Source organism: Autumnicola psychrophila (assembly GCF_031846645.1).
In the GTDB taxonomy this organism is placed as follows: Bacteria; Bacteroidota; Bacteroidia; order Flavobacteriales; family Flavobacteriaceae; genus Autumnicola; species Autumnicola psychrophila.
The window spans coordinates 57672-173014 of the sequence record NZ_JAVRHN010000001.1; the positions used below are offsets into that span (position 1 = coordinate 57672).

At 38.6% G+C, this 115343-nt stretch carries 116 protein-coding genes (2 of these 116 cut by a window edge); 36 read left to right on the forward strand and 80 right to left on the reverse strand.

Translation table 11 applies throughout. From position 1 onward, the window contains the following. From mdh to asnB, 4 genes are all read right to left on the reverse strand, one after another. Positions 1 to 68 carry the 5' portion of a malate dehydrogenase gene (gene mdh / locus RM541_RS00220; protein WP_311498248.1) on the reverse strand. 859 nt of this gene lie to the left of the window's left edge, so only the first 68 of its 927 coding nucleotides appear in the window; its start codon is at positions 66 to 68; its stop codon lies beyond the left edge, outside the window. 88 nt (positions 69 to 156) lie between these two features. Beyond that, a complete protein-coding gene (locus tag RM541_RS00225) occupies positions 157 to 1113 on the reverse strand; it encodes a DUF6588 family protein (RefSeq protein WP_311498249.1) in 957 nt (318 codons plus the stop codon). Positions 1114 to 1229: 116 nt separating this feature from the next. Then, the gene (gene gyrB / locus RM541_RS00230) at positions 1230 to 3170 is read right to left on the reverse strand and encodes a DNA topoisomerase (ATP-hydrolyzing) subunit B (protein ID WP_311498250.1); all 1941 of its coding nucleotides are present in this window, start codon (positions 3168 to 3170) and stop codon (positions 1230 to 1232) included. Positions 3171 to 3355: 185 nt separating this feature from the next. Continuing rightward, positions 3356 to 4975 carry an asparagine synthase B gene (gene asnB, locus RM541_RS00235; protein ID WP_311498251.1) on the reverse strand — a complete coding sequence of 540 codons (1620 nt, stop codon included), beginning with the start codon at positions 4973 to 4975 and terminating at the stop codon, positions 3356 to 3358. A 269-nt stretch (positions 4976 to 5244) separates the two neighbouring features. On the opposite strand from asnB, the gene RM541_RS00240 reads away from it, so the two are divergent. Next, positions 5245 to 5802, forward strand: a complete 558-nt coding sequence (locus RM541_RS00240) for a DUF2911 domain-containing protein (RefSeq protein ID WP_311498252.1) — start codon at positions 5245 to 5247, stop codon at positions 5800 to 5802. 43 nt (positions 5803 to 5845) lie between these two features. Here the strand turns inward: RM541_RS00240 and RM541_RS00245 are convergent, their stop codons facing one another. Then, complete coding sequence (locus RM541_RS00245) at positions 5846 to 6478, reverse strand: 7-carboxy-7-deazaguanine synthase QueE (protein ID WP_311494344.1); 633 nt, start codon at positions 6476 to 6478, stop codon at positions 5846 to 5848. Between the two features lie 132 nt (positions 6479 to 6610). On the opposite strand from RM541_RS00245, the gene dacB reads away from it, so the two are divergent. From dacB to RM541_RS00265, 4 genes are read left to right on the forward strand one after another with little or no spacing between them, the layout of a single operon-like run. Further along, entirely contained in the window at positions 6611 to 7948 is a 1338-nt protein-coding gene (gene dacB, locus RM541_RS00250; RefSeq protein WP_311498253.1) for a D-alanyl-D-alanine carboxypeptidase/D-alanyl-D-alanine endopeptidase, read from the forward strand. 59 nt (positions 7949 to 8007) lie between these two features. Then, positions 8008 to 9057, forward strand: coding sequence for a S66 peptidase family protein (locus RM541_RS00255; protein WP_311498254.1), 1050 nt, complete (start codon positions 8008 to 8010; stop codon positions 9055 to 9057). Between the two features lie 16 nt (positions 9058 to 9073). Next, complete coding sequence (locus RM541_RS00260; protein ID WP_311498255.1) at positions 9074 to 10591, forward strand: helicase HerA-like domain-containing protein; 1518 nt, start codon at positions 9074 to 9076, stop codon at positions 10589 to 10591. A 13-nt stretch (positions 10592 to 10604) separates the two neighbouring features. Further along, entirely contained in the window at positions 10605 to 11159 is a 555-nt protein-coding gene (locus tag RM541_RS00265; protein WP_311498256.1) for a hypothetical protein, read from the forward strand. 73 nt (positions 11160 to 11232) lie between these two features. Here RM541_RS00265 and ftsZ read toward each other — a convergent pair whose 3' ends face one another. The 13 genes from ftsZ to mraZ all read right to left on the reverse strand — a co-directional run bounded on the left by ftsZ (position 11233) and on the right by mraZ (position 26928). After that, positions 11233 to 13203, reverse strand: a complete 1971-nt coding sequence (gene ftsZ, locus RM541_RS00270; protein ID WP_311498257.1) for a cell division protein FtsZ — start codon at positions 13201 to 13203, stop codon at positions 11233 to 11235. A 29-nt stretch (positions 13204 to 13232) separates the two neighbouring features. After that, positions 13233 to 14588, reverse strand: a complete 1356-nt coding sequence (gene ftsA / locus RM541_RS00275) for a cell division protein FtsA (protein ID WP_311498258.1) — start codon at positions 14586 to 14588, stop codon at positions 13233 to 13235. A gap of 3 nt (positions 14589 to 14591) precedes the next feature. Next, entirely contained in the window at positions 14592 to 15308 is a 717-nt protein-coding gene (locus tag RM541_RS00280) for a cell division protein FtsQ/DivIB (protein ID WP_311498259.1), read from the reverse strand. Continuing rightward, entirely contained in the window at positions 15305 to 16651 is a 1347-nt protein-coding gene (gene murC / locus RM541_RS00285) for a UDP-N-acetylmuramate--L-alanine ligase (protein WP_311498260.1), read from the reverse strand. Before murC ends, RM541_RS00280 begins: the two co-directional genes overlap by 4 nt. Before the next feature lie 115 nt (positions 16652 to 16766). After that, positions 16767 to 17861: an undecaprenyldiphospho-muramoylpentapeptide beta-N-acetylglucosaminyltransferase gene (murG, locus tag RM541_RS00290; protein WP_311498261.1), complete on the reverse strand. Its 1095-nt coding sequence runs from the start codon at positions 17859 to 17861 to the stop codon at positions 16767 to 16769. Position 17862: 1 nt separating this feature from the next. Then, the gene (locus RM541_RS00295; protein WP_311498262.1) at positions 17863 to 19065 is read right to left on the reverse strand and encodes an FtsW/RodA/SpoVE family cell cycle protein; all 1203 of its coding nucleotides are present in this window, start codon (positions 19063 to 19065) and stop codon (positions 17863 to 17865) included. Positions 19066 to 19129: 64 nt separating this feature from the next. Further along, positions 19130 to 20470, reverse strand: coding sequence for a UDP-N-acetylmuramoyl-L-alanine--D-glutamate ligase (gene murD / locus RM541_RS00300; RefSeq protein ID WP_311498263.1), 1341 nt, complete (start codon positions 20468 to 20470; stop codon positions 19130 to 19132). 1 nt (position 20471) lies between these two features. Continuing rightward, the gene (mraY, locus tag RM541_RS00305) at positions 20472 to 21704 is read right to left on the reverse strand and encodes a phospho-N-acetylmuramoyl-pentapeptide-transferase (protein WP_311498264.1); all 1233 of its coding nucleotides are present in this window, start codon (positions 21702 to 21704) and stop codon (positions 20472 to 20474) included. Positions 21705 to 21748: 44 nt separating this feature from the next. After that, positions 21749 to 23215, reverse strand: coding sequence for a UDP-N-acetylmuramoyl-L-alanyl-D-glutamate--2,6-diaminopimelate ligase (locus tag RM541_RS00310; protein ID WP_311498265.1), 1467 nt, complete (start codon positions 23213 to 23215; stop codon positions 21749 to 21751). Next, on the reverse strand, positions 23212 to 25209 hold the full coding sequence (locus RM541_RS00315; protein WP_311498266.1) for a penicillin-binding protein: 1998 nt from the start codon (positions 25207 to 25209) through the stop codon (positions 23212 to 23214). Before RM541_RS00315 ends, RM541_RS00310 begins: the two co-directional genes overlap by 4 nt. A gap of 7 nt (positions 25210 to 25216) precedes the next feature. Further along, positions 25217 to 25534 (reverse strand): FtsL-like putative cell division protein, encoded by a 318-nt coding sequence (locus RM541_RS00320; protein ID WP_311498267.1) that lies wholly within the window; start codon positions 25532 to 25534, stop codon positions 25217 to 25219. Between the two features lie 43 nt (positions 25535 to 25577). Continuing rightward, a complete protein-coding gene (rsmH, locus tag RM541_RS00325; protein WP_311498268.1) occupies positions 25578 to 26474 on the reverse strand; it encodes a 16S rRNA (cytosine(1402)-N(4))-methyltransferase RsmH in 897 nt (298 codons plus the stop codon). Next, positions 26461 to 26928, reverse strand: coding sequence for a division/cell wall cluster transcriptional repressor MraZ (gene mraZ, locus RM541_RS00330; RefSeq protein ID WP_311494360.1), 468 nt, complete (start codon positions 26926 to 26928; stop codon positions 26461 to 26463). The genes rsmH and mraZ overlap by 14 nt, the downstream gene beginning before the upstream one ends. A 289-nt stretch (positions 26929 to 27217) precedes the next feature. On the opposite strand from mraZ, the gene RM541_RS00335 reads away from it, so the two are divergent. Next, positions 27218 to 27982: an alpha/beta fold hydrolase gene (locus tag RM541_RS00335; protein WP_311494361.1), complete on the forward strand. Its 765-nt coding sequence runs from the start codon at positions 27218 to 27220 to the stop codon at positions 27980 to 27982. A gap of 56 nt (positions 27983 to 28038) precedes the next feature. Then, positions 28039 to 28644 carry a ribosome biogenesis GTP-binding protein YihA/YsxC gene (yihA, locus tag RM541_RS00340; RefSeq protein ID WP_311498269.1) on the forward strand — a complete coding sequence of 202 codons (606 nt, stop codon included), beginning with the start codon at positions 28039 to 28041 and terminating at the stop codon, positions 28642 to 28644. A 38-nt stretch (positions 28645 to 28682) separates the two neighbouring features. On the opposite strand, the gene RM541_RS00345 is transcribed toward yihA, so the two are convergent. The 3 genes from RM541_RS00345 to gldB form a co-directional block, all read right to left on the reverse strand. Next, positions 28683 to 29033, reverse strand: a complete 351-nt coding sequence (locus RM541_RS00345) for a GTPase (RefSeq protein ID WP_311494363.1) — start codon at positions 29031 to 29033, stop codon at positions 28683 to 28685. Between the two features lie 64 nt (positions 29034 to 29097). Next, a complete protein-coding gene (gene gldC / locus RM541_RS00350; RefSeq protein WP_311498270.1) occupies positions 29098 to 29436 on the reverse strand; it encodes a gliding motility protein GldC in 339 nt (112 codons plus the stop codon). Continuing rightward, positions 29436 to 30395 carry a gliding motility lipoprotein GldB gene (gene gldB / locus RM541_RS00355; RefSeq protein WP_311498271.1) on the reverse strand — a complete coding sequence of 320 codons (960 nt, stop codon included), beginning with the start codon at positions 30393 to 30395 and terminating at the stop codon, positions 29436 to 29438. Before gldB ends, gldC begins: the two co-directional genes overlap by 1 nt. A 106-nt stretch (positions 30396 to 30501) precedes the next feature. On the opposite strand from gldB, the gene nadE reads away from it, so the two are divergent. Then, a complete protein-coding gene (nadE, locus tag RM541_RS00360; protein WP_311498272.1) occupies positions 30502 to 31293 on the forward strand; it encodes an NAD(+) synthase in 792 nt (263 codons plus the stop codon). Positions 31294 to 31410: 117 nt separating this feature from the next. After that, on the forward strand, positions 31411 to 32049 hold the full coding sequence (locus RM541_RS00365; protein ID WP_311498273.1) for a response regulator: 639 nt from the start codon (positions 31411 to 31413) through the stop codon (positions 32047 to 32049). On the opposite strand, the gene dnaG is transcribed toward RM541_RS00365, so the two are convergent. From dnaG to RM541_RS00385, 4 genes are all read right to left on the reverse strand, one after another. Then, positions 32042 to 34003, reverse strand: coding sequence for a DNA primase (gene dnaG, locus RM541_RS00370; protein ID WP_311498274.1), 1962 nt, complete (start codon positions 34001 to 34003; stop codon positions 32042 to 32044). The two genes, RM541_RS00365 and dnaG, sit on opposite strands and share 8 nt — an antisense overlap. 134 nt (positions 34004 to 34137) lie before the next feature. Next, positions 34138 to 35160, reverse strand: a complete 1023-nt coding sequence (locus RM541_RS00375; RefSeq protein ID WP_311498275.1) for a hypothetical protein — start codon at positions 35158 to 35160, stop codon at positions 34138 to 34140. A gap of 92 nt (positions 35161 to 35252) precedes the next feature. Further along, positions 35253 to 36035 (reverse strand): hypothetical protein, encoded by a 783-nt coding sequence (locus RM541_RS00380; RefSeq protein ID WP_311498276.1) that lies wholly within the window; start codon positions 36033 to 36035, stop codon positions 35253 to 35255. Then, entirely contained in the window at positions 36022 to 36585 is a 564-nt protein-coding gene (locus RM541_RS00385) for an RNA polymerase sigma factor (protein ID WP_311498277.1), read from the reverse strand. Before RM541_RS00385 ends, RM541_RS00380 begins: the two co-directional genes overlap by 14 nt. 192 nt (positions 36586 to 36777) lie before the next feature. Here RM541_RS00385 and rluF point away from each other — a divergent pair, with 192 nt between their 5' ends. From rluF to RM541_RS00405, 4 genes are all read left to right on the forward strand, one after another. Then, positions 36778 to 37617, forward strand: coding sequence for a 23S rRNA pseudouridine(2604) synthase RluF (gene rluF, locus RM541_RS00390; protein WP_311498278.1), 840 nt, complete (start codon positions 36778 to 36780; stop codon positions 37615 to 37617). 111 nt (positions 37618 to 37728) lie between these two features. Then, positions 37729 to 38151, forward strand: coding sequence for a VOC family protein (locus RM541_RS00395; RefSeq protein ID WP_432264652.1), 423 nt, complete (start codon positions 37729 to 37731; stop codon positions 38149 to 38151). An 18-nt stretch (positions 38152 to 38169) separates the two neighbouring features. After that, complete coding sequence (locus tag RM541_RS00400) at positions 38170 to 39189, forward strand: AI-2E family transporter (RefSeq protein ID WP_311498279.1); 1020 nt, start codon at positions 38170 to 38172, stop codon at positions 39187 to 39189. Positions 39190 to 39215: 26 nt separating this feature from the next. After that, positions 39216 to 39644, forward strand: a complete 429-nt coding sequence (locus RM541_RS00405) for a YkvA family protein (RefSeq protein WP_311498280.1) — start codon at positions 39216 to 39218, stop codon at positions 39642 to 39644. A gap of 2 nt (positions 39645 to 39646) precedes the next feature. Here the strand turns inward: RM541_RS00405 and RM541_RS00410 are convergent, their stop codons facing one another. From RM541_RS00410 to argS, 5 genes are all read right to left on the reverse strand, one after another. Beyond that, positions 39647 to 40546, reverse strand: a complete 900-nt coding sequence (locus RM541_RS00410) for a bifunctional 5,10-methylenetetrahydrofolate dehydrogenase/5,10-methenyltetrahydrofolate cyclohydrolase (protein ID WP_311498281.1) — start codon at positions 40544 to 40546, stop codon at positions 39647 to 39649. A gap of 33 nt (positions 40547 to 40579) precedes the next feature. Next, positions 40580 to 40951 carry a four helix bundle protein gene (locus RM541_RS00415; protein ID WP_311498282.1) on the reverse strand — a complete coding sequence of 124 codons (372 nt, stop codon included), beginning with the start codon at positions 40949 to 40951 and terminating at the stop codon, positions 40580 to 40582. A gap of 43 nt (positions 40952 to 40994) precedes the next feature. Beyond that, complete coding sequence (gene ffh / locus RM541_RS00420) at positions 40995 to 42323, reverse strand: signal recognition particle protein (RefSeq protein WP_311498283.1); 1329 nt, start codon at positions 42321 to 42323, stop codon at positions 40995 to 40997. A gap of 157 nt (positions 42324 to 42480) precedes the next feature. After that, complete coding sequence (locus RM541_RS00425) at positions 42481 to 43725, reverse strand: DEAD/DEAH box helicase (protein ID WP_311498284.1); 1245 nt, start codon at positions 43723 to 43725, stop codon at positions 42481 to 42483. A 685-nt stretch (positions 43726 to 44410) separates the two neighbouring features. Further along, complete coding sequence (gene argS / locus RM541_RS00430) at positions 44411 to 46189, reverse strand: arginine--tRNA ligase (protein ID WP_311498285.1); 1779 nt, start codon at positions 46187 to 46189, stop codon at positions 44411 to 44413. Between the two features lie 170 nt (positions 46190 to 46359). Between argS and RM541_RS00435 the strand changes: the two genes are divergently transcribed. Further along, positions 46360 to 46785, forward strand: a complete 426-nt coding sequence (locus tag RM541_RS00435; RefSeq protein WP_311498286.1) for a hypothetical protein — start codon at positions 46360 to 46362, stop codon at positions 46783 to 46785. A gap of 65 nt (positions 46786 to 46850) precedes the next feature. On the opposite strand, the gene RM541_RS00440 is transcribed toward RM541_RS00435, so the two are convergent. Then, positions 46851 to 47054, reverse strand: coding sequence for an LPXTG cell wall anchor domain-containing protein (locus RM541_RS00440; protein WP_311498287.1), 204 nt, complete (start codon positions 47052 to 47054; stop codon positions 46851 to 46853). Between the two features lie 70 nt (positions 47055 to 47124). On the opposite strand from RM541_RS00440, the gene RM541_RS00445 reads away from it, so the two are divergent. Next, positions 47125 to 48588 carry an SDR family oxidoreductase gene (locus tag RM541_RS00445; protein ID WP_311498288.1) on the forward strand — a complete coding sequence of 488 codons (1464 nt, stop codon included), beginning with the start codon at positions 47125 to 47127 and terminating at the stop codon, positions 48586 to 48588. Beyond that, positions 48569 to 50059 (forward strand): BCCT family transporter, encoded by a 1491-nt coding sequence (locus RM541_RS00450; RefSeq protein WP_311498289.1) that lies wholly within the window; start codon positions 48569 to 48571, stop codon positions 50057 to 50059. Before RM541_RS00445 ends, RM541_RS00450 begins: the two co-directional genes overlap by 20 nt. On the opposite strand, the gene ctlX is transcribed toward RM541_RS00450, so the two are convergent. The 38 genes from ctlX to rpsL all read right to left on the reverse strand — a co-directional run bounded on the left by ctlX (position 50056) and on the right by rpsL (position 75615). Further along, positions 50056 to 50982 carry a citrulline utilization hydrolase CtlX gene (ctlX, locus tag RM541_RS00455; protein WP_311498290.1) on the reverse strand — a complete coding sequence of 309 codons (927 nt, stop codon included), beginning with the start codon at positions 50980 to 50982 and terminating at the stop codon, positions 50056 to 50058. The genes RM541_RS00450 and ctlX overlap by 4 nt on opposite strands. An 11-nt stretch (positions 50983 to 50993) precedes the next feature. Further along, positions 50994 to 51905, reverse strand: coding sequence for a dimethylarginine dimethylaminohydrolase family protein (locus tag RM541_RS00460; RefSeq protein WP_311498291.1), 912 nt, complete (start codon positions 51903 to 51905; stop codon positions 50994 to 50996). An 81-nt stretch (positions 51906 to 51986) separates the two neighbouring features. Next, positions 51987 to 53270 carry a citrate synthase gene (locus tag RM541_RS00465; RefSeq protein ID WP_311494389.1) on the reverse strand — a complete coding sequence of 428 codons (1284 nt, stop codon included), beginning with the start codon at positions 53268 to 53270 and terminating at the stop codon, positions 51987 to 51989. 134 nt (positions 53271 to 53404) lie between these two features. Beyond that, the gene (locus RM541_RS00470) at positions 53405 to 54946 is read right to left on the reverse strand and encodes a glycogen synthase (protein WP_311498292.1); all 1542 of its coding nucleotides are present in this window, start codon (positions 54944 to 54946) and stop codon (positions 53405 to 53407) included. A 127-nt stretch (positions 54947 to 55073) separates the two neighbouring features. Next, positions 55074 to 56363 carry a phosphopyruvate hydratase gene (eno, locus tag RM541_RS00475; protein WP_311494391.1) on the reverse strand — a complete coding sequence of 430 codons (1290 nt, stop codon included), beginning with the start codon at positions 56361 to 56363 and terminating at the stop codon, positions 55074 to 55076. A 780-nt stretch (positions 56364 to 57143) separates the two neighbouring features. Then, positions 57144 to 58256, reverse strand: a complete 1113-nt coding sequence (gene carA, locus RM541_RS00480; RefSeq protein ID WP_311498293.1) for a glutamine-hydrolyzing carbamoyl-phosphate synthase small subunit — start codon at positions 58254 to 58256, stop codon at positions 57144 to 57146. 117 nt (positions 58257 to 58373) lie between these two features. Beyond that, positions 58374 to 58880, reverse strand: a complete 507-nt coding sequence (gene rplQ, locus RM541_RS00485; protein ID WP_311498294.1) for a 50S ribosomal protein L17 — start codon at positions 58878 to 58880, stop codon at positions 58374 to 58376. Between the two features lie 40 nt (positions 58881 to 58920). Continuing rightward, the gene (locus RM541_RS00490; RefSeq protein WP_311494394.1) at positions 58921 to 59913 is read right to left on the reverse strand and encodes a DNA-directed RNA polymerase subunit alpha; all 993 of its coding nucleotides are present in this window, start codon (positions 59911 to 59913) and stop codon (positions 58921 to 58923) included. 20 nt (positions 59914 to 59933) lie between these two features. Beyond that, on the reverse strand, positions 59934 to 60539 hold the full coding sequence (gene rpsD / locus RM541_RS00495) for a 30S ribosomal protein S4 (RefSeq protein WP_311498295.1): 606 nt from the start codon (positions 60537 to 60539) through the stop codon (positions 59934 to 59936). A gap of 89 nt (positions 60540 to 60628) precedes the next feature. Next, on the reverse strand, positions 60629 to 61024 hold the full coding sequence (gene rpsK, locus RM541_RS00500; RefSeq protein ID WP_311486054.1) for a 30S ribosomal protein S11: 396 nt from the start codon (positions 61022 to 61024) through the stop codon (positions 60629 to 60631). 8 nt (positions 61025 to 61032) lie between these two features. Then, a complete protein-coding gene (gene rpsM, locus RM541_RS00505; RefSeq protein ID WP_311494396.1) occupies positions 61033 to 61407 on the reverse strand; it encodes a 30S ribosomal protein S13 in 375 nt (124 codons plus the stop codon). Between the two features lie 2 nt (positions 61408 to 61409). Beyond that, complete coding sequence (gene ykgO, locus RM541_RS00510) at positions 61410 to 61526, reverse strand: type B 50S ribosomal protein L36 (protein WP_010519235.1); 117 nt, start codon at positions 61524 to 61526, stop codon at positions 61410 to 61412. A 120-nt stretch (positions 61527 to 61646) separates the two neighbouring features. After that, complete coding sequence (gene infA, locus RM541_RS00515; protein WP_014031991.1) at positions 61647 to 61862, reverse strand: translation initiation factor IF-1; 216 nt, start codon at positions 61860 to 61862, stop codon at positions 61647 to 61649. A 3-nt stretch (positions 61863 to 61865) separates the two neighbouring features. Beyond that, positions 61866 to 63203 (reverse strand): preprotein translocase subunit SecY, encoded by a 1338-nt coding sequence (secY, locus tag RM541_RS00520; protein WP_311494397.1) that lies wholly within the window; start codon positions 63201 to 63203, stop codon positions 61866 to 61868. Between the two features lie 10 nt (positions 63204 to 63213). Then, a complete protein-coding gene (gene rplO, locus RM541_RS00525; RefSeq protein WP_311498296.1) occupies positions 63214 to 63666 on the reverse strand; it encodes a 50S ribosomal protein L15 in 453 nt (150 codons plus the stop codon). Between the two features lie 8 nt (positions 63667 to 63674). Beyond that, on the reverse strand, positions 63675 to 63857 hold the full coding sequence (gene rpmD, locus RM541_RS00530) for a 50S ribosomal protein L30 (RefSeq protein WP_311494399.1): 183 nt from the start codon (positions 63855 to 63857) through the stop codon (positions 63675 to 63677). A gap of 13 nt (positions 63858 to 63870) precedes the next feature. Then, the gene (gene rpsE / locus RM541_RS00535; RefSeq protein WP_311494400.1) at positions 63871 to 64395 is read right to left on the reverse strand and encodes a 30S ribosomal protein S5; all 525 of its coding nucleotides are present in this window, start codon (positions 64393 to 64395) and stop codon (positions 63871 to 63873) included. A 6-nt stretch (positions 64396 to 64401) separates the two neighbouring features. After that, positions 64402 to 64755: a 50S ribosomal protein L18 gene (gene rplR, locus RM541_RS00540; protein WP_311498297.1), complete on the reverse strand. Its 354-nt coding sequence runs from the start codon at positions 64753 to 64755 to the stop codon at positions 64402 to 64404. A 12-nt stretch (positions 64756 to 64767) separates the two neighbouring features. Continuing rightward, positions 64768 to 65310 carry a 50S ribosomal protein L6 gene (rplF, locus tag RM541_RS00545; RefSeq protein ID WP_311498298.1) on the reverse strand — a complete coding sequence of 181 codons (543 nt, stop codon included), beginning with the start codon at positions 65308 to 65310 and terminating at the stop codon, positions 64768 to 64770. 19 nt (positions 65311 to 65329) lie between these two features. Then, positions 65330 to 65728 carry a 30S ribosomal protein S8 gene (gene rpsH, locus RM541_RS00550; RefSeq protein ID WP_311494403.1) on the reverse strand — a complete coding sequence of 133 codons (399 nt, stop codon included), beginning with the start codon at positions 65726 to 65728 and terminating at the stop codon, positions 65330 to 65332. 66 nt (positions 65729 to 65794) lie between these two features. Then, positions 65795 to 66064 carry a 30S ribosomal protein S14 gene (gene rpsN / locus RM541_RS00555; RefSeq protein ID WP_311484693.1) on the reverse strand — a complete coding sequence of 90 codons (270 nt, stop codon included), beginning with the start codon at positions 66062 to 66064 and terminating at the stop codon, positions 65795 to 65797. 2 nt (positions 66065 to 66066) lie between these two features. Beyond that, on the reverse strand, positions 66067 to 66618 hold the full coding sequence (rplE, locus tag RM541_RS00560; protein WP_311498299.1) for a 50S ribosomal protein L5: 552 nt from the start codon (positions 66616 to 66618) through the stop codon (positions 66067 to 66069). Between the two features lie 2 nt (positions 66619 to 66620). Beyond that, the gene (gene rplX / locus RM541_RS00565; RefSeq protein ID WP_311494404.1) at positions 66621 to 66932 is read right to left on the reverse strand and encodes a 50S ribosomal protein L24; all 312 of its coding nucleotides are present in this window, start codon (positions 66930 to 66932) and stop codon (positions 66621 to 66623) included. A gap of 12 nt (positions 66933 to 66944) precedes the next feature. Further along, positions 66945 to 67313: a 50S ribosomal protein L14 gene (gene rplN, locus RM541_RS00570; protein WP_311494405.1), complete on the reverse strand. Its 369-nt coding sequence runs from the start codon at positions 67311 to 67313 to the stop codon at positions 66945 to 66947. A gap of 3 nt (positions 67314 to 67316) precedes the next feature. Beyond that, complete coding sequence (gene rpsQ / locus RM541_RS00575; protein ID WP_311494406.1) at positions 67317 to 67574, reverse strand: 30S ribosomal protein S17; 258 nt, start codon at positions 67572 to 67574, stop codon at positions 67317 to 67319. A gap of 18 nt (positions 67575 to 67592) precedes the next feature. Next, on the reverse strand, positions 67593 to 67784 hold the full coding sequence (gene rpmC / locus RM541_RS00580; protein ID WP_311484698.1) for a 50S ribosomal protein L29: 192 nt from the start codon (positions 67782 to 67784) through the stop codon (positions 67593 to 67595). Between the two features lie 11 nt (positions 67785 to 67795). Then, entirely contained in the window at positions 67796 to 68215 is a 420-nt protein-coding gene (rplP, locus tag RM541_RS00585; RefSeq protein ID WP_311494408.1) for a 50S ribosomal protein L16, read from the reverse strand. Positions 68216 to 68234: 19 nt separating this feature from the next. Further along, the gene (rpsC, locus tag RM541_RS00590; protein ID WP_311494409.1) at positions 68235 to 68960 is read right to left on the reverse strand and encodes a 30S ribosomal protein S3; all 726 of its coding nucleotides are present in this window, start codon (positions 68958 to 68960) and stop codon (positions 68235 to 68237) included. A 7-nt stretch (positions 68961 to 68967) separates the two neighbouring features. Further along, positions 68968 to 69375 carry a 50S ribosomal protein L22 gene (gene rplV / locus RM541_RS00595; RefSeq protein WP_311498300.1) on the reverse strand — a complete coding sequence of 136 codons (408 nt, stop codon included), beginning with the start codon at positions 69373 to 69375 and terminating at the stop codon, positions 68968 to 68970. An 8-nt stretch (positions 69376 to 69383) separates the two neighbouring features. Further along, a complete protein-coding gene (gene rpsS / locus RM541_RS00600; protein WP_079721825.1) occupies positions 69384 to 69662 on the reverse strand; it encodes a 30S ribosomal protein S19 in 279 nt (92 codons plus the stop codon). A 6-nt stretch (positions 69663 to 69668) separates the two neighbouring features. After that, positions 69669 to 70496: a 50S ribosomal protein L2 gene (gene rplB / locus RM541_RS00605; RefSeq protein WP_311498301.1), complete on the reverse strand. Its 828-nt coding sequence runs from the start codon at positions 70494 to 70496 to the stop codon at positions 69669 to 69671. A gap of 9 nt (positions 70497 to 70505) precedes the next feature. Continuing rightward, entirely contained in the window at positions 70506 to 70796 is a 291-nt protein-coding gene (gene rplW / locus RM541_RS00610; protein ID WP_311494412.1) for a 50S ribosomal protein L23, read from the reverse strand. A 5-nt stretch (positions 70797 to 70801) separates the two neighbouring features. Next, complete coding sequence (gene rplD / locus RM541_RS00615) at positions 70802 to 71431, reverse strand: 50S ribosomal protein L4 (RefSeq protein ID WP_311498302.1); 630 nt, start codon at positions 71429 to 71431, stop codon at positions 70802 to 70804. Next, a complete protein-coding gene (rplC, locus tag RM541_RS00620; RefSeq protein ID WP_311494414.1) occupies positions 71431 to 72042 on the reverse strand; it encodes a 50S ribosomal protein L3 in 612 nt (203 codons plus the stop codon). Before rplC ends, rplD begins: the two co-directional genes overlap by 1 nt. 203 nt (positions 72043 to 72245) lie before the next feature. Next, entirely contained in the window at positions 72246 to 72551 is a 306-nt protein-coding gene (gene rpsJ, locus RM541_RS00625) for a 30S ribosomal protein S10 (RefSeq protein WP_007094989.1), read from the reverse strand. Between the two features lie 10 nt (positions 72552 to 72561). Further along, on the reverse strand, positions 72562 to 74673 hold the full coding sequence (fusA, locus tag RM541_RS00630) for an elongation factor G (protein ID WP_311498303.1): 2112 nt from the start codon (positions 74671 to 74673) through the stop codon (positions 72562 to 72564). 5 nt (positions 74674 to 74678) lie between these two features. After that, positions 74679 to 75155: a 30S ribosomal protein S7 gene (gene rpsG / locus RM541_RS00635; RefSeq protein WP_311494416.1), complete on the reverse strand. Its 477-nt coding sequence runs from the start codon at positions 75153 to 75155 to the stop codon at positions 74679 to 74681. 85 nt (positions 75156 to 75240) lie between these two features. Continuing rightward, a complete protein-coding gene (rpsL, locus tag RM541_RS00640; protein WP_010230128.1) occupies positions 75241 to 75615 on the reverse strand; it encodes a 30S ribosomal protein S12 in 375 nt (124 codons plus the stop codon). 429 nt (positions 75616 to 76044) lie between these two features. On the opposite strand from rpsL, the gene RM541_RS00645 reads away from it, so the two are divergent. The 4 genes from RM541_RS00645 (at position 76045) to rlmB (ending at position 82778) form a co-directional block, all read left to right on the forward strand. Next, complete coding sequence (locus RM541_RS00645; RefSeq protein ID WP_311498304.1) at positions 76045 to 79317, forward strand: SusC/RagA family TonB-linked outer membrane protein; 3273 nt, start codon at positions 76045 to 76047, stop codon at positions 79315 to 79317. Between the two features lie 9 nt (positions 79318 to 79326). Beyond that, on the forward strand, positions 79327 to 80751 hold the full coding sequence (locus RM541_RS00650) for a SusD/RagB family nutrient-binding outer membrane lipoprotein (protein WP_311498305.1): 1425 nt from the start codon (positions 79327 to 79329) through the stop codon (positions 80749 to 80751). 29 nt (positions 80752 to 80780) lie between these two features. Next, complete coding sequence (locus tag RM541_RS00655) at positions 80781 to 81941, forward strand: hypothetical protein (RefSeq protein WP_311498306.1); 1161 nt, start codon at positions 80781 to 80783, stop codon at positions 81939 to 81941. 96 nt (positions 81942 to 82037) lie between these two features. Continuing rightward, the gene (gene rlmB / locus RM541_RS00660) at positions 82038 to 82778 is read left to right on the forward strand and encodes a 23S rRNA (guanosine(2251)-2'-O)-methyltransferase RlmB (RefSeq protein WP_311498307.1); all 741 of its coding nucleotides are present in this window, start codon (positions 82038 to 82040) and stop codon (positions 82776 to 82778) included. Between the two features lie 84 nt (positions 82779 to 82862). On the opposite strand, the gene RM541_RS00665 is transcribed toward rlmB, so the two are convergent. After that, positions 82863 to 83600: a rhomboid family intramembrane serine protease gene (locus tag RM541_RS00665; RefSeq protein WP_311498308.1), complete on the reverse strand. Its 738-nt coding sequence runs from the start codon at positions 83598 to 83600 to the stop codon at positions 82863 to 82865. Positions 83601 to 83686: 86 nt separating this feature from the next. On the opposite strand from RM541_RS00665, the gene RM541_RS00670 reads away from it, so the two are divergent. Then, positions 83687 to 84961, forward strand: a complete 1275-nt coding sequence (locus RM541_RS00670; RefSeq protein ID WP_311498309.1) for a replication-associated recombination protein A — start codon at positions 83687 to 83689, stop codon at positions 84959 to 84961. Here RM541_RS00670 and RM541_RS00675 read toward each other — a convergent pair. The 7 genes from RM541_RS00675 to RM541_RS00705 all read right to left on the reverse strand — a co-directional run bounded on the left by RM541_RS00675 (position 84958) and on the right by RM541_RS00705 (position 91961). Further along, positions 84958 to 85806, reverse strand: coding sequence for a hypothetical protein (locus RM541_RS00675; protein ID WP_311498310.1), 849 nt, complete (start codon positions 85804 to 85806; stop codon positions 84958 to 84960). The two genes, RM541_RS00670 and RM541_RS00675, sit on opposite strands and share 4 nt — an antisense overlap. 53 nt (positions 85807 to 85859) lie before the next feature. Then, positions 85860 to 87269 carry a DUF5723 family protein gene (locus RM541_RS00680; protein ID WP_311498311.1) on the reverse strand — a complete coding sequence of 470 codons (1410 nt, stop codon included), beginning with the start codon at positions 87267 to 87269 and terminating at the stop codon, positions 85860 to 85862. A 2-nt stretch (positions 87270 to 87271) separates the two neighbouring features. Then, positions 87272 to 87817 carry a hypothetical protein gene (locus RM541_RS00685; protein WP_311498312.1) on the reverse strand — a complete coding sequence of 182 codons (546 nt, stop codon included), beginning with the start codon at positions 87815 to 87817 and terminating at the stop codon, positions 87272 to 87274. 52 nt (positions 87818 to 87869) lie between these two features. Continuing rightward, positions 87870 to 88559 (reverse strand): YjjG family noncanonical pyrimidine nucleotidase, encoded by a 690-nt coding sequence (locus tag RM541_RS00690; RefSeq protein WP_311498313.1) that lies wholly within the window; start codon positions 88557 to 88559, stop codon positions 87870 to 87872. Beyond that, complete coding sequence (locus RM541_RS00695; protein ID WP_311498314.1) at positions 88546 to 89835, reverse strand: polysaccharide deacetylase family protein; 1290 nt, start codon at positions 89833 to 89835, stop codon at positions 88546 to 88548. Before RM541_RS00695 ends, RM541_RS00690 begins: the two co-directional genes overlap by 14 nt. Positions 89836 to 89845: 10 nt before the next feature. Then, on the reverse strand, positions 89846 to 90538 hold the full coding sequence (gene radC / locus RM541_RS00700) for a RadC family protein (RefSeq protein ID WP_432264653.1): 693 nt from the start codon (positions 90536 to 90538) through the stop codon (positions 89846 to 89848). Positions 90539 to 90602: 64 nt separating this feature from the next. After that, entirely contained in the window at positions 90603 to 91961 is a 1359-nt protein-coding gene (locus tag RM541_RS00705; protein WP_311498316.1) for a UDP-N-acetylmuramate--L-alanine ligase, read from the reverse strand. A gap of 385 nt (positions 91962 to 92346) precedes the next feature. Between RM541_RS00705 and RM541_RS00710 the strand changes: the two genes are divergently transcribed. The 3 genes from RM541_RS00710 to RM541_RS00720 are packed head-to-tail and all read left to right on the forward strand — an operon-like array spanning position 92347 to position 99715. Then, entirely contained in the window at positions 92347 to 97122 is a 4776-nt protein-coding gene (locus RM541_RS00710; RefSeq protein ID WP_311498317.1) for a T9SS type B sorting domain-containing protein, read from the forward strand. A 22-nt stretch (positions 97123 to 97144) separates the two neighbouring features. Beyond that, positions 97145 to 98080, forward strand: coding sequence for a PorP/SprF family type IX secretion system membrane protein (locus RM541_RS00715; RefSeq protein WP_311498318.1), 936 nt, complete (start codon positions 97145 to 97147; stop codon positions 98078 to 98080). 12 nt (positions 98081 to 98092) lie between these two features. Beyond that, on the forward strand, positions 98093 to 99715 hold the full coding sequence (locus RM541_RS00720; RefSeq protein ID WP_311498319.1) for an OmpA family protein: 1623 nt from the start codon (positions 98093 to 98095) through the stop codon (positions 99713 to 99715). 579 nt (positions 99716 to 100294) lie between these two features. On the opposite strand, the gene RM541_RS00725 is transcribed toward RM541_RS00720, so the two are convergent. Further along, entirely contained in the window at positions 100295 to 101062 is a 768-nt protein-coding gene (locus RM541_RS00725; protein WP_311498320.1) for an XRE family transcriptional regulator, read from the reverse strand. A 152-nt stretch (positions 101063 to 101214) separates the two neighbouring features. Between RM541_RS00725 and RM541_RS00730 the strand changes: the two genes are divergently transcribed. After that, a complete protein-coding gene (locus RM541_RS00730) occupies positions 101215 to 101691 on the forward strand; it encodes a hypothetical protein (protein ID WP_311498321.1) in 477 nt (158 codons plus the stop codon). A gap of 40 nt (positions 101692 to 101731) precedes the next feature. Here RM541_RS00730 and RM541_RS00735 read toward each other — a convergent pair whose 3' ends face one another. Beyond that, positions 101732 to 102271, reverse strand: a complete 540-nt coding sequence (locus RM541_RS00735) for an HD domain-containing protein (protein WP_311498322.1) — start codon at positions 102269 to 102271, stop codon at positions 101732 to 101734. Between the two features lie 331 nt (positions 102272 to 102602). On the opposite strand from RM541_RS00735, the gene RM541_RS00740 reads away from it, so the two are divergent. The 9 genes from RM541_RS00740 (at position 102603) to RM541_RS00780 (ending at position 111179) form a co-directional block, all read left to right on the forward strand. Next, the gene (locus RM541_RS00740; RefSeq protein WP_311498323.1) at positions 102603 to 103760 is read left to right on the forward strand and encodes a zinc-dependent alcohol dehydrogenase; all 1158 of its coding nucleotides are present in this window, start codon (positions 102603 to 102605) and stop codon (positions 103758 to 103760) included. A 40-nt stretch (positions 103761 to 103800) separates the two neighbouring features. Continuing rightward, positions 103801 to 104322 carry a hypothetical protein gene (locus RM541_RS00745; protein WP_311498324.1) on the forward strand — a complete coding sequence of 174 codons (522 nt, stop codon included), beginning with the start codon at positions 103801 to 103803 and terminating at the stop codon, positions 104320 to 104322. Positions 104323 to 104682: 360 nt separating this feature from the next. Beyond that, a complete protein-coding gene (locus tag RM541_RS00750) occupies positions 104683 to 105531 on the forward strand; it encodes a universal stress protein (RefSeq protein WP_311498325.1) in 849 nt (282 codons plus the stop codon). A gap of 86 nt (positions 105532 to 105617) precedes the next feature. Next, positions 105618 to 107156 carry a tyrosine-type recombinase/integrase gene (locus RM541_RS00755; protein WP_311498326.1) on the forward strand — a complete coding sequence of 513 codons (1539 nt, stop codon included), beginning with the start codon at positions 105618 to 105620 and terminating at the stop codon, positions 107154 to 107156. A gap of 191 nt (positions 107157 to 107347) precedes the next feature. After that, entirely contained in the window at positions 107348 to 108064 is a 717-nt protein-coding gene (locus RM541_RS00760) for an RteC domain-containing protein (RefSeq protein WP_311498327.1), read from the forward strand. Positions 108065 to 108165: 101 nt separating this feature from the next. Next, the gene (locus RM541_RS00765; RefSeq protein ID WP_311498328.1) at positions 108166 to 108453 is read left to right on the forward strand and encodes a helix-turn-helix domain-containing protein; all 288 of its coding nucleotides are present in this window, start codon (positions 108166 to 108168) and stop codon (positions 108451 to 108453) included. Positions 108454 to 108489: 36 nt separating this feature from the next. Then, positions 108490 to 109296, forward strand: a complete 807-nt coding sequence (locus RM541_RS00770) for a phage replication protein O (RefSeq protein WP_311498329.1) — start codon at positions 108490 to 108492, stop codon at positions 109294 to 109296. Next, a complete protein-coding gene (locus RM541_RS00775) occupies positions 109289 to 109954 on the forward strand; it encodes a P-loop NTPase family protein (RefSeq protein ID WP_311498330.1) in 666 nt (221 codons plus the stop codon). Before RM541_RS00770 ends, RM541_RS00775 begins: the two co-directional genes overlap by 8 nt. Before the next feature lie 652 nt (positions 109955 to 110606). Then, positions 110607 to 111179: a BfmA/BtgA family mobilization protein gene (locus RM541_RS00780; RefSeq protein ID WP_311498331.1), complete on the forward strand. Its 573-nt coding sequence runs from the start codon at positions 110607 to 110609 to the stop codon at positions 111177 to 111179. 162 nt (positions 111180 to 111341) lie between these two features. Here the strand turns inward: RM541_RS00780 and RM541_RS00785 are convergent, their stop codons facing one another. Continuing rightward, positions 111342 to 113600 carry an efflux RND transporter permease subunit gene (locus RM541_RS00785; protein ID WP_311498332.1) on the reverse strand — a complete coding sequence of 753 codons (2259 nt, stop codon included), beginning with the start codon at positions 113598 to 113600 and terminating at the stop codon, positions 111342 to 111344. 54 nt (positions 113601 to 113654) lie between these two features. Between RM541_RS00785 and RM541_RS00790 the strand changes: the two genes are divergently transcribed. Both RM541_RS00790 and RM541_RS00795 read left to right on the forward strand, forming a co-directional pair. Next, positions 113655 to 114554: a UbiA family prenyltransferase gene (locus RM541_RS00790; protein WP_311498333.1), complete on the forward strand. Its 900-nt coding sequence runs from the start codon at positions 113655 to 113657 to the stop codon at positions 114552 to 114554. Then, positions 114551 to 115343: the start of a PEP/pyruvate-binding domain-containing protein gene (locus RM541_RS00795; protein WP_311498334.1), read on the forward strand. It continues 1769 nt past the right edge of the window; only the first 793 of its 2562 coding nucleotides appear in the window; it begins with the start codon at positions 114551 to 114553; its stop codon lies beyond the right edge, outside the window. Before RM541_RS00790 ends, RM541_RS00795 begins: the two co-directional genes overlap by 4 nt.

A 115343-nucleotide genomic window follows, 5' to 3' on the forward strand; every position in this document is an offset into this window, starting at 1 on the left:
TCTTTAATTGCAACATATTCCGCACAGCTGGCACCAACCGCACCTGCTCCTACTATAGTAACTTTCATTCTTTAAAATTTATTCGGTTTATAATGAAGACGAAAATACGAATTATGTTAATGATTTTATAATAACAAATGGTTAAAGTACATCTTCTTAGATCCTGAAATGAAGGCCAATATTAAGATTGAAAAATTTTCCGGCTGTAGCCATTGTGCTAACCTTAAAGTCATTAAAATATACATTAAAACCAATATCGCCTTTAAATTGTGCTTCAGAATCTCCTAAATCTTCCAAAGCCTCATTAATTGTACTTAAACCAAAATTGCTTCCCTGCATCATGTAAGAAAAATTAGAGCTTGCAACTCCAAGAGCTCCAAAAATTTCAAAATTCTCATATCGTTTTGAACCTAATAATTCTGCAGTCCATACATCTGCATCTACGTCTATCGCGTTCAATTGTGCAAACTCCGCCAGGTCAACGGGCTCAAAAGCGTATTCCACATCAAAGAGACTGTAGGCTACAAAAGCAGAAAACTGAAAGTCTTCAGGTTTGTTATACCTTAAATACTGACTGAAGTTATGTTTAATTCCCGCGCCATATTGGCTTACCTGCACATCGTTAACAGTTAATTTTGGCATAGCTCTCACCGCAAATTCTGTTTCGTAAGGAAGACCGACGGTAACCTGCGCAAAAGGATGCGCCACAAAATTTTTATCTACTCCTTCGATAGCCTGAAAACTAAAATCCTGACCCACTACTTCTCCTTCAAATACGACATCAGAGGAAGAACCAAAAGCTGTAGGAACTATAGCATTACGTGCCCCACCTTGAATACTAAGATTATTATAATTACCAGTAGTAAAGGATTTTCTACTTTCTGGAACAATTAAAGCATTGGCATGCAAGGAAACTTCAAATTTCCAGGGGTCCAGAGTTTGCGCAGAAGAAAACCATCCTCCATTAGCCTGGTATGCAATACTGGTAGCTGCAGGATTGGCAAAGTCATTAGCTATATCTTTTAAATCATTCACTAAATCCTCCTGGGCCGAAGAAGAAAGACCCAATAGCAATGTTGTAAGACATAAAATGTTATTTTTTAATTTTTTCATGGATGAAATTCAGTTTTAATTTGGGGTGTAAAAATAGTAAATATTTTGCGCAAGGTTTCACAAAAAAAAACAGGCCTGCAAATCTGCCGGCCTGTTTATCATTTATTTAATACAATTTATGCATCAATATTCGCATACTTCGCATTCTTTTCTATAAATTCTCTTCGAGGCGGAACCTCATCTCCCATAAGCATTGAGAAAATTCTATCTGCCTCTCCACTATTATCAATAGTCACCTGTCTCAATTTTCTACGTTCAGGATCCATTGTTGTATCCCATAGTTGCTCAGCGTTCATTTCTCCCAGACCCTTATATCTTTGGATTTGTACACCTCCGCTGTAACTCTCTGCAATTTCATCACGCTCCTTTTCTGACCAGGCATAGCGTTTTTTTGAAGCTTTTTTCACCAAATAAAGAGGCGGAGTCGCGATATAAATGTGCCCACCTTCAATTAACTCCTTCATATATCTATAGAAAAAAGTCAGGATTAACGTTTCAATATGGCTTCCATCCACATCGGCATCACACATAATCACAACTTTATGGTACCTTAATTTTGACAAATTTAAGGCTTTACTATCTTCTTCTGTTCCAATAGTAACACCAAGAGCCGTATAGATATTTTTAATCTCTTCGTTATCGAAAACGCGGTGGGTCATTGCTTTCTCCACATTAAGAATTTTACCTCTCAAAGGAAGAATAGCCTGGAATTTCCTGTCCCTACCTTGCTTTGCTGTACCTCCTGCCGAATCTCCCTCTACAAGAAAAACCTCGCATTGTGCAGGATCCTGTTCAGAACAATCTGATAATTTCCCAGGCAACCCGCCAATACTCATCGCAGTTTTACGCTGCACCATCTCACGGGCCTTCTTAGCTGCATTTCTGGCTTGCGCTGCAAGGATTACCTTCTGCACAATAGTTTTTGCATCATTGGGATTTTCTTCCAGGTAAATATCAAGCATCTCAGAAACCGCCTGAGAAACAGCCGATGTCACTTCACGGTTACCCAGCTTTGTCTTTGTCTGTCCCTCAAACTGAGGCTCTCCAACCTTAACTGAAATTATTGCTGTTAAACCTTCACGGAAGTCATCTCCTGTAATTTCAAATTTCAGTTTGTCGAGTAATCCTGAAGCATCTGCGTACTTCTTTAAGGTAGTTGTTAAACCCCTTCGAAATCCAGAAAGGTGCGTCCCCCCTTCGTGGGTATTAATATTGTTTACGTAAGAGTGTAGGTTTTCATTAAAAGAAGTATTGTAGACCATGGCCACTTCTACAGGAATATCATTCTTTTCCCCTTCCATGGAAATAACGTGACCTATAATAGGCTCACGGTTACCGTCTAAAAATTTTATAAACTCCTTCAGTCCTTCTTCAGAATGAAAAGTTTCAGAAACAAAATTCCCTTCTTTATCTTTTTGCCGCCTGTCGGTAAGACTTATGGTAAGTCCTTTGTTCAAAAAGGACAATTCACGCATTCTGCTGGAAAGTGTATCGTAACTATAATCTACAGTTTGCTGAAAAATACTGGGATCTGGCCTAAAAGTAACCATGGTCCCGGAAAGCTCGGTTTCCCCCACTGGTTTAACAGGGTAAAGTGGTTTACCCAGCTCGTACTCCTGCTCCCATATTTGGCCGTCACGATATACAGTAGCTTTAAGCGCAGAGGATAATGCATTTACACAACTCACCCCTACCCCATGCAAACCACCGGAAACTTTATAAGAGTCCTTATCAAATTTCCCTCCGGCACCGATTTTAGTCATTACCACCTCAAGAGCAGAGACACCTTCTTTTTTATGAAGATCAATAGGTATACCCCTACCATTATCTTCTGTGGTGACAGAACCATCTTCATTTATAGTAACTTTTATTGTATCGCAATGGCCCGCCATTGCTTCATCAATAGAGTTATCTACTACTTCATAAACCAAATGATGGAGACCTCTTACTCCGGTATCCCCAATATACATAGAAGGCCGCATACGAACATGCTCCATACCCTCGAGGGCCTGTATACTATCTGCCGAGTAAAGTTTTTTCTTGGCTTCTTCGCTCATGTATTGTGTAAATTAAATTCGTGTATTTTTGGTAACGAACAAATATAGCAAAACCCATGCTTTTACACTGTGAGAGCGAACTTTAAAGCCTTTAAGTTATTAACAATTAATGTGGAAAACCCATAGCAGAACCGATCAAAAAACCGGGAGCTATGGGTTAAACAAACCACACGAAAATTTTTTCTCTAGACTTTGGCTAATTCATCCAGTTGCTTCTTAGCAGTAGAAGCTACGTGTGAGGTATTTGCTCTTCCACTTGGATCCAAATCTGCCTGCCATTTAGGAACCCATCTCTTCACTGTTTTAGCTGCACTTTCCTGTGGAAAGTGGCTATGGAAGATTTCCCTGTAGAAGTAAGCTTCTTTTGTCGCAGGTGTATTGTGAGGGAATCTTGTTGCTGCTTCTGCCATTTGATCATCAGTTACATGCGCAGCTGCATATGCTATAAGTTCATCTATCCAGTTATAACCTACACCGTCGCTAAATTGCTCTTTTTGTCTCCATAAAACCTCATCAGGAAGGAAAGGACGCTCCGGAGTATCAAAAGCTTTCCGAAGAATGTACTTTTCAACACCATCATATGTGCTTGGCATTTTCTCTTTTGGTTCTGTCTCTATAGCTGTTTTTAGAAATTGTTTATCCAGGAAGGGAACACGTGCTTCAAGGCCGTGTGCCATTGTAGATTTATCTGCCCTTAAACAATCTGCAGTAGCAAGTCGCTGTACTCTTCTTATTGTTTCTTTCTGAAATTCTTCAGGAGAAGGAGCATTTTTAAAATATAAATATCCTCCAAAAATCTCGTCTGCACCCTCGCCAGAAAGTACTACTTTCACACCCTTATCTGCTATCCCTTTGGAAAGAAAGTACATTGGCGTACTTGCCCTAATAGAAGTAACATCGTAAGTCTCCAGGTGCCATACAAGCTTTTTAAGAATTTCTATTCCTTCTTCAACAGTAAAGTATAGTTCCGTATGTTCTGTTCCTAAGAACTCAGCAACTTTTCTGGCCGCTATTAAATCTGGAGCAGTTTCATCCAGACCTATAGAAAAGGAATGTAATTTTTGATCTGTTCCTTCAAGCAATCTTGCCGCAATAGAAGAAGTCAATGAAGAATCAAGACCACCGCTCAATAACACTCCTAACGGAACATCTGCCATTAAACGTTTTTTTGTAGCCGCAATTAAACTTTCTCTCAATTTTGTTAGATCCAGTTTTTCTGTGCCTTTTTTGTAATCGTACCAGTCCGGAGTGTAATATTCAACAAAACCTGTTTCGGGAGTGTAGTAATGTCCAGGAGGAAATGCTGCAAAGTTCGAGCATTGATCTGCTAAAGCCTTCATTTCACTTGCAAACCAAATAGCTCCGTCATCATCTGTACCGTAATATAAAGGCTTTACACCAATTGGATCACGGGCAGCAATAAAATCCTTACCATCTATTACCACAAAAGAAAATACCCCATCCAGCTTATCTAAAAAATCATAGCCGTATTCTTCATACAAATGCACTATAACTTCAGAATCTCCTGTAGTACGGAACTGGTGATCTTTTAATTCATTTTTTCTAAGTTCCGCATGATTATATATTTCACCATTATGTATCATCCAGGCAGTTGATGTACCCTGGATTGGTTGTTTTCCTGTTTCTAAATCTACAATAGAAAGTCTTTCGTGACTTAATACATAACCTTCTTCGGTTATATGAACATCACTTTCGTCCGGCCCGCGGTGAGACATCCTCTTAGACAGGCTGCTTACTTTCTCTTTACTTAATCGATCTCCGATTACTGCTAAAATTCCACACATGACATTTTCGTTATTAGTTCGATACAAATATGCACCGAAGCTTACAGTTTTTAAAACCTTAATTATAAATTAGTTTCATCTGAAAACATCAAATAAAACATTTGTACCTAAAAGATAGTTCACGCACCAGTATTACTTATAAAAAATTACAGATGTAAATATTTTGTATTTTAACAGCATCTAAATAAATTTTTAACATAAAAGACTCCACAGCTAGAGTACCTTTAGAGAAGATATAGAAATAGTTAACAGTAAAATTAAAACAAGCAATGAAAACGATATTAATAGCAGCATTCGGACTAACACTTACATTTGGAAATTTAAATGCGCAGGAAGAAAATATGAGCACTCCTAATTTCTCAAAAATGGACTCCAGTCCTATGGATCTTGCCCTGTACCGGGACACAAGTGAGGAACCTGTAGCAAGGGTTATATATAGCCGCCCACAAAAAAGAGATCGGGAAGTGTTTGGAAAGCTGGTACCTTATGGAGAAGTATGGCGAACCGGAGCCAACGAGGCAACAGAATTGACCCTTTACAAGGATATGCAGGTAGCCGGAGAAAAAATTCCGCAGGGAACTTATACGCTTTACACTATTCCAAATGAGAACGAATGGACTGTAATACTTAACAGAAAAACACTCACCTGGGGCGCTTACGAATATTCAAGCGAACAAGACCTTGTAAGGATTAATGTACCTGTAAGAAGAGCTCCAAATGATATTGAGGCTTTGTCCATGGCATTTCAGGAATCTGGAAATGGTGCCGACCTTTTAATAGGATGGGATGACAGTTACGTAAAGATTCCTTTTGAACCGGCAATGTGAAAATATTTTAAAAATTGAAAAAGCGCCCAAGAGGCGCTTTTTTTTATGGGATATTGAGATATTTATGCGTTTGCAATGAAACTTTCCATTTTGGATTTTTCATTACATAATCTACGATAAGCGGAATCATTTTTTCCCTGTTGCTCCACTCCGGCTGCAGGTAAAGAATACAATTTTCACCAACTTTAGCTGCCTGCTCTTCCGCAAACTTTAGATCATGTTTATTAAAAACAATGACCTTCAGCTCATTGGCGGCAGCATACACCTCTTCTGTTGGCAGTTTTATTTTTTTTGGAGATAGACAAACCCAGTCCCACTCCCCGGTTAATTTATAAGCTCCGGAAGTTTCGATGTGGGTTTTACAACCTTTATCTCTAAGGCTTTTCGTTAAAAGCGTCATATCCCACGTAAGCGGTTCTCCTCCCGTTATAACCACGGTATCACTACTTGCAGCTGCCTTTTCCACCATTTCACCAATATGCGTAGGTGGATGCACTCCGGCATCCCAACTCTCCTTAACGTCACACCAGTGACAACCTACATCGCAGCCTCCAATCCTGATAAAATACGCCGCAGTACCTTTAAAAAAACCTTCCCCCTGTATCGTATAAAAATCCTCCATTAAAGGAAGCATTATACCTTCATCTACCAACGCCTGTGTTTCTTTTGTAATCATAGCGTGCAAAGATACGGAAACTGTTAGTTTATAGCTTTAAAATCCTTTTTCTTTCAAACCGACAAAAAATTTCCGCGGAATTGCACATATTTAAAGTAAATTCACATCATTCTAACCGGAAATCCTGAATTTTTGACGACTTCTAATTTTCACTATAAATCTTCTACGTTTCTACTAGTTTTTCTGCTACTTATGCTTTTAGGTGGCTGTAGCGCTACAAAAAATTTAAACCAAAACATAAGTAAGCAGATCAACCAAACTGAAAATTTCAGCACAGGTTTTACCGGTTTTGTGCTTTACGATCCCACTACGAAAAAAACAATTTTCGAACATAATTCAGATAAATATTTTACTCCGGCGTCCAATATCAAATTATTTACTTTTTACGCCGGACTCCAGACTCTGGAAGATTCTATTCCGTCTATGCGGTATGCTATTAAGAATGACAGCCTGATTTTTAAAGCTACCGGCGATCCTTCTCTTCTGAATCCTGATTTGCCAGATTCCGGACTGCTGGAATTTCTGAAAAGCCGCAATGAACAGTTATTTTATCTGAAGCCTTCTTATTCTGAAGAAAAATTTGGCCCGGGCTGGGCATGGGATGACTATAATTACGCTTTTTCTGCAGAAAAGGCTGCTTTTCCTATTTATGGCAATAAACTGAAGGTGATTTTTAAAGAAAATAATCCTCTTCCACACACAATTCCATCATCCTTTGAAAATTCGATTGCTTCTGAAAAAGATTCAATGAAAAAATACCGTGGAATTCGCCGAAAATTAAATTCCAATCATTTTACTTACATTCCGAAAGAAAACAAGAAGAATTTTGAAGCAAACGTTCCTTTTATTTATTCCGAAGAATTATTTCTGGAACTTCTAAGCGACACTTTGAAGCGTGAAATTCATTCAATTAAACTCCTGCCTCAAAAATGGCAATTATCATCCTCCTATAATGGAATTGCCACAGATACGCTTTACAAAAAGATGTTGCAAAAAAGTGACAATTTTATAGCAGAACAAATCCTGCTTTTAGCTTCAGAAAGTATTGCAGACACTCTAAAATCTGACATTGCGATAGAATTTATAAAGAAAAACCATCTCCAGGACCTTCCGGATGAGCCAATTTGGGTAGATGGTTCAGGACTTTCCCGGTATAATCTCATTACACCACGCACAATTGTAAAACTGCTGGAAAAAGTTCAGAATGAAGTGGACTGGGAGCGATTAACCGCTCTTCTACCGGCCGGCGGTGAATCAGGAACGTTGAAAAGTAACTTTAAAGCTGAATATCCCTATATTTTCGCCAAATCGGGAAGTATGAGCAATAATTACAGTTTAAGCGGATATCTGAAAACCGATAATGGTAAAGTTTTGATCTTCAGTTTTATGAACAACAATTTCACCGTTAGCAATCAACTCCTCAAAAAGGAAATTGAGCAAATACTGCTGTTCATAAAAGACAATTATTGAAAAATATTTTCAGGAAAGTCGGTAAAATGTCTAATTTCGGTAAGTATCAACCTTCAAAAATGGAAAGAAGAAAATTTATTCAGAATATTGGAGCTGCAGGAATGGCAATTCCGCTGAGTTCCTTCAGTAGTAGCGTTAATTTTTCTACTTCCGAAGAAATTATACGTCCTAAAGCACTAAAAGAAGGTGATACCATAGGTATTATAAGCCCTGCAAGTGCCATTTTTGAATCTGAACCCTATGAAATTGCCCGGGAATCGTTTGAAGCCATGGGATTGAAGGTGAAATTCGGGAAATTTGCCAAAAACAGGTACGGACATCTCGCAGGAACAGACGAAGAGCGGGCAGGCGAATTAAATGAAATGTTTGGTGACCCTTCAATAAAGGCAATTATCGCCCTTAGAGGTGGCTCCGGCTCAGCAAGGATTCTGGATAAACTGGATTACGATCTCATCAGGAAAAATCCAAAAATTTTTATAGGTTACAGTGATATTACTGCACTACACCTGGCGATTTTTGAGATAACCGGGCTCGTCACTTTCCATGGGCCGGTAGCAGTTTCTACCTGGAACAGCTTTAGCACAAAACATTTTAAAAAACTCCTCTTTGAGAAGGAAATGCTTACACTTCAAAACCCTCAGGACAAAGGAGACGAGCTTGCACAAACCGAAAACCGGATTCGTACTATTAAACCAGGGAAGGCCAGAGGAAAACTTCTTGGAGGTAACCTTTCAGTCTTAACCGGAATTATGGGATCTGAATATTTTCCGAAGGACTGGAAAGGGAAAATATTATATATTGAAGATATTGGCGAGAAAATTTATGCGGTAGACCGTATGATGTCCCAATTGCGACTTGGCGGAGTGCTGGAAGAAATTAGCGGATTTGTACTTGGCAAATGCAGCGATTGTGAGCCCGGCGGCAGTGGTTTTGGTTCGCTAACACTGGAAGAAGTTATAAATTCTTATATTGAACCTCTTAATATTCCTGCTTTTAGTGGCGCTATGATTGGCCATATTGATGATAATGTGACTATTCCCAATGGCATAGATGCAGAAATTGATGCTGAAGCAGGGACCATTAGCTTGCTTAATGCAGCGGTACATTAATCTGTAAAAGAATAAAGTGGAGAAAAGACAACAATTCATTGATCATATTTCCTCCGGCTACCAGCCCAAAGGCCCTTATATTTACCTGGGTGCGGCAATGTATAACGGAGAAACTATTCCCGAAGCCGCTGTAAAGGTTCCACTGAAAATGATGAACCGGCATGGGCTTATCGCCGGTGCCACGGGAACGGGAAAATCTAAAACGCTACAAATTCTTGCCGAAAATCTTTCTGAACAGGGGGTTCCGGTCCTTTTAATGGATGTGAAAGGTGACCTGAGCGGAATTGCAAAACCTTCTAATGGAGAAACTTTTCTATATGAAAGACACGAGAAAATAGGATTTCCATTTGAAACTAAAGCTGCCCCTGTTGAGCTTTTAACAATTTCTGAACAAAAGGGAGTACGGTTAAGAGCTACCGTGAGTGAATTTGGCCCCGTATTGCTTTCCAGAATTCTCGATGTGACCTCAACCCAGGCGGGAATAATGGCTATTATCTTTAAATACTGTGATGATAATCACCTTCCGCTTCTGGATCTTAAAGATTTAAAAAAGGTATTGCAATACGCCACAGATGAAGGTCGTGAAGAAATTGAAAAAGAATATGGGAGAATCTCTTCAGCATCCACAGGAGCTATCCTGAGAAAAATTGTAAGCCTCGAACAGCAGGGAGCAGAAATGTTCTTTGGAGAACGATCTTTTGATGTAAAGGACCTTACCCGAAAAGATGAAAATGGACAGGGTTATGTGAATATATTCCGGCTCACCGATATCCAGGACAAACCTGCTCTTTTTTCTACTTTTATGCTGAGTTTATTAGCTGAAATTTATACTACTTTTCCTGAAAAAGGAGATAGCGAAAAGCCGGAGCTGGTATTGTTTATTGACGAAGCACACCTGATTTTTGATCAGGCTTCCAAGGCGCTCCTCAACCAGATTGAAAGTATTGTGAAGTTGATACGATCGAAAGGCGTCGGAATTTATTTTGTAACACAAAACCCCACAGATGTTCCTTCCGAAGTACTTGGACAGTTAGGACTGAAGATTCAGCATGCTTTGCGAGCGTTTACAGCCAAGGACAGAAAGGCGATAAAATTAACTGCAGAAAATTACCCAATTTCTGAATTTTACGATACAAAAAATGAAATAACGGCGTTAGGTACAGGTGAAGCTTTAATTTCTGCCTTAGACGATAAAGGACGACCCGGGCCGCTTGCAGCCACAATGCTGAGGGCGCCCATGAGCAGGATGGATGTACTCACGGGGAAAGAACTGGATGAAATAATCGGGAAATCTGATCTCGCTGAAAAATATAATGAGGATATTGACCGCGAGAGCGCCTACGAACTGCTCACCGAAAAGATTGAGGAAGCTGAAGGAGAAAGAGCGAGAAAAAAAGCAAAATCAGAACGGGAAACTGTAAAGGAGTCTGGCTCCCGCAAACAAACCAAAACGGAAGGAGCTATAATTAAAGTATTAACAAGCGCAACATTTATAAGGGGAGTTATGGGAGTGTTAAATAAACTTTTAAAATAATCCAGATCTAAATATGAAAAAGAACCTTCTATTTATATTACTTAGTTTTTTCCTGTTTTCCTGCAACAACGATGAAGATAATCCTTACCTGATCACTCCAAGCCAGGTGGGAAAAATTAAAAAAGAGACCAGGATCAATCAACTGGATTCAATCTTCGCTGAGGATTCAATAATAAAACGCACGAGTGGCATTGATCAATTTAGAGCTACAGATGAGATACGGATTTATGAAAAGGGCGGTAAGCCATATATGTACCTCGAGCCCCTCCAGGAATTCGATTCTACAAGCACTATTGGACATATAAGGATAATGGATGCCAGGTATGAAACCAAAGAAGGTTTAAACATCAACAGTACTTTTAAAGATATTGTCAAATATTACAACATTTCGAGAATAGAAAATACGCTTAATGCTGCCGTTGTGTTTCTTGATGATATTAATGCTTATATCACTATAGACAAAAAGGAACTTCCGTCTAATCTTAGGTATGATACCGATACAAGGATACGAGCTTCACAAATACCTGACGAATCCAAGATCAAATATCTTATGATTTACTGGAATTAATTGATTATACAATTCCTGGAAACAAAAAAAGGTTCCGGAATTCCGGAACCTTTTTCTATTCAGTCTCTATTAATTAATCTACATTATCATGTAGAAAGGAATTATTTCTTCTAAACTGCAAGTCGTCATTATCATCCTTTCCCAAACTTGTTCTTGAAAGCTTGCTCTCTCCAGGCTTCCTGTCGTCCAGATCCACACCCTGTCTTTTATAAGCTGGCTGCTTTTCTATCTCATCAATCTGAGCGGCATTACTCCTGAATTTATAATTAAACTCTTTCATTTTAGCCCGTCGCTCTGCAGCACGTTCAATAAGCATTTCAGATATTGGGCTGTTAAACGGATCTTCTTCCTCTCCAGAACCCTGTTTCTTTTCCGGTGCCGGAGCTACCGTCTTCTTTTCAAAAGCGATAGTTTCATCTTTTGGCTCTTCCTTTTTTGCAGGTTTGGAATTTTCGAGTTTTTGTTCAAATTCCATGTAGTCATCAAGACTGTACCGCTTAACCCCCTGCGCAGAATTTTCTGTTACTGGAACGATTTCCACAGGTTCATTAACTTCAATATTCCGGGTTTCGTGTGAACTACATTTCTCCTCTTCCCTTCTTTCTGGTTTTTTATTCTGCGGAGTTACCGGTTTGGATTCTTCCTTTTCTTCATTTAAAGGAAAATCAAAAGTGAACATGATCTGATCGTCATTTGCCTCTTCAGGCTCCCTGGTTTCCATCTCCACAACGTCCTCTTCAGAAGCATCATTGATGATAAAGTCTTCAGGATTTATTTCCTCGTATATTACGTCCATATTTCTCGCGGAAGGAGGAGTATAAAGGTTGTCGTTCTTCTTAGTTGAAATATTCCCAACTTCATCTACTTCTTCCACACTATCGTCCAGTGTATGTACTATTTTATTCTCTTTCGGCTCTTCAAAATCTTCCTCCGCTACATTTTCTTCAAGAGATGAAGAATAATAGCCACCTTTCTTAGGCATTAATTCATGTTCGGCCTTCTGCTCATCTTCTAAGGTATGAATGATCTTCTTGGTTTCGGTATTTACGATATCATCCTGCTGCTCTACATTAAAACCCGTGGCGATAATCGTTACTGCAATAGCATCATCCAAAGTATCATCTTCACCAACCCCCATAATAATGTTTGCACTATGACCGGCTTCTGCCTGGATGTGGTCATTAATTTCACCAATTTCGTCTATAGTAATTTCTTCGGCACCAGAAACTATAAGCAGTAATACATTTTGAGCTCCGGTAATTTTATTGTCATTTAACAACGGAGAATCCAGGGCTTTACGTATTGCATCGTTCGCCCTGTCGGCACCAGATGCGCTTGCAGAACCCATTATAGCAGTACCACTATTGCTTAATACAGTCTTGGCATCACGCAAGTCAATATTCTGAGTATAGTGATGGGTAATAACTTCAGCAATACCCCTGGAGGCTGTTGCCAAAACTTCGTCGGCTTTGGAGAAACCGGCTTTAAAACCGAGGTTTCCGTATACCTCGCGAAGCTTGTTATTATTAATTACAATTAGTGAATCTACATGAGAACGCAATTTTTCAACTCCCAGCTGAGCTTGTTCATTTCGCATTTTTCCTTCAAACTGAAAGGGAATGGTACATATACCAACTGTTAAAATACCCATTTCTTTAGCCTGTTTGGCTATTACGGGAGCTGCACCTGTACCAGTTCCACCACCCATTCCGGCAGTGATAAATACCATTTTGGTATTTACATCCAGCATCTGCTTTATCTCGTCAAAACTCTCTACTGCGGCCTGCTCGCCCACACTGGGGTTTGCACCTGCACCAAGCCCTTCGGTAAGGCTAACCCCCAGTTGGATTTTATTGGGAACGGGACTGTTATCCAACGCCTGCGCATCGGTATTACAGATCACAAAATCTACTCCTTTAATCCCTAACTGAAACATGTGGTTAATGGCATTGCTACCACCACCTCCTACGCCAATGACTTTTATGACGTTTGATTGATTTTTCGGTAAATCGAATGAAATGTCTCCAAATTCTGTACTGCTCATAAATTCAATTTTACTGGTTGTATGTTGTATTACTCTGCGTTATCTAAAAAATCTTTAAACTTCTCTGCCCATTTATCAAAAATGCTTTTCCTGGGCTCTTTTCGTTGGGAGTCTAAACTTTCCTGTGAAAAAGATTCATCCTCCGGATCATCAGAAATCTCCTCCCCTATTTCATGCGCGTCATCTTCTTTTTTAAGAACAACTTCTTCCTGAAACCGGCTTTTACTTTGTTCCAGGCTGTTCATTACCAGTCCAACCGCGGTTGCGTAAACCGGGCTGGTGGTTTCAGAATCGTTGGTACCGGCAAGATGCTCGTTTGGATAACCAATCCTGGTATCCATTCCGGTAATATATTCTGCCAACTGCTTAAGATGTTTTAACTGTGCGCCACCGCCCGTTAATACCATCCCGGCAATCAGTTTTTTCTTCTGCTCCTCGTGGCCGTAATTTTTAATTTCCAGGTAAACCTGCTCAATAATTTCAACCACTCTTGCATGAATAATTTTTGAAAGATTTTTAAGGGTAATTTCCTTAGGTTCCCTTCCGCGTAATCCCGGGATAGAAACAATTTCATTATCCTTGTTTTCCCCCGGCCATGCAGAACCAAATTTTATCTTCAGTAATTCTGCCTGCTTTTCAATAATGGAGCAACCTTCTTTAATATCTTCAGTAATAACATTTCCGCCGAAAGGGATTACAGCTGTGTGCCTTATAATTCCATCCTTGAAAATTGCCAAATCTGTTGTACCGCCACCTATATCGATTAAAGCCACTCCGGCTTCTTTTTCTTCCTGACTTAAAACTGCGTTTGCTGAAGCCAGCGGCTCCAGAGTTACTGCAGAAAGTTCGAGTCCCGCGCTTTTAACACATCTTCCAATGTTTCTAATAGAAGAAACCTGGCCCACCACCACGTGAAAGTTGGCTTCCAAACGACCGCCGTACATTCCGATAGGCTCTTTAATTTCGGCCTGCCCATCTACTTTAAATTCCTGCGGAAGCACGTGTATGATCTCTTCTCCCGGAAGCATTACCAGTTTATGCACCTGATTACAAAGGGTATGAATATCCTCTGCATCTATAACCTCATCTGGATTTGGTCTTGTAATATAATCGCTGTGTTGTAGACTTCTTATATGTTGCCCGGCAATCCCCACCACAACATCTTCAATTTTTAATCCTGAATCTGCTTCAGCTTCCTGAATAGCCTGCTGGATAGACTGGATCGTTTGGGTAATATTATTTACCACACCACGATGCACGCCAAGACTTTTGGACTTCCCGATACCGACAATTTCTACTTTGCCGTACTCGTTCTTACGTCCAATCATGGCTACAATCTTGGTTGTTCCAATGTCTAATCCTACTGCTATCTCCTTCTGTTCCATAAATTAATTTTTAGTGCAAACAACCTGATTACCAAATTGCAAGTTCACTTTTCTGTAGGTATTTAACTTATCGTCCTTTAAAGCTTTCTTGTAAAAAGCCTTAAAATTGTTGAATTTTAATTCTATATGCTCTGCCTTTCCAAAATACACCACGAAATCCAGCTTTCTCATTTCCAGCTCAAATTTCCCTGTACTTAGACGATTTATTCCTGTAATATGTTGAATTAAAAATTCATCATTCCTTATATAATCCAAAAGGGGATAAGCCTCTGCCACATTTCCCCCGTCAAAGCCAATCATTAGTGGCACCCGGGCAGAATAATATGGTGAAAGCGGCATTAACTCGCCATTCCTGTCGAGGTAAAAAGAGGAATTTCCCACCACCCTTCCAATAGGTTTACGCTGACTGATTTTCGCCTGAAGCTTCCCGTCGAGGGTCAAATAAACTTCAGCGTTTTCAATCATATCGTGATTATTCAAGAGTGTTTCTACCCTATTCAAATCTAAAGTTTCTTTATCCATGTTTGGAGCGGCCACTTTATTTTGTATCAACAATTTATTAACCGCTTCCTCAGTAACATACAGGTTTTCATCGGCTGTAAATAGTACCGCTACTTCATTGATTTTACGCGCTTTCTGCCTTTTTTCAGCAAAACCAAAAAGAAACGCAACGAGAGCGATAAGCAAAACAGCTTTTATGTATCCTAAAATTGGTCTCATTGCAGCGCTAGTTTTACTTTTTCAACTTCTTCTCCAATATCCCCGGCGCCCATCATAACTACCACTTCAGCATTTGCACGTTTTATTTTTTCTGAAAGGTTTTCCTTCTGAATAAGCTCTTTATTCTCATTATTAATTTTGTCCAGAAGCCATGCTGAAGTAATTCCTTCTACCGGAAGTTCCCGTGCCGGATAAATATCGAGCAACATTACCTGATCAAATTTGCTGAGGCTTTCAGCAAAATCATCTGCAAAATCCTTTGTTCTGCTGAATAAATGCGGCTGAAAAACAGCCAAAACTTTCTTTCCTGCGTGCATTTCCCGAACAGCCTGATATACCGCCGAAATTTCTGCAGGATGATGTGCATAATCATCTATAAGAACAAAATTGTCAGATTTAATTTTATAGGAAAATCTACGTTTTACTCCTTTAAAACTATATAGAGCCCCGGCAAGCTGATTCGTGGGGGAACCATATTCTATCGCCATGGCCAGGGCTGTTATAGCATTTAGCAAATTGTGTTTGCCGGGTAAATAAAACTTTAAATTTTTTATAGTCTCTTTCGGAGTTTTTAAATCAAAATTATAGGCTCCGTTTTCTATTTTTATATTAATTGCTGAAAAATCAGCATTGTCATTAATTCCGATTGTTGCACCTTCAAGAGGTAGTCCATTCCGCACAAATAACCTGCCATTAGCGGGAACCAGCGAAGCAAATTTTCTAAAGGTGGCCTGTAATTGCTCATTTTCGCCATAGATATCCAGATGATCTGCATCCATAGAGGTAATTGCAGCAATATTTGGCGATAATTGCAAAAAAGAACGATCGAACTCGTCTGCTTCAGCAACAATTACTTCGTCCCCCTGCATAATGAGATTACTTTGGATATCTTCACTAATTCCACCCAAAAAAGCGGTCACTTTTGCACCGGTTTCCTTCAAAATATGCGCTAAAATGGCCGTTGTGGTCGTTTTTCCATGTGTACCGGCAACTGCAAGCGTCAATTTCTTCTGAGTTACCATTCCCAGTACCACCGCTCGTTTTTTTAGATCATAATTATTCTTTTCAAAATAATTATATTGCTCATGCCCCATTGGAATAGCCGGAGTATAAACGATAAGTGAATTTTTGTCTGAAATAACGGCATCCGGAATTTGCCCAATATCGTCCTTATAAATAACGGTAATCCCTTCTTCCTCCAGTTTTTTTGTAAGCGGACTAGGAGTTTTATCGTAACCGGATACGTTCCTGCCCTTTGCGTTAAAATACCGCGCAAGGGCACTCATGCCGATCCCACCGATCCCGATAAAGTAAAAGTTTTGTATGTTGTTTATATCGTTCAAATTTCGTTATTCTTATTCTTTGTTTTCTATTTGTTCATACCTACAAGGTTTAAAAAACCTTGCAGGATTTGCGGCCTAGACCTCACAGGTTTTCAAAACCTGTGAGGTCTGATCCTTATCTCTTTATCAGTTTTTCCACCTCGTCTACAATATTTGCGGTCGCATTTGGCAGCGCCATTTTTTTAATATTATCACCTAATTCTTTCTGCTTTTCTTCCGAGTTAACCAAATCCAAAAAGGCTTCTTCAAATTTTTCTTCCAGTTCAGCTTCAGTTAAAGTAAGCGCTGCATTATTTTTTGTGAGTGCCATCGCATTTTTGGTCTGATGATCTTCAGCAACATTTGGCGACGGGATAAAAAGCACTGGTTTTCCCACAATACTTAATTCTGAAACGCTTCCTGCTCCCGCGCGGGAAATAATGACATCTGCCGCGGCATAAGCCCAGTCCATCCTGTTCAGAAATTCGTAGGTCTGCACCAGGTCGCTGTTATGCTTCCGGTATTCATCATAATATAATTTTCCTGTCTGCCAGATAAGCTGAATGTTTTCTTTTTCAAATTTCGGTACCCAGGTTTCTATTAGCTGGTTTATTCTTCTAGCACCTAAACTTCCGCCAATTACCAGCACGGTTTTCTTCTTTTTGTCCAGATGGAAAAAACGTTGCGCTTCTTCTCTCTTTTCAGAAACTTTTAAAAGATCCAGCCTCACCGGATTTCCTGTAATCACGGTTTTTTCTTCAGGGAAGAATCGTTTTACTTCTTCATAAGCCGCACAAATAATATTGGCCTGCTTAGAAAGAATCCTGTTGGTAATCCCCGGATAAGAATTCTGCTCCTGGAGCAGGGTTGGAATTTTATTGGAAACCGCCACCCGCAGCAAAGGACCACTGGCAAAACCACCTGTTCCTATTACCACATCTGGCTTAAACTTCCTGATTATCTTGCGGCTTTTACTGAGGCTACTCATTAACTTAAACGGAAACATCAAATTCTTCAAAGAAATTTTCCGCTCAATTCCGCTAATCCATAAACCTTCAATATCATATCCCTCCTGCGGAACTTTTTCCATTTCCATACGATCTTTTGCGCCAACAAAGAGAATTTCGGAATCAGGATAACGCCTGCGGATCTCATCTGCAATAGCGATGGCCGGGTAGATATGTCCACCGGTCCCTCCTCCTGATAATATGACACGTAAATTCTCTTTCACTTTAGATCGCCTCACTTAATATATCTAACGGATTCTCATCATCAGTTTCCTTAGATTCCGCTTCTTTAATTTCTTCTCTTTTTGCACTAACACTTAAAATAATCCCCAGCGCCATGCAGGTCATCCAGATGGACGTTCCACCGCTACTTATAAGCGGTAGTGTTTGCCCCGTTACCGGAAATAATTCCACCGCTACAGCCATATTCACCAGTGCCTGGAATACGATGGGAATTCCTACTCCCATTACCAGCAGCTTTCCAAAAACCGTATTCGCTTTAGTAGCGACAATTACAATTCTAAAAAGCAGCATGAGGTAAGCCAGCATAACGCCAAAAGCACCTATAAGTCCCATCTCTTCCACAATTATCGCATAGATAAAATCTGAAGATGATTGCGGAAGAAAATTCCGTTGAATAGATTTGCCAATTCCGGTACCTGTAATACCCCCTCTTGCAATGGCAATTTTCGCCTTTTCGATCTGATAATCTGCTTCAGTGTCGCCATCGTTAGTAAAACTATCTATCCTGCTGGCCCAGGTATCCACCCTACTGGGCAGTACGCCGGGAAAAGCTTTTGCTGTAAGTATGAAAATTGCCAAAAAAACGAGTCCGACTCCCACAATGGCAGCAAGATATTTTAAAGGATATCCACCCAGGAACATTAAAACCAGCGTCATTGCAAATATTAATGCTGCAGTAGAAAAGTTAGCCGGGAGAATAAGCGCCAGAATCAGAAAGACCGGCAGCCACAAAGGCAAAATAGTCTCCTTGAAAGTGACCGTTCTTTCTGTAATTTTAGATAAATACCGCGCTACATAAACCATAAGCACCACTGAAGCAAGCGTAGACGACTGGAAGGAAACCCCTAAAACAGGGATTTGTATCCACCTACTGGCATAAGCACCCCCAATAAAAGTGCCTTGCGCCACAGTGTATATAAGCAACACAATAATAACGGGCAGCATTAAAATCGAGAGTCCGCGAAAATAAGTGTACGGAATACGATGCACCGCAAAGAGCAAACAAAATCCCAGCAGCAGATGAAAGAAATGCACCACAAGATAATTGAAGGTGCTTCCATCTCCATGAAGATAAGCAAGATTACTACTGGCGCTATAAACCGGCAGGAACGAAAAAATTGCCAACAGCCCCGCGGTAGCCCAAATAACCTTGTCTCCTTTAAGATTTGAAAAAATACTGCTCATTTGTTACTTAATTCTTGTTCCAGACCTCACAAATTTTGAAAACCTGTGAGGTCTTACCAACACTCTATAAATTTCTCACCGCTTCTTTAAACTGGCGTCCCCTGTCTTCATAGTTTTCAAAAAGATCAAAACTCGCACATGCCGGTGATAGCAAAACGCTTTCGTTTTTTTCTGCAATTTTGTAGGCGATTTTCACCGCTTCGTCCATAGATTGTGTTTCCACAATGGTATCTACACAATTTCCAAACGCAGCCATTATTTTAGCATTGTCTACCCCAAGGCAGATAATCGCTTTTACTTTCTCGTTTACCAAAGGCAACAAATCGCTGTAAACATTGCCTTTGTCTACCCCACCAACAATCCACACAGTCTCGGTCTCCATACTTTCCAATGCATAAAAAGTCGCATTGATATTGGTAGCCTTAGAATCGTTGATGTACATCACATTGTTGATCTTAAGCACCTTTTCCAGACGATGTTCCACACCCTGAAAATTTTCCATACTTTCCCGAATAGTTTGTTTCCTGATTCGTAAAAGTTGTGCAACCGTAGCGGCCGCCATCGCATTCTTTGTGTTGTGCTTGCCCTGAAGGCTAAGATCTGTTGTTGGCATATTAAATTGGGTATTATTTATTTTTACTATTATTTCTTCATTTTCTAAAAAGGCCCCGTTTTCAAACTTTTTTTCTAATGAAAAAGGCAATTTTTGCGCTTTGATCTGGTTTTTCTCCAACCACTTCATAATATTTTCATCATCTGCATCGTAAATGAAGTAATCTGATTCTGTTTGATTCTTCGTAATCCTGAATTTTGATTCTATATAATTATCCAGACTGTATTCATACCGGTCTAAATGATCTGCAGTTATGTTCGTTAAAACGGCAATTTTCGGCCGGAAATTCAGGATTCCATCCAGCTGAAAACTACTCAGTTCCAGAACATACCAGTCGAATTCGCTCTCTGCGACCTGTTTCGCAAAGCTGTCACCTACATTGCCCGCCATTCCTGCGGAAATACTTCCGGCTTTAAGAATATGGTGGACAAATTTTGTAGTGGTCGTTTTTCCGTTGCTTCCGGTAATACCAATGACTTCTGCTGAAGTAAATTCTGAAGCAAATTCAATTTCAGAAATCACGGGAACGCCTTTGCCTTTCAGTTTTAAAACCAAGGGAGCATTATCGGGTATTCCCGGACTTTTCATCACGACTGAAGCTGTCAGAATCCTTTCTTCAGAATGAGTGTACTCTTCCCATTCAATTTCATGATGTTCAAGAACTTCCCTGTACTTATCTTTTATCTTTCCCTTATCAGAAACAAAAACTTCAAAGCCCTCCTTTTTGGCTAATATCGCCGTGCCTACCCCACTTTCGCCTCCTCCCAGGATTGCAATGCTCTTTCTTTCCATATTATCTCACCTTCAGGGTAACTACAGTTACAATCGCGAGGAAAATCCCAACGATCCAGAATCTTACTACGATTTTACTCTCGTGATGCCCTTTCTTCTGATAATGATGATGCAGAGGGGACATCAGAAAAATTCTGCGGCCTATACCGTATTTCTGTTTTGTGTACTTAAACCATCCTACCTGCATTACTACAGATAAGTTCTCCATCAGGAATATTCCGCAGAGAATGGGAATAAGCAGCTCTTTTCTGGTCGCTATGGCTAAAACGGCAATTATCCCCCCTATAGTAAGGCTGCCGGTATCTCCCATAAAAACCTGCGCCGGATAGGTGTTATACCATAAAAATCCAACTAAAGCACCCGCCATTGCGGTGATATATATGGTCATTTCCCCCGAACGTGGGATGTACATAATATTCAGATAGTCTGAAAAAATGATGTTACCAGAAACCCATGCAAAAATCCCCAGCGTAAGAACAATAATTGCTGAAGAACCTGCAGCGAGGCCATCTACACCATCGGTAAGATTGGCTCCATTTGAAACTGCGGTTACAATGAAGATCACAATTGGAATAAAAATTAACCAGGCATATTTGGAATAATCTGGATTGATCCAGGTTATTAAACTTGCATAATCAAATTCATTATTTTTCACAAAAGGAATCGTAGTTGTGGTGGTTTTTTGTTCCGGGCCCATTTCTCGTAGCCCCCCCACTTCCACTAACTCCTGATTAGGCACTACAGAATTTGCCTCTTCCTTTACGGTAATGCCGGGATGGAAATACATAGTGCCGCCAACAATTAAACCCAATCCCACCTGACCAATAACTTTAAAAACGCCCTTAAGACCTTCTTTATCCTTTTTAAAAATTTTAATATAATCGTCCAGAAAACCTATGGCTCCCATCCAAAGCGTAGTGACAATTAGCAAAATCACATATATATTATCCAGTTTCGCAAAGAGCAAAACCGGAATAAGTGTGGCAATAATGATAATTAAGCCACCCATGGTTGGGGTTCCTGCCTTTTCACTCTGACCTTTAAGCCCAAGTTCACGAACACTTTCGCCCACCTGTTTTGCCAACAAGTAAGTAATTATTTTTTTACCATATATTGTGGAAATCGCTAAAGACAAAATAATGGCCATAGCCGACCTGAAGGAAATATATCCAAACAACCGCGCTCCCGGCAACTGATATTCTGACCCTAAATATTCAAATAGATAGTATAACATCCTTTATCTTTCCGATTTTCCTTTTTAAAAGAAAAAAGCTTCAGTTACTTATTCTGTTGTTTCAAAAATTCTTTTACGATCTGGAGATCATCAAAATCATGACGCTCCCCGTTTACCTCCTGGTAAGTCTCATGACCTTTTCCGGCGATTAAAATGATATCATTCTTTCCAGCCAACTGGCATGCGGTTTTAATCGCCTGTTTCCTATTGGTAATAGACATTGTTTTTTTAAAGTTTTGAGGCTGCACACCAGCCTCTACATCTTCAATAATTTTTTCAGGATCTTCAGTTCTTGGATTATCACTGGTAAAAATTACTTTGGTGCTTAAAGCTGAAGCTATATGCCCCATCTTTGGTCTTTTAGTTTTATCCCTGTCACCACCACAGCCAACAACAGTAATTAACTCTTCGTTTTTGGTGCGAATCGCATTAATCGTTTCCAGCACATTTTTTAAAGCATCAGGAGTATGTGCATAATCAACGATGGCTGTAATTTGCTCATTATCGGAAACTACATACTGAAACCTTCCACTTACAGAATTAAGTTCACTTATAATCTTCAGGCTTTCCAGTGTTTCTAATCCGAGTAGTTCGGCAGTGGCATAAATTGCCAACACATTGTAAGCGTTAAAAGTTCCTATTAACCTGGACCAAACTTCCTGCTCGTTCACCTTCAGCAATAATCCGGTAAACTGATTTTCCAGAATTTGCGCCTGATAATCTGCATAAGATTTTAAGGCATAGGTATATTTTTTTGCCTTTGTATTCTGAAGCATCACCTCACCATTCTTATCATCTACATTGGTGAGCGCAAAAGATGAGACCGGTAGTTCGTCGAAAAAACGTTTTTTAACATCCCTGTATTCTGCAAAATCTTTGTGATAATCTAAATGATCATGTGAAAGATTAGTGAAAATACCGCCAGCAAATTCCAAAGCAGTCGTTCTATGCTGAGCGATTCCATGAGAACTGACTTCCATAAAACAAAACTCCACACCTTCATCGTTCATTTCCTTTAAATAGGAATTTATGGTAACTGAATCTGGAGTAGTTCTTATAGCTGAATATTCTTTATCTGCAACCATAACCTTTACTGTAGAAAGCAAACCAACTTTAAAGCCTGCCTTTGTAAACAAATTATAAAGCAAAGTGGCTATGGTAGTTTTCCCATTGGTACCGGTTACCCCAACTAATTTTAATTTTTCTGAAGGATTTTCAAAGTAATTCGAAGCCATATAAGCCAAGGCTTTTTTGGAATCATCTACCTGAACATAGGTCACTCCATTGATGATCTGCTCCGGTAATTCTTCACAGATAACAACCAGCGCTCCTTTTTCTATCGCCTTTTGAATGTATTGATGACCATCGGAAAGACTTCCGCGAATTGCAATAAAAACATCGTTAAGCTCCACTTTCCTGGAATCGAAATGGAGGTTATTAACAGTCACCCCAGTGTTTCCAACCACGGCTTCCATTCTTACACGATATAAGATGTCTTTTAAAATAATCAACTTAATACTAATTTTATATTCAATTCCTTATTCTGACTAATTTCTATTCCCGCAGCCACAGACTGACTTTTAACGTTCCCCTGCCCCCTGAAATTGACTTTAAAACCCAGGTTTTCCAGTAAGGAAATGGCATCCATAGCAGGCATCCCAGTAACATCTGGCATTAGGATTTTTTCATTCTGAATTTTACTGTAATACTTATTGAAGTCCGCTTTCACATCCTCATTTTCAATCTGAAGAGAAGGCAGCTCATCCATTATTGGAGTATCAGTATAAATTTTTTGAGCAATGCTTTTAAACACTGGTGCAGCTACGATATTTCCGTAATAACCTTTTCTCCTGTTTGGTTTATGGATCACCACAATGCAGGAGTATTTAGGATCTTCAGCTGGGAAATATCCCGAAAAAGATGCAATATACCTACCGGGTTCAATCCAGTATTCTACCTGACACGTTCCAGTCTTGCCTGCCATGGAGAAATTAGGAGTGTAAATATTGGCTGCCGTCCCACGCTTTACTGTATTCTCCATCATTTTCCTCACTTTTCTGGCAGTTTCCGGAGAACAGATAGCTGGGTTTATTATTTCCTTTTCCACCTTCACGATGGTTTTATCCCATTCTTTCACTTCCTTTATAAAACGAGGCTTCACCATTTCACCATTGTTGGCAATCGCATTATAAAAGGTGAGCGTTTGCAGAGGAGTTAAAGAAACTCCGTACCCAAAAGCCATCCACGGAAGACTAAGTCCATTCCAGTTCTTATCATCTGGATGCGGTATTTTTGGCTGACCCTCTCCATTAATATCTAAACCGATTTTTTTATTAAGCCCCATATCATAAAGCCGGTCCACGAATTTTGAAGGATTTGTTTTATACCCTTCAGTAATCATTTTTGTAAAGGCTGTATTAGAAGAAAGTTCAAAAGCTTTTGCTGCCGAAATTTTTCCGTAGCCACCGTGATGAGAATCCCTAACAGCACGACCGTAATAACGAACTACTCCGTTCTCTGTGTCCACAATTTGTGCAGTATCTACTACCTTATCTTCCAGGGCAGCTACCATTGCCATTAATTTAAAGGTCGATCCCGGCTCATGCGACTCATAAACAGCGTAGTTTCTCTTTTCGAAATAAGTACCCTCTTTAGTCCTGCCAAGATTAGACATCGCTTTAATCTCCCCTGTTGCAGTTTCCATAACCACTACAGTTCCATGCTCAGCTTCAAAATCTTCGAGTTGCTTTAAAAGTGCATGGTGGGCGATATCCTGAATATTAACATCTATAGTAGAAATTACATCATAGCCATCCCGCGGTTCCACTTCATTGTTATCACTAATTGGTTTCCACTGGCCTTTTGCAATTTTTTGTTTGAGCCTTCTCCCATCAGTTCCTCTCAGGTAATTCCCAAAAGCACCTTCCAGACCTACCCGGGTAAAATAGCCATCTGCATCTTTTCTTTCATACCCCACGGTTCTCTCACCCATTTTACCAAGAGGATGCTCCCTGACCGTTCTTTGTTCTACAATTAAACCGCCTTTATAGGCACCCAAATTGAACATGGGAAAGTTTCGGAATTTAATATACTCTGAGTACCCAAGGTTTTTTGCGATTAGGAGATAGCGCTGTTTATTAACTCTTGCTGCTCTAATCTTCTGTGAATAACTAGATGCACTTCCTCCCAGTGCTGCTGAAAGTTTTTCAGACAATGGCCCTATATTAGTTTCAAAATCTTTATCTGAAACAGTAACTGCATCAAACCTAATATCAAATTTGGGAACTGAAGTTGCTAATAAGCTGCCGTTGGAATCGTAAAGATTCCCTCGGTTGGCAGGAATTTTGAAATTCCTGTACGTCCTGTCCTCTGCCAGCTCCTTGTAATACTCCCCTTCTACGAACTGAATATCCATCAACTTAAAAGCAACAGCAAACGCGAAGATGAACAGGCATCCCGCGATAAAGTATAATCTGTTTAATATGCTTTTTTCAGTAGTTGCCATGAAATCGCTACTCTTTTAAGTTTACTTTTATCTTGTATGGCGGAGTTTCAGAAGGTTGAATTCCTGTTCCGCTGAGTTTGTCAATAATTGTTGATTCCATTTTAATACGCATTAGCGCAGATCTGCGGTCTACAAATTCACTTCTCAACTCCCTCACTTCGTTATTAAGCCGTGCGATTTCATGCACCTTTCGCTCGGCACTGTGAGAGCTGGCAATCATCACAATGGCCAGAAGCGTACAAAAAACTATAAAACGCCAGTTTTTTACAGCGTCGTTACTTATGAGAAAATTTGCCTTTAGTATGTTGTAAATACCCTTCTTCATTTTCATTCTTTTTAATCATCACTTCATCAGAAAAAGCTTCTGACTATAACTTCTTTGCAACGCGAAGTTTCGCACTCCTCGCCCTGTTGTTACGGACAATTTCCTCTTTACCAGGAACTATTAAGCCTTTTACTTTTTTAAAAGGAACAGATATGTTTCCGTAGAAATCTTTTTCCGGCTCACCTTTAAACAATCCGCTTCTTATATATCTTTTCACCAAACGATCTTCCAGAGAATGGTAAGAAATCAAACTCAGTCTTCCTCCGGGCTTAAGCAATTCCTCTGTTTGCAATAAAAAATCTCTTAAAGCTTCTATTTCCTGATTTACTTCAATCCTGATCGCCTGATAAATCTGCGCCAGAATTTTATTCTCCTTTCCTTTAAATAAGCTCGGCTTTAGCAAATCATTAAGCTGTTCACTGCTTTCAATTGGCTTCTCCTTCCGCTCTGTCACAATCATGCGAGCCAATTTTGGAGCATTCTTTAAATCTGCATATTCGTAGAACATTTTCTTAAGCTGTTCTTCATCATATTCATTTACCACCTCGTAAGCACTAAGTTTACTATCCTGGTTCATCCTCATATCCAGCTTAGCATCAAAGCGCGTTGAAAAACCACGTTCAGCTTCATTAAACTGATGAGAGGAAACCCCAAAATCACCAAGGATACCATCTACCTGTTTCACTCCGTAGAATCGCAAAAACCTCTTTATAAATCTGAAGTTCTCATTTATAAGTGTAAAGCGCTCATCATCTATGTTATTCTGCAAAGCATCCTTATCCTGATCGAAAGCATAAAGTTTACCTTCCGGCCCCAGCTGTTTCAGGATCTCTCTGGAATGTCCTCCACCACCAAAGGTCACATCCACGTAAACACCATCTGGCTTTATATCCAGACCGCGCACGGTTTCTTCCAGTAATACAGGTTTATGATATTCCATCAAAATCATCGTTTCCCATCACCTCTTCCGCCAGATCTGCAAAATCATCTGAAGCGGCATCGATAGCATTTTCATATTTATCTTTATCCCATATTTCAATAATATTAATTGCAGAAGAAAGCACTATTTCTTTCCCAATTCCTGCAAAACCAATAAGATCTTTAGGGATTAACAACCTTCCGTTAGTATCCACCTCAACAGTTTTTACACCTGCAGTGAAGCGACGAATAAAGTCGTTGTTCTTTTTTTTGAAGCGGTTGAGCTTGTTTATTTTCTGCATCATTTCATCCCACTGTTCCATAGGATATAACTCGAGACAAGGCTGAAAAACCGAGCGCTTTAAAACAAATCCATTTTGCAACATAGGAGCGAGCTGCTTCTTTAGAGCTGAAGGAACCATTAACCGCCCTTTCGCATCTACCTTGCACTCATATGTTCCAATTAAATTTACCACTCCTGAATTTATAGATCAAATATATCGAAAAAAAAACCACTTTTTACCACTTCTTACCACATTGTTGATAAGTTTTACCACCGTATTTCACTGAAACACTTCTTAATAGCTGTATTTACTTATAATTCAGAAGGTTGATAGCAGTGGGAAATATTTACCAAAAAATCTGCTTAATTATAAAGCCAGAGATCGTATTAAGCTTTAGCAAAAACTCTTTGCTATTAGGCAAAAATGATTATACTTGTATTGAAATCGCTATATTTGCGATTGCTAACCGCAAAGGGCATCAATGAAAAATCACTTAAAGCAAGAAGGAAAGTTTACGTACTTAGAGGAGGGAGAAGGCACACCAATTGTAATTTTACATGGGCTTATGGGAGGCCTCAGTAATTTTGATGGTGTCGTGAATTTTTTTCCATCTAAAGGTTATAAAGTTTTAATTCCGGAATTGCCTTTATATTCAATGTCTCTTCTTAAAACCAGCGTCGCAACTTTTGCTAAATACCTTAAAGAGTTTATTGAGTTTAAAGGTTTTGAGGAGGTTATCCTGTTAGGGAATTCTCTTGGCGGCCATATCGCCCTGGTTGCCACTAAACTTTACCCCAGTCTTATAAAGGGTCTTGTAATTACAGGAAGTTCTGGTCTTTATGAAAACGCAATGGGAGAAAGTTACCCGAGACGTGGAGATTATGAATTCATTAGAAAAAAGGCGCAGAATGTTTTTTACGATCCCGAAGTGGCCACAAAGGAAATTGTGGATGAAGTTTATGAAACCGTGAGCGACAGGAATAAGCTGGTAAAGACTTTGGCTATTGCAAAAAGTGCTATTAGACACAACATGGCTAAGGATTTACCAAAAATGCTTACCCCTACCTGCATCATCTGGGGGAAAAATGACAATGTCACTCCTCCCGAAGTAGCTGAAGATTTTGACAGATTGTTACCGGATTCTGATCTTTACTGGATTGATAAATGCGGGCATGCAGCTATGATGGAGCACCCGGAAGAGTTTAATGCCTTACTACATGCCTGGCTCGAAAAAAGGCAATTTTAGGCATAGACTTTCCTGCCCCCGCAACTAAACCAGGTTTGAAAAAATAGAGATTAAAGATGAAAATCAAGAATGCTGAATTTGTGATAAGCAACAGCAGCGTTGCGAAATGCCCTGATAGTAAGCTTCCGGAGTACGCGTTTATAGGAAGAAGTAATGTAGGTAAATCTTCCCTAATCAATATGCTGACCGGGCGTAAAGCTTTGGCCAAAACCTCTGCAACTCCAGGGAAAACGCAGTTAATAAATCACTTTCTTATTAATGACAACTGGCACCTGGTAGATTTGCCAGGTTATGGGTACGCCAAAGTTTCAAAATCCACAAAAAACACCTTTCAAAAGTTTATAACGGCATATTTTGAGAAACGGGAGCAAATGATTTGCGCGTTTGTTTTAGTAGACTCAAGGCATAGTCCTCAGAAAATTGATATGGAATTTATGCAATGGCTGGGGGAGCACCAGGTTCCATTCTGTATAATATTCACAAAAGCTGATAAAACCAAGCCTAAAGAACTTGAATTAAAACTTGAAAACTACGAAGCAGAAATGCTAAAGACATGGGTGGAAATGCCCCAATATTTCGTCACCTCAGCAAATACAGGTATGGGTCAGGAGGAAATACTGGACTACATAGAAGAGATAAACAAAAATCTAAAGTTGAGATAACGATTGTTTTTTACTATAAAAAATAGTATTCTCCTACGCTATGCTCTCGCAGTAATCAATTCTTTCAATTCTACATCATCCTTCAACTTATTTAATTCTACAGTAGAAATTAACACCTGTAAACCTTCGTCGCTTTCAGTTAAAACAATAGGATAATCAAATTTATATCCGAATTTTGAAGCGTACTGCTTTCTGAATTCATCAGCATGCAGAAACTCCATTTCCAAACCTGAAGATTTCCTGAAGTGTTTCCAGGATTTCTTTTCTCCTGTAATTCCATAAGTAAGCTTGCAAAGGCTGCAACTATAAGTACCCGGACTAAAAATTTTATGCAGGCTGTCAAGCACTCCGTTTCCGGGTCCTGAAGCTGCATTATATATAAAAATCAATTTTTTCAGGTGATCAATTTTATAAAGGTTTCAAACCTGGACATCGCCAGGAAAGCTTCAGAAATTATTCCTGCTTAAGATTCATTTTTTCAGCAAAATAGTCACAAAAATCCTGCATTGTTGCTGTCATTTTTTCGTCTTGTGTGGAGCGATTAAAAGTGTTACTCATAGCCACAAGTGTCTGGTGAAAGAATTTTTTCATCTCATCTACGGGCATGTCTTTGGTCCACAGATCTATCCTTAAGGTTTCCTGGGCCTTACTATCCCATACAGAAAGCATTAGGGCTTTTGCTTCTTCTTTATAGATTTTCCCATCTTCTGCAGTCCAGTAAAGTTCCTCCGGAACGTGGTTTTCATCTGTAACTACCTCTATATTTATCTCAGATTTCTTGAATTGAGCCATTATTTCTTTGGTTTATAATTTGCATCATTAAATAGTTCTTCAGCACTGGCATCCAGCATTTCCTGAATGCTTACATCATTTTTATCCATATACTGTCTCAGCATTTGCCATGCAATATATTGCCCGAGCCTGTCTGGAGTTTCACTATCCAGCAACAAATAAAACTTCGAGAATGGTGCAGGATACAGGAAACGCGTATAAAGTTCTGAATTTGTATCGAAGAGCACCTCTTTTTCTACAAAGTACCTCCAGGTTTGCGCTTCGTTCTTTCTTGCCCACTCCAACTCCTCTTCAGTATATCCCATTTTTTCGGCATCAGATTTAAAAGGAATCCAAATATCCTTGAGATAGAGAATCTTTCCATAGTAGATCATATGAGCTAAAAATGTACGGGATTTTGGGCGAGGCACATATTCCTGAGCTATTGCAGTAGCCGCATCCGGGACTATTTGTGCTTTTTCGAAATTCTTCTTCAGATATTCCTGAATTCCCATATAAAATGGGTGATCTTCACCAAGGTATGTATCCAGCGAAATAAGCAGTTTACTTCCTGTATAAATAACTTTATTTTTATAGTCTACTTCAGAAGTTACCGTATAGACATCGGGCACTTCAAAGGTGGGAAAATAATATTTCACGTGCTGAAAAAGACTCTGCAACTCATCTTCCACTTCAGAAAATTTGGGATAAGCTTCAGCAACTTCAGTGTTTATTTCCTGCTGTATGGTATCTGAAATTTTATTTATCCAAACGCTGTCATGATATTGCGGCGGAAAGAAAAACGGAAACTCTTCTTTTAACGTCCCCAGCTTCCCCGGTGTTGCATCTGCAAATCGTTTGTCAAACCTCATTACTTCAAAATCCACCTGAATTTTCTCTATTTCCTTCTCAACATCAGATTTAGAATCGCATGCAATTAAGGCAGTAATACTTAAGATGAATAAAATTTTCCTGATCATTCTATCGTTATTGTGAAGGGTTTAACGCCAGCACCTTTTATAAATTACGTATAAGTATTAGATTTGTGTGCAAAGGTATTATTTACAAATTTAACCACCCAATATTATGCAGACCGAAAAAGTGACGAATCATATCATTGACTGGCTAAAAGATTATGCCACAAAGTCAAACATGCAAGGTTTTGTTTTAGGAATAAGTGGAGGAATAGATTCTGCAGTCACCTCAACTTTATGTGCAAAAACGGGCCTACGCACTTTATGTGTAGAAATGCCAATCCACCAGGCTCCGAATCAGGTAACAAGGGCGAAGAACCACATAAAGGCGTTAAAACAAAACTTCGCAAATGTTACTAATATCACGGTGGATCTTACTACAACTTTTGATCAATTTAAGGAAGTACTCCCTGCCGGGGAAAAAAACCAGCTGCTTGATCTCTCTCTGGCAAATTCCCGTGCCCGGCTTAGAATGACTACGTTGTATTACTTTGCTGGCCTACACCGATACCTGGTTGCCGGAACCGGAAATAAGGTAGAAGATTTTGGTGTAGGTTTCTATACTAAATATGGTGATGGCGGCGTTGATTTAAGTCCTATTGCAGATTTAATGAAAAGTGAAGTTTATGAAGTTGGTAAATATCTTAACGTTGCAGATGAAATTTTAGATGCAGCCCCTACAGACGGGCTTTTTGATGATAGTCCAAGTGACGAGGAACAGTTGGGTGCAAGCTATGACGAGCTGGAATGGGCTATGAAGCAACAAGAAAATGGAAAGACTTACGAGGATTTTTCAGGAAGGGAAGCAGAGGTTCTTAGACTGTATCATATATTAAATACTAAAAATCAACATAAGATTCAACCTATCCCGGTGTGTGAAATACCCGTTCATCTTAAGAAATAATCTCTTTATCGAAAACTTACCTAAGTCTCTAAATATGACAAGATTATCATCTATTTTTAAACAACTATACATGTATTAAGATCCCCCGGTTTGATACATGCCAATATCAGCCAAACTATGTATAAAGTATTAGTCGCAGACCACCATCCCGTGATTAGCCGGGGTATTGGCTTTATCCTCAAAAACAATCCGGCATTGGAAATCATCGGAAACGTTACAAATGGGGACGAGTTGTTTAAATTTCTTGAAAATGGAGTTCCAGATGTCCTTATTATAGAACTGGATTTACCACAGATCAATGGAATAAATGCATTGAGAAAAATAAAACAGGATTATCCGGGCACAAGAATGTTGATTTTTAGTACGCATCCTGAAGAAATGTATGCTTTAAGTACAATTAAGGCTGGAGCAGCGGGATATATTTCTAAAACAACAGATCCTGAAACTCTGGAGAAAGCTATTTACCAGGTGGCAAGAGGTGGTATTTACCTAAACAAGAAAATCACCGAACGTTTAAATTCCGGGATTTCCCAGGGAAAAGGACTTGTCGCGAAATTTAAAAGGCTTTCTACAAGAGAAACCGAAGTGCTCAATCTTCTTTCTTCAGGAAAAAGAAATAAAGATATTGCTGAAGCATTGGCAATTAACGAAAAGACCGTAAGTACTTATAAAACCAGGTTACTGAAGAAATTGAAGGTGGATAACGTTGCCGATCTTATAACCCAGTCCAGACTATTGCAACTCAATCTTACATAACCCGGTTAAGTTTATTGGAAAGCACCTTGTTAAGACTTAAGTAATCCATTACATCCTGGAGCGTGGCAGAATTGTCCTGATCTGTAACTTCTTTTACTTCCTGCTTTAGCTCTTCAATCTTTTGAGATACAAGATGCCGGCGCAGGTTTAGAATTGTCTCGCTAACAAGCCGGGAGACCCCCTCTTTTTTATCTTTTACAAAAATATCATTCCGTTCCCAGTCATGTAACTGATATTGCTCCTCCTCCATTAATATAGTCGTAACCTCTGAAACTTGTTGAGATTCCATTTCGTTGATAAAGCTCTCTATAGTAAAATTAGGATCGCTGTTAAACTTCTGAATAAGGATAGAGTAAATTTCCTGGAACTGAGGATTGGTAAAAGCGATTTCATCTTCCTGCAAATCCAGGAAAATCTTTTCAAATACTTTAGCCGTATGCTTTTCCGGCTCAAGCAGAAGTTCTCCGCTTTCGCTTTGCTTTAAAACAAGGTCTTCAAATTCTTCTTCCCTGCTCCCGTATAGTAATAAAAGACTTATTATATTCCGCTCCAGCTCATACAACTGGTTGATCTTTGGCTTTACCTTTTGGTCATCTTTTACAAGTTTGAGAGGTTTTTCAGTAGATTTTTTTCCTGAAGAACTTCCCTTGGAATCCCTGGAGTTTAACTGGGCCAGAGTTGTAAATAAAACGTCTTCAGAAATATCCATGATCCGGGAGCATTCCTGTACATAAATCTCCTGTTGAATATTATCAGGAATTTTCGAGATAGAACTTACCATATCCCGTATAACATCAGCCTTCTTTACAGGATCATTTTTTGCCTCTTTCACAAGAAGCGAAGCCTTATAGGAAATAAAATCGTATGCATTTTCCTGCAGGAATTTCCTCAACTCCTCTTCACTATACTTCTTAGCGAAGCTGTCCGGATCTTCACCCTCGGGAAACGTACAAACTCTCACATTCATTCCCTGCTCCAGGATAAGATCAATTCCCCGGAGGGAAGCTCTCGTTCCTGCCGCATCCCCATCAAACAGAACAGTAATATTCCGTGTTAGCCGGTTTATTAGCCTTATTTGCTCTGAAGTTAATGCAGTTCCCGAAGAAGAAACCACGTTTTCAATCCCGGTCTGGTTAAACTGAATAACATCTGTATAACCTTCTACAAGGTAACAATTATCTTCTTTTGCAATTGCCTGCTTTGCATGGTAAATTCCGTAAAGAACTTTGCTCTTATGATAAATTTCACTTTCTGGCGAATTCAGGTATTTGGCAGCTTTCTTATCATTGGTTAGGATTCTTCCTCCAAATCCTAAAACACGACCGGACATCGATTGGATAGGAAACATCACCCTTCCCTTAAACCTGTCAAACTGCTTCTCACCTTTTACAATAGTAAGACCGGTTTTTTCCAGGTAATCCAGTTTATAGCCGCTGCCCAGAGCTTCTTTAGTAAACGCATCCCACTCGTCCAGGCAATATCCCAAGTCGAATTTCTTAATCGTTTCAGCAGTGAATCCGCGTTCTTTAAAATAGCTTAAACCAATGGCATTTCCGGGATCGGTTTTATGCAGAATTTTCTGAAAATACTTGCTTGCATATTCAGAAACCAGGTACATACTTTCCTTCTCATCTGCCTGCTGCCTTTGCTCGTCTGTCTGCTCGGTTTCTTCAATTTCAATTCCGTACTTTTTGGCCAGGTATTTAATAGCTTCGGGATAGGTAAAATGTTCGTGCTCCATCAAAAAAGCAATCACATTACCTCCTTTTCCGCTGGAAAAATCTTTCCAGATTTGCTTTACGGGAGAAACCATAAAACTTGGCGTACGCTCGTCACTAAACGGACTAAGACCTTTTAAATTACTTCCAGACTTCTTTAACTGAACAAAATCTCCGATTACTTCCTCTACACGGGAAGTTTCAAAAACATTGTCGATTGTGGTTTTAGAAATCAAGAATTAGAAAGTTTTTAGCTAAACAGGCCACAAAAGTATACAATTCCATCCACATTGCATGGCTGGCTTAATTGCAAAAAAGCCTCATAAATTCTTCCAATCTATGAGGCTCTCTCTTAAAAAATCATGAATTCCTATTCCAGGTCAAATCTCAACCCGACAGAAAAATTATTTAGCTCCACATTAGGATCCTGAAAAATAGGATTCAAATCATATTTAACATACAAAGAAGTACCTCCCCATCCCATGTAACCACTAAGACCGTAGACAAAATCGTTGGTATTATAGTCATTCTTAAGCTTCTCCTTTACCCTATCGCCATCTTCTTCATATTTCAGTTTTTGCCGCTCTCCAATATTAAATCCTGCATAACCTCCAAGACCTATTTTAAACATTTCATTGGTGTCAAATTTTACACCACGGTAGGATTCATAACGCCTCGAAGGACCAAATTCAAAATGTACGGGAAAAACCAGGTTGTCCATACGAAATTTGGATTTATCTAAATCATATTCGAATTCTTCTAAATAAGTAAGATCTCCATCTTCAACAAAATAGTGGTTATCTTTAGGCTTCAACCCGTTCAACTGAAAAGAAGCTCCGTATCGTAATCTCAACCAGTTGGACTTATTGAAAACCCGAGTAGTAAATGCAATTCCAATTTCAAAGAAGCGGCTACCACCGATTTTAAAGTCTGAATCCTGCAGCGACTGCCCCTCAGAAAGCGCGTTGTTAAATCCTGCAGCAACAACTAGCGCAGAAGTTGTTCTTGTATAATAATTTTCATCATTATGCGGGCGCGAGTCCGTCTCAAACCTCCAGAAACTATCAGAATCATCTTCTTCCTCTTCGCCGCGGGAAAGCAAGGCGATTTTGTTCTCCAAAATAGCCACCCTGTTTTCGATATTTAAAGCATGTTTTTTTGCCGCTTCTTTTTTCAAGCTCTCAGCTTCTTCCCTGTTTATTTCTCTATTTTCCAGTTGAGAATTTATCCGTTCCACTTTTTCTTTTAGTGCAGCTTTTTCTTCCGCGACAATTTCCTCTTTTTGCTTCTGAAGATTTTCAATTTTTTCAGCATTCTCAGTTGTTTGAGTTTGCGCTTCGCATACCTCATAACTAAATAAGCTAAGAGCAATGTAAAAAATAACAGTTTTCATGATTTTTGATTTTTTAATGAAAGATTTCTCCTTCAAATTGATTGATGAATGACCCTTACGGGATCTTGATGATGATTATTAACTTTTTAGTACTAATCGTTTCTTGCTGCTACCGCTGTTCTTGCTTTCACAAAGCCATCTTTTAACATATCGAAGACTTTATCTCTAAAAGACGCATCCAGCTCTTCCTCTACATCTGCCAAAAGCGAAAGTGCATCTACCGATCCCGCAGTATATTGAAATTGTGAAGATTTGCTTATCTCTTTTGCAGCACTTGCCAGCAACTGGTCCACCTCATTATTTGTCAATTCAGGACCCTGGGCCTCTTTTGCAGCTATTTCAGCAATTATCTGCTCCAGTTTGCTCTTTAAAATTTCATTTTTAGTCAGTTCCTCTTCAGAAGTAGGTATTTTACTTTCGTTGATCGTATTTTCTTCAATTTTCTTCGGAATTTCAGCAGTTACAGCGACGATTTGCGTATTATTTACTGCTTTTTCCTGTTTCTGAACACTTTTTTCTTCCGGAGAATTAAAATTTGCTTCTGAAAACTCTTCAACTTCATTTTCTTCTGAAGCAATTCTTTCTTCAGGTCGATAATTGGCATTTTCAGGGGCTGCCTTATTTTCTTCCGTAGGATTATCTACGATTGAAGGTGAAGTGTTGGAAATGTCAGTTTTCAACAAAAAAGTTCCAATGAGGAGCGCTGTAATTGCCGCAGCGGCAATCCCCATCCACCATTTGCGGCTAATTCCGGATGAATTTTTCTCTTCAGCATCCAATTTCCTGCTTAATTTGTCCCAGCTGTCTTCTGAAGGCGATATTTGCCTTTTTTCGAGCTGCTCCTTAATATGTTTTTCAAATTTATTTGGTGCCATAACCTGTAGTACTTTTTGATGTTAATTTCTCCTGCAACATTTTTCTCGCTTTAAACAATTGTGATTTTGAAGTTCCTTCAGAAATATTCAGCATTTTCGAAATCTCGCTGTGCTTATAACCTTCTACAGCATACATTACAAAAACCATCCGGTAACCCTCGGGTAGTTCATCTATTAATTGCTGTAAATGTGCCACTTCCAATTCAGAATTAATATTATTTCCGCTTTCAGAATAATGGGACATTTCCTCCTGCTCAAATGCTACTTTGTGATTTGTCCGTAAAAAAGAAATTGCTTCTCTAACCATTATTTTGCGTATCCAGCCTTCAAAACTTCCTTCATCTTTAAACGAATTTAAGTTGGTAAAAACTTTAAAAAATCCATTGAGCATTACTTCTTCAGAATGATGAAGATCTTTAATATACTGCCTGCAAACGCTAAGCATTTTCCCCGAATGGATCTCGTACAAACGCTGTTGCGCCTCCCGGTTATTGTTGGCAGCACGCTTGATGAGTCGCGTATCGTTTTTAAAAAGCTGAATTACTTTCACCTGATAATTGTTATTAAAGGCTTCTATTTATATAGACGCGGAAAAGTTACAAAAGGTTGCCTGACCCAATTATTTTTTATTAAAATTTCTTTTGAAGAAAAATTACTCTTGAATTTACAGGTCGAAAATTGCCATTTTGAGCACGTGCCTATTGGGATTTAAATCTTGTATCTTTGCAACAGAATTCATTTTATGTCTGAAATTATACTTACCAGAATCAATAAATACCTGAGTGAAGTGGGCTACTGCTCGCGCCGGGAAGCCGATAAATTAATCGAACAGGGCAGAATTACCCTAAACGGAAAAGTCCCTGAAATGGGAACCAAAGTGGCTCCCGGAGATGAAGTGCGGGTAAATGGAAAATTAGTTTCCAAAGAAGAACTTAAGGAGCCGAATGTTTACCTGGCTTTTAATAAGCCAGTCGGGATCGTCTGCACTACAGATACTCGGGTCGAAAAAGATAATATTATAGATTACATCAATTATCCAAAACGGATTTTTCCAATTGGCCGGCTGGATAAACCAAGTGAAGGATTGATTTTCCTTACCAACGATGGGGATATTGTAAACAAAATTTTGCGTGCCCGCAACAACCACGAGAAAGAATATATTGTTAGCGTTAATAAACCAATCACCAAAGATTTTATAAACCGAATGGGCTCCGGAATTCCAATTCTGGGAACAACTACAAAGAAATGTGAAGTAGAGCAGCTCGGGAAATATGAATTCAGGATTATTCTGACCCAGGGATTAAACAGACAGATTAGAAGGATGTGCGAATTTTTAGGCTATGAAGTTGCATCACTGAAGCGTATTAGAATCATGAATGTGCAACTGGATGTTCCGGTTGGAAAATGGCGGGAACTAACCGAAGATGAACTTAAAACCATTAATAGTATGGTAGATGAGTCGGTAAAGACAGAAGAAGCCTCAAAACTTAAAGATTCGCCCAATAAGCAGAAAATTAAGAAGCACCTTCCGAAGAAAGAAAACCTTCATAATGTAAGGCGTAAGCGCAGAAACAAATCTTAACAGATTATTAGCGCCCGGCGCAACCTTCATCTAAATATATCTTGCTAATTTTAAGCGAAATTGATTTTCTCTGGCCTAGAAAAATCAGAATGCCATAAACCAACCAATATTATGAGAATACAACCTTTTCATCTTGCCATACCGGTTTCTGACCTTCAGAAATGTAGAAAGTTCTATAGGGAAACCCTCGGTTGCGGAGAAGGACGTAGTAGCGATCATTGGGTGGATTTTAATTTTTTTGGTCATCAACTGGTCATTCATTATAAAGCACCTGAAGAAACAGCTTCTTCCGGGAGCAATCCAGTGGATGGGAAAGATGTGCCGATACCCCACTTTGGAGTTGTTTTGCAATGGGATGTTTTTCAAGAGTTTACCAAATTATTAAAATCCAAAAATATTGATTTTGTTATTGAACCCTATATACGTTTTGAGGGACAGGTAGGCGAACAGGCTACAATGTTTTTTAAAGACCCTTGCGGTAATGCGCTGGAGTTCAAGGCTTTCAGAGACAAGGATCAGCTTTTTGCCAAGTAATTACCAACTAAATATACTATGAACACATTAAAACCGGCTCTGGTACGTCAGATCTTCGTGCTTTTGCTAATTCTTTTTTTAACGGTTTTAATATTTAAGGAAATTGTCCCTTATTTATCCGGAGTTCTTGGCGCAATTACACTTTATGCACTTCTTATAAACTGGATGCGAAAATTACTTTATCGTGGATGGAAACCCAGCCTCGCAGCAGCCTTTTTAATGTCCGGTTCTTTTGTTGGTATACTTGTACCGGTAACGCTAATTGTTCTTATGCTTTCTTCTAAAATAGGAAAAGCCGTCGCAAATTCAGAGAGAGTGGTTTCTGCTGTAAAAGAACAAACTTTTTATCTGGAGGATTATTTTGGATACAATTTGAGTCAGACCATCGACACCTCCTCTGTTACAAGCTGGATCTCTACTAATCTTCAAAGTCTTGCAGGAGGCACCTTTGATGCTTTTATAGCAATAGGGATTATGTACTTTATGCTCTATTATATGCTTACCAACAGAGAGGCTCTTAAAGATTCCCTAATTGCATATATCCCACTGGGAAAAGAAAACCTTACTCATATTGGCGAAGAAAGTAATCAGCTGGTAAAATCAAACGCATTGGGCATACCATTGGTAGCGCTCTGCCAGGGGATTATTGCGTTAATAGGTTATCTCGTCATAGGTGTCCCCGATCCTTTCTTCTGGTTTGTAATTACAGCAGTTGGCTCCATGATCCCATTTATAGGAACCGCACTGGGGATTCTTCCGGTAACCATCCTTCTATTTGCCCAGGGAGATAATCTCCAGGCGATTGCGATACTAATTTATGGATTTGTAGTGGTAGGAGCAACAGACAATATTATTCGTCTTTATGTACTGGAAAGACTGGCGAGTGTTCATCCTCTAATCACGCTCTTTGGAGTAGTTGTAGGGGTACCGCTCTTTGGCTTTATAGGTTTAATTTTTGGACCTATTTTGATCTCTTTGTTCTTATTAATTCTGAAAATATACAAGAAGGAATATGGAAATGCCCATAATAGATTATAAATAACTATTAACTAAAACACGAAACAATGTTAGAAAAGAAGCTAAATGAATTAGACGAAAAGTACCTGAAAGAAGGAGCTGCAAAAATTAAAGATGGAGATGTGGAAATTGCTGCGGAAAATCAGGAGCAGATTTCAGACAAAATCCTCAATTCCAGTATGCTGAAAAAATATACTGAAATAGGAAAATTAATGTTTGGTATGCTGCAGGATTACCGTAAGGGAATTTACAGCAATATACCATGGTTTACGATCGCGGCTATTACATTCGCACTGCTGTATATTCTAAACCCTCTTGATGTTGTCCCCGATTTTATTCCCGGACTAGGCTATATAGATGATTTTGCCATCATGACCGTAGCCTTAAGATTTCTTGAAACCGATCTACACAGTTACCTCGACTGGAAACTTGCTGAAGGAGATTCGGGAGAAGAGGAAAATCCGGAAAACGCTTAATATTAGCTTTGGTGTTCTTTTTTTAGAGCTCTATGACGTTCTCTTGCAAGTAAAGTGTTTTTCAGCAACATAGAAACAGTCATAGGGCCTACACCTCCCGGCACCGGAGTGATATAAGATGCACGTTTACTAACATTTTCGAAGTCCACGTCTCCTTTGATGATATATCCCCTGGGACTATCTTCATCTGGAACGCGGGTGATCCCCACATCAATGATTACGGCATCATCTTTTATCATTTCCCCTTTAAGAAAATCGGGGATACCAACGGCGATAATAATAATATCTGCCTGAGAGGTAATTTGAGTAATGTTTTTGGTAAACTCGTGGGTAAGTGTAACCGTAGAATTCCCTGGGAAGCCGCTACGCCCCATAAGGATGCTCATTGGTCTTCCTACAATATAACTTCTGCCAATCACCACAGTATGTTTTCCTTTGGTAGGAATATCGTATCGCTCCAGTAATTCTAAAATCCCAAATGGCGTCGCCGGAATAAAGGAGGTCATATCAAATGCCATTTTCCCAAAGTTGGTAGGGTGAAACCCATCTACATCTTTATCAGGATCTACTGCTAACAGCACTTTTTGCGTATCAATTTGTTTAGGCAATGGAAGCTGAACAATAAACCCGTCGATATCATCATTCTGATTTAATTCTTCAATCTTATCCAGCAATTCCAGTTCACTCACGGTAGAAGGCAGTCTATAGAGCGACGATTCGAAACCTACCTGCTTACAGGATTTTACTTTACTATTTACGTAAGTAAGGCTTGCTCCGTCGTTTCCAACAATAATTGCAGCCAAATGCGGAACCTTTTCTCCGCGTTCTTTCATTTTTGTAACCTCTTCAGCAATTTCATTTTTAATGTCGTTGCTGATTTTCTTACCGTCGAGTATTGTCATATTTAGTTAACAGTGTTCAGTCTCAGTTTGCAGTCATTCTTTACTTGCTCCAAACTTAGCAGGATTGTTTATCATATAGTTTAGCAGCTTTCCAACTTCTAAACTTTTTTGGTTTAGTTCTTCTTTGGTACTTTTAGTAATATACTCACAAGCATAAGCAAATTCCAACCAACTTTGTGTTTCAGCATTTTCAGCATCACTATCAGTCAATTTACTAACAAAGTGATTAGGATACCGCCGCTTTCGATAAGCTTCCGCAACATTTGCACAAACCGAACGCGAACTTCTTCTGATTTGATCTGTCAAAGAATACTTCTCTTCTTTTGGAAATTCTTTTGTGAGATTAAAAATATCCATTGCAAGGCCAAAACCAATTTCATAAACTTTTAATGATCTAAAATCCATTAACCCGAAAATTTACTGCCTACTGCCCCTGCAGACTGTTTTTTTACTTCATCCCCTTCATCATATTCATCATCTGCCGGCCTCCGCCACCTTGCATCATCTTCATCATTTTGCCCATCTGGTTGAATTGCTTCAAGAGCTGATTCACTTCCTGAACAGAAGTTCCGGAGCCTTTGCCAATTCTCTTCTTCCTGCTGGAATTAATGATTTTTGGATTACTTCTTTCTTCCGGAGTCATTGAATGGATTATTGCTTCAATTCCTTTAAAGGCATCATCATCAATATCTACATCCTTCAGCATTTTTCCTGCTCCCGGAATCATCCCAAGAAGATCCTTCATAGATCCCATTTTTTTGATTTGCTGAAGCTGATTCAGAAAATCATCAAATCCGAATTTATTTTTGGCAATTTTCTTCTGAAGTTTCCTCGCTTCCTCTTCATCATACTGTTCCTGCGCACGCTCCACAAGGGAAACCACGTCACCCATCCCCAAAATCCTGTCGGCCATACGGGAAGGATAGAACACATCCATTGCATCCATCTTCTCACCGGTACCAATAAACTTGATGGGTTTGTTTACAACAGATTTAATCGAAATTGCCGCACCACCACGAGTATCACCATCTAATTTAGTAAGGATAACACCGTCAAAATTAAGGCGCTCGTTAAAAGTCTTCGCTGTATTTACCGCATCCTGTCCAGTCATGGAATCTACCACGAACAAAGTTTCCTGTGGCTGGATGGCACTGTGAATATTTGCAATTTCGGTCATCATCGCCTCGTCGATCGCCAGACGACCCGCGGTATCTATGATCACCACATTGTGTCCGTTTTCTTTGGCATACGCAATGGCAGCCTTTGAAATTGCAACCGGATCCTGATTTCCTTCATCACTAAAAACCTCAACACCAACCTGCTCTCCAACTACATGAAGCTGATTGATCGCCGCCGGCCTGTATACATCACAGGCAACCAAAAGCGGTTTTTTAGTTTTTTTAGTTTTAAGATAATTCGCAAGTTTCGCTGAAAAAGTCGTCTTACCACTACCCTGCAAACCAGACATTAATATTACAGAAGGATTTCCTGAGAGGTTTACTCCTGCAGCTTCACCACCCATAAGTTGGGTAAGCTCATCTTTTACAAGCTTTACCAACATCTGGCCTGGTTTTAAGGCTGTAAGCACATCCTGTCCAAGAGCCTTTTCCTTAACCTTACTGGTAAATTCTTTTGCAATTTTATAGTTAACATCGGCATCTACCAAAGCCCGTCGCACTTCCTTTAAAGTCTCTGCTACGTTAATTTCGGTAATCTGGCCATGCCCTTTTAAGACATGAAAGGCATTATCTAACTTGTCACTTAAATTATCAAACATATTCTTGCTACGTTTTTAAGAGTTGCAAAGATAAGGATTGACAACTTAGTTACAAAGGCAGTTATACGGAAAAGATTGAAGATTAAATTGTTTGCTCCAACAAAAAACCACCATACTAAAAGCACAGTGGTTTCTAAATAAAATCTTATTCTAAGGCCTAATTTCTCCTTCTGCTGTAATTGCCGCCAGATTTCGGCTTATTATTATTCCTTCTCGGGCGGTTATTCGCCTTGTTTTCAGCTTTCTTTTCTAAAACTTCATCAAGACTTTCAGTTGGTTCAAAACCAGTAATCACTTCTTTTTCCAGCGTTTCACCAAGAAGTTTCTCGATGCCCCGCACATATTCATTTTCATCTACACTCACCAAAGAAATAGCTTCTCCACTCGCTCCTGCCCTTCCGGTACGTCCAATCCTATGAACATAATCTTCCGGAATATTGGGAAGTTCGTAATTTATAACATGCGGCAAAAGTGGAATATCAAGGCCACGGGCGGCAATATCTGTTGCAACCAATACGCGTACATTTCCTTTTTTAAATCCGTCAAGTGCTTTTGTTCGTGCACCCTGGCTCTTGTTACCGTGGATTGCTGCGGAAGTAATTCCGGTTTTTCCCAGTTTTTCACTTAATCGATTTGCACCGTGTTTGGTTCTGGTAAAAACAAGCACCTGTTCCCAGTTTCCGTCTGAAATCAATTTGGTAATTAAAGCAGTTTTCTTGGATTTGTTGGTCCTGTAAACTTTCTGGTCTACCTTTTCTGCCGTTGTATTTTCCGGAGTAGCTTCAACTAAAACAGGTTTTGTAAGGAAAGTATTCGCCAGTTTCTTTATTTCCTTTGAAAAAGTTGCTGAAAAAAGCAAATTCTGACGCTTTTCTGGCATAAGTGCAAGAATTTTCTTGATATCTCTAAGAAACCCCATGTCGAGCATCCTATCGGCTTCATCCAGAACTAAAATTTCAATATTGGATAAACTAAATGCTTTTTGCTGATGCAAATCCAGCAAACGACCAGGTGTTGCCACCAGAATATCTACTCCCTGGCGTAAAGCACGAATTTGTGGTGCGGAATTTACTCCACCAAAAATCACATGTGATTTGATATCCAAAAATGTACTATAATCCTTAACATCTTCTAAAACCTGTGCGGCAAGTTCCCTCGTTGGGGTCAAAACCAAAGCGCGGACGGGCCTTTTTCTTAAATTTTCTCCTTCAGATAATATCTGAAGCATTGGCAAAGTAAACCCGGCTGTTTTACCGGTTCCTGTTTGCGCCGATGCTAAAATATCTCTTCCTTCTAAAATAAATGGAATTGCCTTTTCCTGAATAGGGGAAGGCGTAGTGTGTCCTTTTTTACTGATTGCTTTCAGCAAGGGTTCAGACAGACCCAATGATTTAAATGACATAAAAATTGTTTAAAAAATGACAATTTTAAGCTATGCCATTTTTATATAAGCGGCAAAGGTACAGCTAATTCCCGAGCTAATCTATTTTTAGAGTTTTTGAGGGTTTGTTGTCTGTTGTTTGTGGTTCGCCGCAGGAACCCGTATACTTCTTCACGAAAAAAGTAAAAATTGAAAAGTGAAAATTCTAATTTTCCTCTCTCCTCTAAAAAAGTTGAGCTTCAAAAATGGCAAATATCGACCTATTATCTTTGCCACAAATTCATCTATTTTTTTTCCTCTCTCCTCTTTTTCTCTATTTTCTCCTCTGAAAAAAGACAAGCTTCAAAAATAGCAATTATCGGCATAAAAGGTTCGTACTTCTAACTTTGTTTCCCATAATTCTATTTCTCCCGCAGATTTCGCAGATATGCGCAGATCATTTTTATGAACTTTGCAGAAAGTAAAGACACTCAAATGATAATTACCGACCTACTGAAGATTCTTTTGCCACCAATACACAGAGAAACATGAAATACTTCTGAAAACATGTCTATTTTCTTTCCTCTCTCCTCTTTTCTCTATTCTCTATTCTCTTTCCTCTAAAAAAGCTAAACCTCAAAAATGGCAATTATCGGCACTACGTCTCAATTTGCATCTCCCACTTCCCACTTCGTTACCTCGAACTTCTAATTTCGTACTTCAACAACTACATTCTCTCCGGAACCTCAATTCCCAATAAAGCGAAAGACGATTTTATCACGTTTCCAACTGCCTTAGATAATTGAACCCTAAAAATTTTCTCTTCCAGTTCGTCTGCGCCTAAAATGGTGACGTTTTGATAAAAGGAATTGAACTCCTTCACCAAATCGTAGGTATAATTGGCGATAAGCGCCGGACTATGATTCTCTGCAGCTAATTGAACCGTTCCAGGGTAAAGCTGAAGCTGCTTTATCAATTCTTTCTCCTTGTCGTGCAACTGATAGTCTGTAGGGACTTCTTTACTATGGTCAAAATTGGCTTTTCTGATGATCGATTGGATCCTGGCGTAGGTGTACTGGATAAACGGGCCTGTATTTCCCTGGAAATCCACCGACTCTTTTGGATCAAATAAAATCCGTTTTTTAGGATCCACCTTCAGGATATAATATTTTAAGGCTCCAAGACCAATGGTGCGATACAATTCATCTTTTTCTTCTTCAGAATAACCGTCTAATTTTCCTAATTCTTCAGAAATAGTACGGGCTGTTTCCTTCATTTCAACAATAAGATCATCGGCATCTACAACCGTTCCTTCGCGGCTTTTCATTTTTCCGCTGGGTAAATCGACCATTCCGTAGCTAAGGTGGTAAAGATAATCTGCCCAATCAAAACCAAGTTTTTTCAGAATAAGGAAAAGCACTTTAAAGTGATAATCCTGTTCGTTTCCTACCGTATAAACCATTCCGTTAATATCGAAATCTTTCACACGCTGAATGGCCGTACCAATATCCTGCGTCATATAAACCGCCGTACCATCGCTTCTAAGCACAATTTTCTCGTCCAAGCCTTCGTCTGTAAGATCTATCCAAACACTGCCGTCGTCTTTTTTATAAAAAACTCCTTTTTCCAGTCCCTGGTTTACCACATCTTTGCCAAGAAGATAGGTGTTGCTTTCGTAGTAATTTTTGTCAAAATCTACTCCCAGTGCATCATATGTTTTCTCGAAACCATCGTAAACCCACTGATTCATCTTTTCCCAGAGCGCAACCACTTCAGGATCTCCCGCTTCCCATTTTAGCAACATTTGTTTTGCTTCAACCAAAATAGGTGCTTCAGCTTTTGCTGCGTCTTCAGAAAGACCTTTTTCCTTTAATTCAGAAATTTCTTTTTTGTATTCCTGGTCGAATTTCACATAGTAATTGCCGACAAGTTTATCTCCTTTAAGCCCTGTAGACGCCGGAGTTTCTCCATTTCCGAAGCGTTCCCAGGCCAGCATGGATTTACAAATATGGATTCCGCGGTCGTTTATAATCTGAGTTTTATAGACTTTATTCCCGGCAGCTTTCAGAATTTCTGAAACCGAATAGCCTAATAAATTATTCCGGATATGTCCAAGATGTAAGGGTTTGTTGGTATTTGGCGAGGAATATTCTACCATAATTCCCTTGGCATCCTGAGCCGGAGGAAGAATTCCGAAATCTTCCCTGTTCTTCATATTTCCGAAGAAATTGAGGTAAAAAGAATTACTCAGAACTATATTTAAAAATCCCTGCACCACGTTAAAATGAGAAACCTCAGCAACATTCTCCTGAAGATAATTGCCAATTTCCTGCCCTAACTTTGCAGGATTAGTTTTAACCTGGCGCAACATAGGAAAAGTAACCAGCGTAACATCACCTTCAAAATCTTTACGTGTAGGCTGAAATTCTATCTGGTCTATTTCAACATTATGAATCTTTTTTACAGCTTCTTTTACGTGTGTTGCAAGAATGCTCTGAATTGCCATTTTTTCCTATGTTTAAAATTATATTCTGAATTAAGAAGGTGCAAAGATAAGAGAAATTAGACGTTTGCCTACAGGCTTTACATTCAAATAGCTATCTTTAGTGTTCCAAAAAAAGAGTTCGGAATTCGGAGTTCGGGTTTGACCTTGCCTGCAAATCAAATTATAATTATATGCTTCAGAACATTTCCTATAATCGTCCCGCTATTAAAGCTAAAATTGAAACTGAAGTAGGTAAAACTTTTACGCTTCTGGAAAGAATGCGGCTAAATGGAATAGGCTCTCCTAAACTTCATATTACCGATACCAGTATTGAAATTCAGAATTTACTAATCCTGGACAACAATGCAAAAACCTGTAATATCGAAATGCGCCCCAACGGAATAATTGTGATGTTCCGCAGTATTCTGGAGACTTACGCTTTAATAATACCGTATTACAAGCTTACGCTGTACAAGGGAAAAGCCGAAGAATATTCGATTTACCGCGATCACTATTTTATTAAAGTAAAAGCAAATTCCCCAGCCATTCATAAATTCTTCCGAAAAATAATTGATTATAAAGCAGATAACGCACCGTCTCAAATTGATGATCTTTGATAAAACTATCCTCTAAAAGTCTACTTTAGACCTTTTAGCTTTTGTTTAGAGACCTTCCCGGCAAATTACCTCCGTCTAAAAGCCAGACCGCCTATAAGTGCAAGTATTCCGAAGCCTATCATTGCATAAGCCTGAGTGTTATCCCCGTGTGCTTCTACCTGGATTGGCCCCGCGTTAATGGCAAATTCCGGAGTAATTACAGCATAAAGTCCGTAGGCTATAAGTCCGATACCTATCACTAAAAGCACGATCTTCAGGACGTTATTCATTTTATAAAGTTTTATTAAGTATAGGTGAAAGTACTAATATATTCTTTAAATTATAACATAAACTACTTATATGCGGATTCTACTGACGGGTGCAAATGGTTATATTGGAATGCGCCTGCTTCCCGAACTTCTGGAGCAGGGTCACGAGGTAGTGTGTGCCGTCAGGAACAAAAATCGCTTTTCTTCTTCAAGCGAACTAAGAAAACAGGTGGAAATTGTGGAAATCGATTTTTTAGAAGACAATGAGCCGCCGGAAAAGGTCCTAGACATTGATATTGCTTATTATCTCATTCACTCCATGTCTAGCTCCACCACAGATTTTGAAGAAAAAGAAGCTAAAGCTGCACACAATTTTAATAAAATGATGGCCGCCACTTCTGTAAATCAGGTTATCTATTTAAGCGGAATTGTTAATGAGGAGCACCTCTCCAGGCATTTAGAATCCCGAAAAAAAGTTGAAGACATTCTCTACAAAGGAGACTTTAACACTACAGTATTAAGGGCGGCTATAATTATAGGTTCAGGGAGTTCTTCTTTTGAAATTTTAAGGGATCTGTGTGAAAAATTGCCGGCAATGATCACTCCGCAATGGGTGAGAACCAAATGCCAGCCACTGGCGATTAGAGATGTGATTAAATTTCTTACCGGAGTGATTGGTAAGGAAGAATGTTATAACGAATCTTTTGATGTTGGTGGCCCAGACATCCTGAGTTATCAGGAGATGATGGAGCAGTATGCAAAAGTGCGCGGATTAAAAATCTGGATCTGGAGTGTACCTGTAATGTCACCAAAGTTATCTTCTTACTGGTTGTACTTTATTACCTCTACCTCCTACAAACTGGCGCAAAATTTGGTGGATAGCATGAAGATTGAAGTGGTTACCAAAGATAAGCGGCTTCAGGAATTACTGGATATCGAACCTTTACATTATACTGAAGCTATAGAATTAGCTTTTTACAAAATTGAACAAAACCAGGTGATTTCCAGCTGGAAGGATTCCCTAAGCAGCGGACGTTTTAAAAAGGAACTTAATAAATACGTACAGGTACCTAAATACGGATGTTTAAAAGATGAACAATCTGTAAAAGTTAATCATCCTGAAGAAGTGCTGGACAGGATTTGGTCTATTGGCGGACTTAAAGGCTGGTATTACGGAAACCAACTTTGGAAATTCCGTGGCTATGTCGATAAATTATTTGGTGGCGTAGGCCTTCGCAGAGGGAGAACCCATCCTACAATGATCGCCAGCGGAGACTCGCTGGATTTCTGGCGGGTTCTACTCGCAGACCGCGAAGAAAGAAGGTTGCTGTTATTTGCTGAAATGAAAGTTCCGGGGGAAGCATGGCTGGAATTTAAAATTGATGAAGAGAATATTCTCCACCAGACTGCTACCTTCCGGCCAAAAGGAATTTGGGGAAGACTCTACTGGTATTCTATGTATCCATTTCATTATTTTATCTTTGAAGGCATGTTGAACAGAATTGCCAAAGGAGAACCTCAAAATCCAAGTAGAATTGAACAACTTCAGGAATAGAATCAAAAAGAATCCGCTTTTTTATTTCTCTACCGGAATTCTTATTATTTTCTCTTTTATCATCTTTTTATTTACTGAAGTCTTCTATGAAGTTATAGAAAACGGTTCCATTTGGGTAAGGGAAATCTTTGGAAGCTTTTATTTGTGGCTCGGCCTTATTTGCGTGGCATTTTTGCTCTTTATAGCATTTTCGAAATTCGGAAAAATACGTTTAGGTAATTCGCCGCCCGAATTTGATAAGCTTTCCTGGATCGCAATGCTTTACAGTGCCGGAATGGGCGCCGGAATTCTCTTGCGCGCCGTCCAGGAACCGGTTTATATGTATCTTAATCCGCCAATCTCCACTTCTTCCTCCCATGAAATTATTGCGCTGGAATACACTTTTTATCAATGGGGCTTTACCGCCTGGGCATTTTATGGCGTCTTTGCCATTGTTATTGGTTATTCCATTTTTGTAGAAAAAGCAGATGTGCGGCTAAGCTCTGGATTAGCAAATAGTCGAAAATTGCCATTTTTGCCACTGCTTACAGATTTGCTCACCATTCTAACCACCGTCTTTGGCCTGGTAGCAGCAATCGCATTGGGAACCACACAAATTGAAGGCGGACTTAGCCATTTACTGCAAAAACCTGCCGGAGAGCTTGCTCCTGTTCTAGGAATCGTCTTTCTTATTTGCCTGCTTGCCTTTTTTTCGGCATGGGCCGGTGTGCAAAAAGGAATCAAGAGAATTTCAAATTTGAATATCTACACCACAGTGCTCCTTATGCTGTTCGTGCTATTTTCCGGTGATATTTTGGCAATTTTCAGCAACTTTTTCCAGTCGCTCTACCATTATGTGGTAGATTTTATTCCGTTGAGCCTCGCTTTGGGAGATTATAATCCCGGAAAGCAATTCTTGACCGACTGGACGTACTATTATTGGGCATTCTGGCTGGCATGGGCACCATTTACGGGAATTTTTATAGCCCGCATTTCTAAAGGCCGCAGCCTACGGGAGATGATAATTGGCATTTTACTGGTGCCATCTTTAGGAAGCTTTTTTTGGTTTAGCGTGTTTGGAACTTCAGCATTTGATGTCATAGAAGGAATGAAGACTTATAACGGCGAATTTAATAATGTATTTACTTCTATGTTTGTATTTTTTGAAAACCTGCCGTTCTCCGGAATTTCCAGTGTGGTGGTAATTCTACTGCTTATTAGTTTCCTGGTCACTTCAGTAGATTCAGCAATATTTGTGCTCAGTATGTTTAGTGATAAAGGAAAGGAAGAGCCAAAAAAGAAATTCCGACTTATTTGGGCTGTCCTTATCTTTGTTTTTTCTGAAGCTATTATTCTGTTGGGAAATATTAAACCCGAAAGTGATGTATTAACAGCTATTCAGAAGTTTTTAATCATCAGTTCCCTCCCATTTGCCATTTTTACGGCGGGAATGCTCATCCTTTTCCTGAAGAGACTTCTACAGAAAGTCTAATTCTTCGGAAGAAAAACTTCGGCCATCATACAACGGGCGCTTCCGCCGCCGCAGGTTTCAATCATGGTTAGATCACTGCTCAAAATTTCACAGTGCTTTTCAATTTTGGCTATCTGGTCTTTAGTAAGACTTCCATGAGCCTTTTCACTCATCACCAGGTATTTTTTATCAAAAGCTCCCTGCACCTGCAGCATGTTTCCGGCAAATTCATGCATCTGTGCTTCAGAAATGGCAATTATCTCCTTCCCGTCCTGCTTCAGGTGTTTAAGAACATTTTTTCGCTCCTTGGCATCATCAATAGTATCCAGGCAGATCACTGCAAATTCTTCAGCTAAACACATCATCACATTGGTGTGATAAATAGGCTTCCTCTTCCCGCCCACACTCTGGTTTGCTGTGAAAATCACCGGAGTGAATTCAAAATCCTCGCAAAATTCAATAAGCAAATCTTCATCTGCCCGGGGAGAAATTGCGCAGTAGGCTTTTTGATTCACCCTGTCCAGCAGCATACTCCCTGTACCTTCAAGAAAAATATCATCTTCTTCGGCTGATGTATAATCTACGATATTGCTAATTCTAAAGCCTGCTTCTTCCAGACGTGCAAAATATTCCATACGGCGTTCTTTGCGGCGGTTTGGTGCAAACATGGGATAAAGAGCAATAGTTCCGTTTTCATGAAAAGAAACCCAGTTATTTGGGAAAATAGAATCTGGTGTATCTTCTTCAATGATATCATCTACAACAATTGTTTTAACTCCAACGCCATTTAATTTTTTTACAAAATCATCAAACTCCTGTTGTGCCTGCTTATTTACATCTGCATTCCTTATATCCTCCTGAAAATAATTATTTACGGCTGTTTGCTCATTCATCCTGAACGCTACAGGCCTAACCATTAATAGCGTATCTGTTATCTGCTTCATAATTGTCAAATTTAATCCCTTATTAAGGGTAATGTAGAACAGCGCAATAATCCTTCCTGTTTTGAAATTTCCGCATAAGGAACTTCTTCTACAGTAATGTCATTCTCCCTGAGCCAGTTGTTTAGCCTGCTAAAATTTCTTTCTGAAATTACCACATCTTCAGATATGGAGAAAACATTGGAATACATGTGGTACATCTCATCCCGCGTTATCTCGAATATATTTTTACTTCCGAAGAGGTTTATCAGCCATTTATACTCCCTTTCATCAAGAAATCCGCCTTTATAAATTATTGCTTTATCCTTCCCAACCTGCTGAAAACAACAGTCGAGGTGCAGTGCATTCTCCCGGGCTTCTGTATTGGATTTCTTCAGGTTAAACGGAACCACTTTCTTTTTCGGAAAAATCTCCCGCAACGCATCTACTGCGTGCTTGTTTGTTCTTGCTGTGATATAATTTTTATAATCTTCGCCGGTGTAAGTGCCAACCAGAATATAGTCACCAAAAGGCATCACGTCACCCCCTTCTATATGCGCATTTTCAGGTAATTCTATTATTTTTTCTGAGGGTATCTGGTTCATTATATGACTAATGGCTTCGATTTCCTGCTCCCTATCGGGTAATATATTGGCAGTTACAAATTTGTCCTCAATAACAAAAGCAATGTCCCGGGCAAAAATTTGATTATAATTCTCAATAACTTTAGGCCTATAGACGTTCACATCGTACTTTTTCAATACAGCGGCAACAGATTCTATTTCGTTGATCATATCCTCCTCTTTAGGATAAGTTCCCGCTTTTATATGTTCAATGGATTTAGGATCATAAGCTTTAGAAACTTCCGGAATACCACCCGTACTTTCTGCAGTTCCCAAGATCACAGCCCTTAATCGACCGGTTTCATTATTAATATTTAAGTGCATCCTGCAATTTTTTGCAAATATAAAAAAAGCCTCATGCAGAGATGAAGCTTTTTTCGGAAATTAATAATGTGAAATATAGAATTATCTATTATCTAAATTTTTAAATTCTCTTAGTCCTTCACCAATATAAATCTGACGTGGACGCCCAATTGGTTCTTTCATTAACCTCATTTCTCTCCATTGTGCAATCCAGCCCGGCAAACGTCCAAGAGCAAACATAACAGTAAACATCTCTACTGGAATTCCAAGTGCACGATAAATTATTCCAGAATAGAAATCTACATTAGGATATAATTTTCTTTTTACGAAATAATCATCTTCCAAAGCTTCTTTTTCCAGGCCTTTGGCGATATCCAAAACAGGATCATCGATTCCTAACTGACCAAGAACTTCATCTGCTGACTTTTTAATAATTTTAGCGCGTGGATCAAAGTTCTTATAAACCCTGTGTCCAAAGCCCATTAATCTGAAAGGATCTTCTTTATCCTTGGCTTTAGCCATGAATTTTTTAGTATCCCCACCGTCTTCTTTAATTTTCTCAAGCATTTCTATAACCGCCTGATTGGCACCTCCATGTAAAGGTCCCCAAAGGGCAGAAATACCTGCTGAAATTGAAGCAAAAAGACCAGCATGAGAAGACCCCACCATTCTTACCGTTGAAGTAGAACAGTTCTGCTCATGATCTGCATGCAAAATAAGAAGCTTATCCAAAGCATTAATGACAGCTTTGTCTACGCTATACTTCTTCCCGGGTTTCTCAAACATCATTTTATGCAGATTCTCTACATAACCAAGCGAGTCATCACCATAATTAAGAGGATCACTTTTTTTCTTCCTTAAAGTCCAGGCTGCCAATACAGGAAATTTTCCGAGAATTTTAACTATAGCTTTATACATATCTGCTTCTGAAGAAACATCTACAGAAGAAGGATTAAAAGCGATTAATGCACTGGTAAGAGAAGAAAGCACTCCCATTGGATGTGCCGATTTTGGAAAACCATCCAAAATCTTTTTCATTTCTTCATCTACTTCAGATTCTTCTTTTATATCTGAATAGAATTTGTCAAGCTGTTCTTTAGTAGGAAGCTCACCGAAAATCAATAAGTAAGCTACTTCAAGAAAATCAGCTTTTTCTGCAAGATCTTCAATAGCGTATCCACGGTATCTTAAAACTCCTTTCTCCCCATCCAGGAAAGTGATTGCACTTTCGCAACTTCCGGTATTTTTAAATCCCCGGTCCAAAGTGATAATACCAGCTTGAGAACGCAGAGTTTTTATATCTACTCCTATTTCATTTTCGGTGCCTTTGACAACCGGAAACTCATATTTTTTTCCTTGATATTCTAATGACGCTTTATCTGACATTTTGATTGTTTCTGATTAGACTTACTATAATTGCGAAATTAAGAAAAATTAACAAGTATATCAATTGATAAATTGTGTTTAAGGTATAATTAACAGGGGGGTAGAGCGGTTTAAATATCATTATTTCCTATTCCTTAAGAATTTATAGAGTACAAATGTTTATAATAATCGTCTACTGATTTTTTCCATGTAAACTTTTGCTTTTTGGCATTGCTGCAAATCTTTTTCCATTCTTTTTTATCATTGAAAAACAAATCTACTGTTTCAGAAAAAACCTGTATAAAATTCTGCTTCTTTTCCTCGAGTGTATCTCCGCTAAAACTAAAACCTGTTTTCTTATGAACTACTGTATCCTTTAAGCCACCTGTTTCATGGACTAAACAAGGCTGGCCATTCCTCATGGCCAACATCTGGCTAATGCCACAAGGTTCAAAAAGGCTCGGCATCAAATAAAGATCTGATTCCTGATAAAGCATATCGATGATACTTTCTGATTGCGCATTAATGAAAATAAAATTCTTATGCTCATAGCTGGCAGCCCTAAAAATAGATTCATATTCTGGTGCGCCGGTTCCTAAGAGAATGAAGACACCGTTGTTCTCATTTAGCTTCTTCATAAGTTCTGGAAGAAGGCCTGGATCCTGATGAAAAAAATAAAATTTCTGTTCGGTAAGACGGGCGACACTGGTGCAAATAAAAGCTGGATTATCTTGTTGAAACCTTGTAAGCTTTTCTCCTGTATGAGCCAGATAATGCGCTTTATAATCTTTCTTTTCTTCCTGTAACCACCTGAACAACCTACGGATGCATTGCCTGAAAAGAATTCCTTTTTCAACTTTATTAATATTAGAATAATTTGCTCCGTTTAGAATACCAAACAACCTACCTTCCTTATTGGCTTGCTTCAGTTCTTCTTCAAGTCCTTCACCACCTATAAACTCGGGCGGAGCACTGGGTTTAAGAATGTCTTCTTTATAAGATGGCGATACGGTATGCACGGCATCGGCAAAACGAATTCCTATAGCCATAAGGTTTATACAATCCCGGAACCTGTGATCCTGCAATTCTTCATAATTAAGTTCCAGGTCTGGAAACCAGTTCTCGACAGAAGAATAACTTCCAGAAAAAGGACGAATGCCCTGGATAGCAAGATTATGTATCGTGTAGACAAAACGGATCTCCTTAAGCGACTGGTAAGCGGGGTGAAACCTTCTAAGAAAAAGAACGAGACTGGAATGCCAGTCATGCAAATGCACAACGTCCAGTTTACCAAACGCCCCACTCTTTATAGCTTCAGCTACTGCTGTACAAAAAATAATAAATTTAATAGCATCGGTAAAGAAAGGTTCAGTTAAATCATTGTGGTAGATATGAGCAATGTCACCCGCTTTTATATCAGGATGATGAATTACGTAATGGTGAATATTTTCAAATTCAGTTTTTGGTTGAACTTTATATAAATCGGCACTATACGTTTCCCCCCTTAGGTTAAAATTTAACTGACTTATGAAAGTACCCTGTTCGTGCAAACGTGAATAAGAAGGTGTTATAACATGAGCTGTATCTCCTCTCTCCGCAATCTGCCGTGGAACATCACGAACTACATCTCCCATTCCACCCGCTTTACACTTAGCAATAGCATCATTTTCTGCAGCTACAAATAGAAATTTATTCATAAAAAGTTATAAGTTGGTTAGAACTATAAGTTAATTATTTATTTGCTAAAATTCCGCTAACGAATTGGTAAATATCATAAAAAAACCCCTCAGTAATTGAGGGGTTTTGAATAATTTATGATCTAATTTATTTTAACTTAAAAGCTTTTTCAGCAGGATAATAAGCCGTATCCCCAAGCTCTTCTTCTATTCTAATTAGCTGATTGTATTTTGCCATACGGTCGCTACGTGAAGCAGAACCTGTCTTAATCTGTCCTGTATTTAAAGCAACGGCAAGATCTGCAATTGTATTATCTTCAGTTTCACCAGAACGGTGAGACATTACAGAAGTGTAACCTGCATTATGAGCCATATTTACTGCCGCAATAGTTTCGGTTAAAGTACCAATCTGGTTCACTTTAATAAGAATGGAGTTAGCGATCTTTTCATCGATACCTCGTGAAAGTCTTTCAACGTTGGTTACGAATAAATCGTCTCCTACAAGTTGTACTTTGTCTCCAATTTTTTCGGTTAAAGCTTTCCAGCCCTCCCAGTCGTTCTCATCCATTCCATCTTCAATAGAAATGATTGGGTACTTTGAAGAAAGTTCAGCTAGATAGTCTGCCTGCTCCTGACTGCTTCTTATTTTTCCTGAGTCTCCTTCAAATTTCTTATAATCATACTTTCCGTTCTCGTAGAATTCAGCAGCAGCACAATCCAGAGCGATCATAACATCATCTCCACCTTTGTAACCTGCATTTTCTATAGCTTTAAGGATAGTATCCAAAGCATCTTCAGTTCCGTCTAAAGTTGGCGCAAAACCACCTTCGTCCCCAACAGCAGTACTTAGACCCCGGTCATGCAACACCTTCTTAAGGTTATGGAAGATCTCTGTACCCATTTTTAAAGCATGAGAGAAATCTTTAGCCTTTACCGGCATCACCATAAATTCCTGAAAAGCGATTGGAGCATCACTGTGCGAACCGCCATTAATAATGTTCATCATAGGTACAGGAAGCGTGTTTGCGCTCACCCCACCAACATAACGATATAACGGAAGACCAAGTTCGTTGGCTGCAGCCTTAGCCACGGCAAGTGAAACACCAAGAATGGCATTCGCTCCCAACTGGGATTTATTTGGCGTTCCATCTAAATCGATCATAGCCTGATCGATTTGATTTTGTTGAAAAACCGAATAGCCCAATAATTTTTCTGAAATCGTCTTATTTACATTTTCTACTGCCTTGGTCACTCCTTTTCCCATGAAATCACTTCCACCATCACGAAGCTCTACAGCCTCATGTTCACCTGTTGAAGCACCTGAAGGCACAGCAGCCCTTCCTAAAATTCCATTTTCTGTAATTACATCCACCTCTACCGTAGGATTTCCCCTAGAGTCAAAAATCTGACGTGCATGAATATCTACTATAACACTCATAGTCTGTTTAATTAGTTAATTGATTAATCTGCAATATACAAAGAAGCCCCTAAAATTGCGAGGAATAGGTTTAGTTTTAAGGCTTTTATAGTTTAAAATTCACTAAAACGTTTTCTTCGTCCCCATTAAATCAATTTTTTCGCACGACAGCCGCATATTATAAGAATTATTCTAAATGTCTGAAATTTGGAACGCTTATTAGCTTCATTTTATTAAGATAAATCTATTCGCGTTCCAGACCTACAAAGTTTTAAAAACCTTGCAGGAGAGGCATGGTTATTCAATGCAGAAAAATTTATAGGTCGATAATTGCCGATTAAGAGGATACGCTTTATTACCGGGAAATGTCCAGAGGATTTCTAAAATGAATGAGCTGGTAAAGTTGAAAAAAGCCATAATCCCTAGCTGATAATTGTCAATTTTAGGCTGAAGCTTCAGATTGACTTGAAAAGCACGGTCAAAAATTAGCTTTGGTGAAAATTCCGGCTAAAAAATTAGAAAATGAAGCACAAAACCTACAACTTCGGGTGTTTTTGCCTCTTTTTGCTTCACAAGGTGGAATTTTAAGAGGAACTTGTTATTTTGGAAGAAGAAAATGCTTTTTAGCTTCCCCCTGAAAGTCAAGCGAAGAACGGAGGTGCTAAAAATGGCAAATATCGACCTCTATTCTCCCAAAAATTCCAATTATTAAATTAGAAATGAAATGCTATTGATGACATAAAAAGAAAAGCCCGAAAACATCAATTTTCGGGCTTCTAATAATATATAGTATATTTTTAATTACGCATTGACAGGCTGGAGCCTATCTAAGAATTCATCAAAAAGATAATGAGCATCATTTGGACCCGGACTTGCTTCCGGATGGTATTGTACAGAGAAACAATTCTTGTTCTTCATCTTTATTCCAGCAACCGTATGATCGTTCAAATGTGTATGGGTAACCTCCACATCGGGATGATTTTCAGCTTCTTCTTTATTCACCGAAAATCCGTGGTTTTGAGAAGTCATTTCCCCTTTTCCTGTCTGTAGGTTAAGGATCGGATGATTTATACCTCTGTGACCGTGGTGCATTTTATAAGTACCTATTCCGTTTGCAAGAGCTATTATTTGGTGACCAAGGCAAATTCCCATTAAAGGTTTATCCTCTTCCATAATGTCTTTAGCCACTTGAATAGCGCCTTCGAGTGGTGCGGGATCACCAGGACCATTGGAGAGCAAATAACCATCTGCTTCCCATTCTTTCATTTCACTGTAACTGCTGTCGTATGGAAATACTTTACAGTAAACATCACGATTGGCCAGGTGCTTTAGAATACTTCTTTTTACTCCCACATCCAAAACCGCTACTTTATGTTTAGCATCTTTATTTCCGAAGAAATACGGCTCTTTAGTGGACACTTTTGATGCCAGCTCTAAACCATTCATATCAGGAACATCGGCAAGTTGCTTTTTAAGCCCTTCAATATTATCAACATCGGAAGAAATAATAGCATTCATTGCCCCATTTTTCCGGATATAGGTAACAAGGGCACGGGTATCCACATCTGAAATAGCGAAGAGATCACTTTTCTTCAGAAAATCCTGAAGGGACATATCTGCTGCCGGTCTTGAATGAAAGTAGCTGAAGTTTTTACAAATAAGACCCGAAATTTGGGCTGTATCGGCTTCTTCTTCATTCTCATTAGTGCCATAATTCCCAATGTGGGCATTTGTGGTCACCATAATTTGTCCGAAATAAGAAGGATCTGTAAATATTTCCTGATAACCAGTCATCCCTGTATTAAAACAGACTTCCCCAAAGGCAGTACCTCCTTTGTCTCCAACAAGTTTGCCATGAAAAATTGTACCATCTGCAAGTAATACAATTGCTTTTTTCTTAGTTTGATATTTCATAGGTAAAAAAACTTCAGTTAATTTCGCTTCGTACTTATTATTTGATTAATGTATATAAAAAAAGGATAAACTCACAGAGCTTATCCTTTTTTCTAATTTTTGATTTAAAAGAATCATCTATTCTTCTTTTTTATCTTCCTTATTTTCTGAAGTAGTTTCTTCAGATTTAGTTTCTGCTTGTGGAGCCGGTGCATCTGTAGTAGATTTTTTCTTACCTGCTCTACGAGTAGATTTTTTCTTCTCTGGTTTTTCAAGATTATAAGTTTCGTTATAATCTACCAGTTCGATCATTGCCATGTCAGCATTATCTCCCAATCTGTTACCTAATTTAATCACCCTTGTGTATCCACCCGGACGATCTCCAACTTTAGGTGCAACTTCACGAAACAATTCACTTACTGAATCCTTATCACGAAGTTTACTAAAAACCAATCTCCTGTTATGAGTAGTATCTTCTTTAGATTTGGTTACTAAAGGTTCAACAAAAACTCTTAAAGCTTTGGCTTTGGCAACAGTGGTATTAATGCGTTTGTGCTCAATTAGGGAACATGCCATATTCGCCAACATAGACTTGCGGTGTGCAGTTTTACGCCCTAAATGATTTATTTTCTTTCCGTGTCTCATTACTATTCTCTTTTAGATCTAGAATTCATTAAAGAATGAACTAGTCTTTATCTAATTTATATTTTGAAAGGTCCATACCAAAGTTTAAACCTTTATTATTAACAAGCTCTTCAAGTTCTGTCAAAGACTTCTTACCGAAGTTTCTGAATTTCATAAGATCGTTCTTGTTATATGATACAAGGTCTCCAAGGGTATCAACTTCAGCCGCTTTTAAACAATTCAAAGCTCTCACTGAAAGATCCATATCTACCAGTTTGGTTTTCAATAATTGTCTCATGTGAAGAGATTCTTCATCATAAGTTTCAGTTTGAGCAATTTCATCAGCTTCCAGAGTGATGCGCTCGTCAGAGAACAACATGAAGTGGTGAATTAAAGTCTTGGCAGCCTCTGTTAAAGCATCCTTAGGATGAATAGAACCATCACTAATGATTTCAAAAACCAATTTTTCGTAGTCAGTTTTCTGTTCTACACGATAGTTTTCGATACTATACTTTACATTTTTTATTGGTGTATAAATAGAGTCTGTAAAAATAGTTCCTAAAGGCGCATTGGATTTTTTATTTTCTTCAGCCGGAACATAACCTCTACCTTTTTCAATGGTGATCTCCATATTCACGTTCACCTTTTTGTCAAGGTGACACACTACAAGATCTGGGTTTAGAACCTGAAATCCTGAAATGAATTTCTGAAAATGACCTGCAGTAAGTTGATCCTCTCCGGAAACAGAAATTGTAACGGCTTCGTTATCTATTTCATCAATTTGCCTCTTGAACCTAACCTGCTTCAGGTTTAGGATAATTTCTGTTACATCTTCAACCACTCCCGGGATAGTAGAAAATTCGTGCTCTACTCCTTCAATTCTAACTGAAGTAATCGCGAATCCTTCTAATGAAGATAACAGCACTCTTCTTAAAGCGTTACCAACGGTCAATCCATATCCTGGTTCCAAAGGGCGAAACTCAAATTTCCCTTCGAAATCGGTTGAATCAATCATTATAACTTTATCGGGCTTCTGAAAATTTAGTATTGCCATATTACGACTTCTGTGAATTATTACTTCGAATATAATTCGACGATGAATTGTTCATTTATATTTTCCGGAATCTGCACCCTTCCAGGTACAGAAACGAAAGTTCCTTCTTTTGTCTCATTATTCCAGGTAATCCATTCGTATACACTGCTAGAATTAGCAAGTGAATCCTGAATTGCCTGCAAAGATTTAGACTTTTCTCTTACTCCTACAACATCTCCAGCTTTTAACTGATAAGAAGGAATATTTACTTGTTCCCCATTTACGGTAATATGCCTGTGGGAAACTAATTGTCTTGCACCTCTCCTGGATGGAGAGATCCCCATTCTATATACCACATTATCTAAACGTGATTCACATAATTGTAAAAGCACCTCACCGGTAATTCCAGTTGATCTTGTTGCTTTTTCAAACATGTTTCTAAATTGACGCTCAAGAATACCATAAGTATATTTCGCTTTTTGTTTCTCCATTAACTGGATAGCGTACTCAGATTTCTTTCCACGACGACGGTTGTTTCCGTGCTGTCCAGGAGGATAGTTTCTTTTCTCAAAAGATTTATCGTCTCCGAAAATAGCTTCACCGAATTTACGGGCTATTTTTGTCTTTGGACCAGTATATCTTGCCATTAAATTTTAATTTATTAGAAAGGGATTATGAATTAAGGTCACTGTCCTTCGATAATCGTAATATCCTTTCTTATTATTATACTTATTAATTAAACTCTACGTCTTTTAGGAGGACGACATCCATTGTGTGGAAGTGGTGTAACATCAATAATCTCGGTTACTTCGATACCACTATTATGAAGGGAACGAATAGCAGATTCTCTACCATTACCCGGTCCTTTCACGTATACTTTTACTTTACGCAAACCAGCTTCGTGAGCTACTTTAGATGCATCTTCTGCTGCTAACTGAGCCGCGTAAGGAGTGTTCTTTTTAGAACCTCTAAAGCCCATTTTACCAGCTGAAGACCAGGATACAACATCACCCTTTTTGTTTGTCAAAGAGATAATGATATTATTAAAAGAAGCAGTAACATGTGCCTCTCCATTAGCCTCAACGATAACTTTGCGTTTCTTCTGAACAGCCTTTTTTGTTGCCTTTGCCATATTACTTACTATTTAGTCGCTTTTTTCTTATTAGCAACTGTTTTTCTTCTACCTTTTCTGGTTCTTGAGTTGTTTTTGGTTCTTTGACCTCTTAAAGGTAAACCAGATCTATGTCTGATACCTCTGTAACTTCCAATATCCATTAGACGTTTGATACTCAATTGAACCTCAGTACGTAACTCTCCTTCGATTTGATAATTACCTACAGCTTCACGAATACGACCAATCTCATCATCATCCCAGTCGGAAACTTTTTTACTCTCATCTACTTTGGCCTCTTCCAGGATGCTTTGAGCCCTGCTTTTGCCAATTCCGAAGATATAGGTCAATGCTATAACTCCTCGCTTTTGTTTAGGTATATCAACCCCTGCAATTCTTGCCATAATTAGCCTTGTCTTTGTTTAAATCTAGGATTCTTTTTGTTAATTACGTAAAGCCTGCCTTTTCTGCGAACTATTTTACAGTCGGCGCTTCTCTTTTTTATTGATGCTCTAACTTTCATCTCTTCAGTTTTTTATGTTTACCGGATGTAAAACTGAAATTTACATCCAATATTATTGCTACATAATTTTTTTTCAGGTTGCAAAAGTACTGAAAAAAAATTAAATAGCTCAATTCTAAATTAGTATCTGTATGTAATTCGAGCCTTAGTTAAATCGTAAGGGCTCATTTCCAGTTTCACTTTATCCCCGGGCAACAATTTAATGTAGTGCATACGCATCTTACCAGAGATATGTGCAGTCACAACGTGACCATTTTCTAATTCAACACGAAACATCGCATTGGATAATGCCTCGATAATCGTTCCATCCTGTTCAATTGCTGGTTGTTTTGCCATAATTTAAGCTACTGCTTTTCTGTTCTTACCTGATTTCATTAATCCGTCATAATGCCTGTTAAGCAGATATGAATTCACTTGTTGCATCGTATCTATAGCAACTCCCACCATAATTAAAAGCGAAGTACCTCCAAAAAATAAAGCCCAATTTTGTTGCACACCCAGCAAACTAACAACTATCGCCGGGAACACAGCTATTAAGGCAAGGAATATAGAACCAGGTAAAGTAATTTGTGACATTACCCGATCTAAAAACTCCGCGGTCTCGGTTCCAGGACGAATTCCCGGAATAAAACCTCCACTTCTCTTAAGGTCATCGGCCATCTTGTTGGTAGGTACAGTGATTGCTGTATAAAAATATGTGAATATAATAATCAATAAAGCAAAAACAAGATTATACCAAAATCCAAATATATCACTAAACACTGTTGCTAATCCCTGTGCTGCATCAGAATCTGAAACTCCAACAACAGCAAGAGGTATAAACATAATTGCCTGGGCAAAAATGATAGGCATAACACCCGAAGCATTTAATTTTAATGGAATATATTGTCTCGAACCAAAAACATTCTTCTCATAACCTCCAGAAGCACTTCTCCTTGCATACTGAACAGGAATTTGACGAACTGCCATGACTAGCATTACAGAAGCAAGAATAATCGTAAACCAGATTACCAACTCAATAAGGATCATTATTAATCCTCCATTAGATTCAAAAACTCTGGAAGCGAACTCCTGAATAAAAGCTTGTGGTAAAGTTGCAATAATACCAACCATAATTAATAATGAAATACCATTACCAATACCTTTATCTGTAATTTTTTCACCTAACCACATAGCAAATATGGTACCTGTTGTAAGGATCACCACAGAAGAGGCTACGAAGGTTATTGTATCACCCAACATAAAAGCGCCCTGCGGAAGAGTCGCAAATAAGTTGTAAATATAACCAGGTCCCTGTACCAGTGTAATAGCTATGGTTAACCAACGTGTGATTTGGTTAATTTTTCTTCGACCACTTTCTCCCTCTTTCTGCAATTTCTGAAGATAAGGAATAGCGATCCCCATCAATTGAACTACAATGGAAGCAGAGATGTAGGGCATAATTCCCAAAGCAAAAACGGATGCATTAGAAAATGCCCCGCCTGTAAACGCATTAAGAAGACCTAAAAGTCCTCCATCAGTTTGATTGGCAAGATTAGCCAATTGCGATGCGTCTATTCCGGGAAGCACAACCTGCGCTCCAAAACGATATACAAGGAGTAAACCGAGGGTTACTAAAATTCTATTTTTTAGTTCCTCGATTTTCCAAATATTCTTAATAGTATTGATGAATTTCATTTGATTTCTATTATAAAGTTACAACTTCACCTCCGGCAGCTACAATAGCTTCTTTCGCTGAGGCAGTAAATTTATGAACAGATATTTTCAACTTTGCTTTTAATTCACCTCTACCTAATATCTTAACAAGCTCATTCTTTCCAGCCAATCCATTTTCAACAAGCACATCCATATCTACAGTATCCTTTATTCTACCTTCATCCACAAGTGACTGAAGAGTATCTAGGTTAACACCTTGATATACCTTACGATTTCTGTTGTTGAATCCAAATTTAGGAACACGGCGTTGCAGCGGCATCTGACCTCCTTCAAATCCAATTTTCTTGGAGTAACCAGAACGTGATTTGGCCCCTTTGTGACCTCTGGTAGCAGTACCACCTTTCCCGGATCCTTCTCCGCGGCCTACACGCTTGTTATTACTTTTAACTGAACCTTCTGCAGGTCTTAAGTTACTTAAATCCATGTGTATTATTATTTTGTTCCTTCTACAGAAACTAAATGTTTAACTTTATTTACCATACCAAGGATGTTTGGCGTCTCATCATGCTCCACCGTCTGACCAATCTTCTTAAGACCTAAAGATTCCAGAACTAATTTCTGGTTCTTACTACGGTTAATAGCACTTCTTACTTTTGTAACTCTAATCTTTCCCATCTCTGTCCTTGATTTATCCTTTAAATACCTTGTCTAACGAAATTCCTCTTTGCTTAGCAACAGTCTCTGCACTTCGTAATTGCAATAAAGCATCAAAAGTAGCTTTAACCACGTTATGAGGGTTGGAAGATCCCTGGTTCTTCGAAAGTACATCATGCACACCTACTGATTCCAGTACAGCACGAATTGGACCACCAGCAATAATACCTGTACCCGTGGCAGCTGGAAGTAGCAATACTCTCGCTCCACCATACTTACCTTTTTGCTCATGCGGAAGAGTTCCTTTAGTTAAAGGAATTCTGACCAAATTCTTTTTAGCATCCTCTACAGCCTTGGAAATAGCGTCAGCAACTTCTTTAGATTTCCCTAAACCTTGCCCTACAACACCATTTTCATCTCCTACTACTACGATAGCAGAAAAACCAAATGCTCTACCTCCTTTAGTAACTTTTGTAACACGCTGAACTCCAACAAGACGATCTTTTAACTCAAGTCCTCCCGGTTTAACGTGCTCTACGTTTTTATAATCTTGATACATAATTTCTTAGAATTTTAGTCCTCCTTCTCGAGCACCTTCTGCTAATGATTTAACTCTTCCGTGATACAAGTAACCACTTCTATCGAAAGAAATAGTTTCTATTCCAGCTTCTTTAGCTTTCTCAGCAAGGGACTTACCTACCAAAGTAGCTTGCTCCATCTTACCTTCAACTGAAGAAATGTTTTTATCTCTTGAAGAAGCTGCTGCTAAGGTCTTACCTTCAACATCATCTATAATCTGAGCATAAATTTCTTTATTACTCCTAAAAACAGATAATCTTGGACGGCTTCCAGTTCCTGTAATATCCCTACGGATACGCTTCTTTATTTTTTGTCTTCTCTTTTCTTTTGAAAATGCCATATCTAAACTTTATTAAGCTGATTTACCTGCTTTTCTTCTTAATTGCTCTCCAACAAACTTGATACCTTTACCTTTATAAGGCTCTGGTGTTCTAAATGAACGGATTTTCGCCGCAATTTGTCCAACCAATTGTTTGTCGTAAGAAGTAAGCTTTATGACAGGGTTTTTCCCTTTTTCAGAAACTGTTTCCACTTTAACTTCGGGCGCCAAATCTAGCACAATATTATGGGAAAACCCAACAGCCAAATCTAATTTTTGACCCTGGTTAGATGCTCTGTAACCTACACCTACCAATTCCAATTTCTTGGTATATCCTTCAGTAACACCAGTTATCATATTATTAACCAAAGCGCGGTACAAACCATGCTTCGCTTTCTGATCACTTTTTTCAGAAGATCTCTCAAAATAAATAACTCCATCCTCGATATTAAAATCGATGTCATTAATTTCCTGCTTAAGCTCTCCTAATTTTCCTTTTACCGTTATTACGTTTCCATCTATGTTAATATCAACACCTTCTGGAACTGTAATTGGGCTTTTACCTATTCTTGACATTGTTTAAGTCTTTTAAGTATTAGTAAACGTAACACAATACTTCGCCACCAACTTTCTCAGCTTGCGCCTGCTTTCCTGTCATAACTCCATGTGAAGTAGAAACAATAGCAATACCTAAACCGTTCAAAATTCTAGGTAGTTCGCTGGCACCAGAATACTTACGTAAACCGGGTTTACTTATTCTTTGAATATCTTTAATTACGGACTCTTTAGTAGATTTATCATACTTAAGAGCAATCTTTATACTTCCCTGAGCGGTCGTATCCTCAAATTTATAACTAAGGATATAACCCTGATCGAATAAAATTTTTGTAATTTCTTTCTTAAGGTTAGAAGCCGGGATCTCAACCACCCTGTGGTTTGCCGCAACAGCATTTCTAATCCTTGTTAAATAATCTGCAATCGGATCTGTATTCATCTCTATTTATTTTTGGTAGTGGTTTTCCCAGAAAATATCCAAAGAACCTTCCACCCATTTATATTCTTACCAACTTGCTTTTCTTACCCCAGGAATCAATCCATTATTAGCCATTTCCCTAAAAGTTACACGGGAAAGACCGAATTGTCTCATATATCCTCTTGGACGGCCAGTTAGTTTACAACGATTGTGCAAGCGTACAGGGGAAGCATTTTTTGGTAATTTCTGTAACGCCTCATAATCTCCAGCTTCTTTCAAAGCCTTACGTTTTTCAGCGTATTTTTCTACCATTTTTTGTCTCTTCACCTCACGGGCTTTCATTGATTCTTTAGCCATAATTAATTCTTTTTAAAAGGTAATCCTAGTTCGGTTAACAGTGATTTAGCTTCCTTATCGGTAGAGGCCGTGGTAACAAAAGTGATATCCATCCCAGCAATTCTATTAACTGCATCTATATCAATTTCAGGAAAAATAATTTGTTCTGTTACACCCAAATTATAATTTCCTCTACCATCAAAACCATTCGCCTTAATTCCGTTAAAATCACGTACACGTGGCAGTGCACTAGTAATTAAACGATCTAAAAATTCATACATTCTATAACCCCGCAAAGTGACTTTAGCACCAATTGGCATTCCCTTACGTAGTTTAAATGAAGCAACATCCTTTTTTGAAATTGTAGACACTGCCTTTTGACCGCTAATAGCAGTTAATTCATCTAAAGCGTAATCAATAAGCTTTTTATCTGCAACAGCTCCACCAACTCCACGGCTTATCACTATCTTCTCAAGCTTTGGCACTTCCATAATATTGGAGTAGCTGAATTCTTCTGTAAGAGCAGATTTTACTCTGTCGTTATACTCTTGTCTAAGTCTTGGTACGTATGCCATAACTATATTACTTCATTAGATTTTTTGGAAAATCTCACTTTCTTTCCATCCTCCGTTTTGTAACCAACTCTTGTTGTTTCACCATTCTTGTCAATAAGCGCAAGATTAGATACATGAATAGGAGCTTCTTTCTTTTTAATGCCTCCTTGTGGATTAGCTGCACTTGGTTTCTCATGTTTAGAGATCTCATTTACACCTTCCACAATAGCCTTATTCTTATCCAGAAGTACTTTTTGCACCTTACCTTCCTGTCCTTTATGCTCTCCGGCAATAACGCGAACTGTATCTCCTGATTTTATTTTAAGCTTTGTCATCTTTTTAATGTATTAAAGCACTTCTGGTGCCAATGATACAATTTTCATGAATTGCTTATCACGAAGTTCTCTCGCCACCGGACCAAACACACGTGTACCACGCATTTCTCCCGTTGGGTTTAACAGAACACAGGCATTATCATCAAAACGGATATAAGATCCGTCTGGCCTGCGAACTTCTTTCCTGGTACGCACAACAACTGCTGTTGAAACTGCACCCTTCTTGATGTTTCCGTTAGGTGTAGCCTCTTTTACGCTGACAACTATTTTGTCTCCAACAGAAGCGTATCTTTTCTTTGTACCTCCTAATACACGTATAGCTAAAACTTCTTTAGCACCTGTATTATCTGCTACTCTTAGTCTGGACTCTTGTTGTACCATGGTTTACTTCGCTCTTTCAATTATTTCTACTAATCTCCAAGTTTTGGATTTACTTAAAGGTCTTGTTTCCATGATCCTTACAGTATCACCTTCATTGCAGTCGTTTGTCTCGTCGTGTGCTACGTACTTTTTAGTTTTTAAAACGAACTTTCCGTACATAGGGTGCTTTACTTTCTTAACTTCAGAAACCACAATGGACTTCTGCATTTTATTACTTGTAACTACGCCTACACGCTCTTTTCTTAAGTTTCTTTTTTCCATCTTTCAGCAGAATAACAATTATTGTTGTTCTCTTTTATTTAACTCTGTAGCAAGTCTCGCTATGCTTCTTCTTACAGTTCTTAACTGTATAGGGTTCTCCAGTGGCGAAACTGCATGAGCCATTTTCAAATCTGAATATGCTTTTCTAGATTTTCCAAGCTCTTCTTGTAATTCTGCCACAGACAGTTCCTTTACTTCTGATTGTTTCATAAAATTATATATTAAGCTTGATAATCTCTAGCTACAACAAATTTAGTTTTCACAGGAAGTTTTTGTGCAGCAAGACGCAACGCCTCTTTAGCAACATCCATCGGCACTCCGCCAATTTCAAACATAATTCTTCCTGGTTTCACAACAGCTGCCCAATACTCTACAGCACCCTTACCTTTACCCATACGTACTTCAAGAGGTTTCTTTGTAATTGGTTTATCTGGAAATATCTTAATCCAAATAGACCCTTCCCTTTTCATGTAACGAGTAGCAGCAATACGCGCAGCCTCTATTTGGCGAGATGTAATGAAACTAGAATCCATTGATTTGATCCCGAAAGTTCCATTTGAAAGTCTATGTCCTCTTCCGGCATTTCCTTTCATGCGGCCTTTTTGTTGCTTACGATATTTTGTTCTTTTAGGTTGTAACATTTTTCTTTACTTTAAAAAATTACTTTCTACGACGTGATTTATTACCACCTCGTCCGGATCCCGATCCTCCTTTACCTCCTTGTTTCTTTGCAAGACCAACAAGTGGGGAAAGTTCTCTTTTTCCGTACACTTCACCTTTCATGATCCATACTTTAACACCCAATCTACCATAAGTAGTATGAGCTTCAACTAAAGCATAATCAATATCGGCCCTAAAAGTAGACAAAGGAATTCTTCCATCTTTATAGGATTCATTACGTGCCATTTCAGCACCGTTTAAACGTCCGGAAATCTGAATTTTGATTCCTTCAGCATTCATCCTCATTGCAGCCGCAACAGCCATTTTAATTGCACGACGATAAGAAATACGATTCTCAATTTGTCTTGCAACACTGGATGCTACTAAATGAGCATCAAGTTCCGGCCTTTTAATTTCAAAGATGTTAATTTGAACCTCCTTATCGGTAATCTTCTTAAGCTCTTCTTTCAGCTTGTCTACCTCCTGTCCGCCTTTCCCAATAATAATACCAGGTCTTGCAGTGGTGATAGTAACGGTTACAAGCTTTAGGGTACGCTCAATAATCACCCTAGATACACTCGCTTTCGAGAGGCGAGCATGGATATACTTTCTAATCTTATCGTCTTCGGCTAATTTATCGCCGTAGTCATTTCCTCCGTACCAGTTAGATTCCCATCCTCTGATAATACCAAGGCGATTTCCGATTGGATTTGTCTTCTGTCCCATACTCTTCTTAGCTTTGTGTATTGTTGTTTGCTCCAAGCACCAATGTAACGTGATTGGATCTTTTTCTAATTCGGTGTGCTCGACCCTGTGGTGCCGGACGAAGTCTCTTCAGCATACTTCCACCGTCTACACGAATCTCTTTTACAAATAATTCAGCTTCCTCAAGATTTGCATCCTCATTCTTAGCCTGCCAGTTGGCAATAGCCGAAAGCAAAAGCTTCTCCACGCGTCCTGATGCTTCTTTCTGACTGAATTTCAATATCTGAAGCGCTTTTTCTACTTTCTCTCCACGAACCAAATCCGCAACTAAGCGCATTTTTCTTGGCGAAGTAGGGCAGTTATTTAATTTTGCAAAAGCTACCTGTTTCTTGGCTTCTTTTATTTGCTCTGCTCTTTCTCTTTTACGAACTCCCATAGCTTCAATTATCTTTTACCTTTATTTTTCGCACCAGCATGCCCTCTAAAAGAACGTGTTGGTGAAAATTCTCCTAATTTATGTCCTACCATGTTCTCAGTAACATAAACAGGAACAAATTGTTTCCCATTATGAACTGCTATAGTTTGCCCAACGAAATCTGGAGTAATCATGGAAGCGCGTGACCAGGTTTTGATAACCGCCTTCTTACCAGACTCAACGTTTTGAGCAACTTTCTTATCTAACTTATAGTGAACGTAAGGTCCTTTTTTTAATGAACGTGCCATATCTTATTATTTCTTTCTACGTTCTACAATATATTTATTACTCGACTTGGTCTTAGATCTGGTTTTAAACCCTTTAGCAGGTAAACCTTTTCTAGAACGTGGGTGACCACCTGAAGCTCTACCTTCACCACCACCCATTGGGTGATCTACAGGGTTCATCACAACAGGTCTGGTTCTAGGCCTTCTACCTAACCAACGTTTCCTACCAGCTTTACCAGAAATCTGCAACTGATGATCACTGTTTGAAACAGCACCAATAGTAGCCATACACGTAGAAAGTACTCTTCTAATTTCCCCTGAAGGTAGTTTTATGGTCGCATATTTCCCTTCTCTTGCCAACAATTGAGCAAAAGCACCAGCACTACGAGCCATAACGGCTCCTTGACCAGCTCTGAGTTCGATACACGAAATAACGGTACCAAGAGGAATGTTAGCCAAAGGCATAGCATTTCCGATTTCCGGAGCCGCAGCCTCATTACTTGACACAACATTTTGACCTACCTGCAAACCGTTTTGAGCAATAATATACCTTTTCTCACCATCCTGATAATTCAATAAAGCAATAAAGGCAGTCCTATTGGGATCGTACTGTATACCAGCCACAGTAGCAGGAATACCCTGCTTATCCCTTTTAAAATCAACTACTCTGTAACGTCTTTTATGACCACCACCTTTATAGCGCATGGTCATTTTTCCCTGACTGTTTCTACCACCTGATTTTTTTATCGGAGCTAATAAGCTTTTCTCCGGCTTGTCAGTAGTAATGGCGTCAAACCCATTAACTACTCTAAAACGCTGACCAGGGGTGATTGGTTTTAATTTTCTAACTGACATTTTTTAATCTTAAAGATTACTGTATAAATCAATAGTTTCACCTTCCGTCACCTGTACTAAAGCTTTTTTGTAAGCTGAAGTTTTACCAGTAATCATCCCAGATTTTGTATACCTGGTTTTGCGATCTGGACGGACATTCATTGTGCGAACTTTAGTAACTGAAACGCCATAAGCAGACTCAACCGCGTCTTTAATTTCAATCTTATTCGCCTTATTATTTACCACAAACGAATAGCAGTTATTCAACTCGCTATCAGCCGTGGCTTTCTCTGTAATAATAGGTTTTATTAAGACACTCATACCGTTTATTTACTTAAATTCGACTCAATTCCTTCTAGAGAACCTTCTAAAAATACAATATTATTTGCATTTAATATTTTATAAGTACTTAATTCTGTGCTACTTACAACTTCAGAGGTTTTCAAATTTCGTGATGACAAATATACGTTTTTATTTGACCCACCCAACACTATCAGAGATTTTTTGTTTTCAATGCCTAAGGCCTTCAAAACATCTTTGAAATTTTTGGTTTTTGGTGCATCAAATTGGAAATCTTCCACAACAATAATTGATTTGTCATTTGCTTTGATAGACAAAGCAGATTTTCTTGCCAAACGCTTTAGGTTTTTATTTAATTTAAAACCATAGTTTCTTGGTCTTGGACCAAAAACACGACCACCACCTCTAAAAATAGGAGACTTAATACTACCAGCACGTGCTGTACCAGTACCTTTCTGCTTCTTAATTTTTCGAGTACTACCAACAATCTCTGCACGCTCTTTAGCCGAGTGCGTTCCCTGGCGTTGATTCGCCAGGTACTGTTTAACATCAAGATAAACAGCGTGATCGTTTGGCTCTATAGCGAAAACAGCATCAGAAAGGCTTGCCTTTCTACCTGTTTCTTTTCCTTTTATATCTAAAACTGCTACTTCCATTACTTACTAATGATTACGTATGAGTTTTTATGTCCCGGAACAGCTCCTTTTACTACTAAAAGGTTCTTATCTGCAACAACTTTTAAAACTCTCAGGTTTTCTACTTTTACTTTTTCGCCACCCATTCTTCCGGCCATTTTCATTCCCTTGAAAACTCTCGCAGGATATGATGCAGCACCAATAGAACCAGGAGCTCTTAAACGGTTATGCTGACCGTGGGTCGCTTGACCTACACCACCAAAGCCGTGTCTTTTAACAACACCCTGAAAACCTTTACCTTTAGATGTACCTGCTATATCAACAAATTCACCTTCAGCAAAATGCTCCACAGTTATAGCGTCGCCTAATTTATAATCCCCATCAAAACCCTGGAATTCAACGACTCTACGCTTTGGAGCGCTTCCTGCTTTTTTAGCATGCCCTGTAGCAGCCTTGTTTGCAGTCTTTGCGTCATCGAAACCAAGTTGAAGCGCTTCGTACCCGTCAACCTCATTGGTTCTGACTTGGGTAATTACACATGGTCCTGCCTCAATAACGGTACAAGGGATATTTTTCCCATTTTCGTCAAAGATGCTGGTCATGCCTATTTTTTTTCCTATTAACCCAGACATAATTCTTAATTATTATTAATTTTTATTCCCTATTCTTTATCAAAATCTAAAACTGCTTTCCCTATAGGGTTGGGGAAAGAAATTATCTTAAAAAAATTCAGGGCAGAAAAATACTTTCGCCCTGAATGTATCTTTCTTCCGTTTTTCCCTCGCCAACTGCTCAGGACATGTCACTGAAAATGTCAATTTTCAGCCTATAACTATCACACCTTAATCTCTACTTCTACCCCACTCGGTAATTCAAGCTTCATCAAAGCATCAATTGTTTTTGATGAAGAACTATAGATGTCAAGAAGCCTCTTATATGAGCTTAACTGAAACTGCTCTCTGGATTTCTTGTTCACGTGAGGAGAACGCAACACTGTAAAGATTTTTTTATGTGTAGGTAACGGAATTGGGCCGGTAACTACAGCACCCGTAGTTTTTACGGTTTTTACAATCTTTTCAGCAGACTTGTCTACCAGGTTGTGATCGTAAGATTTTAGTTTTATTCTTATTTTCTGACTCATGTTCCTAATATTAATCGTTTGATGTACCCTTTGCTGCTTTTATCACGTCTTCAGAAATATTAGAAGGCGTCTCAGCATAATGAGAGAATTCCATTGTTGAAGTTGCTCTACCCGAAGACAATGTTCTTAATGTCGTTACATAACCAAACATTTCAGAAAGCGGCACTTCAGCCTTCACAACTTTAGCTCCAGATCTGTCAGACATACTATTTACCTGACCCCTTCTTCTGTTAAGGTCACCAACAATATCACCCATGTTTTCTTCCGGAGTAACAACTTCATTTTTCATGATTGGTTCAAGGATAACAGCCCCTGCTTTCTTGGCAGCTGCCTTATATCCCATTTTAGCAGCCAATTCGAAAGAAAGTTGATCAGAATCCACAGGGTGGAAAGATCCGTCTTTCAAAACAACTTTTAAGGTATCCATCTGGAATCCAGCGAGAGGACCGTGTTTCATAGCCTCTGTAAATCCTTTTTGTACCGAGGGAACAAATTCTTTTGGAATACGTCCACCTTTAATTTCATCTACGAACTGCAGTCCCGGACCTTCAAAGTCTTCGTCTGCAGGACCCATTTCAAAAACAATATCAGCAAACTTACCACGACCACCGGACTGTTTCTTATAAACCTCCCTATGATCTGCGCTCCTGGTTACCGTCTCCTTATACTCAACCTGAGGTTGACCTTCGTTTACTTCAACCTTAAATTCTCTTTTCAAACGATCTACCAAAATCTCGATATGCAATTCTCCCATACCAGATATAATAGTTTGACCAGAATTCTCATCAGTCTTCACCTGGAACGTTGGATCCTCTTCAGCTAGTTTAGCCAAAGCCATACCCATTTTATCCACATCGGCCTTAGTTTTAGGCTCAACAGCAATACCAATTACCGGTGCAGGGAACGTCATAGACTCAAGAACAATAGGATGATTTACATCTGTAAGAGTATCTCCTGTCTTAATATCTTTAAATCCTACTGCCGCACCAATATCCCCAGCTTCAATTTTATCTATCGGCTCCTGTTTATTGGAGTGCATTTGATAGATACGGGAAATACGCTCTTTTTTGCCTGAACGAACGTTCAACACATATGAACCAGCATCAAGCGTACCTGAATATGTTCTAAAGAAAGCCAAACGACCAACAAAAGGATCGGTAGCGATTTTAAAAGCTAAAGCAGAAAATGGAGAATCTACATTAGGCTTACGCTTTTCTTCTTCACCTGTTTCCGGATTAGTACCTTCAATAGCCTCTACATCTACAGGAGAAGGTAAATATCTCATCACAGCATCCAGCATTGCCTGGACACCCTTATTTTTAAAGGCTGAACCGCACATCATAGGTATAATAGACATATCTATAGTAGCAGCTCTTAAAGCAGCAATAATTTCGTCTTCCGTAATAGAATCTTCATCTTCGAAAAATTTCTCCATTAAAGCTTCGTCATACTCTGCAACAGCCTCAACAAGCTCAGTACGATATTTCTGAACATCTGCTTTAAGCTCTTCAGGAATATCGATGATCTCGTAAGTCATCCCCATATCCTCATCACTCCAGATAACTGCCTTTTTAGAGATAAGATCCACAACTCCTTTAAAGTCAATCTCATCCCCAATTGGAACTTGTAATGGAACAGGATTACCTCCCAACATCTCCTTAACCTGCTTACACACATTAAAGAAGTCAGCACCCTGACGATCCATTTTATTTACAAACCCCAAACGCGGAACTTTATATTTATCTGCCTGCCTCCATACAGTTTCAGACTGAGGCTCTACCCCGTCTACCGCACTAAACAATGCAACCATCCCATCCAAAACACGTAATGAACGCTCTACCTCTACAGTAAAGTCAACGTGCCCAGGAGTATCTATAATATTTACTGTAAATTCCTGGTCTCTATACATCCACTTACAGTGAGTCGCAGCAGAAGTAATTGTAATACCTCTTTCCTGCTCTTGCTCCATCCAGTCCATTGTTGCAGCACCGTCATGAACCTCTCCAATTTTGTGACTTACACCAGTATAATAAAGGATACGCTCTGTTGTTGTTGTTTTACCAGCATCAATATGAGCCGCAATTCCTATATTCCTTGTATATTTTAAATCTCTTTGTGCCATTTTTTCTAGAATCTAAAGTGAGAGAATGCTTTGTTAGCTTCAGCCATCTTATGAGTATCAACCCTTCTCTTAACTGCAGCACCTTCTTCCTTAGCAGCAGCAAGAATTTCCGCCGCCAATTTTTGAGCCATAGCTTTTTCATTTCTCTTTCGAGCAAAGCTAATCAACCACTTCATAGCAGTTGATACTTTCCTGTCTGGCCTAATCTGCATAGGTATTTGAAATGTCGCACCACCAACACGTCTACTTCGAACTTCTACGTGTGGCATAACGTTAGAAAGAGCATCTTTCCATATCTCCAAACCGGATTTTTCCTCGTCTTGTTTCTTTTGTTCTACCACATCAATTGCGTCGTAGAAAATCTTAAAGGCAACCGACTTTTTTCCGTCCCACATCATCATGTTCACAAAACGTGTAACAAGTTGATCATTAAATTTAGGATCCGGTAAAAGTGGTCTTTTCTTAGCCTGTCTTTTTCTCATTTCTTCTTTGTAATAAGTTAATCGTTAATTGTCATCAATAAAAGAGAAGAACCTCCATACTTTTATCTTTAACTCTAACCTTGTTTTACTTCTTAGGGCGTTTTGCACCGTACTTAGACCTACGCTGTGTTCTACCTTCGACACCAGCGGTATCTAAAGCTCCACGAACGATGTGATATCTAACTCCTGGCAAATCTTTCACCCTTCCGCCTCTAACTAATACTATCGAGTGCTCTTGTAAATTGTGACCCTCTCCCGGAATGTAAGCATTCACCTCTTTTCCGTTTGTCAACCTAACCCTCGCTACTTTTCGCATAGCCGAGTTAGGCTTTTTAGGAGTGGTAGTATACACACGCGTACACACCCCTCTCCTTTGAGGACACGAATCCAAAGCAGCCGATTTACTCTTCTTAGTTATTTTGGCTCTTCCTTTTCGTACTAATTGTGAAATTGTTGGCATAATTTCTTTTACCTAATTATTAATAAATTTTACCTCCCCATTTTTAAGGGTTTGCAAAGGTAGAAATAAAAACAAATTATTCAAACGATAATGAATTAATTTTCAGTGCTTTTTATATACTCCTCTCCTATTCTCAAAAATAAAGCAGGCGTGACGTCAATATTGATAATGTATCCAAATCACGAAAACCTTGTATTTCTTCTAATCGATCATTAAAAAGAGGTGATTTTATTCATGAATATGAAGGAAAAACCTCATTCTAAAAAATTTAACATAATTTGTTAATTTTGTTACCCCCTCAAAACTAAGGCCCTATGACATGTTTTTAACATCCAGCCAATATAATGGTAATGATTTCCTAAAAGATCACTTGTGTAATAAACCTTTTATCATCACTTTTGATACGGCTAATTCAAACAAATTTTAAAAATGAAAACAAAGTTAAGTAGTATTCTAACGCTATTACTGGCGTTTGTTGTGCAAATATCCTTTGCACAGGAAAGGACTATTTCTGGTACGGTTACAGACGAAGACGGTCTGCCCCTGCCTGGAGTAAACGTCCTTATTCAGGGAACATCCACAGGTGTTCAGACAGATTTTGATGGAAATTATTCCATAGTAGCTTCTCAGGGAGATATTTTGGTGTTTTCCTTCATTGGATTGGAAACAGCAGAATACGCTGTGACAAACGTGGATGAAATTGATGTGGTGCTCTCTAATGACGCAGCACAATTAGACGAAGTGGTAGTAACCGCTTTAGGTATTAAAAGAGAAAAGAAGTCATTGGGGTATGCAACTCAGGAAGTAGATGGTTCTGAAGTTTCTGATGTTCCTACTCAAAACTTTGTAAATTCTCTTTCGGGAAAAGTTGCAGGTTTAAAAGTTAGTTCAACTGGTACCCTGGGAGGATCATCCAATGTGATCATTCGTGGTAATTCTTCTTTAACAGGAAACAACCAGGCACTATTTGTAATTGATGGAACTCCTGTAAGTAATGCCAACAATAACTCTGTAGATCAACAGAGAGGCGCAGGAGGATATGATTACGGTAACGCTGCATCAGACATCAACCCGAATGATATTGCTTCCATTAACGTATTGAAAGGTGCTGCTGCCACGGCTTTATATGGAGCAAGGGCAGCAAACGGAGCGATTATAATTGAAACTAAAAAAGGTAGCAAAAACAAAGGTATTGGAGTTGCCATTAATAGTACTTTAATGGTCTCTAATGTAAATGATCAGACACTACCTGAATATCAGGACCAGTACGGTGCTGGTTATGGTGCATACTATGATACAGGCTATTTTAACCTTTATGATGTAGATGGAGATGGAAACTTAGACGAGGTCACTCCTTTTACAGAAGATGCTTCCTTTGGTGCGACCTTCGATGGTCAACCCATTTACCAATGGAATTCCATTTATCCACAGTTAGACACATACCAACAGGCAACTCCCTGGTTGCCCGGCGAAAACAATGCGAATACCATTTGGCAAACAGGCTATACAGCAATTAATTCCATTGCTCTAGATGGCGGAACTGATAAAAGTTCTTTTCGAGTAAGTGCTACAAACTTTAATCAGCAGGGGAACCTCCCTAATAGTGAGATAAAAAGAAACACTATAAAATTTAGTGGCGGGCATGACTTCACAGACCGGTTTAGCGCCCAAACCAATGTCACCTTTACAAAAACAGATGGTAAAGGACGGTATGGTACAGGTTATAGCTCTTTGAACATTATGCAACAATTCAGACAGTGGTTTCAAACCAACGTCGATTTGCAGGAGCAACGAGATGCTTATTTCGGAACAGGAGAAAATATCACCTGGAACCCGAATAGCCCGGATAATCTTTCTCCAATATATTCCGATAACCCCTACTGGACACTTTATGAAAATTATCAAACCGATACACGTAACCGATATTTTGGTAACATTAATTTAGATTACGAAATAAGCGATGTGTTCAGTGTCTTAGGAAGATTTACATTTGACACTTATGATGAGTTACAGGAGGAAAGAATTAATGTAGGGAGCGCTGGTGTATCTGAATATAGCAGATACAATAACAGGGCTGCAGAATACAATTACGATCTTATTCTTAATTTTAATAAAGACATTACTGAAGATCTTAACTTGGATGGAAATCTAGGTATGAATATACGTAGAAACGAAAGAAGTTATATCGATGCCGCTACAAACGGAGGGTTAAATGCTCCCGGATTTTACGCTTTAACCAACACGGTTAGCCCGCTAAACCCACCTACTGAGTACGAAATGACAAGAATGCTTGATGGTGTATATGCAAGAGCAGGAGTCGGTTATTTAGGCACCTACTACCTTGAAGGTACTATTAGAAGAGACCGTTCTTCAACGCTTCCTGCTGAAAATAATACATTTTGGTATCCTTCTGTTTCTACCAGTATACTGCTATCTAACATTATAGAAGCAAACTGGCTTGATTTTGCAAAGGTAAGGGCAAATTATGCGGAAGTAGGAAATGATACAGACCCATACAATGTTTTCAACACTTATCTTCTTGCCAGTCAAGCTGGAGGATCTGAGTTTTCAGCTTTTGGTAACGCAGGTTGGGCTACAAATGCTAATTCATTAAACAACCTTAATTTACGTCCTGAACGTATGAAATCATATGAGGTAGGCCTTGAGGCTAATTTCTTAAATCGTTTAATCGGATTTGATGTTTCCTACTATAATTCTCAAACTGAAGACCAAATTACGCCTGTTAGAACATCAACTGCCACAGGATTTACTTCAAAATTATTAAATGCAGGAACAATTGAAAATAAAGGTATTGAGGCACGACTTACTTTAAATCCAATACGAATTGACGATTTCCGATGGACAATGAACGTAAACTGGGCTAAAAACGAGAGTACGGTTCTTGAATTGGCAGAAGGAATTAACAATTTGCAGTTAGACAATAACCTTCAAGGAGGTGTTTCTATAAATGCTGCCCCGGGAGAGCCATATGGCGCTATTAGAGGTACAGCATATGTATACGATCAAGAAGGAAACCGGTTGATCAATCCAAGCGGTTACTATGAGGTCACACCGAATTCAAATTATATCATAGGAAACATACAACCAGATTGGACAGGAGGTGTATCAAATACTTTCGAATACAAAAATCTATTATTAAGCTTTCTTGTAGATGTCCAAAAAGGTGGAGATCTTTTCTCACTAGACACCTGGTATGGAACTGCCACTGGTCTTTATGAAGCCAGTGTAGGAACAAATGACCTTGGAAATCCGATGCGGAATACTATTTCAAACGGAGGCGGTGTTATATTAGACGGAGTACAGGGAGATGTTGAATATGATAGTAATGGAGAATACACAGTAACTAACACTTCTCCAAATGCTACACGTGCGAGAACAGATTATTATGGAAATCCGTTCGGATACGCAAGAGCTGCAAATGAAGGGCACGTCTATGATGCTTCTTACGTGAAATTAAGAGAGGTAAATTTAACTTATAACTTTGGCGATAAAGTTCTTGATGCCATTCCTTTCACCAGGGCTTCTTTTTCAGTAATTGGGCGAAACCTTTGGATAATCCACAAAAACATCCCTTTTTCTGACCCTGAAGCCGGATTAAGTTCAGGTAATGTTCAGGGATACCAGTCAGGTGCTTACCCATCTATGAGGGAAATAGGTGCCAGTCTTAAGTTTAACTTTTAAAAAAAAATTATGAAAAGATATATAATTGCTATAACAGCATTCTTGAGCTTATGGTCCTGCCAGACCGATGAGGAGTACGAGAATCTTAACAGGGATCCAAAAAATCCTACCGAGGTAGCTTCAGACTTTCTTTTTACAGCAGCTACTGTAAGTTTATCGGATAACATGGCAAGCCCTAACGTGAACGACGGGCTTTACAGATTTCTGGCACAGTACTGGACAACCACAACTTATCTTGATGAACCCAATTATAACTTAACATCAAGGAATAATCCAGATAATGTGTGGTCAGAGATTTATAGAGATGTTCTTTATGACCTAAAAGATGCACGTAGTATTGTAATGGAAAATGAAGAATTAAGTCAGGCTGAAAAAGATGCTCGATTAGGGCAAATAGAAGTTATAGAAGTATATGCCTGGCATGTACTGGTTGATACTTTTGGTGATATTCCATATTCCGAAGCATTGCAACCTGATAATTCTCTACCTGTCTATGATAATGATGAGGTTATTTATGAAGACCTTATAAGCAGATTAGAATCAGTAGACGCACTTCTTTCAGCGGGTCAGGGATACACTACCGCCGATGTAATTTATGGAGGTGACATGGATCAATGGTTAAAATTCGCTAATTCTTTAAGCTTAAGATTAGGAATGAGAATTTCGCAATCTAATCCTCAACTTGCTCAGTCTACCGTAGAAAGTGCTGTCTCAGACGGAGTTTTTACATCTAACGGAGATAACGCAACTATAGAGTACTTAGGCACCTTCCCTAATACAAACCCATTATGGGAAGACCTTGTACAAAGCGGACGATCGGATTTTCTTGCATCTGCAACCATTGTAGACTATATGAATGAGCTTAACGACCCAAGACGTATGTCATATTTTGATGACAATATTAGTGGCGGATATTTAGGTGGTGTTTACGGGGGAAGTAATAACTATTCAGCATATACCCACATCGGAGATCCGTTTTTAAACCCTACAAGAGAAGGTATTCTTCTTGATTATGTAGAGGTTGCATTTAATCTTTCCAGAGCAGCTGAAATTGGTTACTCTGCAGGAGGTGATGCAGAATCACATTATGAAAATGCTATTACGGCATCTATTATGTACTGGGGAGGAAGTGAAGCTCAGGTTACAGCATACCTTGCACAGCCTGCAGTATCTTATGATGGATCTGTTGACCAGTTTGCCTTACAGTACTGGATTGCCATGTTTGACAATCCTTTCCAGGGATGGTCCATTTGGAGAAAATATGATGAGCCGGAATTAGTGTTACCAGAAGAATTTGGAACTCCAGTACCATTAAGGTTTACTTACCCTGTAGATGAACAGAATCTTAATGAAGACAACTATATAGATGCATCAGAAGCCATAGGTGAGGATGACCAGCAAACTCCGGTTTTCTGGGATGTAGATATGGAATAATTGCTTTAAACAACATTAAAATGCAAAAAATGAAAAATATACAATACTGGGGTCTTTGCTTATTTATCGCAATAGGCCTGGCTTCATGTGAAAATGAAGAAGACGACTATTTGGTAGATAATTACAAAGACGTTGGAGGTTATGCGAAAATAACAGATCGCAGTCTTAGCCGATTTGACACCAATGAAGATCTTAATATAGATTTTATCACTGCGGAAGGCGTTACAGCTGAATCTGTAGAAATTATTCAGGATGGTGAGGTTATAGGAACTGCAACAGTATCTGGAGAAAGTGCATCCTTTAATTCCTCTATCTTAGGAGACTTCATGTTTCCTGATGATGATGGAGTAGATGAAGAAGAAGGAGAGTATGATATCAGAATCAGAACGACTTATTCTAATGGAAATTTTTCAGAGGATCCCTTTACAATTTCAGTAAGTAAAGCTGTTTCTTTAGGAAACGCAGGAGATGAATACAGTAATCCAACTGAAACAACCATTGATAGTCTGTCATCTGTTGAATTGGCTTATGAGATTAATACTCTTTCTGCACCTATAGATGATGTAATTCTCATGTTCAAAAAGAATGAAGACGGCACCTACACTGGCAGCGGTGCTGACCTTTCTGCCGAAGGTGGATATATTGAGTTATCTGACACTGATTATGAGGATCTAAATTTAATGGTTAATGATACTTTATATTATCAAATTACTGCCACCAGTGGAAGTATGACAGACGTAGTGGAATCCATGATTGCCATTACTCCAAAAGCATTCAGCACATCAAATTCTGTCACTCTTACTGACGATCCACTTCTTAACCAGTTAAACCTTTCTACAGGAGAGATTTCAGCTGAAGGTAATGAAGAAGGTGAAATCAGATTTTTAGAACCTACTGGTTTTGAGGTAATAAATGATGCTGATATTTCCTTTGTACAGGTAGATGATGATTTCTTTGATGATGCTGATGTCTTAACTGCACAAGCAGCTTTTGAAGAAGGTGATCCTATGACTTCAGTGACAAACCTGGAAAACGGGGATACTTTTGTTTACAAAACCACCAGGGAAGTTGAAGATGAAGACGAAAATATGGAAACTTTCAACTTCTACGGAGTCTTCAGAATTGGCAATGTTACTTCTGTAGACGGAGAAGTAATAAGTTATGAAATTGAATACGCTGAAGGATACTAAATTCCTTTTAAGTTTAGATTTTAAAACCACCCACTTTGGGTGGTTTTTTTATTTATCAACTATTCAAAACGTAATTTTAAAAACTATCTTTGCCTTATGAATGAAAAAGAAACCACCAGAATTTTTGGAATTAGGGCTGTTATTGAAGCTATTGAAAGCGGAAAAAGCATCGATAAAATATATATTCAGAAAGGTCTTTCCGGAAATATTATTAAAGATCTTGAAAATCATATCCGCAAAGGCAATTACAACATTTCCTATGTTCCTGTGGAAAAACTTAACAAGTTAAGTAAAGGAAATCATCAGGGTGTGATAGCAAGTATTTCACCAGTAGAGTTCAAAAGTATGGACGAAGTTGTAAGGGATGCTTTTAATTCCACCTCTACTCCACTCTTCCTACTACTTGACCAATTAACAGATGTTCGGAATTTTGGAGCTATTATACGGACAGCTGAATGCTGTGGAGTAAATGCTATTATTATTCCTGAAAAAGGTGGCGCACCTCTTAACGCCGACGCAGTAAAAACCTCGGCTGGAGCAATTTTCAACGTTCCTATTTGTAAGGTAAATCATATCAAGGATGCAGTTTTTTATCTACAGTCTTCTGATGTACAATTAGTGGCCGCAACAGAAAAAACCAATGATACCATTTACGACATTGATTTAAAAAAACCCACTGCGATAGTGATGGGTAATGAAGCAAAAGGAGTAAGTAGCTCTATCCTAAAAACAGTTGATCATCGCGCCAAGTTACCAATGATGGGAAAAATAGAATCTCTAAATGTTTCTGTTGCTTGTGGAGCTATTTTATATGAGGTGGTAAGGCAGAGGTTATAATTTCTTTCAAAAGAATTCTTAAAAGGTTGTAGAGATGAAATGGATGTGGAGACGCGCTATAGCATGTCTGTTCTCTGTTAAAGATTAAGAATCTTTATCTCCTTCCTTCTCCTGATTTGAGTGCTTATAATGATAAGCATATTTTAGTTCTTCCGGCTCAGGATCTTCGATAAAATTTCCATCTTCATCAAAATGCTTCATAAAATCATCATCATCCTCGCTATAATCCGGCCTCTCCCACTCATATTTTGGAGGCTTTGCAATATTTTTTCTGTAGAGAAGTGCAAGGCAGAAGCCCGATATCAAGCCGGCCAAGTGTCCTTCCCAGGAGATATCCGGATCTATTGGTGTTACGTACCATAACATCCCACCATACAAAAAGACTACAACTAAGGAAAGAGCAATAAGCCTGTAATGTTTTGAGAAAACACCTTTAAAGAATAAAAAGGACGCAAGTACATAAATAATTCCACTGGCACCAATATGATTAGCCTCTCTACCTATAAACCAGGTCAAGGATCCGGATAAAATTAATCCTAGGAAAAGAACCTGCCAACTGATCTTTCTGTAAAAGTAAAACAGTGCCATTGAAAGAACAAAAAGAGGAATTGTGTTATTAAAAAGATGTTTTATTCCCGAATGTATAAAAGGTGAAAAAATAATTCCTCTTAATCCTTCTATCTTGCCTGGTCTAACTCCAAATCGATTAAAATCGAAACCAAATCTTATCTCAAACCAGAATACTATCCATATTACCAGCACGAAAATAATAGGGTAACCTACTACCCCGGGAGAAAAAGTAAATGGACTGGTCTGCTTCAAAATTTACATTTAGAATTTATATTACAAAAAAACAACCAAATCTTTCCTTTCTGAAAAGTTGTCATCATAATTCTTAATTTAGCGAAATGAACAAACCGCTAGCAGAACGATTAAGGCCGCAAAAATTAGAAGACTATTTGAGTCAGCAGCACCTTGTGGGAGAGAAAGGTGCACTTAAGCAACAGCTGAAACAGGGAATTATACCCTCCATGATTTTCTGGGGTCCCCCAGGAGTGGGGAAAACCACGCTCGCCAACATTATTGCCGAAGAATCGAGTCGACCGTTTTTCACTCTTAGCGCAATTAGCAGCGGAGTAAAAGACGTCAGAGAGGTTATTGAAAAAGCCAAAAAAAGCGACGGACTTTTCACAACGAAGAGCCCTATCCTTTTTATAGACGAAATTCACCGCTTTAGTAAATCCCAACAGGACTCTCTATTAGGAGCAGTAGAGAAAGGCTGGGTCACTTTAATAGGAGCAACCACAGAGAACCCAAGTTTTGAGGTTATTTCGGCACTTCTTTCCAGGTGTCAGGTTTATGTATTAAAACCGTTTACTAAGGATGATCTTATAGCCCTGCTTCAACGTGCTATGAAAGAAGATTCGATAATTGCTTCCAGAAAGGTTCACTTAAAAGAAACAGAGGCTCTACTGCGATTAAGCGGCGGCGATGCCCGTAAGCTTCTTAATATATTTGAATTATTAGTGACTTCAACTGAAGACGGGGTGGAAATCACTAATGACCTCGTTTTTGAAAAGGTTCAACAAAATACTGTGCTCTACGATAAAACCGGAGAGCAACATTATGATATCGTTTCGGCTTTTATTAAGTCTATAAGAGGGAGTGATCCTAACGGGGCAGTATATTGGCTCGCACGTATGATAGAAGGCGGTGAAGATGTCAAATTCATTGCCCGTAGATTATTAATATTAGCAAGTGAAGACATAGGAAATGCAAATCCCACAGCACTTGTCATCGCCAACAACACTTTTCAGGCGGTAACCACTATTGGTTATCCTGAAGCCCGGATAATATTAAGCCAATGTACTACTTATCTGGCCACCTCTCCAAAGAGTAATGCAGCTTACATGGCAATTAATAATGCCATAAGCGTGGTAAAGAAAACAGGTAATTTATCTGTTCCTATGGCTATAAGAAACGCTCCTACAAAATTAATGAAAGACTTAGGTTATGGAGATAATTATAAATATGCCCATAACTACGAAGGTAATTTTGTACAGGAAGAATTCTTACCTGAAGAAATAAAAAACACAAAACTGTATGAGCCGGGTCAAAACCAGCGGGAAAATGCACAAAGAGAATTTTTAAAAAAGCGCTGGAAGAATAAGTATGACTACTAATCCTGAATCCGATAAACAGTTTTTATCATTTCATTTCTATTTTTATCAAAATACTCTACCACAAGATTTCCTTCAGTATCAAAATATGCCAATCCCTGTTTAGTAATTGAAGAATAGATAAAGCTATCCTGTCCTTCAGATTTTATGAGAGACGCAAAAGGCTCTGCCATTCCTTTCTGGAAGAACGAAAATCCGGAATTACTTTCTTCGAGAAAATAAACGGCATTATCAAGAACATAGTAGTCACCATTCTCCTCAGTAATTTCATTTCCCGTCACTTCTTCTTCAATCTCTTCATCCTCCTGTTCACCATCTATGGCAATTTGGGAATTTTTCTCCGGGATTTCAGTAACCACTTCACCCTGGACAGCAGCTACTGCTGTAATGGCATCTTTACCAGCAGTCTCAGCGTCGCGCTCCGAATACTGGTATTTTAACTCTTCCAAAGATTTAAATGCTTCTCTTAAAGCTTCGTGATGTGCCGCTTTAAATTCTTTTTCGCGACTTGTACCTTCTTCAGATCGAAAAATAACTTCTCCATCGCAGTTTTCTAATAAAACTACAAGCTTAGTGACAAAAAGACCGGAATCCTCCTCTACATTAGCATACAAGCCTAAACAGCCATTAGCTTTAAGATCGGATGGTTTTTGCTCAGATTTCATAAAGGCGTTGAAATTATATTTCTCAAAGAGAAATTTCGTTAACGCATTTAACTGGTATTCATTTGGAGCATCTGAAAACTCAAATGATTCAGGAACAATCACATACTTGTATTCGTTAAGGTTTTGCGATTTAACTGTTGTTACAGTCAAAAAAAGAGCAATGCTCAAAATGGCAATTTTCATATGTATGTTTTTTATCACTCAACCTCTTCATTCATGCAGGTGATTTTTGACTTTTAATTATCTTTAAAGATAAACTGCATCCCAAATTGAAGAGAAGTGCTGTGCGCTTTTGCGAAATTAGGAAATCCCAGTAAATTATTTGCTGCCAGATAAATATTAAAACTCCCAAAGGTCCTGTGAGCCATTAATCCTATGTTTGTAAATGAATAATCATCAATTGTATAGGCCGCCCGTAGTCCAAAATTTTCAGTAAAAAGCTTATCGTAATATCCCGTCATAGAAAGTGTTATTCCCTTTGGACGATAAACTCCAGAAAGCAATAATCCGGCAGCGTTCATGTATCGGGCTTCCTTTACAAGACGGTAATTACACGGCAGGAAAGCTCTTCCGAAGCCAAATTCCATAGTTGTATTAAATTTAACAGGTCGCCAGGTCACATAAGGATCTTCTAAGGTTTCGTCCTGCAAATTTGCGTCCACTTCATCTTCAAAAATGTCCCAGTAAGGAATAGCCTCTGTGTTTTCCTGTTCAGGAAATAGCGGTTCAATACCTTCAGTTTCGTAACTCCCGTAATAGCGATAATTCTCTACATCTGTTCGCTGAAACAAAATACCTATATCCTGTACCGCACCCGTAACAATAAATTGTTCATTTACCTTATAAGTAGCACCAAGGTCTAAACCCAAACCAAGGTTTCCGCCCAACATAGAACGCTTAAGTAAATCGGCAGCAGCCTGATCTACAGTATTGTCTTCCTCATCTCTTAAACTCGCAAAGCCTGAAGTATTTACAACAACATCAATATTTGAAGCAGTTTGGCGGTAAAAGCCACTCCCTCCTTCATTAAGAGTTGTTGTAAAGGTTCCCTGATTATTTGTACTCTCTACATTAAAAATTCCTGAATACATCTTAGCTCTTGCCCCAATTGTAAGTCTGCTATTAAGTTTATGGTTAAGTCCTAAATGATAAACTGTTAACACTTCTGCTGTAAAAGAAGCTTGTGAGAAGTCGAAAGGCTGATTTATATAGTTTGTATTCCCTTCATTTACTAAAATGGCCAAATCTTTTGGAAAATATGCAAACACATCTGTTTCCTGATAAACTCCGGCAGATAAATAATTTTGACGATCAAGTCTCCAACCAATGGATAAGATTTCCAATTGCTCATTTACAGAAAAATAATCCCTGTGAGTAAGTTCACGTATTGCATTTCTTACCCGTAGATTCACATTGGGATTGGAATCATCAAAAATATCAAAAGCTGTTACACCGGTAGAACCGGCAGAAAGATGCACCTGTGAAAAAAAAGGTATTCCAAAATGTCCGCGGAAGCTTATTTCCGCTCCCGGATTGCTCATCAAGGTTTGCGGAAGACCGTCTACATTATAAAGCAGCGGTTTATTTTGAGAAAATAAAGATAATTGTATTGAAGAGAAAAAAAAAAGGTAAATTAATCCTCGCATAGTTAAAACTCAAACTTGAAAAGTCCTTTAGAAGCAAATTCAAGATCGCCGGTAAAGGCTTCTTCATTTGTTTGGACTTCAAGTTCGACAACCATAATAATTGAATTCTTCACTTGCTCGATCCTATCTGCTCCCATCACTTCAATTCTTTCGGTCGACACCGGATTATCAGAATTTCCAGGGGAAATCGGATAATTTATGCTAAACTGTTTTCTCCCCGACGCTGATAAAAAATGAACTCTGCTTACAAAAGCCTGAGGAAAGGTATTAATATTTCTAAAATAAAACTCAACAGAATTTAAATCATTTTGAATATAATCATCATCTAAAAATTCCAATCTTACTGTATCTCTAATAACTGTATGAATATCCTTAGTGACAGGATCCACAAAATCTGCTTCTCCTACCGAATATAATACAAGATTAGATTGAATATCCGGGCTTAGAACAATGTCATTTGCCTGGCTAAAATCTACATCTTTTACACAACCAGTAAAAACCCCAAAACAGAGAATTGTAACGTTAATTAAGATTGCAATCTTCTTCATAGCTTTTCAAGCTCTAGAGTAATATGCAACGAACTTAACAAAACTTTAGTTTTTACAAAAACTTAACAAGTTCTTTTAACGTTTGAATTTGCTTTATGTCGGAATTTTCTTCCGTTCTATAATAGTCAAAATATATTGATTGAAAGCCAGAATTTTCTGAACCTAAAATATCAGCTTCGTAATTATCTCCTATCATTACTGACCTTTCAGCGACAGCCTTGGCCTTTTCCAGAGCCTTTCTGAATATTAATCCGTTCGGCTTTTTTACTCCGGCTTCTTCCGAAGTAGTTATCGTATGAAAAAAATCTAAAATTCCAGAAGTAGTCAATTTCCTACGCTGAACATTCTCAAAACCATTTGTAATAATATGGAGCTTATATTTATTCTTCAGATATGGTAAAATCTCTAGTGTACCGGTGAGCAGGTGCGTATTTTTAGGTAAATATTCCATGTAATCTTTTGATAATCCGTAAATAACATCATCTGATGTTCTAAACTTCAAGGCGTCAAAACTGTCCTTAAGCCTTCCGTAACGGAGCATCTCCTGAGAAATCTTATCATTTCTGTACAACTCCCAATACTTCAGGTTGATCTTTATATACACTCCCAAAAATTCATCCAGGTTCAGCGGTATATCCCATTTTTTAAATATTTCTGAAAAGGTAAATCCGGAGTTTTTATCAAAATCCCACAATGTGTGATCCAAATCAAAAAAAACATGTTCAATGTTACTTAATTTCATAAATCATTTTCACTAAATTATAGTAAGTTTCCGCTTGAGCATATTCAGAGAAATCCTGATTTCTAAAAATTGCCCGAAATTCCCCTCCTACTTCACGCACCTGATTTATCGCTTTTTGAACATCTTCAAAAGCTTTTTCAGGTTTAACATCTTCAAAAATTGCCGAATTAAAAACATAAGGATGAACGAGTAATGGAGTAGTTACTTCCATGTTAATATCATAAAACAGGAAAGGCGTACATGTTCCGGCACGAAATCCCAGTGCGTCGGGATAGCCCATAGAAAAATCGTTCTTCACCTCCAGCTCCACCAGATTATTAAAATTTTCAGGCAAAGAAAGGTCGTGGCTGGAATTTAAGGAATACTCCAGTGAGCTGTGAATAATATTTTCCATTCTTAGCTTTTCTGTCCTGAGCGTTTTCATGTCCCGAACTGCGTAATAGCCAAGCAGTAATCCCACTTTGGCGTAGTCTCCCACATATTTTATAACAGATCTATAAGGGATACGATTGTGATTAATATTTCTATCGTGAATAGTAAAATCGCTTAACTGAAACATAAAGTACATCTTCAATTTATGTTCTTTTATGAGAGCTATTAGATCTTCAAATATATTGAATGGATCGTTCTTTACCTTAAAAGCCACTTTAAGACGATCAAAAACCTTGGTAAGGCTCAGCCTGAAAAAATCACGTTGCATTCCCGCAATAGTCCGGAGAATACCCTTGTTCTTGTAACCAAAGACATGCTCTACAGCTATAATAATATTAGATGAAAATTTTTTGGACTGCACCTCCATGTGTGGAAATCGCTCTGCCAGGACATCCTGAAACTTAAGCGCCCACTTATCTACTACGGGAGAGCTTAAAAAACCCTTCTGATAAGCCAGGCTTTCTACAACAGGAAAACGTTCTGCCTCATCTTTCACATGGGGGACATATTCCTCATACCTGCTCAAAAGAAAAAACGAGGATGCGAAAATATCGAAAGGCAGTGCACTGGCTTCTGAAACAGGAAAAAAGCAAACAGAATCTTCCCAGGGGAGCACCTTAATTTCAACTTCAGAAAAACCCTGCTCCATTAGAAGGTCTACCCTCTGAACAAATAATTCGTTTCCCAGGGCTTGCTTTCCATAAGATAATTTCATCCCGTCATGGGCGATAAACTCCTCTATCTTGGAGGTGAATTTTATAGATATCCCTAATATTCCCGTACAAATATGCTTGAAAATATAGATTATACGTGGTGTAATTTTTTGTGTATAAATGAGTAGCATGCAAAAAATATTATAAGATACCTTCGTCTGCGAAGCTAAAGTAGGATTTTTCAGTAACAATAATATGGTCCAGGACCTTTATATCCAGGCTTTCAGAGGCTGTTTTCATTTTTTGAGTTAGCTGCTTATCTGCCGCGCTAGGCGCCAGGTTGCCTGAAGGATGATTATGTACAAGTATAATAGCAGTCGCCCCTAATTCCAATGCTTTTCTAAGGGTAATCCTTACATCCACCAACGTACCAGTTATTCCCCCTTTGCTTAACTGAAGCTGATCCAGGACTTTATTGGAATTATTTAGGTAAACTATCCAAAATTCCTCGTGCGGTAATTCTCCTATTATCGGTTGCATCAATTCGAACACAGAATTACTGGAAGTAATCTTTTTTCTATCCAAGGCTTCCTCTACCCTACGCCTTCGCCCCAGCTCCAGGGCAGCCACTATGGTAATCGCTTTTGCTGTACCAATTCCCTTAAATTCGCACAGCTGAGGAATACCCAGCCTCCCCAGTTCACTCAGATTATTTTTTGTTGAAGCCAGGATTCGCTTACTCAGTTCCACAGCACTTTCATTCCTGTTTCCAGAACCAATAAGAATTGCTATAAGTTCTGAATCACTTAAACTTACTCTGCCCTTCTGAAGTAATTTTTCCCGGGGCCGGTCTCCCTCTGCCCAATTCTTGATACTAATTGATTCACGTTCCATGGTCATAATAGATTAAAGATAAAAAATGCATTCATTTAGACGCATTAAAACCACTGAAAATGAATTATTTATTAACCCAGGTCCTTACTTCATCAAAATCCAGCCCACCATAATTCCCACTGCTCATTAGAAGAAGTACTGAATTTTTTAGTTCCAGGTTTTTTAAAGCTGAGTGAAGCTGAGCCGGATTTGTGAAAACTTTGAGGTGAGCATTTTGAAATGCTGAATAAATTTGCTCTTCAGAAATAGAATCGAGCTTCTTTAGCTTTACCGCTTCAGGTGAATAAAACACAAAAGCTTCATCGGCAGTGTCCAGACTTCCTTCATAATGCTTTAAGAAATCAGCATTTAAACTACTGTAGGTGTGCAACTCAAGACACGCCACCACTTTACGGCTCGAAAATTGCTCTTTTACAGCTGTCGTAGTAGCTCTTACTTTAGAAGGGCTATGTGCAAAATCTTTAAATATAATAGCTGAATCAGCTTCAGCTATTTTTTCCAATCTCTTCGATGCCCCTCTAAAAGTGGCAATTGCCTCATAAAATTCAGCTTCATCAATCCCCATGTGCTGGCAAATCCATTTTGCACCAGCAAGATTGCTCAGGTTATGTTTTCCGAAGATCTCAAGAGGCATTTCCCCTTCCGGGGTGGTTACAATCGTTTTTTTATTTTCTATAGAATATTCGGGAGCGTGGTAAGGATGTTTTCTTATCGGATTCTTCGTCTCTTCCGCAATTCTTCGCAATTCTGTATCTTCTTCATTATATACCAAAATTCCACCATTCACAATTGAGTCCACAAATACTTCAAATTGTTTAACATAACCTTCATAATCAGGAAAAACATTAATATGATCCCACGCTATACCACTGAGTAAAGCAATGTTAGGCTTATACAAATGAAATTTAGGTCTAAGGTCTATTGGAGAAGACAAATATTCATCTCCTTCTATAAGAATAAAATCATTGTCTTCTGTGAGGTGTACCGAATTTTCATAACCATCCAAAGCTGCACCCACCATATAATCTATAGCTTTATCGTGATAATGCATTACATGAAGAATCATAGAGGTAATACTGGTTTTACCATGGGACCCCCCTATAACTACTCTCGTTTTATCTTTGGACTGTTCAAACAAAAATTCAGGATATGAAAAAATTTGCAGTCCAAGCTCTTTTGCCTTTTTTAATTCAGGATTATCCTCTTTTGCATGCATACCCAAAATAACAGCATCCAGATCTGAGCTAACTTTGGAAGGAAACCAGCCTTCTTCCCCTGGCAGGATACCTTTTTCCTTAAGTTTAGATCTTGAAGGTTCAAATATGGCATCATCACTACCTGATATTTCATAACCTTTATCTTTTAATGCTATTGCCAATGCATGCATGGCACTACCGCCAATGGCGATAAAATGAAGTTTCATAAGGCAAGTTTTCACAAATGTAATTTAATTTATTTTCTGAAGTAAATCTTACCGGCTAGTTTCCTCTTATGGATTAGTATTTTTTAATATTTAAAATTAATCCTAAACTCATAAAGCCCCAATCGTTCAACAACTTTTAATATATCAATAGATATCAGTCGAATTTATGGAACAAAATCCTGAAAATAAATACTTCAGAAGTTATACACCCCAATCACAGACAGTTTTTTAACAAAAAAGAATAGGAAAATGACGACATAGTATTAATGTTTGTTAAACCTAAAGTTATTTTATTCCCTATTGTTAAAAATTATTCTAATATTTGTGCTTAATTTTTTAATTGAGTTTAATCCTAAAACTAATAGTTGAACCTAACACCTAGCCTATGCAAAATTTTACTTTAGGTAACATGGGGAATTATCTTTCCTTTTTTGCCTTTATTCTATTAATTGGAACCAACTCCTATGGACAGCAGACAGATAGCTGTGGAGTAACAGACCAGAACACAGGGACTGCCGGAAACCAGCAGTATTTCTGTGACAGCCAAGAAGCTGAACTTAATGATCTCATAGTAGAGGGAACTAACATCATCTTTTACGACGACGCCAGCTATACAAATGAACTGGATGCCACGACTTTGTTGATTGGCGGAATGACTTATTATATTGAAGTAGACGGTTGTCAATCTTCTGTTACAGTAACAATTTTTAATCAACCTCAAATTCTTGGAGTTGAAGAAGATGCATTAACAAGACAATCTGAATCTTCCAATAAGCAATCGCTGGGAACAATAGAAATTTGTGTTGCTGATGTAGAAGATCCAAATATTTTTGTTTCTGACCTTAGAACAAGTGCTCCAGCAGGAACAATCCAATGGTTTCGAAGTAGTACTCCAACCGGCACACCTGAACCAATTTCTAACCCTTCAACTGAAGAGTTAGAAAACGGTGTTTACTATTATGCAGCTCGTGTTTACGAAGACCCTGCTACTTCTGACTTAAACTGTACTACTAATAGAAGTAGAACAAGGGTCCTGTTGACCGAAGTAGAAGCACCAGAGGCAGATGCAGAACAGCTTTTCTGTGCAAATGACGAACCAACTCTAGCTGACATTGTAGCTGAAGGAGATAACAGATATTATCCTACAGCGGCTTCACAAGTCGAATTGAGTGAAAACACTTTACTGGAAGACGGAACGACTTACTTTCTTTCCAACGTTGGTGTGACTTGCGAAAGTACAGATAGAACTCCTGTTAATGTGTCAGTTACAGCCGCAGATGCCGGACCAGAGAGCACAAATAATATTCTCTGTACAGCTGAAGCAGATAGTCAGTTAAATTCCACCGGGAATGCACGCGTTTATTTTGAAAGTCTTTTAATAGATGGAGTTCCGACAGGAGGAACTTTTTCTCCTTCACTTCAAAGTATAGTTGATGATTACGATGGTTCTCCTAACTCTTTCCAAACCACATATACGGCAATTTTTGAAAATGGTTGCGAGGACGAAGTGTTACTGGGAGTAAATATTGAAGAAGGACCAAATGCCGGTGATGATGTTGACACAATTTTCTGCGAGTCAGAAATTCAGACTTTGGCTGCTGAGTTTATACAAAATCCTACTCAAGATCCTGAAGAGTTTTTTGCAAGTTTTATTGGGGACAGAGATACAGGTGGTACTTTTACTGGTGAGCCACTGCAGAGTATTCTAACTCAACTTGCAACTGATACTTGGCCTATTGAGGTTAATACTATATATACTGTAGGAGAAGATGAATGCCAGGATTCAGCTGAAATCATTTTAACTATAGAAGAAACAATTGAAGCTGATGCAGGAGAAATCGAAGATTTCACATTATGTACCGGTGACGAGGCAGTTAACCTCTTTACCTATTTAAGTCTTAATCCTAATGAAAGAGGAGAGTTCACTAATGTAGCTGGTGAACTTTTAGAAGATGGGAATTTTACGCCATCTGATGTTACCACCTATACAATAACTTATACGGTTAGCGCAGACAACGAAGGCACAGCTTGTATTAGCGGCTCTGACTTTATCGAATTTGATATTACAGTAGTTAACGAAAGTGAAGCTGTTGTTCAGGATATTGCTGATTTTGACACTTGTACTCAAGCAAGCACTATCACTCTAGCCACATTGTTAGTTGGAGATACTACTACTGGTGGAACCTTCACTGTAGATGGAACACCTGCTACAACTTTTGATCCTGCAACTATGGGCGTGGGTACTTATGAAGTAACCTACACTGTGAATGGTGATGAATTAGAATGTGTGACTGGTACAGCTTCTACAACTTTTGAAATAGAAGTTACAGATGAAATCAGCGAAGCAGTTGTTCAGGATATTGCTGACTTTGATACTTGTACTCAAGCAAGCACTATCACTCTAGCCACGTTGTTAGTTGGAGATACTACTACTGGTGGAACTTTTACTGTAAACGGAACACCTGCTACAACTTTTGATCCTGCAACTATGGGCGTAGGTACTTATGAAGTAACCTACACTGTGAATGGTGATGAATTAGAATGTGTGACTGGTACAGCTTCTACAACTTTTGAAATAGAAGTTACAGATGAAATCAGCGAAGCAATTGTTCAGGATATTGCTGACTTTGATACTTGTACTCAAGCAAGCACTATCACTCTAGCTACATTGTTAGTTGGAGATACTACTACTGGTGGAACTTTTACTGTAAACGGAACATCTGTTACAACTTTTGATCCTGCAACTATGGCCGTAGGTACTTATGAAGTAACCTACACTGTTAATGGTGATGAATTGGAATGTGTGACTGGTACAGCTTCTACAACTTTTGAAATTGAAGTTACAGATGAGATCAGCGAAGCTATTGTTGAAGATATTAACGATTACCCTACTTGTACTGAAGCAGGCACAATTACATTAAGCACTTTATTAATTGGAAATACTACACCAGGTGGAACTTTCACCGTAGATGGAAATCCGGCTACTACTTTTGATCCTTCAACTATGGGCGTGGGTACTTATGAAGCAACCTACACTGTGAATGGTGACAACTTAGAATGTGTAACCGGTACAGCTTCTACTACTTTTGAAATTGAAGTTACCGAAGGTTCAAATACAGTAGCAACAATAGAACGCACTTACTGTATCTCTGAAGTTCTTGAATTAATCGACAATCCGGATAATGCTGTTTCTCTCTTCAATGATCTTTTAGAGGAAGAAGGTAATGTTGATTTAACTGGTGAATTTACACCAGATGCAGAATTAGTAGCCGCACAAATAGCCGCCTACCTTGCAAATCCAGCAACTTCTTTCCAGGAGTTTGAAACTACCTATACTGTTTCTAACGGAGGTTGTGAATCTTCTACTATTATTGAAATAACAATCATTAATGAAATAGAAGCTGAGTTAACACCGGTTGATAATCCTGCTCCAATTTGTCAGAATGCAGGTGTTCAGGATTTAACCGATTTTATTGGTGACAACCCGGACTTCGGAATTTTTGAAGGATACGAAGATGGAACATTCAATCCTGGTACAATGGGACCAGGTGAATATGAAATTACTTACTCTTTAGATCAAGAAGATATCTCCTGTGTTACAGGTTCTGCCTCAATTACTTTTACAGTAACGGTACAGGATGCTGCTTATGCAGGAATGGACGATACTTTTGCAGTTTGTCAAAATTCTGGGAGACAAAATCTTTTCTTAAGATTAGATGACGATACCGTCGACATGACTGGGAAATGGACATATAATGGATCTGTTATTGAAGACGGGATGGTAAATCCTTCACAATTTGATCCGGATACGTATGAGTTTATTTATACTGTTCCTGCAGAAAACGAATGTGGTAATGATACTTCCTCGCTTTTCTTAACTATAAGAGCTGTTCCTAGTGCAGGGCCAGATCCAGATGATGAACTGGTTGTTTGCCAGAATGAAGGAATTCAGGATTTATTTAACTTGCTTGGACAAGAAGCCGATATGGGCGGAAGATTTACTGTTAATGGTAATACTATAGCTAATGGAATGATGGATCCATCTCTATATGAACCAAATACCTATATTGTCACTTACATTGTAAGCACAGGTGATGGTAACTGTTCAGACTCAGCTAACATCACAGTAGTAGTCCTGGAATCGGCTAACGCTGGCGCAGATATGGAAGTCCCTGTTTGTTCTAACGAAGGTCCTGTTAATCTATTTGGAGAACTGTCTGCAGATGCAGATATGGATGGAACATTCACTTTAGGTGACGACACTATTACCGAGGGACTTTTTGATCCTGCCGTTTATGGTGAAGGTTCTTATGAAGTAATGTACTCCGTAGAATCTGATAATGAACTTTGCGGAACAAGCACTTCTACAATGACTGTAGAAGTAAATGCTGCTCCAGAAGCACCAACAGTAACAGATCTTACTTTCTGCGCCATAGAAGGTGCTACAGTTGCAAGTCTGAATGTTAGCGGAGATAATATTACTTACTACTCCAATGTCGAATTAACGGACGAATTAGAGCTTTCAGATTTACTTGTAGAACAGCCTTACTATGTTACCGACATGAGTTCAGAAGGTGGATGTGTTTCTGAAGCGGCTATCCTTATGGTTGCTATTAACGACGCCCCTACTCCAACAATTGACCAGACCCAGCTTGAACTATGTGTCTTCGATAATAACACTCTGGCAGACCTGAATGAAGCGATAAATGAACCTGGAGATATCAGATGGTATGCTTCTGAGGATGGTAGTGATGCACTTAGCGTTAACACTCCATTAGAAGATGGCGTTACTTATTACGCAGCCTTGTACGATGGAACTATAGAATGTGAAAGTTCACAAAGACTTGAATATACTGTACAACTTGAAGATTGCGACCTCGTATTCCCTGAAGGTATTTCACCGAATGACGACGGAAGAAACGAAAGGTTTACAGTTCGAAATATTGCAGAAAAATATCCTAATTATAGCCTTGAAATTTTCAACAGATGGGGTAACACCGTCTATGAAGGAAATGCCAATACACCAGACTGGAATGGTACATCAACCGAATCTGGTTCTCTTGGTGATGACGTGCTACCTGTTGGAGTTTATTTCTACATCGTAAATTTTAACGATGGAACTACAGCTCCAAGACAAGGAAAGATATACTTAAGTAGATAATCAGGATAAATACTAGATAGAAATGAAAAAAATAACAAAATATTTAATATTCGCAGGCATTATCCTTTTTTCTCTAAAAGGTATGGCTCAACAGGATCCGCTCTTCACTCAATACATGTATAACATGAGTGTGGTTAACCCGGCTTATGCTACCGACAATCCCGGTATGCTTAATCTTGGTGGGATTTACAGATCACAGTGGGTAGGAATTGACGGTGCACCAAGCACCGCCAATTTCTTCGCTCACACTCCGGTGAGTGAAAGAGTTGAATTAGGTTTAACTGTAGTTCATGATGAAATTGGAGGCTGGATAAAGGAAAACAACATAACCGCAGATTTCGCTTATGTTCTTCCTACAGGAGAAACCAGTAATCTCTCCTTTGGAGTGAAAGCCGGCCTCTCCACTTTCGATTCAAATACTTCTGGAATTATAGTTAATGACCCCACCGATCCTGCTTTTGAAAACATCAACGAAGTGTTTCCGGTGTTTGGTGTTGGAGCATTTTGGTTTGGTGATAACTATTACTTAGGATTATCTGCCCCAAACCTTTTTACTTCTAAACACTTAGAAAATGAACAGGGTCTTACGGCTTTAGGAGAAGAAAACATTCATTACTTCCTTACAGGGGGGTATGTTTTTGATTTAAGTCAAAACCTAAAGTTGAAACCAGCTTTTATGGCCAGAGGAGTTGAAGGTGCTCCATTATCTGTTGATGTTACTGCTAACGTGCTTTTATATGAGCGTTTGGAAGCGGGTATCGGTTACAGGTTCAATGAATCGGTTACCGGCCTGGTAAATTTTAAAATCACACCACAACTTCGTGTAGGTTATGCGTATGATTACACCACTTCTAACTTAGGTAACTACAGCGACGGAACCCACGAGATCATGGTACTATTTGATTTTGATCTATTCGGGCTTACCAAAGGATATGACAAATCACCTAGATTCTTCTAAAAACTGCATAACATGAAAAATATATATAAAACTATTTTATTAACACTAATAAGCATTTCTGCTTTCGGACAAAAATCTGAAATTAAGAAAGCTGATAAACTTTTTGTTCAACGTGCATACGTTGATGCGGCAGATGCTTACGAAGATGTTGCTGACAAAAATCAGGAAGTGCTTCAAAATCTTGGTGATTCCTATTTTTATACGAATCAAATGCAAAATGCAGCTGAAGTTTACAAACTGTTATTCCTAAGACATGAACAGAACGTCGCTCCTGAATATGAATTCAGGTTTGCACATTCCCTTCGTGCTGCTGGACAAGATGATGAGGCAGATAAATACTTTGCATCCTATTATGATAGAGAAATAGCCTTTGAAGATTTTCAGGCAAGTATAGTAGATTCAAGCAATCTTTTCATCTATGAAACAACCATGTTGGCTACAGACAATAGTACGTCTTCAGATTTTGGTATTTCTTATTTTGGGGAAGATCAGATTTCATTTGCTTCAACAAGAAACACAGCTCGTCCAATTTACCCCTGGAATAAAAAGCCCACTTTGGACCTTTATTCGGGAAATATTTCTGAAGAAGGGGAAATTAGTAATGTTGTGCTTTTTTCTGATGTAATTAATACAGACGAGCACGAAAGTTCAGCAGCATTTTCTCAGGATGGACAAACAGTTTACTTCGATCGTACTAACGAGAAAAGATTTAAGGATACCAGCGGAATAAGAGTTGCCCATATCAGCATCTTCAGATCGCAAATGGTAGACGGCGCATGGGGTGAACCTGAAAAAATTCCATTTAGCAGCGAAGAATATTCTGTAGAGCACCCGGCTTTAAGTCCCGATGGCTCGACACTTTTCTTTGCCAGCGACATGCCTGGAGGAGAGGGATCTTTTGACCTTTACAAAGTAGCTGTTAACGAGGATGGAACTTTCGGAACTCCGGAAAATCTTGGACCTGGTATTAATACAGAGCATAGAGAACAGTTTCCTTTTGTAAGTGAAAACAACACGCTTTACTTCGCTTCAGATGGCCATTTAGGTTTTGGTAATCTTGACATTTACAAATCTGAAGGAGATTATAGTGAAGCAGAAAACCTGGGAAATTCGCTTAACAGCCCATATGATGATTTTGCTTTTATCATTAAGGAAGGTGAGAAAAAAGGTTTCCTTGCTTCTAACCGAAGTGGAAACGACAACCTCTACTCGTTCACAAGAGCACAGTATATTAAGAAAACTGTGGAGATCGAAATTCCGCATGAAGACAGAATCTATTTTGCGTTCGATAAATCCAATATTACTCCTGAATATCAGCAAGTACTGGATCAAATCATCGACATTCTTAAGAGTAGTGAAGCCACCGAAATTCAGATTGCTTCTCACGCAGATGCGAGAGGTACTGATGAATATAACATGGATTTATCACAAAGAAGAGCTGAGTCTACTAAGAATTACTTGGTAGAACATGGTATAGCTGCCAGTGACATCAGCACCATAGGTTATGGTGAATCACGACCAGTGAACGATTGTACCGATGCTACCGGTTGTACTGAAGCAGAATATGCTCAAAACCGTAGAAGCGTTATTACATTCTCTACCATGGAAGAAGTTGTTGAGGAAGAGACTAAATAGTTAAATTTGGAAAGATAAATCTTCAAAATTACAAATTTCCAATTACCAACCAATTAATTAAGAAGAGCCCCGGATTCGGGGCTTTTTTTATTCCCCATTTTTAATTGGCTGAATACTATAGGTCGAAAATTGCCATTTTCAATACCTCCTAAAATATCCATTCCAGGCAGGGTTTTTTAAATAAGAGTTAATGTTTATTTATTCTAAATTTCTCTTTCTTCGGAAGAATTCTTATATAAATTTTGCTGAAACAGATCATGAAATCCCCATTTGCCAAAAAATAGCCCACATTTTAAGCTACAGAAAAACCATACTTCGATAATAGCCATTTTTGAGCAGTTATTTCCATCGTTATGATCTGTCGAAAAGATCCAGATGCCAATGCTTCAAGTTTTTCTTACGTTTTCGAACATGATTAAATGACAGACAATACTGCAGAGCGATATTTGCCATTTTCAGGCCCTCTTTATAGTATTAATTCTTCAGTGTCAGAAGAAAAAAAACTGAAAATAATTACCGAATAAGATTAAAAGAAGTTGACCATAAAAAATGGCAATTTTCGGCAAATATATGTGGCTCCTATTTCCTGAAGGATCGCAATTCCTTCTTAAGCTCTTCCATAGATTGCTGTAATTGCTGAAAGAGTCCACTTTCTGAAGGATTATCGAGATTAAAAGTAAGCTTACTGTTTACCTGCCAAAGTTCCTGAATGTCGTTCACCTTCACCTCCAAAGGCAAATACTCTTCATTTAATGAAATCAATAATAACTTAGAAGGATCAGGCAATTTTTGCAGTTTTTTGATGAGTACAGAGTCGTAAAGCACTACAACATAGACCTTATTGTTGCTTGCCTCATCAATACCACCAATCGCCTTAGCCATTACCCATTCTCCGGGTCTGTAATTAGGCAACATACTATCTCCTTCCACCTGAAAACCTCTGTAGGTGGCATTTCTGAATTCGGGGAGCGGGATATCAAATGCCGGTAATTGATTGTACCATTCCACATCCTGAACATTGTGAGGATAACCGGCTGCTGCCTTCTGGTTCACCATAAGGATATTCTCACTATCGGAGCTGTTCACAGTAATTACCTTTGGACTCACATCTCCCTTGGTAATTTGCAGGTACTTTTGACCACTGTCTCCAAAAAGCCACAGCGGATTTACTCCAAATTGCCTTAAAAGTTCGGCAACTACTTTTCCGGAAAGTTTAGTACGTCCACGCTCAATATCAGCTGTAGAATTTTTTATTCCGAGGAGGTCAGCAAATTCAGATTGTGTAAAATTGTTCTCCTCTCTTACTTCCTTAAAGTGCTTGATTTCAATTGTTGCAGGTGTTCCCATAGTCGTGCTAATTTAGGAAATAATCCAATACAATTTCTATTATGGTGGAATTTTTCCCATTTCTTAATATTATTATTAATATTTTTAAATTGAAATGGAATGACTTATCTTCTCTAAAAAATAAAAACGCTTAATTGAAAAATTACTTTAAAATGAAAAAGATCAAAATCCTATTTTTCTCTTTTTTTATCGTTTTCCTGGTATTTTCCTGTGACACCGATATAGATGATGCCGATGTAAACTTTATCATGCTGGATTTAAACAGCAACGAGGATCTTACTTTTACCAATCCTGCTTTCACACTAAATCTGTATGGTGTAAACGACACAATAACTAATGCTACTGAAGTACTACTGGCAAGTCAAAACTATGAAGTAGAAGAGCTGCCTTCCCAAATAAGAATGGAAATCCCGGAAGATCCCTATGCTCCCATTCCAGACCTAGCAGATAATAATAATGCTCGTTTTTATCTGGAAATCGAATGGGATTCTGATAACAACGGTCAACTTTGCCAGGGGGATATTGACCTTAACTACAGTATTCAAAATGTAGAGCTTATCAACATTAATCGGCGCGATCCCCAGGAGGTTATGTTGACCACGGTCCCGGAAACTGTACCTTGTGAGTAACTTACTACAGCTTTCTGAAGTTTCTAAAAAAAATCATTGGTTAAAGAAGGACATCTTCTTTTCCTTTCAATAGATATTTTGCGCGCTGCACTTCAAAACAGGCCCGCATCAGTAATTTAAAATCACCGCCCTGCAACGCTTCAGTTAAAGCTTCCATTTCGGGGATATAGCGACGTGCAAAATTACGGTCGTTCTTAATAATATCCCGGGTATTGTCTATAACATCAGCAAGTTTAATGGTTTTGGCTTCGGCACTCATTTTTGACTGTCTTGCCACCTCTCTCTCCTTCCGTTTTTTCCGGTTCAGGTGCTCATAATTTTCCTTAACATATTGATCGGTAAGCTCCTGCACCAGTCCCGCAACTTCCCGCCCAAACCTGCGTTCAATATCTTTTACAGATACGTGGGTATCTTCCACCACATCATGCAGGTAAGCAGCGCAAATCATGGCGGTGGAATGAGGAACTGTAGTCACCATCATTGCCACCCGTTTTGGATGTTCTATATAAAGCTCTTTTGTGTACTTTCGTTGTTGCTCGCCATGTGCCTGCCGCGCAAATTCAAGCGCTTCTTCTTCCATATTTTCTACTCTTTAAGATCATTTAATCGTAAATCCAGTGGCTTCGAATTATTTTGATCTTCATTCTTTCAGCAAATCACTCTTCTTCTTTTCTCAATGTACTGGTTTAAATTACAGATTTTTTTTTACTGTCGTAAAACAAGTACCTAAAAATGCCCATATTGGCTATTAAGATTAATATGAAAACTAATTTAAAGTAACGTTAAATACTTTCCTTCAGCATATGCTTTTTGTAATTTAATAAAAATTAGAAGCAATCAACTCTTCCATCTCCCCGTAATGTTGATTTGTTTAGCTGAAAAAGAAAATATTTAACTAAACTGAGAAAATTATGTTAGCAGTAAATTATCGCGGACCATTTCGTATCCGCGCCGACAAAAACCTACCCTATCCTGAAATTGAACATCCCGAAGATGCGATAGTAAAAGTACTCCGCTCCTGTATTTGTGGATCGGATCTTCATCTTTATCACGGGCTTGTTCCAGATACGAGAGTGGGAACAACTTTTGGCCATGAGTTTATAGGAGAAGTGGTAGAGACAGGATCATCTGTAGAAAATCTTAAAGTTGGGGACAAGGTGATGGTTCCTTTTAATATTGCCTGCGGAAAATGTGCATTTTGCAAACAGGAGCTGTACGGAAATTGTCACGAAGCGAATCCACAATCTACAGCCGCAGGAGGGATATTTGGATATTCTCACACCACCGGCGGTTATCATGGAGGGCAGGCAGAATATGTGCGTGTTCCTTATGCTGATGTTGGCCCAACTGTTATTCCTGAATGGATGGACCCAGATGATGCCGTTCTTTTAACAGATGTTGTTCCTACTGGCTATCAGGCTGCAGAAATGGGAGGTATCCAGGAAGGAGATACCGTTGTTGTTTTTGGTGCGGGCCCTATAGGAATTATGGCTGCAAAAAGCGCATGGTTATTTGGAGCAGGCCGTGTAATTGTAATTGACAAGCTGGATTACCGGCTGGAGTTTGTGAAGGAATATGCGCAGTGCGAAGTCTTCAACTTTCAGGAACTGGAAGATCCGGTTGTGTTCATTAAGCAACAAACAGACTCTCTGGGCGCCGATGTATGTATAGATGCAGTAGGTGCTGAGGCTGCAGGAAACAAAGTAAATTCGCTTATGGGAAGAAAGTTACTTCTTCAGGGTGGGTCTACAACCGCACTTCACTGGGCGATAAATTCAGTAAAAAAAGGAGGAATTGTCTCCATCGTAGGAGTATATGGACCGGTAGATGCGCTTGTTCCTATTGGGAATGTGCTTAACAAGGGGATAACTATAAGAGCCAATCAGGCTTCAGTAAAAAGATTATTACCTAAAATGATAGAGCACGTGAAAAACGGTGTCCTGGATCCTAAGGCGATCATTACTCACCGCATACCTTTGGAAGAAGTGGCAGAAGGTTATCATATCTTTTCATCTAAACTTGATAATTGTATTAAACCGGTACTTATCCCTCCTGCCGCCGGAATTTAAGCAAAAACAAGCCTAAACTATTAATTAAAAAGAATTGATTATGACTACAGATGAAACCAGTCCTGAAGATTTTAAAAACAATAGGGGCGGAGATCACAGCCATATAAAAGGATGGGGAATTGATATAGACCCTAAAAACGATCCCACTTACCCACTTAAAAAGCGTACAGACGAAGAGATTAAAGGTTACTCCTGGGAGCGATCGGAACAACAAGCAATCGATATAGAAGTGCTGCACTCGGTAGAGCGGCCTAATATAACAGCTGTTTTTGGTACCGCAGCACCTCCCCGTGGGCTTAGCGGAATGATTCGAAGGCATGCATTTAAGAAAAGTGAATCCAGCTTAGGACGATGGGTGCCCTTAATATTGGCAGATCGTATTGATATGGTTGAAGGAGTTCTAGATGACCTGAAACAAGGCTATATTCCTAATTTCTTTGAAGAACGCGGACTAAAATCTGAATGGAAATACAACCGTAAAAATTTCATTGTTAAAACAGCTACCGTTGCCGCTGTAGCTTCTGCAGCTGTTCTATTGCTTTCCCGAAAGAGCAAGAAGTAAATAACAGCCCTTTATTTTATTTAAAAGGTTGTAGTCTCTTATGAGCTACAACCTTTTTTTATGCTCCAAAGTTTAAACCTACTACCTAATTTTAAGTTTTTAAAAATTCATATAAACCATATTCTCAGCTTTAGAGTTGCCGGATATCAAGCTGAAACACTTTCAGCATGTAATCTTGACAAACAGTTTATCGCTTTCCGGAAGCAAACGCAGAACCAGGCTAAAGACGACCTTGATATCTTATAAATTGCATGAAATCAGAATATTAGTGATATATGATTTACATCATTTTTAGTAGGTAACTTCTATATTACCTTTATTACGGATAAAGCAGAAAATATTAACCTTTATACTGTTGTTATGAAAAATATTCTTTTTGCCACCGACTTTTCCAAGGAAGCTTACTGTGCACTCTATTATGCAACACGCCTGTTTAAAAATGAAGAATGCAAATTCTACATTTCAAATTTCTTTGGGGACAAAAGAGACACCTCTGTTTATCGTATTGTAAACGAGGAAGATTATAAACTAATTCCGCAATTAAAAGCAAAATCTCTGGAAGGATGTAAAGAAGTTATGCATAATATTGTTAGGGATTCCGGCAGAGAAAATCATCAGTTCGAGATCTTCACTTCAGATCAGGCTCTTGTTACTGCACTTCCGGCTGTAGTCATAAAAAAGAATATTGATTTTGTTGTAATGGGCACCCGCGGTCATTCTGGTGTTGTGGATGGTTTTATAGGGAGCAATACCAGTAAACTTATCGAGGAGTCGCTTGCCTGCCCCTTACTTGTAGTACCTAAGGAGAGGGACTTTACCTCACCTCAAAAGCTGGCTCTTGCCACAGAGTTCCGAAAACCTTTTTCCTCTGCCATACTAAAACCGCTTATTGAACTCGCAACATCTTTTGAATCCAGTATCTCCATCATTTATGTAGGAGAAGAGGAAGAATTAAATAAAAAACAGATAGAAAACCGCAATAACTTGAGAAAGCTTCTGAAAGGGATAGATACACATATTATCTATTTATCTTCTGATGAAGAAATTTCAAAAACGATTTCGGATTATATAAAAACCAAAGGAATTAATTTACTTTCAATGATTTATTATAAACATGAATTCTTCGAAAAAATATTTAGGGAGCCTGTGGTTAAAAAAATTGACCATCACCTCGCATTTCCGTTTCTGGTTTTACCGGAAGAAAAGTAGATTCATAGCAGCTGAATTATCAATTTTGAAACAAAAAAGCCTTGAAAATCAGATGATTAACAAGGCTTTAAGTACTCGGGACGGTAGTGTTGCCAAACAATTTAATTCCGTTTCCGACATCAACAAAAACCAGTATAAGCTTAATAAAATCAATAGCTCGCGGCACTATGTTGTCCCAAAGTAAGTTGATATGGAGTGCTTTAAATTCTTTTAAATTGATCCCTTGCGTACAATTTGCGTACAACAAAAATGAATATGTCTTATCTTTATATTTATTGAATATATTCCTTATGGCTACAATATATTTTCTTTACCGTTCCAGGAAGCAACATGCTCCACTTACAGTGCGCCTACAAGATAATGATAAGAATAACAAAAAGTTTCAATTTGAAGCTAAATCAGAGCTGGAGGTTACAAAAGAGTATTGGAAAACTATAAGGCATAAAAAGCGGGGCGTAGATGCAGTTGACAAAAGAAAAATAGCCGAAGTTAATTCAAAGCTATCCGAATTAGAAAAATTTCTTCTTTCTAAGTATAAAGAGCAAAAACCCAAACCTGAACAGAAATATTGGCTTAAAGAAATCCTTAATGATTTTTACAATCCCGAGGAAGATGAACATGAAGAAATTAAAAGTGATTTAATAACAGATTGTATTCAAGAAGTAATAGACAATGCTCATACCCGAGAAAATGCTCGAGGAGGCCTGGGAATATCTATAAGCAGGGTTAAATCCTATAAAAATCTTTTGAACATTTTTAAAAAGTACCAGGGCCGTAAAAAATATCGGGTGAAAGATGTAGACATCAAATTTGGCAGACAGTTTTTGGATTGGCTGCTCAGTTCACAAAATTATTCTGAGGGTTATGCAAGAAAAAAAATTGATGATCTCAAATCAGTTTGTGCGGATGCCGAAATAAATGGTTTAGAAGTTAGTCATCAACTTAAGAAGGTTAAAGGAGGAAAAACAAAAAATGACTTCATCATATATTTAACTCCAAAAGAACTTCATAGAATTGAGAAGGCCGAATTAGAATCTGAAAGTCTTAAAAATATTAGAAAATGGCTTTTATTAGGATGCAATATTGGTCAAAGAGGAGGTGATCTACTTCGACTATCGAAAGATAATTTTATCACAAGAAATGGTTTGGAATTAATTGAACTGAAACAACAAAAGACAGGTAAAAATGTTACTATACCTGTGCTTCCCACCACTAAAGAAATTTTAAAGGAAGGACTCCCCTACACCATAGCCCTTCAAAATTTTAATAACGATTTAAAAATTCTATGTAAAACGGCTGGAATAAATTCACTTACAGAAGGAGCAAAAATTGTTATGCTTGATGAAAATGGAGAAATACTTGAAAAAGACGAAAAAGGCCGGTATAAAAAGAAAGGCACTAAAAGGAAAATAACTGGCACTTTTCCCAAACACGAATTGATTACTTCTCACGTATGTCGCAGGACTTTTGCAACTAACCAATACGGTATAATTCCCACACCATTATTAATGAGAATCACCGCACATAGTACTGAAAAAATGTTTTTAGGATATATAGGTAAATCTGCTATGGATAGCGCTCAACAAATAGCTGACTTATACGAAAAACTGGCGGCTAAAAATTAACTCTACTTAAATGGAAATATTGTGAATCATATCAATCTAAAAATATGAAGCCGAAAAATATTGAATATAACCAGTTACAGCTACCAATTTTAAAGTTATGCTCCTTAAAGGAATTTCTGGAAATCGATATCAATTCCTCATTTTACGATTTTTATTTTAAGAAAGCCCACGGAAGGTATTTTAAGATTAATATGGAAATATTTATGAGTGATCTATATTACGATATTCTAATCTTCATCAATAACTATAAAGTTTTGCCCTACCAGGTTAAGGCCTATTTCAATACTACTTATAAAAGACCTCTTCTCTATAATGGAGTACCATTACAAACAAAAGAAAAATACCATTTCCTATTATTTGAAGCTATTGTTCAGCAAATAACAGGAGTCTTGGCTGTCGATAAAAATTTACCGAGCTTACCCATACAAAGTCAAGCTCATCTACTTCCTGAATATGATTTTATTCAAGCTTTTCATAATAAATTGGAGGAATTTCATACTCCGGAGAAGGATAATATTATCACCGAATTTTTCACCTTCCATAATCCGTTACCAAAATATTCCCAACAGGACACATTAGATTTCAAAAAATCTATTCTCAGCCTTGATAAACATTATAAAGTAAATAGTATTTTACAAGAGCGGGAATTGAAAAATTTACAGCAGCAAAATAAAATTCAGTGGATGGGTACTCCTCTCGAACTGGCCGAGTTGATTAAAGCACTTATCGAAGCAAAAAAAATTAATGGTGGATCTGAAAAGCAAGTATTTGATTTTCTTCAGCTACTATTTACTTTACCTTTTGATAAGCGTGAAAAACTTCAATCTATAAGAAAACGTTCGACAAACTTAACGCCGTTACTTCACGAGTTGGAATTCCATTTGAAACAATGGATAAACCGATCTTAACTTAAGAAAAAGTTAAAGTTATGGCGTACTAATGACATGGTATGCCGCTAGTATGCCACTAGATTTTATTGATTTGCATTGTAATTCAAAAACACAATGTAATGAAAAAAGTTATCCAACTACACCAGACCACCCCTGAAGAATTAGTAAATGTCATTCTACTTGGCGTGAAGGGAGAAATTGAAACCCTCAAGAAAGAATTTCGTCCAAAAGAACCGGAAGAATACCTAACCAGATCTGAAGTTTCTAAAATGCTTAAAATTGACCTTTCCACTGTACACCATTGGACTAAGCGTGGCAAACTGAAACCCTATGGATTGGGACGGCGTGTGTACTATAAGCGAAGTGAAATTGAACAGGCACTTATAGATTTAAGCCCGATCCATTAGAACCGATCTCTCAATCCACTTATAAATTTTATTCCTATGAACGGATACGAATTTTCAAGGGCGTGGTTTGATTTCAGTTTTAATCATCCCAACAAAGTTAAACCCATACATACCGCTATTTACTTTTTTGCTATAGAACGCTGCAATAGGTTAGGCTGGAAAGAAACATTTGGCTTCCCTACCGATCTGGCTATGGAAGCTTTGGGAATTAAAAATTATAAAACCTATATCCGGGCGCTTGAAGACCTGGTTGACTGGCAATTTATTAAATGGATCCAGAAAAGCAAAAACCAATACACCTCCAACATTATTGCTTTGGTAAAAAACACCAATGCACCACCTAAAGCATTGGACAGGGCATTGCACAAAGCAGTGTCCGGACATTGTACTAAGCAAGTCCATAACATTGCTAGTATAGATAAACAATTAAACCTTAAACTAAAAAACCTTAAAACTTTAAATAAAAAAGAATTTCTAAAAGTTGATAAATCTGAAATTCCAGAAAACTATCTGGGATATTTCAACTGGGCACTTAAATTTCAGCAACTCTTTTTAAAAAATTTAAAAAATAAAGGCGCACCAACAAAAAAAATAGACCAGGCGAGATTCGAGGATTGTTTGACGCCTATTCGATTGATGCTGGACAAAGATGGTGTTTCAGAAGAACAACTTCAGCTTGCTTATGAGTTGCTAAATGGTTCTGAAGAATTCTGGAAAGGAATAATCCTAAGCACCCACAAACTCAGGGAGAAAATTGGACAGTTGATCGCCCAGGGAAATAAGCCGATGAGACTTAGAACGATGGAGTTACAGGTTCAGCATAAAATCCAGAGTTATGACTAGTAATCAGTTTCCAGATATTATATCAAAGTCAGTTGGAAAAAATAGGCAACCTGACTTTAAACGAACTCTGGTCAGCAAACAGGTGTTCTGGAATTTATTTCGTGCTCAGTATCCCGAATTCCAAATAACGGAGGAAAACCAACACATAATTTTCAGCATTTTCCGGTATTTTTTACAACAGCAAGATTTTAATGAATTTGGTATCATAAAAAATAAACCGGGACTTGACAAAGGCTTGTTGGTCTTTGGTGATTATGGCGTAGGGAAAACCACACTCTTTGATGCCATTCATCACATTGGAAGAAAAATTCTTGACCAGACCCGAAGCACACAACTTTGGTTCCCAAAGATCTCAACAGTTAACCTTCTTACCAGGTATTACGAATCGCAACAGAATAAAAACAGCAATTTTAAACTGGAAGATTATTATCGCGGAAAACTGTACCTGGATGATGTGGGTAAAGAAGACAAAGCTTATAATCGGGAAGAGATCATCGGAAAATTGCTTTTTGAAAGACACCGCAAGAAATTAAAAACTTTTGTGACCACCAATGAAAAACCTTCGGCTATAGCAAAACGGTACGGACATCATATCGGTGATCGATTACCGGAAATGTTCAATATCATTAAATGGGAAGGGAAAAGCTGGCGAGAATGATTGGTACTCAAAAGTTCTCACCACATTTTCCACGCCTTCGCAAAAGCTACAGCTTAGGAAAAAGAGGTTCGTCCGAACAGCGGATTCTGGAGTAAGTCAAAAAAAGGTTGATTGTTTAATCGTTGAACATAAAACCTGAATTGGATTTTAAAAATTTTATTAAACCTATTAACTTTTTTGACTTACCCCCTCAAGATATTTTAGCCCTAAAAGATTCAAGGAAAAAGTAGTCAAAGATGAATTTTAGAAAATTTTAAAGGAGTTCCAAGGCTGATCATTAAGCACTTGATTTTTGTGATTTAGTGATGTGGAAAAGCTATTTAAATTTTAGTAGCGAAGCGGATGGAATTTGAATAGCAAGAGGGTAACCTGCTAAAGCAAGGTTACAATTTTCAAATTCCTGATATTCAATTATTTATGATTTTTAATATTTAAAACCCTGGTGCATAAATAATTAAGATCATTTGTTAGCTACTGAAAACAGGGAAATAATCTACTGTACATAGTGGATACTATTAAACCACAATTTGATTAAAAACACTGTTATTCAGACACTTATAAATTAATAAAAACACATAATAAAATGATCGATGGAGCAAAAACCAGCTCTTTGGTCTGAAGAAGCCCAACAGCAAAGAAAAAAAATACTGTAATGGAAACAAATAAAGATAGAAAAACCCTGTTTTCTGCCATTAGTATTAATCGTATCACGGCAGCACGATTTCGTAAGTTTTCGAAAAATATAGCTCCCTCTCATTCGGAAAGCCTGGATGATATGATGGACTTTTTTGAAGTCACAAAGATTCATCCTAGGAGTCCAATTTTTAGGCACTATATCGGGCTTTATAATTATGTAATTGGCCGATTGGATTTTATTGTTGCCCTGCTCAGGGAACAAGAAGATAAATATCATAAGCCTACCTATAATATACTTGCCGGACTTTTTCAGAAAGCCGAAATTATAGAAGCTAAAACAAAACCTCTAGAAGAAAATAATGTTCGAAGACTTACTCGGGAGCAATGGGAATTGGAAGATGATAGGTTTTCCCTACAAGACTATAATTCAATCAAAGATGCTCAGAAAAAGGATCGGGAGGAATTTAAAAAGATGCTATTAAAGATTATTGATGGAATAGAAAAAGTGAATCCAACCTTTGGGAAGCCATACCTTAAATTAAATATAGATGTTTCTGAACTACATATTATGAAGAGAAAGTATGAATGAATGGTTTAAATTTAAAAAATTAAGTAGGATGCGCCCTATGCTGTTTTTACTTGACGCTTAACTTCCCATACGCTATAAAAACAGCATAGGATCCGGCGCAAGTTAAGGTAGATATGGGGCAAAAGTGATTAACAATTATTTTAAAAGGATGGCAGATTATGATTACATATCAGGGAGGGTTTTCCTTCTTTTGTGGTCCTTAAAATCAAAACGCACCAACAGAAGGGGTAAAAGTATTAAATGGCTGAACAATGCACCAACAATAGCAATTGATGTTAACAGTCCAAATAAGTAAACCGTTTTCAAGGAGGCGAAAAGCATTAGTAAAAATCCGGCCAGGAGAATGAGGCTGGTGAGGATTATAGCAGTTCCTACCCTGCTTAAGGTGAGGAGTCGTGAATTTAACGGACTCTCGCCCCTATCCCGATGCTTTTTATAGTGATACATGAAATGCAGGGTGTCATCTATACAAAAACTCAATACGATGGCGCTAATGCTCGCAGTTGCTATGTCGAGATCTATTTGGAACCATCCCATAACTCCCAAAATTAATGAGACGGGAAACAGGTTTGGAAAAATGGAAAGTAAAGCTAATTTAAAACTTTTAAGAAATAACCAAACAAGCAAAAACACCAGAAGAAAAGCCAGGAGAAGACTATACACCTGAGATTGTGCTGCGTAATGCACAATTTGAGAATACATAGGTAAATATCCTGCTGGAGTTATTCCTGCAACTGCTCCAAAAGCAGTCTGTCCGGTTTTGAGCAATGCATCTTTTTTAGCAGTAAGTTCCACTGCAGAACTCATCTCCCCGAAAACTGTGATCTTCCCGGTGCCTGTACTGCGATCAATATAATATCCGCTCAACTGGGGATAACCTGCTTGTAGAAATTTATCAACCTGCGATAAACCAGATTTTCGCTGTAACATTTGTACTGCATTCTCTTTATACCTGTTTTTCAGCCCTGCATAATAAAGTTGAGGAAAGCCGAAAGAAGAACCTATTCCCGGAATCTTCAGAATAGAATCTGAAAAATTAAGCCCCGCCTGCACTACTTCCGGGGAGTAGAGTGTGTATCCATTTAAAGGAGTAATCATAAGCTCAAAAGGCATATAGGGACCCCAGGTATTTTCTATCTCAACGTGATCCTTTAAAACCTGATGGTCCTGGGGAAAATAGCCTAACGTATACGTGTCATTATTCAGTTTGAAGATACCTATGGCAGAGGCAAGGATAATTATCCCTGCTAATGTGGAATAGCTAAATTTTTTTCCCAGTACATGGTCGTGAAGGGAAGTTAGCCAGCCTTTGGGAAAAACAGGATTTACTTTCCGACTTATGAGCGGCAGGAAAATGAGCCCTAGGAAAAAACTGAATGCAAGGCATAAAAAGATCCCCAGGGCGGTATAGATCCCAAAATTTTTCAGGATTGCCATTGGGCTACTTAGCAGAGAAAGAAATCCTGCCATAGTGGTAAGGCTTGTATATAAACAGGGTCGAAAAACCTTCTTTAAACTTGCTATTACATCTGGCGTCTCGCCATTATTTTCAGACGACCGGTGCTCATTCATAATATGAACAATATCCAGGATCCCCAGCAGGATAAGCACCGTAGGAATTAAAGTGGTCATTAAATTGAGTTGATGCCCCAACATCCCATAAATACCTATGCAGATATAAGTGGAAAAGGCAATCGCAAGAAAAGTATAGGCCAGGACATAAAAACTTCTGAAAAGTACCAGGATCAGTAAAAACATAAGTAGATAGCCAAGTCCCAGGAAAAAAGTAAAGTCCTCCTGAGATAAACTGTTCAGGCCAGAAAAAATAACTCCTACACCTCCTAAAAAGGTATTTCCTCCCGGAAATTCTGCCGCCACGGTGTTCCGAACTTCCTGAATAAGCCTGTCGCGATGAAGATCAAAATCTGGCAGAGGTTTGAAAACAATCACAAATCTGGCTGCTTTTCTATCATCGGTGAGAAATTCATCTCTAATGTAGGTGTGCTCCTCCAGATCCTGTAAAACATCTTTCACTTCAGAATCTTTTCTAATAAGATTTCTTCCTCCAGGACCAAGTAAGTTATTGGTCGGGATCTGTATATTCCCCGGCCCCAGTACGCCTTCCACTTCAGGAATTGCTTCAAGGGAATTAGTGATATCTATAAAGGAGTGGAAATATTTTGATGTTATAACTCCGGCGGGATCTTTAATAAGAAGTACAATGCTCTCATCATTCCCAAACCGCTCGGTATATTTATTATACTCCAGAAGAGCAGGGTCATCTTCAAGAAACCAAATATTTAGGCTGTTATCTACTTTAATGGCTTTTTCCACTCCCGGCCATAAAAAGTAGCAGGAAATAAGGAGCAGCAATAAGATGAGGTACCTAAAAGGATAGATGACACTCCTTATAAAATTCATTTTGTAGTATTTGTCTTAAAATTAGTTAAATTTACCTCGCTACCAAGATTATTTATGATTCCAAAAGATATTTTCGCCTACTTCCAGGAGCGCTTTCCGGTAATAAATATGGCACTTTTTGCCATCCTTTTTTTTACGGTCAATGCCGTTGCCGTCTATTTCGTTTCTACAGGGACTACCCGGGAAATATGGTGGATGCTGTTAGGAGTTGTGGCTGTTATTTCATTTTTTTTCAGGCTTCGGGTATTTGATGAAATCAAGGATTTTGATATAGATATGAAAAATCATCCGCAACGGGTATTACAATCTGGTCGGGTAAAGAAAAAGCATCTTATTTTGATTTCGTTTGTGGGAACTATAATTGAAATAATCTGGTCACTGGTTTCAGGTTTTCCTGTCTTGATCTGCTGGAGTATTGCGGTAGGTTACAGCCTGCTGATGCGCTATGAATTTTTTGTGGGAGATTTTCTAAACAGGCACCTCCTGCTGTATGCCATAACTCACATGCTGGTGATGCCTTTGATCATTCTTTGGGTTTATTCCGGTTTTCATCCACAGCTGGACTTGCTGTTCCCTTTCTATATCCTTGCAGGACTAAGTTTGTTTTCAGGATTTTCTTTTGAAATCGCCAGAAAAATTTATGCGCCAGAAGCAGAAAAATCGAGCATAGATTCCTATTCTAATTCGGTCGGATATAATGGTTCCATTATTCTGGTTTTAGTAGTATTACTCTGTGGGGTTCTAATCCAGTCCTATCTTCTCCACAAAATAAATTCCCGTACCTGGACCTACTTCCTCATAAGTTTCATTTTTCTGTTCGCCCTGTTTTTATACCTAAAGAATATTTTTAAGCCTGTTGAAAAAAGTTTGCGCACTGCGGAAAAAGTGGTTTCCTTGTTTATGCTGGCCAGCTATGTGAGTATTATAATAGAAGTTCATTCCCAAAACATATGATCTGTTATTCCACAAAATACAAAGCCGGGATTGGAGGTAAGGCAGAAGGGCTTTATAAACTTCGGGAACTGGGATTGCAGGTGCCGGATTTCCTGGTGATCCCCTATGAGAACTTTGAAAATAGTATTGCTGAAAGTAATGCTGAAGGAAAAGGGCCGGAAGGAATTTCAGGAAAATTATCACAGTATAAATTACCTGCCGAAGATTGGGAACAGCTGAAGAATATCCTGCAGCAGTGGGATTTCCCTCAAAAACCTGTTGTGGTGCGATCATCCGTCTTGGATGAGGATGGGTCAAAAAATGCTTTTCCCGGGGTGATGGATTCTTTTCTCAATATTGGCTCATATGAAGCTCTTGAAACAGCTATAGCAAACTGTGCAGCAAGCGCGTGGTCGCCACGGGCAATGGCTTATAGAAAGCAGCATCACCTGAATCCTGTGGCACATCCGGCAGTAATTGTCCAGCAGCAAATAGACCCGGATTCCAGCGGGGTCTTATTTACCACCTTCCCCAATTTTCCGCAGGAAATGGCTATACATGCGGTGCCCGGCTTTGCTGAAGGATTGATGAACGGCACTGCAGAAGGTGATGAATTTTATTTTTTAAAAAAATCGACCAAACTTCACCGGCAAATTATTTCGACCAAAACCTCAGCCTTACAAAGATCAGGAAACCTGGGGCTTAAACCTGTCAAGATCACAAAGGAAAAACAGGAAATTCCTTGTATGGATGTGGCCGTATTGGAAGAGCTTTTTCAGGCTGCACAGGCTGCTGAAAATATCTCGGGAT

Coding starts and splice junctions, on each gene's coding strand:
- rplR (WP_311498297.1), bottom strand. CDS start 64,755: ATGGCATTTTCAAAAGAAAAGAGAAGACAAAAAATAAAGAAGCGTATC.
- ctlX (WP_311498290.1), bottom strand. CDS start 50,982: ATGAAGCAGATAACAGATACGCTATTAATGGTTAGGCCTGTAGCGTTC.
- RM541_RS00280 (WP_311498259.1), bottom strand. CDS start 15,308: ATGAGACCAATTTTAGGATACATAAAAGCTGTTTTGCTTATCGCTCTC.
- ftsA (WP_311498258.1), bottom strand. CDS start 14,588: ATGGAACAGAAGGAGATAGCAGTAGGATTAGACATTGGAACAACCAAG.
- RM541_RS00255 (WP_311498254.1), top strand. CDS start 8,008: ATGGAAAGAAGAAAATTTATTCAGAATATTGGAGCTGCAGGAATGGCA.
- RM541_RS00295 (WP_311498262.1), bottom strand. CDS start 19,065: ATGAGCAGTATTTTTTCAAATCTTAAAGGAGACAAGGTTATTTGGGCT.
- RM541_RS00440 (WP_311498287.1), bottom strand. CDS start 47,054: ATGAATAACGTCCTGAAGATCGTGCTTTTAGTGATAGGTATCGGACTT.
- RM541_RS00670 (WP_311498309.1), top strand. CDS start 83,687: ATGAACAAACCGCTAGCAGAACGATTAAGGCCGCAAAAATTAGAAGAC.
- rplV (WP_311498300.1), bottom strand. CDS start 69,375: ATGGGAGTTCGTAAAAGAGAAAGAGCAGAGCAAATAAAAGAAGCCAAG.
- murD (WP_311498263.1), bottom strand. CDS start 20,470: ATGGAAAGAAAGAGCATTGCAATCCTGGGAGGAGGCGAAAGTGGGGTA.
- RM541_RS00680 (WP_311498311.1), bottom strand. CDS start 87,269: ATGCGAGGATTAATTTACCTTTTTTTTTTCTCTTCAATACAATTATCT.
- asnB (WP_311498251.1), bottom strand. CDS start 4,975: ATGTGTGGAATTTTAGCAGTAATCGGAGATCGATTAAGTAAAGAGAAA.
- RM541_RS00400 (WP_311498279.1), top strand. CDS start 38,170: ATGAACACATTAAAACCGGCTCTGGTACGTCAGATCTTCGTGCTTTTG.
- infA (WP_014031991.1), bottom strand. CDS start 61,862: ATGGCAAAACAACCAGCAATTGAACAGGATGGAACGATTATCGAGGCA.
- fusA (WP_311498303.1), bottom strand. CDS start 74,673: ATGGCACAAAGAGATTTAAAATATACAAGGAATATAGGAATTGCGGCT.
- ffh (WP_311498283.1), bottom strand. CDS start 42,323: ATGTTTGATAATTTAAGTGACAAGTTAGATAATGCCTTTCATGTCTTA.
- RM541_RS00395 (WP_432264652.1), top strand. CDS start 37,729: ATGAGAATACAACCTTTTCATCTTGCCATACCGGTTTCTGACCTTCAG.
- RM541_RS00375 (WP_311498275.1), bottom strand. CDS start 35,160: ATGAAAACTGTTATTTTTTACATTGCTCTTAGCTTATTTAGTTATGAG.
- RM541_RS00790 (WP_311498333.1), top strand. CDS start 113,655: ATGATTCCAAAAGATATTTTCGCCTACTTCCAGGAGCGCTTTCCGGTA.
- ykgO (WP_010519235.1), bottom strand. CDS start 61,526: ATGAAAGTTAGAGCATCAATAAAAAAGAGAAGCGCCGACTGTAAAATA.
- nadE (WP_311498272.1), top strand. CDS start 30,502: ATGCAGACCGAAAAAGTGACGAATCATATCATTGACTGGCTAAAAGAT.
- RM541_RS00735 (WP_311498322.1), bottom strand. CDS start 102,271: ATGGAAGAAGAAGCGCTTGAATTTGCGCGGCAGGCACATGGCGAGCAA.
- RM541_RS00415 (WP_311498282.1), bottom strand. CDS start 40,951: ATGGATTTTAGATCATTAAAAGTTTATGAAATTGGTTTTGGCCTTGCA.
- rplQ (WP_311498294.1), bottom strand. CDS start 58,880: ATGAGACACGGAAAGAAAATAAATCATTTAGGGCGTAAAACTGCACAC.
- rlmB (WP_311498307.1), top strand. CDS start 82,038: ATGAATGAAAAAGAAACCACCAGAATTTTTGGAATTAGGGCTGTTATT.
- RM541_RS00265 (WP_311498256.1), top strand. CDS start 10,605: ATGAAAAAGAACCTTCTATTTATATTACTTAGTTTTTTCCTGTTTTCC.
- rplN (WP_311494405.1), bottom strand. CDS start 67,313: ATGGTACAACAAGAGTCCAGACTAAGAGTAGCAGATAATACAGGTGCT.
- mraY (WP_311498264.1), bottom strand. CDS start 21,704: ATGTTATACTATCTATTTGAATATTTAGGGTCAGAATATCAGTTGCCG.
- RM541_RS00710 (WP_311498317.1), top strand. CDS start 92,347: ATGCAAAATTTTACTTTAGGTAACATGGGGAATTATCTTTCCTTTTTT.
- rplD (WP_311498302.1), bottom strand. CDS start 71,431: ATGGAAGTAGCAGTTTTAGATATAAAAGGAAAAGAAACAGGTAGAAAG.
- rplO (WP_311498296.1), bottom strand. CDS start 63,666: ATGGATTTAAGTAACTTAAGACCTGCAGAAGGTTCAGTTAAAAGTAAT.
- rpsN (WP_311484693.1), bottom strand. CDS start 66,064: ATGGCTAAAGAATCAATGAAAGCCCGTGAGGTGAAGAGACAAAAAATG.
- RM541_RS00445 (WP_311498288.1), top strand. CDS start 47,125: ATGCGGATTCTACTGACGGGTGCAAATGGTTATATTGGAATGCGCCTG.
- rpsJ (WP_007094989.1), bottom strand. CDS start 72,551: ATGAGTCAGAAAATAAGAATAAAACTAAAATCTTACGATCACAACCTG.
- RM541_RS00645 (WP_311498304.1), top strand. CDS start 76,045: ATGAAAACAAAGTTAAGTAGTATTCTAACGCTATTACTGGCGTTTGTT.
- rplX (WP_311494404.1), bottom strand. CDS start 66,932: ATGACAAAGCTTAAAATAAAATCAGGAGATACAGTTCGCGTTATTGCC.
- RM541_RS00335 (WP_311494361.1), top strand. CDS start 27,218: ATGAAAAATCACTTAAAGCAAGAAGGAAAGTTTACGTACTTAGAGGAG.
- radC (WP_432264653.1), bottom strand. CDS start 90,538: ATGGAACGTGAATCAATTAGTATCAAGAATTGGGCAGAGGGAGACCGG.
- RM541_RS00675 (WP_311498310.1), bottom strand. CDS start 85,806: ATGAAAATTGCCATTTTGAGCATTGCTCTTTTTTTGACTGTAACAACA.
- RM541_RS00730 (WP_311498321.1), top strand. CDS start 101,215: ATGAAAAAGATCAAAATCCTATTTTTCTCTTTTTTTATCGTTTTCCTG.
- carA (WP_311498293.1), bottom strand. CDS start 58,256: ATGAAATATCAAACTAAGAAAAAAGCAATTGTATTACTTGCAGATGGT.
- RM541_RS00695 (WP_311498314.1), bottom strand. CDS start 89,835: ATGCTACTCATTTATACACAAAAAATTACACCACGTATAATCTATATT.
- RM541_RS00655 (WP_311498306.1), top strand. CDS start 80,781: ATGAAAAATATACAATACTGGGGTCTTTGCTTATTTATCGCAATAGGC.
- rpsS (WP_079721825.1), bottom strand. CDS start 69,662: ATGGCACGTTCATTAAAAAAAGGACCTTACGTTCACTATAAGTTAGAT.
- ftsZ (WP_311498257.1), bottom strand. CDS start 13,203: ATGAGCAGTACAGAATTTGGAGACATTTCATTCGATTTACCGAAAAAT.
- RM541_RS00770 (WP_311498329.1), top strand. CDS start 108,490: ATGAACGGATACGAATTTTCAAGGGCGTGGTTTGATTTCAGTTTTAAT.
- RM541_RS00380 (WP_311498276.1), bottom strand. CDS start 36,035: ATGGCACCAAATAAATTTGAAAAACATATTAAGGAGCAGCTCGAAAAA.
- rpsM (WP_311494396.1), bottom strand. CDS start 61,407: ATGGCAAGAATTGCAGGGGTTGATATACCTAAACAAAAGCGAGGAGTT.
- gldB (WP_311498271.1), bottom strand. CDS start 30,395: ATGATCAGGAAAATTTTATTCATCTTAAGTATTACTGCCTTAATTGCA.
- rpsQ (WP_311494406.1), bottom strand. CDS start 67,574: ATGGAAAAAAGAAACTTAAGAAAAGAGCGTGTAGGCGTAGTTACAAGT.
- RM541_RS00490 (WP_311494394.1), bottom strand. CDS start 59,913: ATGGCAATACTAAATTTTCAGAAGCCCGATAAAGTTATAATGATTGAT.
- rpsK (WP_311486054.1), bottom strand. CDS start 61,024: ATGGCAAAGGCAACAAAAAAGGCTGTTCAGAAGAAACGCAAAGTTATC.
- RM541_RS00705 (WP_311498316.1), bottom strand. CDS start 91,961: ATGAAACTTCATTTTATCGCCATTGGCGGTAGTGCCATGCATGCATTG.
- rpsC (WP_311494409.1), bottom strand. CDS start 68,960: ATGGGACAGAAGACAAATCCAATCGGAAATCGCCTTGGTATTATCAGA.
- RM541_RS00775 (WP_311498330.1), top strand. CDS start 109,289: ATGACTAGTAATCAGTTTCCAGATATTATATCAAAGTCAGTTGGAAAA.
- RM541_RS00470 (WP_311498292.1), bottom strand. CDS start 54,946: ATGAATAAATTTCTATTTGTAGCTGCAGAAAATGATGCTATTGCTAAG.
- RM541_RS00725 (WP_311498320.1), bottom strand. CDS start 101,062: ATGGGAACACCTGCAACAATTGAAATCAAGCACTTTAAGGAAGTAAGA.
- RM541_RS00685 (WP_311498312.1), bottom strand. CDS start 87,817: ATGAAGAAGATTGCAATCTTAATTAACGTTACAATTCTCTGTTTTGGG.
- rpmC (WP_311484698.1), bottom strand. CDS start 67,784: ATGAAACAATCAGAAGTAAAGGAACTGTCTGTGGCAGAATTACAAGAA.
- RM541_RS00365 (WP_311498273.1), top strand. CDS start 31,411: ATGTATAAAGTATTAGTCGCAGACCACCATCCCGTGATTAGCCGGGGT.
- RM541_RS00715 (WP_311498318.1), top strand. CDS start 97,145: ATGAAAAAAATAACAAAATATTTAATATTCGCAGGCATTATCCTTTTT.
- rluF (WP_311498278.1), top strand. CDS start 36,778: ATGTCTGAAATTATACTTACCAGAATCAATAAATACCTGAGTGAAGTG.
- RM541_RS00750 (WP_311498325.1), top strand. CDS start 104,683: ATGAAAAATATTCTTTTTGCCACCGACTTTTCCAAGGAAGCTTACTGT.
- rplB (WP_311498301.1), bottom strand. CDS start 70,496: ATGTCAGTTAGAAAATTAAAACCAATCACCCCTGGTCAGCGTTTTAGA.
- RM541_RS00320 (WP_311498267.1), bottom strand. CDS start 25,534: ATGAAGAAGGGTATTTACAACATACTAAAGGCAAATTTTCTCATAAGT.
- rpsD (WP_311498295.1), bottom strand. CDS start 60,539: ATGGCAAGATATACTGGTCCAAAGACAAAAATAGCCCGTAAATTCGGT.
- RM541_RS00225 (WP_311498249.1), bottom strand. CDS start 1,113: ATGAAAAAATTAAAAAATAACATTTTATGTCTTACAACATTGCTATTG.
- RM541_RS00765 (WP_311498328.1), top strand. CDS start 108,166: ATGAAAAAAGTTATCCAACTACACCAGACCACCCCTGAAGAATTAGTA.
- rplW (WP_311494412.1), bottom strand. CDS start 70,796: ATGAGTGTCTTAATAAAACCTATTATTACAGAGAAAGCCACGGCTGAT.
- rplF (WP_311498298.1), bottom strand. CDS start 65,310: ATGTCAAGAATAGGTAAAAGCCCAATTACAGTTCCAGAAGGTGTTGAT.
- RM541_RS00785 (WP_311498332.1), bottom strand. CDS start 113,600: ATGAATTTTATAAGGAGTGTCATCTATCCTTTTAGGTACCTCATCTTA.
- gldC (WP_311498270.1), bottom strand. CDS start 29,436: ATGGCTCAATTCAAGAAATCTGAGATAAATATAGAGGTAGTTACAGAT.
- RM541_RS00465 (WP_311494389.1), bottom strand. CDS start 53,270: ATGTCAGATAAAGCGTCATTAGAATATCAAGGAAAAAAATATGAGTTT.
- RM541_RS00460 (WP_311498291.1), bottom strand. CDS start 51,905: ATGCACTTAAATATTAATAATGAAACCGGTCGATTAAGGGCTGTGATC.
- RM541_RS00435 (WP_311498286.1), top strand. CDS start 46,360: ATGCTTCAGAACATTTCCTATAATCGTCCCGCTATTAAAGCTAAAATT.
- rpsL (WP_010230128.1), bottom strand. CDS start 75,615: ATGCCAACAATTTCACAATTAGTACGAAAAGGAAGAGCCAAAATAACT.
- rplP (WP_311494408.1), bottom strand. CDS start 68,215: ATGTTACAACCTAAAAGAACAAAATATCGTAAGCAACAAAAAGGCCGC.
- rpsH (WP_311494403.1), bottom strand. CDS start 65,728: ATGAATACAGATCCGATTGCAGATTATTTAACAAGGATTAGAAATGCT.
- RM541_RS00240 (WP_311498252.1), top strand. CDS start 5,245: ATGAAAACGATATTAATAGCAGCATTCGGACTAACACTTACATTTGGA.
- rplE (WP_311498299.1), bottom strand. CDS start 66,618: ATGGCATACGTACCAAGACTTAGACAAGAGTATAACGACAGAGTAAAA.
- RM541_RS00410 (WP_311498281.1), bottom strand. CDS start 40,546: ATGACAATACTCGACGGTAAGAAAATCAGCAACGACATTAAAAATGAA.
- RM541_RS00405 (WP_311498280.1), top strand. CDS start 39,216: ATGTTAGAAAAGAAGCTAAATGAATTAGACGAAAAGTACCTGAAAGAA.
- rpsE (WP_311494400.1), bottom strand. CDS start 64,395: ATGTATCAAGATTATAAAAACGTAGAGCACGTTAAACCGGGAGGACTT.
- rpsG (WP_311494416.1), bottom strand. CDS start 75,155: ATGAGAAAAAGACAGGCTAAGAAAAGACCACTTTTACCGGATCCTAAA.
- rsmH (WP_311498268.1), bottom strand. CDS start 26,474: ATGGAATATCATAAACCTGTATTACTGGAAGAAACCGTGCGCGGTCTG.
- RM541_RS00740 (WP_311498323.1), top strand. CDS start 102,603: ATGTTAGCAGTAAATTATCGCGGACCATTTCGTATCCGCGCCGACAAA.
- argS (WP_311498285.1), bottom strand. CDS start 46,189: ATGGCAATTCAGAGCATTCTTGCAACACACGTAAAAGAAGCTGTAAAA.
- RM541_RS00425 (WP_311498284.1), bottom strand. CDS start 43,725: ATGTCATTTAAATCATTGGGTCTGTCTGAACCCTTGCTGAAAGCAATC.
- rplC (WP_311494414.1), bottom strand. CDS start 72,042: ATGTCTGGGTTAATAGGAAAAAAAATAGGCATGACCAGCATCTTTGAC.
- RM541_RS00745 (WP_311498324.1), top strand. CDS start 103,801: ATGACTACAGATGAAACCAGTCCTGAAGATTTTAAAAACAATAGGGGC.
- RM541_RS00245 (WP_311494344.1), bottom strand. CDS start 6,478: ATGATTACAAAAGAAACACAGGCGTTGGTAGATGAAGGTATAATGCTT.
- RM541_RS00650 (WP_311498305.1), top strand. CDS start 79,327: ATGAAAAGATATATAATTGCTATAACAGCATTCTTGAGCTTATGGTCC.
- RM541_RS00760 (WP_311498327.1), top strand. CDS start 107,348: ATGGAAATATTTATGAGTGATCTATATTACGATATTCTAATCTTCATC.
- gyrB (WP_311498250.1), bottom strand. CDS start 3,170: ATGAGCGAAGAAGCCAAGAAAAAACTTTACTCGGCAGATAGTATACAG.
- rpmD (WP_311494399.1), bottom strand. CDS start 63,857: ATGGGAAAGATTAGAGTTACAAAAGTAAGAAGTGCTATTAACCGTAGT.
- yihA (WP_311498269.1), top strand. CDS start 28,039: ATGAAAATCAAGAATGCTGAATTTGTGATAAGCAACAGCAGCGTTGCG.
- RM541_RS00720 (WP_311498319.1), top strand. CDS start 98,093: ATGAAAAATATATATAAAACTATTTTATTAACACTAATAAGCATTTCT.
- RM541_RS00780 (WP_311498331.1), top strand. CDS start 110,607: ATGGAAACAAATAAAGATAGAAAAACCCTGTTTTCTGCCATTAGTATT.
- RM541_RS00690 (WP_311498313.1), bottom strand. CDS start 88,559: ATGAAATTAAGTAACATTGAACATGTTTTTTTTGATTTGGATCACACA.
- eno (WP_311494391.1), bottom strand. CDS start 56,363: ATGAGTGTTATAGTAGATATTCATGCACGTCAGATTTTTGACTCTAGG.
- secY (WP_311494397.1), bottom strand. CDS start 63,203: ATGAAATTCATCAATACTATTAAGAATATTTGGAAAATCGAGGAACTA.
- RM541_RS00315 (WP_311498266.1), bottom strand. CDS start 25,209: ATGGCAACTACTGAAAAAAGCATATTAAACAGATTATACTTTATCGCG.